General features: G+C 35.9%; 81 protein-coding genes (1 of these 81 only partly in view). 40 read left to right on the top strand and 41 right to left on the bottom strand.

Features of this window, described 5'->3' with window-relative positions; all coding sequences use genetic code 11:
- Window positions 1–480: 480 nt before the first annotated feature.
- Window positions 481–660 (bottom strand): hypothetical protein, encoded by a 180-nt coding sequence (locus tag LUA86_RS15070; protein WP_231464178.1) that lies wholly within the window; start codon window positions 658–660, stop codon window positions 481–483.
- Between the two features lie 106 nt (window positions 661–766).
- Between LUA86_RS15070 and LUA86_RS15065 the strand changes: the two genes are divergently transcribed.
- Window positions 767–2,527: a S8 family peptidase gene (locus LUA86_RS15065; RefSeq protein WP_231464176.1), complete on the top strand. Its 1,761-nt coding sequence runs from the start codon at window positions 767–769 to the stop codon at window positions 2,525–2,527.
- Between the two features lie 11 nt (window positions 2,528–2,538).
- Here the strand turns inward: LUA86_RS15065 and LUA86_RS15060 are convergent, their stop codons facing one another.
- From LUA86_RS15060 to LUA86_RS15050, 3 genes are read right to left on the bottom strand one after another with little or no spacing between them, the layout of a single operon-like run.
- A complete protein-coding gene (locus LUA86_RS15060; RefSeq protein ID WP_231464174.1) occupies window positions 2,539–3,315 on the bottom strand; it encodes a polysaccharide deacetylase family protein in 777 nt (258 codons plus the stop codon).
- Entirely contained in the window at window positions 3,315–4,247 is a 933-nt protein-coding gene (locus tag LUA86_RS15055; protein ID WP_231464172.1) for a glycosyltransferase family 2 protein, read from the bottom strand. Before LUA86_RS15055 ends, LUA86_RS15060 begins: the two co-directional genes overlap by 1 nt.
- Window positions 4,240–5,424, bottom strand: a complete 1,185-nt coding sequence (locus LUA86_RS15050) for a glycosyltransferase family 87 protein (RefSeq protein WP_231464170.1) — start codon at window positions 5,422–5,424, stop codon at window positions 4,240–4,242. Before LUA86_RS15050 ends, LUA86_RS15055 begins: the two co-directional genes overlap by 8 nt.
- Window positions 5,425–5,639: 215 nt before the next feature.
- Between LUA86_RS15050 and LUA86_RS15045 the strand changes: the two genes are divergently transcribed.
- Complete coding sequence (locus LUA86_RS15045) at window positions 5,640–6,842, top strand: glycosyltransferase family 87 protein (protein WP_231464168.1); 1,203 nt, start codon at window positions 5,640–5,642, stop codon at window positions 6,840–6,842.
- Window positions 6,843–6,906: 64 nt separating this feature from the next.
- Entirely contained in the window at window positions 6,907–7,263 is a 357-nt protein-coding gene (locus tag LUA86_RS15040) for a response regulator (protein WP_231464166.1), read from the top strand.
- Between the two features lie 53 nt (window positions 7,264–7,316).
- Here LUA86_RS15040 and LUA86_RS15035 read toward each other — a convergent pair whose 3' ends face one another.
- Entirely contained in the window at window positions 7,317–8,837 is a 1,521-nt protein-coding gene (locus LUA86_RS15035) for a DUF4394 domain-containing protein (protein ID WP_231464164.1), read from the bottom strand.
- 32 nt (window positions 8,838–8,869) lie between these two features.
- Window positions 8,870–9,190, bottom strand: coding sequence for a hypothetical protein (locus LUA86_RS15030; protein ID WP_231464163.1), 321 nt, complete (start codon window positions 9,188–9,190; stop codon window positions 8,870–8,872).
- A gap of 216 nt (window positions 9,191–9,406) precedes the next feature.
- On the opposite strand from LUA86_RS15030, the gene LUA86_RS19255 reads away from it, so the two are divergent.
- The 6 genes from LUA86_RS19255 (at window position 9,407) to LUA86_RS15005 (ending at window position 19,162) form a co-directional block, all read left to right on the top strand.
- The gene (locus LUA86_RS19255) at window positions 9,407–9,529 is read left to right on the top strand and encodes a hypothetical protein (protein WP_255713480.1); all 123 of its coding nucleotides are present in this window, start codon (window positions 9,407–9,409) and stop codon (window positions 9,527–9,529) included.
- 650 nt (window positions 9,530–10,179) lie between these two features.
- Window positions 10,180–11,496 carry a DUF5077 domain-containing protein gene (locus LUA86_RS15025; RefSeq protein WP_231464161.1) on the top strand — a complete coding sequence of 439 codons (1,317 nt, stop codon included), beginning with the start codon at window positions 10,180–10,182 and terminating at the stop codon, window positions 11,494–11,496.
- 126 nt (window positions 11,497–11,622) lie between these two features.
- Entirely contained in the window at window positions 11,623–12,972 is a 1,350-nt protein-coding gene (locus LUA86_RS15020; RefSeq protein ID WP_231464159.1) for a Gfo/Idh/MocA family protein, read from the top strand.
- 137 nt (window positions 12,973–13,109) lie between these two features.
- Complete coding sequence (locus LUA86_RS15015) at window positions 13,110–14,186, top strand: phosphotransferase enzyme family protein (RefSeq protein WP_231464157.1); 1,077 nt, start codon at window positions 13,110–13,112, stop codon at window positions 14,184–14,186.
- 175 nt (window positions 14,187–14,361) lie between these two features.
- Entirely contained in the window at window positions 14,362–17,388 is a 3,027-nt protein-coding gene (locus LUA86_RS15010) for a TonB-dependent receptor (RefSeq protein WP_231464155.1), read from the top strand.
- 16 nt (window positions 17,389–17,404) lie between these two features.
- The gene (locus LUA86_RS15005; protein WP_231464153.1) at window positions 17,405–19,162 is read left to right on the top strand and encodes a RagB/SusD family nutrient uptake outer membrane protein; all 1,758 of its coding nucleotides are present in this window, start codon (window positions 17,405–17,407) and stop codon (window positions 19,160–19,162) included.
- A 70-nt stretch (window positions 19,163–19,232) separates the two neighbouring features.
- Here the strand turns inward: LUA86_RS15005 and LUA86_RS15000 are convergent, their stop codons facing one another.
- Complete coding sequence (locus tag LUA86_RS15000; protein ID WP_231464151.1) at window positions 19,233–19,883, bottom strand: hypothetical protein; 651 nt, start codon at window positions 19,881–19,883, stop codon at window positions 19,233–19,235.
- A gap of 274 nt (window positions 19,884–20,157) precedes the next feature.
- On the opposite strand from LUA86_RS15000, the gene lpxK reads away from it, so the two are divergent.
- From lpxK to LUA86_RS14985, 3 genes are read left to right on the top strand one after another with little or no spacing between them, the layout of a single operon-like run.
- Window positions 20,158–21,219: a tetraacyldisaccharide 4'-kinase gene (lpxK, locus tag LUA86_RS14995; protein ID WP_231464149.1), complete on the top strand. Its 1,062-nt coding sequence runs from the start codon at window positions 20,158–20,160 to the stop codon at window positions 21,217–21,219.
- The gene (locus LUA86_RS14990; protein WP_231464147.1) at window positions 21,191–22,006 is read left to right on the top strand and encodes a purine-nucleoside phosphorylase; all 816 of its coding nucleotides are present in this window, start codon (window positions 21,191–21,193) and stop codon (window positions 22,004–22,006) included. Before lpxK ends, LUA86_RS14990 begins: the two co-directional genes overlap by 29 nt.
- Before the next feature lies 1 nt (window position 22,007).
- Complete coding sequence (locus tag LUA86_RS14985; protein ID WP_231464145.1) at window positions 22,008–24,053, top strand: putative porin; 2,046 nt, start codon at window positions 22,008–22,010, stop codon at window positions 24,051–24,053.
- Between the two features lie 54 nt (window positions 24,054–24,107).
- Here LUA86_RS14985 and LUA86_RS14980 read toward each other — a convergent pair whose 3' ends face one another.
- Both LUA86_RS14980 and LUA86_RS14975 read right to left on the bottom strand, forming a co-directional pair.
- A complete protein-coding gene (locus LUA86_RS14980) occupies window positions 24,108–24,815 on the bottom strand; it encodes a porin family protein (RefSeq protein WP_231464143.1) in 708 nt (235 codons plus the stop codon).
- A 271-nt stretch (window positions 24,816–25,086) separates the two neighbouring features.
- Window positions 25,087–26,268, bottom strand: coding sequence for an asparagine synthetase B (locus tag LUA86_RS14975; RefSeq protein ID WP_231464186.1), 1,182 nt, complete (start codon window positions 26,266–26,268; stop codon window positions 25,087–25,089).
- 406 nt (window positions 26,269–26,674) lie between these two features.
- Here LUA86_RS14975 and LUA86_RS14970 point away from each other — a divergent pair, with 406 nt between their 5' ends.
- From LUA86_RS14970 to LUA86_RS14960, 3 genes are all read left to right on the top strand, one after another.
- Window positions 26,675–27,646 (top strand): polyprenyl synthetase family protein, encoded by a 972-nt coding sequence (locus LUA86_RS14970; RefSeq protein WP_231464141.1) that lies wholly within the window; start codon window positions 26,675–26,677, stop codon window positions 27,644–27,646.
- Window positions 27,646–28,695 carry a TerC family protein gene (locus LUA86_RS14965; RefSeq protein WP_231464139.1) on the top strand — a complete coding sequence of 350 codons (1,050 nt, stop codon included), beginning with the start codon at window positions 27,646–27,648 and terminating at the stop codon, window positions 28,693–28,695. Before LUA86_RS14970 ends, LUA86_RS14965 begins: the two co-directional genes overlap by 1 nt.
- A 433-nt stretch (window positions 28,696–29,128) precedes the next feature.
- The gene (locus LUA86_RS14960) at window positions 29,129–30,577 is read left to right on the top strand and encodes a M20/M25/M40 family metallo-hydrolase (RefSeq protein ID WP_231464137.1); all 1,449 of its coding nucleotides are present in this window, start codon (window positions 29,129–29,131) and stop codon (window positions 30,575–30,577) included.
- 151 nt (window positions 30,578–30,728) lie between these two features.
- Here the strand turns inward: LUA86_RS14960 and LUA86_RS14955 are convergent, their stop codons facing one another.
- Window positions 30,729–31,157: a CBS domain-containing protein gene (locus LUA86_RS14955; protein WP_231464135.1), complete on the bottom strand. Its 429-nt coding sequence runs from the start codon at window positions 31,155–31,157 to the stop codon at window positions 30,729–30,731.
- A gap of 350 nt (window positions 31,158–31,507) precedes the next feature.
- On the opposite strand from LUA86_RS14955, the gene ahcY reads away from it, so the two are divergent.
- Together ahcY and LUA86_RS14945 are read left to right on the top strand one after the other, a co-directional pair.
- Window positions 31,508–32,824 (top strand): adenosylhomocysteinase, encoded by a 1,317-nt coding sequence (gene ahcY / locus LUA86_RS14950; protein WP_231464133.1) that lies wholly within the window; start codon window positions 31,508–31,510, stop codon window positions 32,822–32,824.
- Window positions 32,825–33,169: 345 nt separating this feature from the next.
- Entirely contained in the window at window positions 33,170–33,523 is a 354-nt protein-coding gene (locus LUA86_RS14945; protein WP_231464131.1) for a DUF6370 family protein, read from the top strand.
- 205 nt (window positions 33,524–33,728) lie between these two features.
- Here the strand turns inward: LUA86_RS14945 and LUA86_RS14940 are convergent, their stop codons facing one another.
- Complete coding sequence (locus tag LUA86_RS14940; RefSeq protein ID WP_231464129.1) at window positions 33,729–34,109, bottom strand: GtrA family protein; 381 nt, start codon at window positions 34,107–34,109, stop codon at window positions 33,729–33,731.
- A 1-nt stretch (window position 34,110) separates the two neighbouring features.
- Window positions 34,111–35,751: a glycosyltransferase family 39 protein gene (locus LUA86_RS14935; protein ID WP_231464127.1), complete on the bottom strand. Its 1,641-nt coding sequence runs from the start codon at window positions 35,749–35,751 to the stop codon at window positions 34,111–34,113.
- A gap of 84 nt (window positions 35,752–35,835) precedes the next feature.
- On the opposite strand from LUA86_RS14935, the gene LUA86_RS14930 reads away from it, so the two are divergent.
- From LUA86_RS14930 to LUA86_RS14920, 3 genes are all read left to right on the top strand, one after another.
- On the top strand, window positions 35,836–36,552 hold the full coding sequence (locus tag LUA86_RS14930; RefSeq protein WP_231464126.1) for a pyridoxine 5'-phosphate synthase: 717 nt from the start codon (window positions 35,836–35,838) through the stop codon (window positions 36,550–36,552).
- Window positions 36,553–36,648: 96 nt separating this feature from the next.
- A complete protein-coding gene (locus tag LUA86_RS14925; RefSeq protein ID WP_231464124.1) occupies window positions 36,649–37,542 on the top strand; it encodes a DMT family transporter in 894 nt (297 codons plus the stop codon).
- Between the two features lie 259 nt (window positions 37,543–37,801).
- The gene (locus LUA86_RS14920; RefSeq protein WP_231464122.1) at window positions 37,802–38,365 is read left to right on the top strand and encodes a hypothetical protein; all 564 of its coding nucleotides are present in this window, start codon (window positions 37,802–37,804) and stop codon (window positions 38,363–38,365) included.
- A gap of 4 nt (window positions 38,366–38,369) precedes the next feature.
- On the opposite strand, the gene LUA86_RS14915 is transcribed toward LUA86_RS14920, so the two are convergent.
- A complete protein-coding gene (locus tag LUA86_RS14915; RefSeq protein ID WP_231464120.1) occupies window positions 38,370–39,212 on the bottom strand; it encodes a hypothetical protein in 843 nt (280 codons plus the stop codon).
- 682 nt (window positions 39,213–39,894) lie between these two features.
- On the opposite strand from LUA86_RS14915, the gene gcvP reads away from it, so the two are divergent.
- Window positions 39,895–42,771, top strand: coding sequence for an aminomethyl-transferring glycine dehydrogenase (gene gcvP / locus LUA86_RS14910; RefSeq protein WP_231464119.1), 2,877 nt, complete (start codon window positions 39,895–39,897; stop codon window positions 42,769–42,771).
- 328 nt (window positions 42,772–43,099) lie between these two features.
- On the opposite strand, the gene LUA86_RS14905 is transcribed toward gcvP, so the two are convergent.
- On the bottom strand, window positions 43,100–43,459 hold the full coding sequence (locus LUA86_RS14905) for a VOC family protein (protein ID WP_231464116.1): 360 nt from the start codon (window positions 43,457–43,459) through the stop codon (window positions 43,100–43,102).
- A 338-nt stretch (window positions 43,460–43,797) separates the two neighbouring features.
- Here LUA86_RS14905 and LUA86_RS14900 point away from each other — a divergent pair, with 338 nt between their 5' ends.
- Window positions 43,798–44,370 (top strand): YceI family protein, encoded by a 573-nt coding sequence (locus tag LUA86_RS14900; RefSeq protein ID WP_231464114.1) that lies wholly within the window; start codon window positions 43,798–43,800, stop codon window positions 44,368–44,370.
- Between the two features lie 523 nt (window positions 44,371–44,893).
- Here the strand turns inward: LUA86_RS14900 and LUA86_RS14895 are convergent.
- Window positions 44,894–45,658 (bottom strand): MBL fold metallo-hydrolase, encoded by a 765-nt coding sequence (locus LUA86_RS14895; protein WP_231464112.1) that lies wholly within the window; start codon window positions 45,656–45,658, stop codon window positions 44,894–44,896.
- A gap of 112 nt (window positions 45,659–45,770) precedes the next feature.
- On the opposite strand from LUA86_RS14895, the gene recJ reads away from it, so the two are divergent.
- The 7 genes from recJ (at window position 45,771) to LUA86_RS14860 (ending at window position 51,633) form a co-directional block, all read left to right on the top strand.
- Complete coding sequence (recJ, locus tag LUA86_RS14890; RefSeq protein ID WP_231464110.1) at window positions 45,771–47,474, top strand: single-stranded-DNA-specific exonuclease RecJ; 1,704 nt, start codon at window positions 45,771–45,773, stop codon at window positions 47,472–47,474.
- A gap of 132 nt (window positions 47,475–47,606) precedes the next feature.
- Window positions 47,607–48,347, top strand: coding sequence for an LPS export ABC transporter ATP-binding protein (lptB, locus tag LUA86_RS14885; protein ID WP_231464108.1), 741 nt, complete (start codon window positions 47,607–47,609; stop codon window positions 48,345–48,347).
- A 9-nt stretch (window positions 48,348–48,356) separates the two neighbouring features.
- A complete protein-coding gene (locus tag LUA86_RS14880; RefSeq protein ID WP_231464107.1) occupies window positions 48,357–49,874 on the top strand; it encodes a GH3 auxin-responsive promoter family protein in 1,518 nt (505 codons plus the stop codon).
- A gap of 44 nt (window positions 49,875–49,918) precedes the next feature.
- Window positions 49,919–50,347 carry a YkvA family protein gene (locus tag LUA86_RS14875; RefSeq protein WP_231464105.1) on the top strand — a complete coding sequence of 143 codons (429 nt, stop codon included), beginning with the start codon at window positions 49,919–49,921 and terminating at the stop codon, window positions 50,345–50,347.
- Window positions 50,331–50,654 (top strand): DUF2752 domain-containing protein, encoded by a 324-nt coding sequence (locus tag LUA86_RS14870; RefSeq protein WP_231464103.1) that lies wholly within the window; start codon window positions 50,331–50,333, stop codon window positions 50,652–50,654. Before LUA86_RS14875 ends, LUA86_RS14870 begins: the two co-directional genes overlap by 17 nt.
- A gap of 7 nt (window positions 50,655–50,661) precedes the next feature.
- Window positions 50,662–51,120, top strand: a complete 459-nt coding sequence (locus LUA86_RS14865; protein WP_231464102.1) for a CCC motif membrane protein — start codon at window positions 50,662–50,664, stop codon at window positions 51,118–51,120.
- A 102-nt stretch (window positions 51,121–51,222) separates the two neighbouring features.
- Entirely contained in the window at window positions 51,223–51,633 is a 411-nt protein-coding gene (locus tag LUA86_RS14860) for a BrxA/BrxB family bacilliredoxin (RefSeq protein ID WP_231464100.1), read from the top strand.
- Between the two features lie 86 nt (window positions 51,634–51,719).
- On the opposite strand, the gene cdaA is transcribed toward LUA86_RS14860, so the two are convergent.
- Together cdaA and folP are read right to left on the bottom strand one after the other, a co-directional pair.
- Entirely contained in the window at window positions 51,720–52,511 is a 792-nt protein-coding gene (cdaA, locus tag LUA86_RS14855) for a diadenylate cyclase CdaA (RefSeq protein ID WP_231464098.1), read from the bottom strand.
- Window positions 52,512–52,727: 216 nt separating this feature from the next.
- The gene (folP, locus tag LUA86_RS14850) at window positions 52,728–53,579 is read right to left on the bottom strand and encodes a dihydropteroate synthase (RefSeq protein WP_231464096.1); all 852 of its coding nucleotides are present in this window, start codon (window positions 53,577–53,579) and stop codon (window positions 52,728–52,730) included.
- 98 nt (window positions 53,580–53,677) lie between these two features.
- Between folP and LUA86_RS14845 the strand changes: the two genes are divergently transcribed.
- From LUA86_RS14845 to LUA86_RS14825, 5 genes are read left to right on the top strand one after another with little or no spacing between them, the layout of a single operon-like run.
- A complete protein-coding gene (locus LUA86_RS14845) occupies window positions 53,678–54,223 on the top strand; it encodes a DUF1599 domain-containing protein (RefSeq protein WP_231464095.1) in 546 nt (181 codons plus the stop codon).
- Entirely contained in the window at window positions 54,223–55,374 is a 1,152-nt protein-coding gene (locus LUA86_RS14840; protein WP_231464093.1) for a BT_3928 family protein, read from the top strand. The genes LUA86_RS14845 and LUA86_RS14840 overlap by 1 nt, the downstream gene beginning before the upstream one ends.
- Complete coding sequence (locus LUA86_RS14835) at window positions 55,375–56,430, top strand: ABC transporter permease (protein WP_231464091.1); 1,056 nt, start codon at window positions 55,375–55,377, stop codon at window positions 56,428–56,430.
- 1 nt (window position 56,431) lies between these two features.
- Window positions 56,432–56,875, top strand: a complete 444-nt coding sequence (locus LUA86_RS14830; protein WP_231464089.1) for a DinB family protein — start codon at window positions 56,432–56,434, stop codon at window positions 56,873–56,875.
- Complete coding sequence (locus tag LUA86_RS14825) at window positions 56,872–57,375, top strand: shikimate kinase (protein ID WP_231464087.1); 504 nt, start codon at window positions 56,872–56,874, stop codon at window positions 57,373–57,375. The genes LUA86_RS14830 and LUA86_RS14825 overlap by 4 nt, the downstream gene beginning before the upstream one ends.
- Here the strand turns inward: LUA86_RS14825 and crtD are convergent.
- From crtD to LUA86_RS14810, 3 genes are all read right to left on the bottom strand, one after another.
- On the bottom strand, window positions 57,372–58,838 hold the full coding sequence (gene crtD, locus LUA86_RS14820; RefSeq protein ID WP_231464085.1) for a 1-hydroxycarotenoid 3,4-desaturase CrtD: 1,467 nt from the start codon (window positions 58,836–58,838) through the stop codon (window positions 57,372–57,374). The two genes, LUA86_RS14825 and crtD, sit on opposite strands and share 4 nt — an antisense overlap.
- A gap of 6 nt (window positions 58,839–58,844) precedes the next feature.
- Window positions 58,845–60,545, bottom strand: a complete 1,701-nt coding sequence (locus tag LUA86_RS14815) for a M28 family peptidase (protein ID WP_231464083.1) — start codon at window positions 60,543–60,545, stop codon at window positions 58,845–58,847.
- A 108-nt stretch (window positions 60,546–60,653) separates the two neighbouring features.
- The gene (locus LUA86_RS14810) at window positions 60,654–61,016 is read right to left on the bottom strand and encodes a DUF1304 domain-containing protein (protein WP_231464081.1); all 363 of its coding nucleotides are present in this window, start codon (window positions 61,014–61,016) and stop codon (window positions 60,654–60,656) included.
- 868 nt (window positions 61,017–61,884) lie between these two features.
- Between LUA86_RS14810 and dnaK the strand changes: the two genes are divergently transcribed.
- On the top strand, window positions 61,885–63,789 hold the full coding sequence (gene dnaK, locus LUA86_RS14805; protein WP_231464079.1) for a molecular chaperone DnaK: 1,905 nt from the start codon (window positions 61,885–61,887) through the stop codon (window positions 63,787–63,789).
- Between the two features lie 110 nt (window positions 63,790–63,899).
- Here dnaK and LUA86_RS14800 read toward each other — a convergent pair whose 3' ends face one another.
- The 11 genes from LUA86_RS14800 to LUA86_RS14750 form a co-directional block, all read right to left on the bottom strand.
- Window positions 63,900–64,082, bottom strand: coding sequence for a hypothetical protein (locus tag LUA86_RS14800; RefSeq protein WP_231464077.1), 183 nt, complete (start codon window positions 64,080–64,082; stop codon window positions 63,900–63,902).
- Window positions 64,083–64,248: 166 nt separating this feature from the next.
- Complete coding sequence (locus LUA86_RS14795; RefSeq protein ID WP_231464074.1) at window positions 64,249–65,148, bottom strand: sugar phosphate nucleotidyltransferase; 900 nt, start codon at window positions 65,146–65,148, stop codon at window positions 64,249–64,251.
- Window positions 65,149–65,192: 44 nt separating this feature from the next.
- Entirely contained in the window at window positions 65,193–65,849 is a 657-nt protein-coding gene (locus LUA86_RS14790) for a hypothetical protein (protein ID WP_231464072.1), read from the bottom strand.
- 11 nt (window positions 65,850–65,860) lie between these two features.
- Window positions 65,861–67,435: a helicase HerA-like domain-containing protein gene (locus tag LUA86_RS14785; protein WP_231464071.1), complete on the bottom strand. Its 1,575-nt coding sequence runs from the start codon at window positions 67,433–67,435 to the stop codon at window positions 65,861–65,863.
- Window positions 67,436–67,551: 116 nt separating this feature from the next.
- The gene (locus LUA86_RS14780; protein WP_231464069.1) at window positions 67,552–68,430 is read right to left on the bottom strand and encodes a DnaJ C-terminal domain-containing protein; all 879 of its coding nucleotides are present in this window, start codon (window positions 68,428–68,430) and stop codon (window positions 67,552–67,554) included.
- A 128-nt stretch (window positions 68,431–68,558) separates the two neighbouring features.
- Window positions 68,559–70,976, bottom strand: a complete 2,418-nt coding sequence (locus LUA86_RS14775; RefSeq protein WP_231464067.1) for a S9 family peptidase — start codon at window positions 70,974–70,976, stop codon at window positions 68,559–68,561.
- Between the two features lie 106 nt (window positions 70,977–71,082).
- Window positions 71,083–71,499 carry a DUF1801 domain-containing protein gene (locus LUA86_RS14770; protein ID WP_231464065.1) on the bottom strand — a complete coding sequence of 139 codons (417 nt, stop codon included), beginning with the start codon at window positions 71,497–71,499 and terminating at the stop codon, window positions 71,083–71,085.
- Between the two features lie 97 nt (window positions 71,500–71,596).
- The gene (locus LUA86_RS14765) at window positions 71,597–72,712 is read right to left on the bottom strand and encodes a M42 family metallopeptidase (RefSeq protein ID WP_231464064.1); all 1,116 of its coding nucleotides are present in this window, start codon (window positions 72,710–72,712) and stop codon (window positions 71,597–71,599) included.
- 110 nt (window positions 72,713–72,822) lie between these two features.
- The gene (locus LUA86_RS14760; RefSeq protein ID WP_231464062.1) at window positions 72,823–73,239 is read right to left on the bottom strand and encodes a GNAT family N-acetyltransferase; all 417 of its coding nucleotides are present in this window, start codon (window positions 73,237–73,239) and stop codon (window positions 72,823–72,825) included.
- Window position 73,240: 1 nt separating this feature from the next.
- Window positions 73,241–74,398 (bottom strand): MFS transporter, encoded by a 1,158-nt coding sequence (locus tag LUA86_RS14755; RefSeq protein WP_231464060.1) that lies wholly within the window; start codon window positions 74,396–74,398, stop codon window positions 73,241–73,243.
- A 229-nt stretch (window positions 74,399–74,627) separates the two neighbouring features.
- Entirely contained in the window at window positions 74,628–76,169 is a 1,542-nt protein-coding gene (locus LUA86_RS14750; RefSeq protein WP_231464058.1) for an acyl-CoA carboxylase subunit beta, read from the bottom strand.
- A 296-nt stretch (window positions 76,170–76,465) separates the two neighbouring features.
- Between LUA86_RS14750 and LUA86_RS14745 the strand changes: the two genes are divergently transcribed.
- Both LUA86_RS14745 and LUA86_RS14740 read left to right on the top strand, forming a co-directional pair.
- Entirely contained in the window at window positions 76,466–76,810 is a 345-nt protein-coding gene (locus tag LUA86_RS14745) for a hypothetical protein (RefSeq protein ID WP_231464056.1), read from the top strand.
- Between the two features lie 127 nt (window positions 76,811–76,937).
- Window positions 76,938–78,542, top strand: coding sequence for a SulP family inorganic anion transporter (locus LUA86_RS14740; protein WP_231464054.1), 1,605 nt, complete (start codon window positions 76,938–76,940; stop codon window positions 78,540–78,542).
- A gap of 24 nt (window positions 78,543–78,566) precedes the next feature.
- Here the strand turns inward: LUA86_RS14740 and LUA86_RS14735 are convergent, their stop codons facing one another.
- Window positions 78,567–78,806: a hypothetical protein gene (locus LUA86_RS14735; RefSeq protein ID WP_231464052.1), complete on the bottom strand. Its 240-nt coding sequence runs from the start codon at window positions 78,804–78,806 to the stop codon at window positions 78,567–78,569.
- Between the two features lie 36 nt (window positions 78,807–78,842).
- Here LUA86_RS14735 and LUA86_RS14730 point away from each other — a divergent pair, with 36 nt between their 5' ends.
- Window positions 78,843–79,064 carry a hypothetical protein gene (locus LUA86_RS14730; protein ID WP_231464051.1) on the top strand — a complete coding sequence of 74 codons (222 nt, stop codon included), beginning with the start codon at window positions 78,843–78,845 and terminating at the stop codon, window positions 79,062–79,064.
- A 545-nt stretch (window positions 79,065–79,609) separates the two neighbouring features.
- On the opposite strand, the gene pruA is transcribed toward LUA86_RS14730, so the two are convergent.
- From pruA to LUA86_RS14690, 8 genes are all read right to left on the bottom strand, one after another.
- Window positions 79,610–81,244, bottom strand: coding sequence for an L-glutamate gamma-semialdehyde dehydrogenase (gene pruA / locus LUA86_RS14725; protein WP_231464049.1), 1,635 nt, complete (start codon window positions 81,242–81,244; stop codon window positions 79,610–79,612).
- A gap of 121 nt (window positions 81,245–81,365) precedes the next feature.
- Entirely contained in the window at window positions 81,366–81,827 is a 462-nt protein-coding gene (locus LUA86_RS14720; protein WP_231464047.1) for a 4'-phosphopantetheinyl transferase superfamily protein, read from the bottom strand.
- The gene (locus LUA86_RS14715) at window positions 81,814–82,077 is read right to left on the bottom strand and encodes an acyl carrier protein (protein WP_231464045.1); all 264 of its coding nucleotides are present in this window, start codon (window positions 82,075–82,077) and stop codon (window positions 81,814–81,816) included. Before LUA86_RS14715 ends, LUA86_RS14720 begins: the two co-directional genes overlap by 14 nt.
- On the bottom strand, window positions 82,070–83,350 hold the full coding sequence (locus LUA86_RS14710; RefSeq protein WP_231464043.1) for a beta-ketoacyl synthase: 1,281 nt from the start codon (window positions 83,348–83,350) through the stop codon (window positions 82,070–82,072). The genes LUA86_RS14715 and LUA86_RS14710 overlap by 8 nt, the downstream gene beginning before the upstream one ends.
- A complete protein-coding gene (locus tag LUA86_RS14705; protein WP_231464042.1) occupies window positions 83,343–83,789 on the bottom strand; it encodes a 3-hydroxyacyl-ACP dehydratase FabZ family protein in 447 nt (148 codons plus the stop codon). Before LUA86_RS14705 ends, LUA86_RS14710 begins: the two co-directional genes overlap by 8 nt.
- Window position 83,790: 1 nt before the next feature.
- Window positions 83,791–84,843 carry a type III polyketide synthase gene (locus LUA86_RS14700; protein ID WP_231464040.1) on the bottom strand — a complete coding sequence of 351 codons (1,053 nt, stop codon included), beginning with the start codon at window positions 84,841–84,843 and terminating at the stop codon, window positions 83,791–83,793.
- On the bottom strand, window positions 84,840–85,553 hold the full coding sequence (locus LUA86_RS14695) for a methyltransferase domain-containing protein (protein WP_231464038.1): 714 nt from the start codon (window positions 85,551–85,553) through the stop codon (window positions 84,840–84,842). Before LUA86_RS14695 ends, LUA86_RS14700 begins: the two co-directional genes overlap by 4 nt.
- Entirely contained in the window at window positions 85,550–86,686 is a 1,137-nt protein-coding gene (locus LUA86_RS14690; RefSeq protein ID WP_231464036.1) for an NAD(P)/FAD-dependent oxidoreductase, read from the bottom strand. The genes LUA86_RS14695 and LUA86_RS14690 overlap by 4 nt, the downstream gene beginning before the upstream one ends.
- Before the next feature lie 448 nt (window positions 86,687–87,134).
- Between LUA86_RS14690 and LUA86_RS14685 the strand changes: the two genes are divergently transcribed.
- Both LUA86_RS14685 and LUA86_RS14680 read left to right on the top strand, forming a co-directional pair.
- Window positions 87,135–88,670, top strand: a complete 1,536-nt coding sequence (locus tag LUA86_RS14685) for a membrane dipeptidase (protein ID WP_231464034.1) — start codon at window positions 87,135–87,137, stop codon at window positions 88,668–88,670.
- A gap of 37 nt (window positions 88,671–88,707) precedes the next feature.
- A complete protein-coding gene (locus LUA86_RS14680; RefSeq protein ID WP_231464032.1) occupies window positions 88,708–89,835 on the top strand; it encodes a hypothetical protein in 1,128 nt (375 codons plus the stop codon).
- A gap of 31 nt (window positions 89,836–89,866) precedes the next feature.
- Here the strand turns inward: LUA86_RS14680 and LUA86_RS14675 are convergent, their stop codons facing one another.
- On the bottom strand, window positions 89,867–90,934 hold the 3' portion of the coding sequence (locus LUA86_RS14675; RefSeq protein ID WP_231464030.1) for an alkaline phosphatase family protein. The gene runs 282 nt beyond the window's last position; the window shows 1,068 of its 1,350 coding nt (coding positions 283–1,350); the start codon falls outside the window, past its right edge; it ends in the stop codon at window positions 89,867–89,869.

Genomic DNA, 90,934 nt, shown 5'->3' with positions numbered 1-90,934 from the left:
CAGAGAAGTTAAGCCCACCAGAGCCAATGGTACTGCGGTAACACGTGGGAGAGTAGGTCGGTGCCAAATCTTAAAAGAAGAGCCTTGTAACAATTGTTGCAAGGCTTTCTTTGTTTATAAGCTTTTTTGCACAACGATGGGACTTGTGAGTCTAAAGTTCAAAGTTCAAAGTTGAAAGTTGAAAGTTCAAAGTAGTAACCCTGTACTAAAAGAGCCGGAATAACGTCAGCAGATGGGCAGGAATTGTGTAGATAATTCCAAGGTCCTTACCATCTAAGGCATCTGAGGGCATCTTAGTTTGATAGTGAAGAGCACTGGTTGCCTATGGAAATGGGTGATGCTTTATATTCATTACTGCAATAGAGGATTAGCTGGAACTGCCTAGATAAAACAAAATGGTTTTACTATCTAAGGCATCTGAGAACAGCTAAGGTTTCAATGTCGAAGAATTTGTTAATCTGGTATTGGCGTTGAAACTGTTCATCGAAGCAGCAGACCAGGCCAGCTAAACCTGATGACGTGGAAATCCTTTTTGGTTGCGCAGGTTTTTCTAAAACCTCTGCTGCCAATCATCAAAAAGATTGGAACAACAGCAGGGCTGGATGGACCGATGAAAAACCAGCTTTCGTTTTCAAAACCAAATCTTTTTTGATATTTCATATCAAGGTTATAATTAAGCCTATCATGTTAAATTATGCTAAATTTTTTAAGCTCGAAATAATAAAACCTTATTATTGTATTTTTGCGTAAGTATGATTTTATGAGTATGAAATTGAAAAGGTTAGGAACATTATTAGTTTTATTTATTATCCATTTTGGACTATTTGCCCAGAGTAAAGATGTTCAGTTGCCCAAAAACTGGTTCAATTTAGATTTGATTGAAAGCGGTTATTTTGGTATCAGTACAGAGAAGGCTTACAGAGAAATTCTTAAAGACAAAAAACCTAAACAAAAAATTATTGTAGCAGTAATTGATGGTGGTATTGACATCGCCCACGAAGATTTAAAAGATGTATTGTGGACTAATCCTAAAGAGATTCCTGGTAATGGTATTGATGATGATGGCAATGGCTATATTGATGATGTACATGGCTGGAATTTCATTGGTTCGAAGAATGGAAATTTAGAATTCGATAATCTGGAATTGGTAAGGTTGTTGCGAATTTACACTCCAAAATATCAATCGACCACGAATTTGACACCTTTAGATAGTACTCAAAAAGAAGAGTATAGATTATATAAGAAAATGGTTGGCGATTTTGGTAAGAAATATGAAGATGCCAGCAAAACATTTGCTGTGTTAATTGCCATAAATAAAGTTCTGGATTCTGCTGCAACTATGAATAATAAAAAAATTCCAACATTGGAGGATGTAGAGAAGTATAAAGCTGATGATGAGGTAGAAGAGCAGGTTAAAACTATCATTAGAAAAGGCTCTAGGGAAGATGGCAGTTTTGAAAAATTTTATAAAAGTATTAAGGACGGATACAAGCAATACGATGCCATGTTGAAGTATAATCTTAATCCTAAGTACGATATGCGTGCTACGTTGGTTGGTGACGATTATTCGAATCCAAATCAAAGAGATTACGGAAACAAAGATGTTAAAGGACCCGATGCTCAGCATGGAAGCCACGTTGCAGGCATTATTTCAGGAAACCGAAACAATTCTGTGGGAATAATGGGCGTGGCAAATAATGTTAGTATCATGGCAATTAGAGTTGTTCCAACTGGCGATGAACGCGATAAAGATGTTGCTAATGGTATTCGTTACGCAGTGGATAATGGTGCTAAAGTCATTAATATGAGTTTCGGTAAAAGCTATAGCTGGGATAAAAAGATTGTAGATGAGGCCGTTAAATATGCAGAAACTAAAGGTGTTTTGTTGGTTCATGCGGCCGGGAATGATAATCAAAATAATGATGAAGAAGAAAATTTTCCCAATAAGTATTTTGAAAGCAAAGAAGCCACGGAATATAAGGAGTTGCACAAAAAGCCAACATTAGCGGATTTTACGCCTCCTAAACCCAATATGCAGAATAATAGTATGGGAATGAGACCACCGCTGAGTAATAACTCGTTAGCTAAGCCCGTTCCTGTAGATACTGCAAAATTTAAATTACCGCACGCCAGTAATTGGATTGAAGTTGGTGCAAGCTCATATAAAGATGACGACAACTTAAAGGCCGATTTTTCTAATTATGGTAAATATAATGTAGATGTATTTGCCCCTGGATTTTTAATTAATTCGACAGTGCCGGATAATAAGTATGAAGACCTGGATGGAACAAGTATGGCATCGCCGGTAGTTTCTGGCTTGTCAGCGTTAATTTTAAGTTATTATCCAGATTTAAAACCCTACCAGGTAAGAGAAATTATTATGAAATCTGTTACTAAAGTTATACGAAAAGTTAAATATAAAAACGCAAGAGGTGAAAATATGAGAGTGCCCTTTAGCGATATTTGTGTAAGTGGTGGAATTGTAAATGCTTACAATGCCTTAAAATTAGCTGAAACATACAAGTAAAAAAGTATTGGTTATGTTATCGTTTTGATAAACTGCTGGAATGTACCGAACGGATATTTTTTAACGTTCATCCAGCTGATTAAGTTTTCCATTCTTGTAACCATTTTATCACCGGTATTTTTCCTTATGTAACCTGGGAAGCCGAATCTTTCAAAATCATCTAAATCTGTAAATTCCCATGGATGGAAATAGATGTTGAGGTATTTGTCTTTTTTATAAGTCCAGCTTGATAGAGCCTTGTAAATTGCTAACGGAAGGTTATGAAAGGATAACCAGAATAAAGGAAACCTAATAACAGGACTTACCGAGGCTGGAATCTGAAGTACGTTTTCTTTGGTGAAAAAAGTGCGGGAAATATTAAAGTTATTATATCTTCCGGGTAAATATGTTGGATTTATAGATGTATTATAAATATAGCCTGCCTTTTCAATTTCTTTTTCATCAACAGGCATCATCCTGGCCATTCTATAACCGGTAATCTCTTTGCCAGAAAGTTCTTCGAGCTTAATTTTGGATTGTAATAGGTGTTCAGGCTTAAAATCAGAATGATAATAACCATGTGAAGCTAATTCGTGTCCGCTTTTTGTAATCCTGCTGATTACCTCGGGAATATTTTCTGCAAATGTTACCGTGCAAAAAAATGTTGCTTTCACTTCGTACTTATCTAAAATATCCAAAATCTTTAGCGTGCCTGCTTTTGAAATTGCAATCTGATCGGCAAATGAGATTTCCCGATTATACTCGAAAGGCATATCAAACTCTTCGATATCAAAACTTAAAAGCACCATTATTTTACAGGAATATTTGTTGAACGGACAATGTAATTTGGTCGGTTTTTGCTTTGCATAAACATTTTACCTACATAAATACCGATGATGCCCAAAATAATTAATTGTAAGCCTCCAAAAAATACAATAGTCATAATTACCGATGCCCAACCCGAAACTTCAACATTGTTAACGAAAGCATAAATTATATAGGGAATATATAATACTGAAGCAAATGATAAGGTGAAGCCTAAATAAACGGCAGTATATAATGGTTTAATGCTGAAAGAAGTTACGCCGTGTAACGCCAACCTCAGCATCTTTTTAAACGTGTATTTGCTTTGACCAGAAAAACGTGCTGCCGGATTGTATTTTATAGCAAATTGCTTAAAGCCTAACCATTTTACAAGGCCTCTTAAAAAAGGTTCGTTTTCATTAAAATTTCTGAAAACGTTTACTACTTTTTGATCGAGTAATCTAAAATCGGCTGCGCCGGGTTCCAGTTCGATATCTGAAAGCCAGTTTAAAGTTTTGTAAAAAAGACTGGATGAACTTCTTTTTCCTTTAGAAAGGTTTTTATCTTCCTGGCGGATGGTATAAACAACTTCGAAGCCTTCTTCCCACTTTTTTAGCATTTCAGGTATTAATTGTGGTGGATGCTGCATATCGCAATCCATAGAAATGACACAATCACCATAAGCATGATCCATACCCGCTTTTACAGCTAATTGATGACCAAAATTTCTAGAAAATTCAAGAAAAAAGATGTTGCTATGTTGCAATGCATAATCTTTTATTCTATCGATTGTATTATCAGCGCTGCCATCATCAACTAAAATAATTTCATAATCGTAATGGATAGGTTCAAAAACCTGCTTAATGCTTTCGGCAATTACGAAAATATTATCAGCTTCATTATATGCAGGAATGACTATTGAAACTAATTTATTCATTATCGGCAATAGAATATGAGGTGAAATCTTCTAACATCATTTGATAAATTATGGCTAACCAAATGAGAACGCAAGGTAAAGCTTTAAGCGAATATAGACGAATGAATTCTTTAACCTGTTGAGGAAAAATATCAGTTGGCGATAAGCTAGTTAATATAAAAGCAAAAACAAATAAAGCAATAGTCCAGAAGCTTAAGGGTTTTTTTTGAACAATAAACCAAACAGCAACGCCCGCAAAAGCAATTATATAGGTTGGTGATTCGGAGCCACTACTGAATATAACCGTAAAAATTAAAGTTGATGCAAGGAGTAAAAGCTGAAAAGCTAAGTGCTTATATTGTTTTATTCGGGTATATGGTAAAGCAAAAAGTATAATGCCAGCAAGCAAAAACGGCGTATTTTCTAAAGAAACATTTCCGGAAATTCTACGAGCCATACCCATTACCGATATATCCTGAAACGAAGTTAAAGAAGCGTTGATATCATTTTTATGGATTAATGAACTATACCAATCTGCATAAGTTTGCAAAATAAATTTAGGTGATGAAATAGCCATCGGTAATGCGAAAAGTACTATTAATGCAGCTAAACCAGCCAATATAAATTTAATTTTATGTTTGCTGAAAAAGAAAAAAGCCAAACCTACAATGCCATAAAGCTTTATCATTGTACCAAGCGCAATAAAAAATGCTGATTGTATTTCTTTTCTTTTAATGGTGTAAGAAAAGCTTAATAAGATGAAACCTGTTAACGCAATGTTAAATTGAAAGCTAAATAAAGCCGTTAATGTTTCATGTGCGCAAATCCACGCGATAATTTTTCTTTGGCTTAACGCTATGGGCAAACTGAAAATTCCCCATAACAAAATGCCCACACTTGCCATGTTCCATAAAACTGTTCCAATTGCATCAGGAAAGAGTGCAAAAGGTGCTACAAAAAGAGAAAAGACCGGACCATAATGGTTGCTATCTAAATATTCAGGATACTCGGCATACAGATTTTTGCTTTCAACTGTATGTAAGAAAACGTATTTGTAAATCTGGTAATTGTTAAATGTGTTGTGATTATACTGCTTAACAGCCGAGATTATAGCTAATAGCAAATAAACAATTATGATAAATTGCTTATTCATTAAAAGTTCTTTCAGTTTAGAAAAGACAGATTTATTTTGGTTCATTTTAAGATTGGAACCACAAATATAAGTATTTAAACATTTGTATAAATAGGATTGACCATCATTAAAAATTCAATGTAAAAGCTTAGGTTTTATTCAATATAAGAGTTAGAGTGTATGATTAATTATGCTTTTTGTTCTTTTTTGTTTAAATATTTGGAGTTAGTAAATCTTATATTTATTATTGTTTTGTAACATCCTTATTACGAGATTAACTAATGATTAACTTTCCTGAAATACTTAGAAAAGGAAAAACTTTTTCTACTTCTAAGCAAGTTATTATATTTATATTATGGCTTGCGATTGCTTTATTCTTTGCGATAAATTCTTTAATTACTCATCGATTTAATAATTATTTAATTTTTGAAAACGTATTTAGAAACCTTATAAATGGGCAATCATTTTATGGGCAATATCCTCAATTTCATGATGATGTAAATCATTACGGACCAATATTTTCTTTGTTTATTGCTCCATTTGCATTGTTGCCTAATTGGCTCGGTTTAATTTTTTGGAATGTATTTAATTGCATAATGCTATTTTATGCATTGCAAACATTACCACTCAAAACTGATAAAAGAGTTTTAATAGGTTATATCGCCATTCCATGTTTAATTGAGTCCATGTTAAATCAGCAGTTTAATGCAACAGCTGCCGCTTTTATAATATTAAGTTTTACAAAATTGAACAAGAATAGAGGCTTTTGGTCGTCTATGCTTATCATACTTGGTTCCTTTATTAAACTTTATGGAATTTTGGGCTTATCATTCTTCTTCTTCGTAAAAAATAAACCCAGATTTATTCTGTATTTAGCAATGTGGTCGATAGTGTTTTTTATATTGCCTATGTTCTTCTCTTCACCATTAACCATTTTCGAATCTTATCAGGAATGGTTTATTACTTTAGCAGAGAAAAATTTAACCAATACTACTCAAGGTTCTGTTCCTATATCTATAATCGGCTTCTTTAGATCTTTAATTTACGATTACGATATTCCGAATTTGGGATTTTTAATGCCAGGAGCATTTATTTTTCTTATTCCTTTTTTAAAATGGTCTTCATTTCAAGATAAAATCTTTCAGCTTTTAATATTAGCCTCGGCCTTGCTTTTCCCTGTTTTGTTTAGCACGAGTTCAGAAGATTGTACCTATATAATTTCAATTGTGGGTGTAGGTTTATGGTTTGTTTTTGAAAATGACAAGCAAATTAGAACGGTTTTATTGCCATCGCTACTGGTTTTGTGTTGTAATTTTCCGTTATTATTATTTCCGGTTTGGGCCCATAAACATCCTATTTCATTAGCCGTACTAAGCCTTCCATTCTTTATTGTTTGGTTAAGAATAATCTATATGGCTTGGGCATATCAGCCAGAAATACAAGAGGAACAATTATTAAAGGCTTCAAAACTTCATATTTCTTAAAAATCAATTATTTTCCTGAAACCATAACGGGTTCTTTTCGTTTAAGAGTAGACGAAATTTATCTATGAATAAGAAAATATTAATTGTTGATGATGACCAGGATTTACAAGACGTATTTCCACTTCTGTTTAAAGACAGAAATTTTGAACTTAAAAGTCTTTTAAACATCACAGACTTAGAAACGGTAGTTAAAGATTTTAAACCCGATTTGATTTTGCTGGATATTTGGATTGGTAATATTGATGGTAGAATTGTATGTAACTATTTAAAAAGCCATGAAGAAACAGCGCAAATTCCGATTGTTTTAATTTCTGGCGAAATTATAGATATTGATGATGCCAATAGCCGTCCGGATGCAATTGTTCAAAAACCTTTCGAGATTGATTATCTACTCGGAGTTATGGATGAACTGATGATGTAAAAAATAAAGCCCCAAAAAATTAATTTCGGGGCTTTGATATTTAGAGGGAAAAATTAAAATCCTAAACCAACGGTAAAGGCTCTTGAAGCTGTAGAAACTGTTCCAAGTGCAGTAGCCGCTCCGGTTGTTAGGTTAACTGTATAAACTCTCTGTGTTGTACCTACAGTAAAAAGACCATAAGCAATTCCCGAAGTTGAACCGATATCAAATCCGTTTGAAGCTTCCACATTAACTCCTAAAGCACCTACATCTACTAGAGTACCTGCATTTGGTGGGTCTTGTTTATATAATCTATCGCCAGTCGAATCAATATTGAATAAAACTGTTGAAGCTGCAGCAGCCACATTATTTGTATATGCTGAACCTGTTACAGCTGCAGTTGAAAGCGAAATATTTCCATCAACAATTACAGTTCCATCAGCTGGGTTAAAACGTAAATTTTGACCAGTGTTGCTAACAATTCTAATTCTGTCTACAGTAGGGTTAAAATCAAATCCAAACTGTGTACCAACTAAAAGTGTACTCAACGGACTTGCGGTAACTGCAGCAGCTACTCCAGATGAAGCATTTATTGTGTAAATTCTACTCGTGCTTCCCAATGCGTATATCTGTCCATTAACCGGGCGCATATCAATACCTAAAATTGTTTCGCCAGCCTGAATGCCAGTAATTGGCTTCGCGATGATTGTTGGCATTGTAGCTAAATGATTAAAAATTAATAAATCATTTGTTGCAGAAATTGCATAAGCAACAGCTTCAGTAGGGATAGCCAAGCCTGTTATTTGTTGCGTAAAGTTGCCAATTTTTGAGGCTTTACCTGTATTTGTGTCGATAATAAATAATGATGATGTACCACCAACCGACATTGCAGCTAATGCTGATGTTCCGTCAGGATTGATATCAAATCCGCTTGCGTCTTCCACATCATAACCTAAACTTCCAACTTCAACAAGTTTACCATCATTTGGTGGGTCTTGCTTGTGAAGTTTATCATTAGCAACATCAATATCGAAAAGAACTGTAGTAGTTGCGCCTGCTTTATTCTGTGTATAAGCGGCAGCAGTTACCTTTGCATTGGTTACTCCATTAATTGTTCCATCGGTAGCAGCAACTGTTCCGGTTTCCGGATTCAGGCGTAAATTTTGCCCTGTTGAAGTAACAAGTCTTATTCTATCTACCGTCGGGTTAAAATCAAACGCAACAGATGTTCCGCTTAATACAGGGCTGAAAGGTGCTGCTGAAATAGATCTTGCTACACCGGTTTTCTGGTCTATAACGTATAATCTGCTGCTGCTGCCAATGCCATATAATTGCCCGGTCGATGGTCTAAAATCAATGCCCAAAATAGTCTCTCCAGTTTGTAAACCAGTAATACTTACTTGAGATGTAACAGTTGAAGGCGTATTCGCATTAATTAGTAGTAATTTACTATCAGCAGTTAAGGCATAGAAATTTAAGTCGGGTCCGGGTGTTAACGGATCGTTAAAGTTTCTGTCTTTTTTGCAAGATGAGAACATTGCAGATAAGGATACTACGCATAGTATCGCAAAGATTGTGTTTTTAATTTTAAGCATTTTAATAAAGTCTATTTAAGGAATTCTGTTAATTATTCGAAAAATAAACTGCCTTTGGGAGGCTGCTTAGGCACTTTTGAATATATCGTGGGTAAATAAATGTTATATTTTGTGAAAGTGCTTTTAGTTATTTTTAAAAAAACAACGCAGCTAAACTGAGTCAAAATAAATTCTGTAGTTTTTAAATTTCCGCTTTCTTGATTCTCCTCGTCTGCTGATTCAATTTTTTCTTTGTCTATATTTTCTTTAATTTTTGATTGTTTAATTTTAAAAAATATAGGTGAAGCAGCTCTGGCACTTACACTAAGCGAAATTAGGAATGTGAAGAAAAGTAGGAAGTAAAATTTTTTCATCGTAAGTTGTGCCTTAACCCTTTCTAAAGCTTACATACGTACATATACAACTTACGGTTTTTGAACCCAAAAATTTTTAAGGTTTAGTTTTCCATCGTATGATTGTTACTTGCAAAATGAAATAATATTAAACATTTGGCGGTTATTTAAGTTAAACAGTTATAAAATTTATAGATTATGGCAACTTTAAATACTTCATATTCAGAAAATCATTCAATGATAAAAAGTCAAGCTTCTGATTCTGTGACCATTATAGACCATACTTTAGAAACTCAAAACAACCGTGAGCTATTCCTTCGTTTTTTATTAGAGAATCTGGAAAACGATTCTGAAGAATAGTAGAGTTTACTTTTTTGATTTATTCTGAATTTTCTTTGGTTTTCACGCAAATAATCCGTGTTAACTAAACAATTTATCCTTCAAAAAACTAAAATTTTCTTCTAGATATTTAGCAATAAGAATCTCATTCAATTGATATTTAAAGCACTGTGCTGTGTAATATTCATTTGTTTTCTATGAGTATATCTTTTTGCAAATCATTTTCTCAAACGTTTGCGCAGCATTAATTATATGGTCTTTTCCTCTCGATGTTAATTCCTGCTTTACAAAAATCATAATTCGTGAAATATTATTTAATAATGTTGGATTTTCGTAATCCCATGATTGGATAATCGGACCAGTCAAAAAATCGCTGTTATTTTCGCATTTTGTGCTAAAGTCTTATCAAACGTTTGCGTTTAGTTTTTACTTTAAACATTAGTTTCTTCCGCTTAACTTGGTCAAAACAGTTATTCTAACCACTCAACAAAAAATATTATGAATCAATTTTTTTAGGTTAAGGAATGAATTCAACATCGTTCCAAACAATTACTTATATATCACATCCCAGTTTATCCAAAAAATAACCTACAATAATCAAACCTGAGAAATGAATAGAAAGTACAGTATTCAGTATTAGATAGTTACGTTAAAGTGTTAAGAAAATCTCTATGAAGAAGTTAAAATTTAAAAGTTTGGTTAAGTTGTATGTGACCCTAATGGTACTTACTTGCGCAATAATAACAATAGCTTGTAAGAAGAAAGATGCAGCAGACCTATCTCCAATAAAAAATGTTGAGGAAACTATTGATGGTATTTTAGTGCCTTTTGGTGGTAATGCTTTTATTCAAACTAAAGGTAACGATGAAAAAATTGAAAAAACGGGCTTAGCAAATTGGACAAGCGATAAGGCAATTTGTGTTGTTTATGTAAGAGTGCAGCAGCCGGGAGAAATAAAATTAGGTTTGAAGCTTAAAGTTGCCGATGGTACTAGCCAAATTAGTATTAAGGCAAATGGTTCTGCCAATAAAATAACTGTTTCTAATAGAGACATTAAAAACGTTTATGTTGGCAAAATTAATGTTGTTGAAGCAGGATATGTAAAAGTAGAGATTCAAGGTTTATCCAAAACGGGTAGCACTTTTGCAGAAATATCTGATTTAATTATTGGCGGTACAACGGCTTCAAATCTAATTTTTGCAAATGACCCGGAAAACTATTACTGGTCTCGTAGAGGTCCTTCGGTGCATTTGGCTTATACCATACCAGCCTCCACAAATGTAGAATGGTTTTATAATGAACTTACCGTTCCGGTTGGCGAAGATACCCCGGGTTCGTATTTCATGGCAAACGGTTTTGGTCAGGGATATTTTGGTATTCAGAGCAAAGCTAATGATAGATGGATTTTATTCTCGGTGTGGGACCCATCAACCGGAGTAACTGAGGCAACTTCTAAAGGTGAAGGCGTTACCGTACAAAGGTTTGGTGGTGAAGGCACAGGTGGTCAAAGTTATATTGTTTATAATTGGAAGGCCGGACAAACCTATAAATTTTTAACACAGGCAAAGCCTGATGGTGCTGGCAATACACTTTATTCGGCGTGGTTTTTTGATCCTGAAACAAACAATTGGCGTTTTATGTGTACGTGGAAAAGACCATTAACAAATACTTACTTAACCGGGCTACATTCTTTTTTAGAAAATTTTTACGATACCAATGGTTACATGGGCAGAAAAATGTTAACTAATAACCAATGGATTTGCAGTAATGACGGCGTATGGACCGAACTAAAAGTTGCCAAATTAACCGGTGATGCTACCGTAAAAAATAAGCAGAGAATGGATTATGCAGGTGGAATAGATAATGGAAACTTTTACCTTAGAAATGGCGGTTTCTTTGACCAATACGTAGACGTTAACCAATTATTTACCAGAACCACAGCAGGTGTTAAACCTGAAATTAATTTAAATAATCTTCCCAAAAAATAGTTACAAGTTTTTCAATTTATTAAATTAACCAAATAGAAAATATTAAGAACCACCGAACACAATTTTTAGCTGAAATTGATTTGTTTGGAGTAAAATAATAATCACCTATAAATAAACTAAAGAATAATGGAACGTAGAGCGTTTATTAAAAACAGTGCAATAACTGCAGCAGGCATAACAATTTTACCTAGCGGAACTGTATTCGCAAAATCTGAGGGTGCAAAGGTAAGATTAGCATACATCGGCGTTGGCGCCAGAGGTATGAGTCATATTTCTGAAGGAACTTTAAGAGATGATGTAGATATTGTGGCCATTTGTGATACTCAGGAAAGCTCGCTTAAAATTTGCAGAGAGTTTATCGCTAAAAAGGGAAGGCCTGCAGCTAAAGAATATACTGGTAGTACCGATGCCTACAAAGAAATGATTGCCAGAAAGGATATTGATGCTGTTATCATATCAACACCATGGCAGTTTCACCATGCCCAGGCCATAGATTCTATGAATGCCGGAAAGTATGTTGGCTGTGAAGTTATTGCCGGTTTAACCGTAAAGGAGCATTGGGATATTGTAAACACGTCCGAAAAAACCGGTATGCCATACATGACTTTAGAAAACGTTTGCTATCGCAGAGATGTTATGGCTGCATTGAACATGGTTAGACAAGGTATTTTTGGAGAATTGATTCATTTAGAAGGCGGATATCAACACGATTTACGCGAAGTACTTTTTAACAATGGTAAACAGTATTATGGTGGCGGTGTAGAGTACGGCCCAAAAGCTTTGAGTGAAGCGCAATGGAGAACGCAATTTAATATAGATCAGGACGGAGACTTATATCCAACACATGGCGTTGGCCCGATTATGCAGTATACAGACATTAATCGCGGTAACCGTTTCACAAACCTGGTTTCATTTAGTTCAAAGGCCAAAGGCTTGGCAGATTATGTTGAAAGTAAAGCTCCAGGTCATCCAAACGCGAAAATTAATTATAAAAATGGTGATGTAACCACAACTTTAATTAACTGTGCTAATGGTGAAACCGTAATGTTATCTCACGATGTACATTTACCACGCCCATATTCTCTTGGTTTTAGGGTTCAAGGTACAAATGGATTATGGATGGATGTAAATAAATCAATCCATATAGAAGGTAAATCTAAACCACACGCATGGGAGCCAGTTAAAGAGTGGTTTGAAAAGTATGATCATCCACTTTGGAAAAAACACGAAGCTGAAGCTGTTGGTGCTGGTCATGGTGGTATGGATTGGTTTGTATTTAATGGTTTTATTCAGGCTGTAAAACAGAAAAAACAAACACCGATTGACGTTTACGATTCTGTTACCATGAGCGTTATAACGCCACTTTCTACAAAATCTCTAAAAGAAGGAAATATGCCGCAGAAATTTCCGGATTTTACGAAAGGTAAATGGAAAGACAGAAAAAACACATTTGCGTTAGATGATAGCGGTTTTTAGATAAAAAGCAAAATCATTTTTTATATTGTTTAGGTAATCGATTTTGAACTTGTAGAATTTTAAAATATTCTGCAAGTTCATATTGATAAATCTGAAAACACGAGCATCAAAATTAACAATAGCATTTACGAAATCTTATGATTGAAAAAGTATTAGAAGGGTTTGGAATAGATACGAGCAAAGCTGAGTATAAACCTTTTGGGAGTGGATTAATAAATCATACTTGGAAAATTTCATCTCCTGACGGAGAATTTATTCTTCAAAAAATAAATACACATGTTTTTTCATCACCTAAAGATATTTCGGATAATATGCTGATGATAAAACAATACCTGGATAGTGTAGCGCCAAAATACTTTTTCGTTGGGCCAATTATAGCCAAAAATGGCGATTCTATTTTAGAACTTGATGGCGAAACGTATAGACTTTTCCCTTACGTAGTAAATTCTTTAACCATTGATGAAGTTGAAAAGCCTGAACAAGCTTACCATGCAGCAAAGCAATTTGGAAAGTTTACGCGTATGCTCGAGGCTTTTAATCCCAATAAACTAAAAATCTCCATCCAAGATTTCCATAACTTACCTTTCAGGGTAAAGCAATACCGTAAAGCGCTTAATATTGCCAGCAAACAAAGGCTGGAGGAGGCCGAATGGGCAATTAAAGAAATAGAAAGGCACTTCAACATTGTAAACATTTTTAATGAAGCAGTAGAGAAAAAAGAATTAACCGTAAGAGTTATCCATCATGATACTAAAATTAATAACGTTTTACTGAACAAAAATACTGGTGGTGGTATCTGCGTTATCGATTTGGATACTGTGATGCCGGGCTATTTTATAAGTGATGTTGGCGATATGATGAGAACTTATCTTTCTTTATCAAATGAGGAAGAAACTAATTTCGAAAATATTAAAATCCGACCGGAAATGTTTGCCGCAATTTATAAAGGCTACATGGAAGAAATGGAAAAAACCTTAAATAAATCTGAAAAGGAATTATTTATTTATAGTGGCAAGTTTATGATATTTATGCAGGCTATTCGTTTTCTAACGGATTTCTTATCTGGCGATTTATACTACAAAATCTCTTATCCAAGCCATAATTTAACACGAGCCGAAAATCAAATCTTCCTCTTAAATAAGTACATAGACAGCGAATCTGTATTTAATGATATAATCGAAAGCAGAAGCAAAGTTTTGGAGTTAACTTCTTGATACTTAAGTATCAAAGTTTAAAGTCTGTTTACATATCTGTTGTCACATTTTAATTATACTTCAAAATAGCGGGTAATTGTTTGTGCACTAATGAATATTGTATTTATATTTGATAATCGTTAAATTAACGTTTATGCGTTAATTTTAATGATCAAACCTAAAACCAAATATAAATATGAGCAGACTTTATCTCGCATGCATGCTATTGCTGGTAGTTTTTACTGCGCAAGCGCAAACCCGAAAATTAAGCGGAACAGTTTACGAATCGGGTACTACAACTACCATTCCCGGCGCCAACATTTCAGTTTCTGGTACCAATGCCAAAGCAATTAGTGATGTTAATGGCAAGTTTACCATTGATGTTTCTTCTGATAAGCCTTACACCTTACTAATTAAATATGTAGGTTACGCAGATCAGTCAATCGTTATTCAACCAACCGACCAGAATATCAAAATTAATATGGCTTCGCAAGCCAATGATTTAGATGAGGTTGTTGTAGTTGGTTTCGGTACAATTAAAAGGCGGGATTTAACGGGTGCAGTAGCATCTGTAAAAGCGGCTGATATTGTTAAAGCACCTACTCATAATGCCATCGAGGCTATTCAGGGTAGAGCTGCCGGTGTAGATATTACCCGAAGCAGTGGTAGTGCAGGTGCAGGTGTAAATATACAAATCAGAGGTACACGTTCTATTTCCAATAATCCATCTCCTTTATATGTAATAGATGGGGTTCAAAATGGTGGAAGCATAAATAACATCAATCCTAATGATATTGAAACCATTGATGTATTGCAAGACGCATCTTCAACAGCTATTTATGGTTCTCAAGGTGCAAACGGTGTCGTTATTATCACAACCAAAAAAGGCACATCAGGCAAACCAAAAATTTCTTACAATGGTTACTATGGCATTAATGGCGAAACTGCTTTTCCAACACCTCGCCAAGGCGAAGATTATTTAACACTTAGGAGAGAATCTTTTAGAAACGATGCAGGTGTAATTACCCAAACTGATGCTCAAATTTTTAATGGAGCAGGCGAGCTGGCCGCTATTCAAGCGGGTGCACTAGTAAATTGGATGGATTTAGCTATACAAAATGGAAGGCAACAAAGTCATACGGTTTCTATACGTGGTGGCTCAGAAAGCACAAAAGCATTATTCTCTTTAGGTTATTTTAACGAAGAGGGTGCATTAAAAAACAACGATTATAACCGTTACAATTTCAGGTATAATATTGAACACAAAGTGAATAATTGGCTAAAAGCAGGCATAACTGGTCAGTTATCTTATAGTAAAACCAACGCCCGCCGAGATCCATTATCTGCAGCCTTAACCGCTCTACCCTTCGGTACACCGTACAATGCAGATGGAAGTATTAACATATTTCCATTAGCGGGTTTTGCAACAGGTAATACAGCGCTTAGTCCGCTTACCGATGAAAGACCAGGTGCGGCCATTGACGAAAATTTAGGAACAGAAGTAAATGCAACTGCTTTTACAGAAATTACACCAATAAAAGGGCTTACCTATCGGATGAATTTCGGTACTGTATTAAGTAATAGCAGAAGAGGCGTTTTTAACGACCAATTTTCGAATGCACAAAATACAGTAAGATATGCATCAGCCTCACTAACTAATAATAACGGAAGATATTACAACTGGGATAATGTTATCACGTATAATAAATCGATAGACAAACATAATTTCACCATTACCGCATTATCAAGTTACATTCATAGCGATGCTGATGTAAACTCTGCAACGGGAATCAGGCAAGTGCTGCCTTCGCAAGGTTTTAACAATCTTTTCGGTACCGAAGCTTCAAGTCGGGTTACAACATCTGGCTTTACTCGTTTTGATTTATTAGCATTTGCCGGACGATTGAATTACAGCTACAATGGTAAATATTTATTTCAAGCTACCCAGCGATGGGATGGTGCTTCAGTACTTGCACCAGGTAGGAAATGGGATGATTTCGCATCAGCTTCTGTTGGATGGGTAATTAGCAGCGAAGATTTTATGAAAAGCCTGAAGCAGATTAGTAACTTAAAACTCAGAGCAAGTTATGGTTCGGCCGGTAATTCTGGAAGTGTTTCGCCCTATGGCTCACAAAGTTTAATCAGCACTGTACCAATGGGCTTTGGCGAAGTGCCGGTTCCGGCATTCGGTTTCAGCGGCTCGGTCGCAAATCCTGATTTAGGCTGGGAACGTTCTACCACTTTAAATACAGGATTAGATATTGGCTTATTTAATAATCGTATTTCAGGTTCCTTAGAATTGTATCGTACTAAAACATCTGATATTATTTTAAGTAGAGGTTTACCTTTATCAAGCGGACAAAGTACAATTACACAAAATATTGGCGCAACCCTAAACAGCGGTATTAACGCAAGTTTAACCACTATTAACTTTCAAACCAAAGATTTTACATGGAGCACAACGGCAACGTTTTCTCGCAACAAAGAAAGAATTACAGCCTTAATTGATGGTAGAAATATTGTAGCTTCAAATAATCCTGAAGAGAATTCGCTTTTTATCGGCTCTCAGGTTAAAGTATTTTACACTTACAAAAAGCTGGGAATTTGGCAGTTAGATGAAAATCCAGGCGCATTAAGTTTAGCCGGTCAAGCTTTTAGGTTTGGTGATATTAAATTACAAGATGTTAATGGTGATGGCATTATAGATCCGGCAAACGATAGACAAATCCTTGGCGGAATACAGCCAAAATGGTACGGAGGATTGCAAAATAATTTTAGATATAAGAATCTTGATTTAAGCATTTTCCTTATCGCAAGGTATGGGCAAACCGTTAAAGCAGAATTTGTTGGAAGATACAATCCGGGTGGTGTAGCCAACGGACCAGATAATTTCGACTATTGGACAATCAACAATCCATCTAATGATTTTCCTCGTCCTCGCCAAGGTAATGGCTTATCAAGTATTTACCCAAATCAATACCAATCTTTATTATATATTGATGGTTCATTCTTCAAGATAAAAAATATACAATTAGGCTACACATTGCCTAAAAGCATTACTGATAAATTAAAAATCGGTTCTCTACGTGCTTATGCTACCGGCTCTAACATATTCACTTACTCGAAAAATAAATTATTGAGAGATTACGATCCAGAGCGTGGCGGTGCTGAATCATCACCATTAAGCCGCCAGTTTGTATTTGGTTTCAATTTAGATTTATAACATTTAAGAAATTATCATGAAAAGGAATATATTATTGTTCGCAACACTTTTATCAGCGTGTTTGGTTTCTTGCGAAAAACGTTTAGATGAAGTAAATCCAGGTGGCGCAACTGCTGATGCAACCTGGACAACACCACAAGGGTTTGTAACTGCAGTGAATGGTGCCTACCAGGAGCAACGTGCCTGGTACGGTAAGGAAGATGGTTTATTAGTTTCAGAAGGCGGAACCGATTTATGGTTCAATGCAAACAAGGCAAATTACGCAAATCAGCTTACACGCTATGAGGGTTTATCCGGTGCAACACCAAGCTCTTCGTTAGCATTGTTTAGGTTGTTTTATCGGGCAATTAATCTTTGTAACGCAGGAATCAATCGCATAGAAAGCGCAGGCTTTACAGACGCTGCAGAAAAAAACCGTCGTTTGGGCGAATTAAGATTTCTTCGTGGATTTTATTATTGGCACCTAGTAGAGCAATGGGGTGGAATAAATCTACGTACTCAGGAAACAACAACAGTAGAATTAACTGCCACTCGTAGCTCGGTAAGTGCTTTTTACGATTTAATCATTGGCGATTTAAAATTCGCAGCAGAGAACTTACCTGTTTCTTCTTTCTGGGGTGCAGAATATAGTCGTGCATCTAAAAAAGCCGCACTTGGTTTTTTAGCAAGAGCATATTTATCCAGAGCATACTACGCAACCGGTATAGAGCGTACAGAATATTTTACGCTTGCCCGAAACACTGCAAACGAAGTTATCGCCCGTAAGGCTGAAATTGGTACTGATTTATGGGCAAGTCCGGCCGAACTCTGGAACCCCGCAAATAATAAAAACAATAAAGAAGCGCTTTACATCATCAGCAATTCTACAAATACGGCCATTGATTATGACGGTAATGCAAACAGATTACATGCATGGTATTTAACGCAGTACAGCAATAAACCGGGTTTGGTTCAAAGTATTCCGTACGGGTTTGATGGTCAACGCCGTTTGCAACCTACACGTTTTCTTTTAGATTTGTTTAATGATCAGATAGATGCTCGTTATGCGGCAAGTTTCCAGGAAAACTGGTTGGCAAACTCTACAACAAATGGCTCAACAGCATTTACCTGGACGGCTGCACAAGCTGCTACTTATGGTAAAGCTGCAAGTGTTGTTGGTGCAACTGTAGTAAGTGGAACCGGCCTTTCTTTACAAATTACTAAAAATGTAGTGGCTGATAAAACCACCAAACCTTATGTGGTTGTAGATAGAGATGATTTATTCAATGCCAACGGTACAATAAAATCGTTAACAGATTTTGTAGCGTTAAAGAAGTTTTTAGATAATAACCGTACCGTTCCAAATTCTCAACCAGGTTTTAATGATGTTATTGTGATGCGTTTAGCAGAAATGTATTTAATATCCGCTGAAGCGGAATTTCAGATTGGAAATTATGGTGCGGCGGCAACACAATTAAATGTATTACGCACTCGTGCTGCTGTTAAAACACCTATAAACCAAACTGCAGCTATGCAAACAACGGCTGCTGCAGTTCAAAGTGGTGGTATAGATTTTATTTTAGATGAACGTGCAAGAGAACTCTGCGGAGAACAAATCAGATGGTTCGATTTAAAAAGAACACTAACCGGCGATCAGTTTGTAGCTCGTATTAAGGCTGCCAACCCAGATATTACTGCAGTGCAGGCATTTCACAGATTAAGACCAATACCCTTAACTGAACTGAACGCCTTGCTAAATGCAGCGGAGTTTGGTCAAAATCCAGGATATCAATAAATAACCTCTCAACAACAAAAAAGCAGGCAATTTGCCTGCTTTTTTATTAAATGAATTTTAGTTCTATTTGTTATTTGGCAACTTGATCATCATTGTATTTTTTGAAAATCATTGCTAAATCATCAAATCCTAAATATTTTGATTGAAATTGTTTTGTAAGTGCTGTGTTGTCTGCAAAGGCTTTTGATAAAATATCAATATAATTCTTCTTGGTAAGTTCGTAAGTTGTATTACCATCTTCATAAAAAAAAGTTTCATCAATACCTGTTGTTGAAGCACCACTAGAAAAAGAAGTTGTACTCGCAAAATTTGCTCTGCCGTTAGATGTTTGCATACTTGGCGCTGAACCCATGCTTCTACTCGCCGAACCTACCATAGTGTATATATTAAATTTTCTAAAAAACTTTGTAGTTGGGGTAATAGCAGCAACTGATGCTAAATACAACTTATTTGGCTTGTTATTCTCAGATTTTACCACTAAGCTATCTTTACCACCAGATAATACAACGGATTGTATTTTATCTAGACTTAGCGTTTTCTGTTCTGTTTCGTTATCGCTTTTGTAAACAATAGAATTTAAAGACGGAGGGCAATAAATAAAGCCATCAATTTTTTGTCCATTGGTATCATAATAGTGTCCAAATTTATAATCTTTGGCACTTTGGGCAGAGGCTGATAAGGAGAGTATAATCAGCCCTGCAAATAAATTTAATTTTAGCATAATGTAGATAATTTGTATTCTTAAAATTAATGAAAGTTATGCAGATTATTTTGATAAATCATTGTAATAAATCCGTTTAACTTGGATAGTTTAATAATTTTTATTTCTTTTTGATTTATTTAGATTTTAAAAATTTAGCTGCTAATCAAAAATTTATATATCTCCACCATAAAATTTTGACAAACATTAATGCTCTGATGAGGTTGTTTCAATAGGCATTGGCAACATGTGCTTTAAAATTTTAAATTATCCGTATTTTTGAAAACACGACAGTATGCTACTTAACTATCTACGCCTTTTACTTCTGCCATTTTCACTTATTTACGGTATAGCTATAACATTACGCAAAAAGCTATATGACTGGGGCATCCTATCATCTGTAAAATTCGATTTGCCGGTAATATGCATAGGTAATCTGGCTGTGGGCGGTTCTGGCAAAACGCCTACAACAGAGTATCTGGTAAGGTTACTTGCTGATTATAAAATTGCAATTCTAAGTCGCGGATATGGCAGAACAACAAAAGGCTTTATACTTGCTGATGAAAGTGCAACTGCCGAAACAATAGGAGATGAGCCATTACAATACTTTCAAAAGTTTAATAATGTAACAGTTGCCGTTTGTGAAAACAGAGTTAAAGGCATCGAAAAATTAAAAGACAAGCATGATTTAATCATTTTGGATGATGCATTTCAACATCGTAGCGTGAGGGCAGGCTTAAATATTTTACTTTTTGAATTTAGAAAATTAGGTACTTTGCAGTTCTTGCTTCCGGCAGGAAATTTAAGAGATGTTTTTGCATCAAGAAAGCGGGCAGATGTTTTGTTAGTAACAAAGGCTCCAGTGCCGCTTCTGCATGTTGCGCAACAAGCCTCAATTAATGAGTTACAACCTGATGAAACTCAAAAAGTATTGCACTCTTATTTAAAGTATAGCGATTTAAAGCATTTATACAGTGCCGAAATCCGGTCTTTGGAGTCAATAAAAGAGCACGAGATATTTTTACTTACCGGAATCGCAAACCCAGCGCCACTTATTGAAGAGCTCGAAAAGTATTCTAAAACCATTAAGCACGAAGAATTTCCAGATCATTATGCTTTTAAGCAAGCTGATATTGGCAAATTTAAATCAGCTTTTGAAGCCGGAGTAAAAAAAGAAAAAATCATTATCACAACAGAAAAGGATAGCAAGCGTTTAAAATCTGCGGAGTTTAAAGATTTACTGGTAAATTTACCGGTATATTTTTTACCCATCGAGGTTGAATTATTTGAAGAAGATAAGATTACCTTTGATGAACTTATTTTAAACTATGTTAAGAGCAATAGAAGAAACAGTTGAATATATAAAACGTAAAACCCAGGATTTTAAACCAGAGATAGGCATTATTTTAGGCACTGGCTTGGGTGGTTTAGTTAAAGATATCGAAGTTGAGCATCAATTGATGTATTCAAACATCCCTAACTTTCCAATTTCTACACTGGAATTTCATAGCGGCAAACTAATATTTGGAACCTTAAATGGGAAGAAGATTGTAGCCATGCAAGGTCGTTTGCATTATTATGAGGGCTATAGTATGCAGCAAATTACCTTTCCGGTAAGAGTAATGAAAGGTTTAGGTATCGAAAATCTAATTGTTTCCAATGCTGCGGGTTCTTTAAATCCAGAATTTAAAAAGGGCGATTTAATGATTATTGAAGATCACATCAATCTTCAGCCTGATAATCCATTACGTGGTCTAATTGAAAGTTCGCTTGGTCCGCGTTTTCCGGATATGAGTGAGCCTTACAAGCGTACTATAATTGCAAAAGCTTTAGAAATTGCTAAAAACGTAGATGTTAAGTGCCATAAAGGTGTTTATGTTGCGGTTTCTGGTCCGAATCTGGAAACCAAAGCGGAGTACAAATATTTGCGTTTAATAGGCGCTGATGCAGTTGGTATGAGCACCGTTCCGGAAGTTATCGTTGCCAACCATGCCGGTTTGCCGGTTTTTGCCATTTCTGTATTAACAGATGAGGGTTTTCCTGAAGAATTAAAGCCATTTAATTTAGATGAAATTTTAGAAGCAGCTGCTAAAGCAGAACCAAAAATGACAGAAATCTTAACCAAACTAATTGCTGAATTGTAACATGCGCAAGGCTATTCTCCTATGTTTGGCAATTTTGTTTTTCATCGTTAAAAACGATGCAAAAGCGCAAGATTTAAAAACTAATGTTGGTAATAATAAGGAACTTGATTCGCTACGTAAAAAAGAAGAGGGTGAAAAAGATTCTGTCATTTTTACGGCAAAGTTTATAAAATATACTAAAATGGCTATGAGCAGAGACAGTATTGTTTTATTGCCATTAGATACTTCTACATATAATATTCAAAATTATAGTCCACTTTTACAGCCAAGGCATCCGGCTATTACAACGGGTAGCGTTGGGCAGGTAGCCCGACCTTTACTTTATGAGCCATCTAAAAGAATTGGTTTTGATGTGGGTTTCCATTCTTTAGATTATTATGCTTTAAATCCTGAAGATATAATTTATTATCAGGCAAGAGCACCATTTACAAGCTTGTACTTGGTTAGTGCAGGTCAAAAAGAGCAATATTTTAAAGCCATTCACAGTCAGAATATTAAAAAAAACTGGAATATGGGCGTCAATTTTAACCGAATGGATTCCCGTGGTTTTTACAGTAGACAAAGAGGAGATAATTTAAATATTGCCATTTTCAGTTGGTATCAATCGCCAAATAAAAGATACAACATGTGGGCTTCTGCAATTTTTAATACTTTAAGAGCTTATGAAAATGGTTCAATAGCAGAGCAAACGATTTTTAATGATGATTATGTAAAAATTGATAGAAAGGCCGAAGCAACCAATTTAACATCTGCCCGAAATCTGTACCGAAAAAATACAATCTTTTTAAGGCAAACTTATTATGTTGGTCGTATAGATAGCGCTACAGCAACCAATACATCGGTTTTACCAACCAATAAGGTTACTTACACTTTGGAGTACAATAATGATAGCTATGGTTTTTTTAAAGATGAACTGGATAATAATTTGGTTATACCAAAGGCTTTGGACAAAAGCAGTAAATTGGGTATTAACAGCGTAAACGCTTTAGATGCAATTTACACTAGTGATTCTACTCATTTGCAACATGTTAAAAACGAATTTATATACAGTTTCTTTTTAAGGGCAAAAAATTCGACTGTAATAAAAAATGAATTAAAACTTGATGCCGGCATAAAGCATGATTATTACAACTATACATCACTTGGCGCAAGAAGAGATGGTGTAACTTACGAAAACAGAACTTTTAGTTTTCAAAATTTGAGTGTTATTGGTGCGCTAAGCTATCGCTTTACCAGCAATATAGATTTAAACTTAGATGTGAACCAGATTTTTCAGGGCAGAAATGCAGGTGACTTTTTGTATGAAGCGAAAAGTAGAATTGGTTTAGGTAAGGCAATAGGAAGAATCGAACTTGGTGCTTATCTTCAAAATCAGTCTCCATCACAGCTTTTTACCAGTTATAATGGTAATCACTTTGAGTGGATAAATTCAGATTTAAAAAATACAAAAGTTGCCAACCTATCTTTTGGTTACATAAATGATAAACTAGGTTTAGAAGCGGGTGCAAAATATTTTCTAACCAGCAACTATTTATATTTTGGAACCACGATATTGGGATTAAATGATATTAATGTAAAGCCACTTCAAGAAAGTGCCGATATTAGTTTAATTAGATTAGATGTTGCCAAAAGATGGCGTTTTGGAAAGTTCTTAATTGAAAACTATTTAGCTTATCAAAAAACTGATAATAATGATGTGTTAAGAACACCAGAATTTTACACCTGCAATAGTTTCTCTTTCGATTTGAATCTTTTTAAAGTGCTTAAAACAAATATTGGTTTCGATGTTAGATATAATACCAGCTATGCAAATTATTTATATTCGCCTGCTATTAGTCAATTTTACATAGACCGCGAAGCTACAGTTTTGAAATCCGTACCTGTTGTTGATGTGTATTTAAAAGCGAATTTGAAGAGAGCAAATATTTTTGTTAAGTACGATTATGCTAATCAAGGTTTTTTATCCAAAGGATATTATACAGTTAATCGATACCCAATGCCAGATGCTTTGCTAAAATTCGGCTTAACCTGGAATTTTTACGATTAAACAAAAAAAGCTCCCGAAATTTTTCGGGAGCTTTTTTTGTACTTAGATATTTTCTTAGAAAGAATAACCTACTGAAAAACCTAAAACACGGTTTGTTAATTTACCGTCGCCAGATCTTGAATCTTTAGGTATTAAGTTTGATAAACCTAAACCATAGTTAGCGCCTACTAAAAATCCAGAGTTAGTGCGGTAAGCTAAACCAAGGTTTGCTCCAAATTCTGTTGAGCTGTAGTTTTTATCAGTTGTTGAACCAAATTTTAAATCATTTTCATTTGAAATTGTTCCTGCAGCATTACCACCAGTTGTAACAGTTTCAAATTTATTTTTACCTGAAATGTTAAATCCAACATACGGACCAGCTGAAATTTGTACTGCACCTGCATCACCTGTCGGGATTCTGAAAACTGCGTTTATTGGAACTTCGATTGCCATTAAACTTGTTTTGTTTGTTGTTGTGTTGGTAACACCAGCTGCTGTTCTTGTTTCCTGAAATTTAGCACCTTTATTTTGCAATGATACACCTGGTTGGATGAAAAAATTGTTTCCAACACCAAAATCTGCAAATGCCGTAACATTGAAACCAACGTTATCTTTCATTGTATTGTTGTAATCTTCACTACCGGTAAAGTCACTAGCGTGAAATCTAGCCAAGTTAACACCCGCTTTAATACCAAATCTAGCATCAGAACCGCTCATTGTTGTTTGTGCGAATGCACCTGTTGCTAATAAAACCACTGAAGCACTTAATAATAACTTTTTCATAATATTTTCTTTAGGTAAAGAATCTTGTTTAAATTTTTCTCCGAATTAATTTTCGGTTGTTAATTATCGCCATCATTCCAAAAGCTATGCCAAAGTATTATTTATGTTACCGCTTTGTTAATTAAAATATTGGTTTACAGTAGGTTTTTCTTACAATAAATCATTTAAGGGTAGGGCTGAAGTAATTTACAGAGTAATATTAAGAGTGTATAGTTAAGTGGATTTTTAGTCTTTTATAGAATAATTTACCGTTGCTAATACAAATTTAACTCTATGTTTTTTGAGGTTTTTTCTTTGCTGCAGGAAAAAGTACATTATTTAGGATTAATCTGTAACCCGCAGAATTTGGGTGGAGATTTAAATCGGTAGGTGGGTCGCCAACAGCGTGCTGGTAATCTTCCGGATCGTGCCCGCCATAAAAAGTAAACTGACCTTTGCCAACTTCTCCGTGCAGGTAACGTACTTCTGCAGCGCCCTTATTTTCGCCCAAAACGGTAACACTGGTTTTTATTAATCGTTTTTTAAATGCAGTTGTTTGTCCCATAAAGCCTTTAATAACTTTATCATGGTTTTGCGTGAGCATAGTTGGTACTAAATCCCACTTTGCCGAAAAATCAAAAAGTGTGAAATAATCATTACTTTCATTTAAACCTCTGCCATTGGTTGCATCTATATCCGAGAATTCATAATTCATTGGGTTATTATCGAGCTTGAAGTTTTGAAATGCAAGTGTTTTAGAAAAATCTAATTTAGATTGAGCGTTTGGATCGGCCCCATCTCCATCAAACATCGCTGCGCAAATATCTACACCTTCTGCAGCTAAGGCAATATCGAAACTATCAGTACCAGAGCACATGGCAAACATAAAACCTCCGCCAATGCAATATTCTTTAATCTGTTTGGCAACAGCGAGTTTCATTTGCGAAACTTTTTTAAAACCCAATCGCTTTGCTAAAGCTTCCTGGTTTTTAACATCTTCCTGATACCAATTGGCAAAGCGAAAAGATGACCAAAACCGGCCATACTGGCCCGTAAAATCTTCATGGTGCAAATGCAGCCAATCGTATTTGCTAAGTTTATCCTGTAAAATATCATCGTCGTAAATTACATCATAAGGAATTTCGGCATAGGTTAAAACTAGCGTTACGGCATCATCCCAGGGTAATTTGCTTTTTGGCGAATACACGGCTATTTTCGGAGTTTTTTCTAGTTTAACCATTTCCATATTTACAGATGGGTCGCTGATTTCATTAAGCAGATTTACAACTTTTCCATCGGCAACTACTTCGTAAGAAACGCCCCTGATTTTACATTCATCTTCTACTGTTTTATTGTATTTTATTAGAAAACTGCCGCCTCTATAATTTAAAAGCCAATCTACCTCAACCTGTTTGCTAATGGTCCAATAGGCAATTCCGTAAGCTTTTAAGTGGTTTTTCTGGTCTTCATCCATATAAATTAATATTGATGATGCTTTGGCGCCAAAGCTTAAAAGCAGAAAAAGTAATAAAAAGTAATGCTTCTTTTTAATGGTCATAATTACATAAAACACTAAAATACTTTATTTAGTCTGTTTCCTAAAAATAAAACTGCGCTATAGTATATTAATTGCATTCGTTAAACTTGCATAATTCTAACCAGGCTGTTTAGCCTTACTGCCAGGCTTTTTGTGTATTTACTTTGTGCCTAAACCTGATAGCAGCGGCAGCCCCGAGTTTTTTACGAGGGCTAAAGCGAAGAGCAGGACTAAAGATTGTAATTTGTAGTTCCTTTGTTTTCCAAATCCTTATTATTAGCAATATACATTATCTTTTTATTGGAAATAAGCTTAAGTTTGCAATCAAAATTTTTTCGACTTAATGCCGGGAATCGAACAGATAAAAACACCAATAGCAGCCGATATTAAAGCGTTTGAAAAAACCTTTAAGGAATCTATGCATAGCGATGCACCGTTGCTGGACAGGATTACACATTACATTGTTAAGCAAAAAGGGAAGCAAATGCGCCCGATGTTTGTTTTTTTTGCTGCAAAACTTTGTGGTGGAATTACCGAATCTACGCATCGTGGGGCGGCTTTAGTAGAGCTTTTACATACGGCAACTTTGGTGCATGATGATGTTGTGGATAATGCGTATGAGCGCCGTGGCTTTTTCTCTATAAACGCTTTATGGAAAAATAAAATTGCGGTTTTGGTGGGTGATTATTTACTTGCAAAAGGCTTATTGCTTTCGGTAAACAATAATGAACATCGATTGTTACAAATTGTATCAGAAGCGGTTAAGCAAATGAGTGAGGGTGAGCTGTTGCAGGTTGAAAAGGTACGCAGAATGGATATTTCTGAAGATTTATATTTTGATGTTATCAGGCAAAAAACGGCTTCGTTAATTGCATCTTGTTGTGCTGCGGGAGCGGCTTCATCGGGGGCAGATGATGCTACCATTGAAAGAATGCGTTTGTTTGGCGAAAAAGTTGGAATTGCCTTTCAAATTAAAGATGATACATTTGATTTTGGTACCGATGATGTTGGAAAACCATTAGGTATTGATATTAAGGAGAAAAAAGTAACGCTACCTTTAATTTATGCATTAAACAAAGCCGAAAAATCTGAACGGAAACGTATTATTAATCTGGTAAAAAACCACCAGGATGATACGGTTAAAATTCAGGAAATTATAGATTTTGTAAATGCAAAGGATGGTGTTTATTATGCCAACCAAAAAATGCTCGAATACCAGCAAGAAGCTTTTGATATATTACACCAATTTGAAGCCGGGGAAGCGAGAACAGGACTCGAACAACTCGTTTTATATACCACAGAACGTAAAAAATAATGAGTAACGAATTACTTTTCAGTTTAGGTTTCCTTCTGTTTATTGTGCTTATTCTGGCACTTGATTTAGGTCTTTTTAGTAAGAAAGAACATGTTATAAGCTTAAAACAAGCCGGTATAATGAGTTTGATAATGGTTGGGCTTGCGCTTGGCTTTTATTTTTTGTTGCTAACCGAAGGTCATCAGTTGCACGGTATTGAAGATTTTAATCGATTGCAATACATCATTACCAAGCACCAGCATCACATAAAAATTATCCCTGATGATTTGCCACAAAGTTTGGCTGTTTATCGGCAAAACCTTGGATTAGAATTTTTAACAGGATACGTTATAGAATATGCTTTATCTGTTGATAATATTTTTGTAATTGTCCTTATTTTCTCTGCCTTTGCTGTTGAAGAAAAATACTATCACCGCGTATTGTTTTGGGGGATTTTAGGCGCAATTATCATGCGTTTCATCTTCATATTTGTAGGTGCGGCCTTAATTGCAAAGTTCGCATGGATTTTATATATTTTCGGTGCATTCTTAGTTTTTACTGGAATAAAAATGTTTTTCAGTAAGGATGAGGATGACAAAATAGACCCGGAAAACCATCCCGTAGTAAAATGGGCCTCGAAGATTTTTGCAATTCACCCTAAATATGAAGGAAAGAATTTCTTCGTTAGAATTGACCATAAGCGTATGGTTACGCCATTGTTTTTGGTTTTGCTAATTGTAGAATTTACAGATTTGCTATTCGCGGTCGATTCAATTCCGGCAATTTTTGCAGTAACAAAAGACCCCTACATTGTATTCTTTTCGAATATTTTTGCCATAATGGGCTTGCGTTCTATGTTTTTCCTTTTGGTAAATATTATCCATAAATTCCATTATTTAAAAACTGGTTTAGCATTCCTTTTAGCCTTTATCGGTGTGAAAATGTTAGGTCATGTTTATTTAGAAAAATGGGGTTTTACTACAGAACATTCATTAATCGTTATTCTGAGTATTCTGGTGATTAGTGTGGTTGCCTCATTGGTTTTCCCGAAGAAGGCAAAACATAAATAATGGTTTTTTGACCACCTTATACATGTAAGTCCATCTAAGTTGAAATAATTAGATTTTTGCCTATACTATCAAAGACTTATAATATTCGTGTAGGGCAAATAGCCTTAAATGTTCTCAGATTTCTTAGATGGGAAAATTTTTGGAAAGCAAAAACAACATTTCACTTATCGTTCGTCTTGCTTTCCGTTTAAATCTTTTTTAAACTTCTGTCATGCAGAGGCACGAAGCATCTGTTTCATCGTTTGCAGATGCTTCGTGCCTCAGCATGACAGCATATTCAATGTCGCTGAAAACAAAAAGTATTTCCACTTCAATCAGGTTTACAAAACAAATTTTGTGCTTATGGCTTTGGTTGTAGAGCGCAAAATAAACGTTACAGCCAAAGTTTTGCACTTAAAATTTGTACTTTAACACCATCAAAAACTAAACTTTTATGAAATACCTTTTTTCTGCTGCGCTGATTTGTGCTGCATCGTTTGCTAATGCACAAGATAAATTTGGAGAAGTGTTTACTAAAATAAATACCGAAGTACAGCAAAACTCAAAAGCATATCAAACCTTAAGATATGAAACCGAAACCATCGGTCATCGCTTAACGGGTTCTGAAAACGGTGCCAAGGCAGAGCAATATGCTTACAATTTACTAAAATCGTATGGCTGCGAAGTTAAGTTTCAACCATTTGAAGTTGAAAGCTGGAGCCGGAAAACAATTAAAGTAGAAATTGGTGCCGATAAAAATTCGCTATCACAAGTTAAAGCTGTTACACTGGCACATTCGCCGGTTTCTGCAAATATTACTGGTGATATCGTTGATGCAGGAAATGGTTTGGAAGTAGATTACCAGGCCAATACAGCCAAATTTAAAGGTAAAATTGCTTTGATTTATTTGGGCGTTTTACCAGGTTCTCCGGCAGGAACAAAGTCTTTGCACCGCTCGGAAAAAACCGCAATTGCAACAAAATACGGTGCAAGCGGAGTTATCATTATCAATACTGTTAAAAATGGCGTTTTGTTAACTGGTACAGCATCGGTTACTGGCAAATTAATTACTATACCTGCAGTTTGTATCGGTTTAGAAGATGGTTTGGCATTGAAAGAGAAACTAAAAACCCAGGCACAAGTTGCGCATATTGAAATGACAAATTTCTCTGGCTTAATTAAAGCAAGAAATGTAATTGCAACATTTAAAGGAACCGAAATGTCAAAGGATAAGATTGTTGTTGGCGGGCATTTAGATAGTTGGGATTTAGCAACTGGCGCAATTGATAACGGCATTGGTTCTTTTGCAATTATGGATATGGCAAGAACTTTCAAAAAACTGAATCTTAAAACAAAGCGTACTGTAGAATTTGTTTTATTTATGGGTGAGGAGCAAGGCTTGTTAGGTTCTAAAGCTTATGTAGAGCAAGCTAAGAAAGATAAAAACTTAAACCAGGTTAAGTTTATGCTTAACTACGATATGACAAACGACCCGAAAGGCTTTTCAACTTCTCGTGCAGAAATGAAAGAATTATTTACTGCCTGGGGAGCAGATATTGTAAAAATTGATTCAGGCTTTAAAAATCTTTTCAATGCAGGTGCCGGTTTACATAGCGATCATCAGCCTTTTATGTTAGAGGGTATTCCAACTGGTGGCGGTGCAGGTGGTAAATTGCCGAATAACTCGGGTCCGTTTTACCACTCTGATGGCGATAGCTTTAAATTAGTAGATGAACAAGGGTTAAAAAATACGGTTCGCTACAGCACAATGTTAACCTACGCTTTAGCAAATACGCCAAAAATTCCGGTAGGTGTGCAAGGCGAAGAAGAATTAAGAGCGTTTTTAGAAGCACAAAATTTAAAAGAGCCTTTGACCATTGCCGGCGAATGGCGTTGGAAATAGTTTTTTACAGCGTTATCACTTTTTTTCTTAGGGGGTTGATGTGATAGGTTTAGGGATTACAATGGTTTTTATGTGCAGTATTTCGAAACATAATTACCACGAACCAGTTTCCCTAAACCTAAACCTAAACCTAAACCTAAACCTAAATCCTCTACCCACTAATATAACTTTCCAGCTGAGATATGGTTTGGCGTTGGTCGGCGATAATAAATTTCACCAAATCACCTATAGAAATCATTCCTTTAACCTCATTATTCATCACTATTGGTAAATGACGAATGTGTTTTTCTGTCATAATTTCCATGCATTTATCAATCGTATCGTTTAAAGAAATGGTAATTGGGCTGGCAGTCATGGCTTCATCTATACCTGTATCTTTCGATGCTTTGCCTTGCAGCACGATTTTCCGGGCATAATCTCGTTCTGTAAAAATTCCAACTAATGTTTCATTTTCCATAACAAGTACAGCGCTGATGTTCTTATCAGTCATTACTTTTAATGCATCCAAAACAGAGCTATTCGGACTTACAGAAATAATTCTAACTTGCTTGGTATCAAGTAAATGTTTTACAGTTTTCATAATGGTTAATTTGGTTACATCAATTTAAGAAATAATAAACTGTAAATCAATATTTTAATTAGAATATACAGGCCTTTGCTTTAAAAGGATTATCTAACCAATGCAATTGCACCTAACGATACAAATAAACCAGATAACAGTATTATTTTAATCAGCCTTTTGGCAAAGCTAATTGGCGAAAATAACGCCCAGAATATTTAATGCTTTGTAGAAATTATTCATAGAGAACGAAATGTTACTCTAATAATAGGCATTAGATTTTACATTTTATAAACCTGCTAGTTCTTTCAATTATTTGGCTTTCACAAAGCTATGCCGTAACTTTGTATTACATTTAAAAACAATAAATTATGTCATCAGTAGAGACAACATACCTTCCTTACAAAGTTAAGGACATTTCACTGGCAGAATGGGGTCGTAAAGAAATCGAATTAGCCGAAGCAGAAATGCCAGGTTTAATGAGTTTACGTAAAGAATTCGGTCCAACGCAACCATTAAAGGGTGCTCGTATTGCAGGCTGTCTGCACATGACTATCCAAACGGCTGTATTAATTGAAACTTTAGTGGCTTTAGGCGCAGAAGTTACCTGGTCATCATGTAACATTTTCTCAACACAAGATCACGCTGCTGCTGCAATTGCTGCTGCAGGAATTCAGGTTTACGCTTGGAAAGGCTTAAACGAAGAAGAATTTGACTGGTGTATTGAGCAAACTTTACACTTTGGTCCTGATCAGCAACCATTAAACATGATTTTAGATGATGGTGGCGATTTAACCAATATGGTTTTTGATAAATACCCTGAGCTAATTGCTGCAATCAAAGGTTTATCAGAAGAAACTACAACCGGTGTACACCGTTTATACGAAAGAATGAAAAACGGAACATTGCACTTACCTGCAATTAACGTTAACGATTCTGTAACTAAATCTAAATTCGATAATAAATACGGTTGTCGCGAATCATTAGTTGATGCGATTCGTCGTGCAACTGACGTAATGATGGCTGGTAAAGTTGCTGTTGTTTGTGGTTATGGCGATGTGGGTAAAGGTTCAGCAGAATCTTTAAGCTCGCAAGGCGTGCGTGTTATTGTTACTGAAATCGACCCAATTTGTGCTTTACAAGCTGCAATGGAAGGTTACGAAGTTAAAAAATTCGCTACTGCCGTTAAAGAAGCAGACATTATTGTAACCACAACTGGTAACCGTGATATCGTTCGTGGCGAGCATTTCTTAACCATGAAAGATAAAGCTATCGTTTGTAACATCGGTCACTTCGATAACGAAATCGATGTTGCCTGGTTAAACGAAAAATACGGTTCAACCAAAGTAGAAATCAAACCTCAGGTAGATAAATATACTATCGAAGGTAAAGATATCATCTTGTTGGCCGAAGGTCGTTTAGTAAACTTAGGTTGTGCAACCGGCCACCCAAGTTTTGTAATGAGTGCTTCATTTACTAACCAAACTTTAGCGCAATTAGAACTTTGGACTAACCCAGGTAAATACGAAAATAAAGTTTACGTTTTACCAAAGTATTTAGACGAGAAAGTTGCTCGTTTACATTTAGAAAAAATAGGCGTAGAATTAGACGTTTTAGATCAACACCAGGCTGATTATATCGGCGTTCCGGTAGAAGGTCCGTTTAAATCAGACGAATATCGTTATTAATCGCTTCCTCGTCATTGCGAGGAACGGCTTGCCCCGACTGTTCGGGGAAGCAATCTCATTTATGAGTTGTCAAAAGGGATGTGCAAATTGCATATCCCTTTTTTATCTTCCTGTCATCCTGAGCTTGTCGAAGGACAATAACTTCCGTGTTTTCTGTGTTTCCGTGGCAAAAAAAAGAATATTTTGAAAAGGTACGTTCAGTAATACTTCGGCAATTTCAGCCCTGCTGTACACTTTACTTCTCCCGATGAAATATCGGGATCCGTGTTTGTTTCCATCAGGTTTATTTTACAAAATACAGTAATTCTTTTGCCGGCTAAAACCTACATTTGAAAAAAAATCAACATGAAAAGCTTGCCCCTCGCCTTATTTATTAGCGCAATTAGTTTAAACGCAAATACTCAAACATCTCCTAAAAAAGTAATCACAAAACAAGTTGTAGATATCGCCTGCGGCGAATGTCAATTCAAAATGCTTGCCAGCCCACAAGGCGGGAAAGGTAAAAGCTGCGATTTAGCAATCCGGATTGATGGTAAACCTTACTTTGTTGATGGTAAAAACATTGATGATTTCGGCGATGCACACGGTGAACATGGCTTTTGTAATGCTGTTAGCAAAGCAGAAGTGAGCGGAGAGATTGTAAAAAACCGTTTTAAAGCAGAAGAAATTACAATACTGCCAATTAAAAAATCATTATAAATTTTATTTAGCATTACACTAAACGCCCATTAATCCTTATTTAAAATATTTCTAATCTACTCTAAATCATTTATCTTTACAATCATCACCATGAATAAAGAGAAATTGAAGTTATGGTTTAAAAGGGTTGGCCTAATAGGCTTTCTATTTTTCCTGATTAAAGGCTTGATTTGGCTTGTGGTGTTCTATTATGTTGGGAAAAATGTTACTTAAAAGTGAACAGCATGTTTGCTAAAAAATTCCATATAAATACCAGAACTATTGCAAAAAACTTAGCTAAGTAAAAGTTAATGCCGTTTTTACGCTGGTGAAAAAAGTAAATAATAACGGTATTTAAGACTAATCCAAATAAGCTTACGGCAAGGAATTTAAAAAATTCTGTTCCCCAATGTGTGTTTGTGCTTTGGAAAGTCCAAATTCTATTAATTAAATAATTATTTGTTACGGCCAAACTAAAACCAACTGCATTGGCAATATATTTATTGATTTTTAGTTTCTCCTTACACAACCATGTTGCGCCAAAATCTATAGCCATGCCTAAAAGACCTGTTAAACCGAACTTTAAGATGCGAAAGATTAAATCCATTCTAATTTACTTTAACCAAATAAAAGTGCTCCAGCACCCGGTTTCTTGAGTTTTTGTTTAGGAATTTTGGCGTTAATTTAGAAATATGAAAGTATTCAAAAGAATTTAAAACTTGAACATTATAGGATGCTTTTAATTTAGGAAGCTCAACTTCTGAAACGTATAAAACTAAATCTTTCGTGTTCTTATATTGATTTAAATCTTCATAATTCCGCAAATATTTTACTTCGCCTGGGGCATAAAAATCAAATGAAAAAGCATCTATATAATTTAAAACTGCAGGTTTAGCGGTTGGGTAATTTTTCTTTAACCATGTTCCGGCCTCACTGCCAGATTGGTATTTTAAAAGGGCAGGATAGAAGAAAACAAATAAATATGCCATCAAACCGATAAAAAGGAATACACTTCTGCCAATGATGGTTTCTACTTTAAATCCTTTAAAAATGATAAAAGCCACAATAAAAATAATGGCTATCATGATTATTGCTATTACATAATTATTAAAGCCGAAATAATATGCTAGCGCAGAAAGTAATATGATAACCAATGCATAAATAACATTCTGTACAATCAGAAATCCCTTTAAACCTTTTATTTCAAGCTTCTGCAAATACAAAGCCGTTATAATGGCAAACTGAGGAAAAACAATTAAAATATAGTGTGGTAATTGGAACTTCGACAATGAAAAAATTAAAAAAGTTACTGCCGCACTTGCCCAAATAATAATACTTTCTGGTGCCAGATTATCCCGGTTTTTCTTTTTAAATAAATTTACAACTGCTGCATAAAGCAATACCGACCAAGGTAAAAATGCCCAAAGAGTTGTGTGTAAAAAGAAAGAAATATCTCCTTTACCTTTAATTGGTCCGTTGTTAAAAAATCTCCCGAATTGGCTATCCCAAAAGAAAAATTTTAAACCTGATACGCCGGTTCTGTTAAAAACAACTTTCTCAGGATGTAAATCGAACTGTGTATAAAGGGAGTATAATTCTGGCGTAATGAATACAAAGATTAAAACAATTGCTATCCACCATTTTGGTTGCCACAGTTGTTTATACTGTTTTGTAAATAACCAATAAATGATGAAGCCGGCAAAAACGGGAATCAATACAAAAATTCCTTTTATTAGTATTGCGCAAGCTGCAAAAAACGAACCTGCTACGACATGCCAGAAAGAATAATGTTGCGCTTTATAATAATGATAAATGGATGCCAGTGTAAACGTGGTGATGTAAATCTCTGCCCTTACATCAAAAGTTGATGTGCCAATATGCAGGGCGCTCAGAAAAATTAAAGCGCTAATTAGTCCCGTTTTCTCATCATAAATATCTTTTGCCAGCTTATATAAATACCAAACGCCAAGCAACCCGAATAAAAAGTTAGGTAATTTATAAGCGAATGCAGAGATGCCAAAAAGTTTAAATGAAGCAGCTGCTATCCAAAAAGTTAAATGTGGCTTATCTAACCAATCTGCTCCTCGGCCGTATAGGTTAAGCCAGTCTTTATAAATAATTATGTTTTTTGCCATCGAAGCATAAAGTGCTCCATCTGGCTCCATAACCCCACTAAAAAGAGCAAAACTGCTAACAATTACGAGTGCTGCAATTAAAATTTTATATAATGTTGTATCCTTTAAATTCATGACGATTTGAACAAATATGAGCAAAAAAAAGTCAAATTTATTTAAGCTTTGAGATAAACAAAGGCAAAGCCTTATCTTTACGGCATGACAAAGTTATCGGTTAATATCAACAAAATTGCTACTTTACGCAACAGTCGTGGCGGCAACAATCCTGATTTAGTTAAAGTTGCATTAGATTGTGAGCGTTTTGGTGCGCAAGGTATTACTGTACACCCGCGTCCAGATGAACGCCATATTCGTTATCAGGATGTTTATGATTTGAAAGCCGTTATTTCAACAGAATTTAATATCGAGGGTAACTGCCGTGAAGATAAATTTGTCGATTTGGTTTTAGCCAATAAACCTGTTCAGGTTACTTTGGTGCCAGATGCCGAAGGTCAGATAACTTCAAACCATGGTTGGGACACCCTAAAACATAAAGATTATCTTAAAGAAATGGTTGCTGTTTTTCAGAAAGAAGGCATTCGCGTTTCAATATTTGTCGACCCCGTTGTAGAAATGATTGAAGGTGCTGCTGAAACCGGAACAGACAGAATTGAATTATACACCGAGGCTTATGCTCAAAATTATTTCGCAGATAGAGAAAAAGCTGTGGTAAATTACATCGCAGCGGCAAAATATGCCAACCATTTGGGTTTAGGTATCAATGCAGGGCATGATTTGGATTTGCATAACCTACATTACTTTGCCCAAAGTATTCCTGGTTTGTTAGAGGTTTCTATTGGCCATGCGCTGATTAGCGATGCGCTATATTTGGGTTTGGAAACAACAATTCAAAAATATTTACAACAGTTAGCGTAATAAGCTGCAAATAATAAAGTCGTCATTGCGAGGCACGAAGCAACCTTTTAAGATAAGATTGCTTCGTGCCTCGCAATGACGTAATTAAAAAATATCATGTTAAAAGGAATTATCCTTGTCTTTTTTGGTGCCTGTAGTTTTGGCATCCTGTCAACTTTTGTAAAACTTGCTTACCATGAAGGCTACACATTAGGCGATGTAACCGGCGCCCAGGCTTTTTTTGGTGCCGTTATTTTATGGACACTCTTTTTCTTTCAAACCAAAACCCGGAAATATAAAGCAAAAGCAATTGAGACTAAAACGCCTTGGTGGCAAATGGTTTTGGCTGGAACTTGTACCGGTCTTGTTAGTGTTTTCTACTACCAATGCGTTAAGCTTGTTCCAAACTCTGTGGCCATTATTTTATTAATGCAGTTTATTTGGATGAGTATTTTACTCGAATTCTTAATCTTTAAAAAGAAACCTTCAGGATTACAGTTTATAGCAATTCTACTGGTTTTAGGCGGAACAGTATTAGCAAGCGGTATGGTAGAAACGAGTATTAAAAGTTTAAGCTTAACCGGAATTGGCTTTGGGTTGTTAGCGGCGGTTTGCTATGCTGGTTTCTTAATGCTGAGTGGAAAAATTGGAAATGAATATCCTCCACTAAAGAAAAGTGCTTTAATGATTACGGGCGCCTGCATTTTAATTTTTATCATTTTTCCGCCCACATTTTTATTCAATGGCGCTTTAAGCGGTAGTTTATTGAAATGGGGTTTGATTATAGCTGTTTTCGGAACCGTTATCCCTCCATTATTTTATGCAGAAGGTGTTCCAAGAATTGGTACGGCTTTAAGCTCAATTTTAAGTGCCGCAGAATTGCCCGTAGCAGTAATGATGGCTGGCTTTGTGTTACAAGAGCAGGTTTCTTTTTTGCGGTGGGTTGGCGTTTTCGTAATATTATCGGCAATGGTAATTCCAAATTTGAAGTATTTGAGACGGCCTGCTTAGTTTAATAATTAACCGCAAAGTTCGCATAGATAAGTGCGCAAAGAACACAAAGCTGGGTGTTGAATTTTTAACCACAAAGCACACTAAGAAAAACACAGAGAACACTGAGTTAAGTATTCAAGATTTGTGAATTCGGTAAAGCCTCTGTTCACTCTGCGATAAAATATGTAGCCTAAACTCTTCTTTTTCTTTGCGAAAAACTTAGCGTTCTTTGCGGTTAACCTAAAAATAAATACCTTTAAAAAGCAAATTCAAAAACATGAAAAAACATATCCTTTATATATTATCTTTTCTTATTATCGGCTTCGCCGGATGTAAAACCAAAACCACCATTAATCAGGAAGAAGCGGGTAGTGTAATTACAGACTACTTGACTGCTAACCCGGAATACAAAACAACACGGTTTAATTTTGGAGAAATTAAATTTAGCAGCAAAAGTGATAAACAAGATTTAGCTAAATACAAAACTTTAGAAGGTACCGGAATGGTAACATTAAACTTAAAAGAAGCGAACAAAAAATTTTTATCGAAAGATAGCAGTTTCCTTTATCGAGTGACGTTAACCGAAAAAGCAAGTCCATTGGTTTTAAAGCAAGATGATGATAAGGCTACGGTTAAAGTTGTGGAATACGTTCTTTCAGATGAAAAACCAGTTGATTTCTCTCAGGTAAATTCAAGTACAGCCAAAGTTACTGTTTCATTAAAAAAGGTAAATACAGTTTTTGCTCCTTTTGATAAAAACGCAAATGAAAACAGCGACTTCATAACCAAAACTTATAGATTGAAGTTAAGTAAGGATGAAGGTTGGAAAGTGCAGAAGTAAACTTTTACTTATTCAAAAACCAGGTTTTAAATCTTTTAAATAAATCTACTTTTTTTGCTTTTGGTTTTCCGTCATGGGTTAAATCATTATCGTAATGATTTTGCAGTTCTGCCGCATAATCTTGTTCTGATTTGTTGCCAGATTTTAGCTCTTCGATAAAACGAACTGCATTGAAATTCAAGGTGCTGTTGAAAGAAACTGCGTAATATTCACTTCGCTTTATCGGTTTTTTATTTATGTTAATTTCATCAGCTCCGTTTTCTGCAAAATAATCTATATGCTGGATTAATGGGTTAAGCTTTTTTAAACGTTTTGTTCCTTTTCTTTCGTTTCGCCAGGGATGTTCTCTTTTGTGAAGTTGAGCCAATAGAAAATCTTTTTTCCAAAGGGTAATTTGGTGAGACATTAAAAAATTTGACGCCTTATTATCTACCTCTGCAATATTAAATCCTTCAATAAAATTATCAGTTTCTTTTGTTACATAAACATCAGAACTATGAAGTTTTACTTGTTTCCAGTTATTTATAGTAGCTAACTTGAATAATTCAGTAAAGAATTTAGGATTTACCGGTTTACTTAACCACATGTCTTCCTGAAAATAGAGCACATAATCCTCATCAATATTTTTGAGTAAATTAGCAAGTCTATCTGCCCATTCGCCTTTGCCAGATTTGATATTGGTAAAGCCATTAACTTCTGCATCTTTTATTTCCGTAGCAAAATAATAGTTGCAAGGAATTTTAAAATCCCAGTTCTTAGAAAATGAATAGTCGAAACCTTTGTATAAAAATTCATAACGATCGCAGGCGTGAACTAAAAGAGCAACATTATTTTTTGAGTTTGGCATGTAATCTTAAATGATTAACGTGAGTTATGGGTGTAAAAAATCGTTTGTAGTATTAAAACTGTATTCTAATATCAATTAAGCATGTTGTTTTGTCCTGACCGGACGGGCTTTTTTCTTTTTGACGTCAAAAAGAAACAAAAAACGCCAGCTGAAAATTTTTGTTTTAAAGTCAGTGAGTTGGCTTTGACTGTGCTTCCCCAATCCCGTACGTACGGGATGTTAGGCCGGTAATAAGTAGAACGAAGATTTTATGCTTTGGCTTAGTCAAACGTTCATGTTTATTAATAAAATTAAGACCCATAATTCATGTAGGTTTAATATTTCAAAGATATAAAACTTTGAATGGGTTTAAACTGACTTTTTTAGCGCGGGTTTATTTTACCAAACCCGACAGCCGCGGAAATACTTTTGATTAAACCCATAAGGTTTTAAAAACCTTATGGGTTTGAAAAAGATTGTAGCAAATGGCGGGAACAAACTTAAATTTTTACACAAGCAGCGCTTTCCAAATAATTTAAATTTTTAGCAATAAAGCACACAAACGTTTGAGTGTGTCACTAAGTTTATAATCTACAATTTTTGTAGCTTTTAATCGTAAATAAGACACCTTTTTTACACTTATATATAGCAAAATACAACGCCCTTTTCGTTACCTTTGCACGCAAATTATTATTCATAACGCATGAGCTTAAATATCCATTACAAGGAAGATTTTCAAAACCGTCATATTGCGCCGAATGAGGCAGATACAGCAGAAATGCTGCAAGCTGTTGGGGTAAATTCTATTGATGAGCTGATTGAACAAACAGTGCCAGGTGCAATTAGGTTAAAACAACCTTTAAATTTGCCTGCTGCAAAATCAGAAACTGAATATCTTGGTGCTTTAAAACAAACTTCGTTGTTAAATAAGGTTTTCAAAAGCTTTATTGGTCAAGGTTATTATGATACGATTACGCCAGGCGTAATTTTGCGTAACGTTTTTGAAAATCCGGGATGGTACACGCAATACACACCTTACCAGGCTGAAATTGCTCAAGGTCGTTTACAGGCTTTGTTAAATTTCCAAACGATGGTTATCGATTTAACTGGAATGGAAATTGCCAATGCATCTCTTTTAGATGAAGGTACAGCTGCGGCAGAAGCAATGTTTATGCAATATAGTACGCGTAAAAACCAGGCTGCAAAGAAATATTTTGTATCTGAATTGGTTTTTCCGCAAACGATAGATATTTTAAAAACCCGTGCAAATCCATACGGAATTGAACTGGTTATTGGAAGCCATTTGGATTTCGTTGCTACAGAAGATTTTTTCGGTGCAATTGTTCAATATCCTGCTGGTAATGGTGAGGTTTTCGATTACAAGAACTTTGCTTCAGAACTGCACAACCAAAACATTAAATTAACAGTTGCTGCAGATATTTTAAGCTTAACCTTATTATCGCCTCCAGGCGAATGGGGTGCAGATATTGTGGTTGGTACAACACAACGCTTCGGTATTCCGATGGGATTCGGTGGTCCTCACGCAGCATTTTTTGCAACTAAAGATGAATATAAGCGTTCAATCCCTGGTCGTATTATTGGTGTAACCATCGATAGCCACGGTGATTACGCTTTACGTATGGCTTTGCAAACCCGCGAGCAACACATTCGTAGAGATAAAGCAACTTCAAACATTTGTACGGCACAAGCTTTATTGGCTATTATGGCTGGTTTTTATGCAGCTTATCACGGTCCGAAAGGTTTAAAAGCCATTGCAGAACGTACACATGGTTTGGCAATAAGCTTAGCCTCAACATTAAAAAGCTTAGGTTACGAGCAATTAAACGCTGCTTATTTTGATACGATTCGTTTCGATTTAGGCGATTTAAAAGGCGGTATTCACTCCGGATGTTTAGACAACGAAATCAACTTAAATTATGTTGGGAATGTTGTAACCATTTCAATTGATGAAACCACAACCTTTGAAGATGTAGCTTTAATCGCTAAAATCTTTGCTAAAGTAAAAGCGGTAGCGGCAGACCAGGTTGAAGTTGTAGAAAATGTTGAAACGGTAATTCCATCAGCTTTACAACGTACTTCTGAATATTTAACACACCCAATTTTTAACTCGCACCATTCAGAACATGAAATGTTGCGTTACATCAAATCACTAGAGGCTAAAGATTTATCGCTTTGCCATTCTATGATTGCATTGGGAAGCTGTACAATGAAATTAAACGCTACGGCAGAAATGATTCCGGTTACCTGGTCTCACTTCGGTCGCGTACACCCGTTTGCACCTGCCGACCAGGTTTTAGGTTATTATTCTGTTTTTAATGAATTGGATAAATGGTTAAGTGAAATTACAGGCTTTGCAGCAATGAGTTTACAGCCAAATGCTGGTGCTCAGGGCGAGTATGCTGGTTTAATGGTTATTCGTGCTTACCATCAGGATAGGGGCGATTTCCATCGTAACGTAGCTTTAATTCCTGCATCTGCTCATGGTACAAACCCTGCTTCTGCGGCAATGGCCGATATGAAAATTGTTGTTGTTAAATCTTTAGAAAATGGTAACATCGATGTTGAAGATTTAAAAGCGAAAGCAGAATTACATAAAGACAATTTATCATGTTTGATGGTTACTTATCCATCAACGCATGGTGTATTTGAAGAAAGCATTATCGAAATTTGTGAAACTATACATGCTAACGGCGGACAAGTTTACATGGATGGTGCAAATATGAATGCTCAGGTTGGTTTAACAAGTCCGGCTAATATCGGTGCTGATGTTTGCCACTTAAACTTGCACAAAACTTTCTGTATTCCTCACGGTGGTGGTGGTCCTGGTATGGGTCCGATTGGTGTTGCAAAGCACTTGGTTCCATATCTTCCTGGCCACGCTGTGGTAGATATCGACAAAGGAAAATCAATTTCTGCGGTTTCTTCTGCACCTTGGGGTTCGGCTTCAATCCTGATTATTTCTCATGCATACATCGCTATGATGGGCGCTGAAGGATTAACCAATGCTACAAAATATGCTATTTTGAATGCAAATTATATGAAAGCTCGTTTAGAACAACATTATCCGGTACTTTATTCAGGTGCTCAAGGTCGTTGTGCACACGAGATGATTTTAGATTGTCGTTCTTTCAAAGCATTTGGAATTGAAGTTACCGATATTGCAAAGCGTTTAATGGATTATGGTTTCCATGCGCCAACGGTTTCATTCCCGGTTGCAGGTACTTTAATGGTTGAGCCTACAGAATCTGAGCCTAAACATGAGTTAGACCGTTTCTGTGATGCTTTAATTGCCATTAAAAAAGAAATTGAACAGGTTGAAAACCTAACTTTCGATAAAATAGATAATCCTTTAAAAAATGCACCGCATACTGTTTCTGTAATTACCGCTAATGAATGGGAACATGCTTATAGCCGTCAAACTGCTGCATTCCCGCTACCTTATGTGTTAGAGCGTAAGTTCTGGCCATCAGTTGGACGTGTAAATGATAGCCATGGCGATAGGTCTTTAATTTGTGCTTGTCCGCCGGTTGAGAGTTATTTGGAGGAAATAGTGCCTTAGGGTTTAGGGTAGAAGGTATAGGGTTTAAGGTAAAAGATTTAAGGTTTCCCTTTCCATCGCTGGACCCAATATCAATCCGTCATTGCCAGAAGGCTTTTTCAGCCGACGAAGCAATCTCATTTTAGATAATTAAGCCTTGGTTCGTGTCTCCAAGAAACAAATAAATCATCTGCAAGTTTTAGAATTTATTTTTTTTAAAGCTTGCAGATTTTTTTCCCCTCATTTCAGGCGCAACCGAGAAATCTTTGTACTGATAACCTATGTTCAAAGATTTCTCTATTTCATAGCAAAATAGTCCGAAAGGATAATTGTATAAAACAGAAACTATTTAAATAAACACTCCAAAATGCCATAAGTTTCCGGCTGGGTCTAGCAAGAAACATTCGCTGCCCCAATCTTCATGTTTGATGGGTGAAGGTTTAACATTATATTTTTTATCTAAATCTAAAGCAGACAAATCATCGTGAAAGCGGTTAATGTCGTCAACTTCCATAAATACCATGGTATTTTCAATCCAATCTTTAACGTAGGCATTTTGTAAATAAAAAGCCATATTGCCACTCTTAAAAACCGACATTTGGTTGTCTAAAGTCACTTCTTCAAAACCTAAATCGCGGTAGAAGTTCCTCGATATCTGGAAATCTTTAGCGCCAATAAACGGGCGGATTGATTTTGCATTGTGATTCATTATTTCTTTTATTTATTTGCTTACTAATATAATGAAATATTGGTTGGACATTTTGAAATCCTAAATAGAAGCACCGCATTGCCCGCCTAAACGGGATTGAAATGATATCTCCCGATTTTTCATCGGGAATTTAATGGAAAGCCCGACTAACATTAAACAACGCTGCTGCATTTGCTTTTCCTAATCATTTTTAAGCCGTCAAATTAAACCTCCACAATATTTTTCAGTCAATAGAATGATTTTAAATAAATCATATAATTTTAAAAAACTTAACATACATCAATAGCAACCAAGCAATGTTAAGTATATCTTTGTATCAAATTTTAAAAAACCAGAAAATGAAATTAAAAATCTCTTCAATCTTTTTATTAGTTGCAGTTGTGTCATTATCAGCTTTTACAACTATTAAACCAGTAACTTACACTGTAGATGCAGCAAAATCAACCATTACCTGGGTTGGGAAAAAAGTTACAGGTTCTCACAACGGAACTATCGCTTTACAATCAGGAACGTTAAACGTTGATGGTAAAAAAGTAACTGGTGGAACTTTCACTATCGATATGAACTCTATAAAAGATGCTGATGGTAGCGCTAAATTAGAAGGCCACTTAAAAGCTGATGATTTTTTCGGAGTAGCTAAATTCCCAACTTCAACATTCGTAATTACTAAAGTTGCTGGTACAAATGTAACAGGTAACTTAACAATCAAAGGCATCACTAAACCGGTAACTTTCCCTGCAACTATCTCTGTTAATGCTGATGGTACAGTATCTGCTTTAGCTGGTAAAATCGTTGTTGATAGAACTAAATATGACATCCGTTACGGTTCAAAATCTTTCTTCGATAGCATTGGCGACAAAGCAATCGATGATAATTTCGAGTTAGCTGTTAAATTAGTAGCTAAAAAATAGTTCTCCAGGTCTCGGAAAAATATAAAGCGCTCAATTTATTGGGCGCTTTTTTTGTGTCGTTATTGCGAGGTACAAAGCAATCTTAATGCGCCAAAAAAATATCGATATGCTTTTTAAAATATTTTGAAAGCAGTTTTGAAGTTAATTTTAATGTTTGTTCCCGCTATTCGCTACAATCTTTTTCAAACCTATAAGGTTTTAAAAACCTTATAGGTTTAACAAAAGTATTTTCGCTGCTATCGGGTTTAATCACTTACAGAACTGCAAGAAACAAAGGTTGTAAATTGCAGAATGTGCTGAAGCCTTGGTTGCTTATCATTCTTCCGTCAGTTGAAACTGACGGCAATGAAATCACGAAACTATCTGGTTAGCCTTAGGCTTTCAAATTATTTAGCACTTGCATTTACCTAGCCGTTGGCCTTAGCCAACGGATATTGGCAAATAATTCATGAATATTTAAATTTCAATAGTCAACTACGAACTTTAAACTTTAAACTTTTCACTTTTCACTTTGAACTTTTCACTACCTTATCTTAAATCCACCCTCAACTTCATCTACAAAACCGGTAGCTTGGTCTTTGCTATGGTAAAATAAACACTCCCAGTTTTCTGCTGCTGCTCTTTTGCCAAATTCTTTGCGCAATTCCATCGCCCTGCGGCCATCGAAATCATATTTGGCAATAAAATTTTTAATTAATTCGCCCGGCTCTGGCAAAACATCACCGCCAAAAAATACTTTCTGGTTACCTTCAGTTAATAAAAAAACCTGATGATTCGGACAATGCGCACCCGTAAATTCAAAAGCAATTGTTTCATCTAAGCTGCCATCACCCTCAATAAATTTTAATTGCGCATTTCTTTGAACAACCTCAAAAATGTCGGTATGATAAGAGGATGATGTGCTGCTAAAAGCAGTTTCCCATTCGCCACGATTAATCACGTATTCTGCATCCGGAAAGCTAAGTTGTGCTTTATCACCAATTTTATGAATCATACCACCAGAATGATCATAATGTAAGTGCGACATTAAAACCTTAGTTACATCTGTTGGGTCGAAACCTGCATTGCGAATATTTTTATGCAAAATTAATTCACCATGGTCATCACTAAAACCCAATCCGGTATCAAATAAAATCAAGTCGTTTTTTAGCTCAACCAAAAATGGCTGTACATTAATAAATAAAGATGCTGGTCTATCTCTAAAATTATGAATAGCAGAATCAAAAGGAATAAATTTTTTCGTAGCATCTACAGAGTAGGTGCCTTCAAATAAAGTATGAACTTGCAAAATATATTAGTTTTAATGTGCTGTAAAGTTAACAATCTATTTCTTCATTCGTTTTGGCATTGTGTTTAAGTATTCAATTAAAATGTATATTTACTGTTCGGAGAAAGAATAAATGGAAAAAAGATGGGTAAAAGCATCAGATTGTAATGATGATACTGTTAATAAAATAGCTGAAGAATTAAATATAGACCGTTCACTTGCGCAAATATTAGTGCAAAGGAATATTTGCAGTTTTGATGAAGCAAAAGATTTTTTCAGGCCAAATTTAGATCACCTTCATAATCCTTTTTTAATGAAGGATATGGATGTTGCTGTGGCCAGAATTGAAGTCGCCATTGATAATCAGGAGAAGATTTTAATTTATGGCGATTATGATGTTGATGGTACCACTTCTGTAGCGCTCGCTTATAGCTTTTTCTCTCAATTAACCTCCAACATAGAATATTACATACCAGATAGATACCTCGAAGGTTATGGTATTTCTACAGCAGGAATTGATTACGCTAAAGAAAAGGGTTTTACTCTAATTATTGCTTTAGATTGCGGTATAAAATCAATTGATAAGATTGATTATGCAAATGACTTAGGTATTGATTTCATCATTTGCGACCACCATTTACCAGGCGATGAATTACCAAAAGCTTTGGCGGTTTTAGACCCGAAAAGAAGTGATTGCGAATATCCATTTAAAGAACTTGCTGGCTGTGGAATCGGCTTTAAACTCGCTCAGGCTTATGCTCAGCAGTATGAACTGCCACAGGAAACCTATTTGCAATACCTGGATTTGGTTATGGTAAGCATTGCCGCCGATATTGTTCCTGTGGTTGGTGAAAACAGAATTTTAGCTTATTATGGTTTACAGAAACTAAACTCAAACCCTTGCGAAGGTTTGAGGGCTTTGATGGAGGTTTCTGGCAAAACCGAAAATTATACCATAACTGATGTGGTTTTTACATTAGGTCCGCGGATAAATGCTGCGGGCAGAATAGACCATGCAAAACATGCCGTAGCGATGTTGCTGTGCCAGGCTGATGGCAATTCTTTAGAGCAGAGCGAATCAATTAATTTAAAAAATACCGAACGTAAAACTTACGACCAGGATATTACCCGCGAAGCTTTAGCTTTGATTGGCGATAGTGAAATCTTAATTAATCGCAAAACTACTGTTGTTTTTAACGAAAATTGGCACAAAGGCGTTATTGGTATCGTAGCATCCCGGTTAACCGAAAAATATTACCGACCAACAATTGTACTTACAAAATCAAACGGTCATGTTGCAGGTTCTTGCCGTTCGGTGGTTGGTTTTGATTTGTACGAAGCTTTGAGTGGTTGTTCAGATTTATTAGATCAATATGGCGGCCATAAGTTTGCCGCAGGCTTAACTATGCAAGAAAGCAATGTTGCAGCATTGGCTGATAAATTTGAAGAAATTGTATCTGCATCCATAACCGATGAGCTTTTAACGCCCATGATAAAAATTGATGCAGAAATTGAGCTTGCTCAAATTGATGGGAAATTCTATCGCGTTTTAGCACAAATGGGTCCGTTCGGACCAGAAAATATGGCGCCAATTTTTGTAACACATAATGTTTACCTTGCTCAGTATCCAACTGTTGTTGGGGCAAATCATTTAAAAATTAATATAAAACAACAAAATTCGAGTATTTTTGAAGGCATTGCTTTTGGTTTAGCAGAATTTGAGAAACTTTTACAACCAAATGTTCCGTTCTCGGTTTGCTATACTTTGGAAGAAAATGTGTGGCGTGATAAAAAGCGTTTGCAGTTGAATATTAAAGGCATTAAGACAATAGAATAAGAAGCAAGGATAAAAGAACAAATTCTTTTTTCCTGTATTGCTGAATAAATTCTGAAATAAATTCAGAATGGCATAATTTGAAAATGTTGATTTGGATTTATGATAATCGTAAATCAAAAATTTAAATAAAGAATGATATTAAGAGCTGAGCATCTTGTTAAAAAATATAAACAGCGAACTGTTGTTAATGATGTTTCATTTAACGTTAGTCAGGGTGAAATTGTTGGTTTGCTTGGGCCAAACGGGGCAGGGAAAACAACATCATTCTACATGATTGTTGGTTTAATAAAGCCCAATGAAGGTAGGATTTTTCTTGAAGATGAGGATATTACAGAAGATGCAATGTATCGCCGGGCACAAAAAGGTATTGGTTATTTAGCCCAGGAAGCATCAGTTTTTAGAAAGCTAACTGTTGAAGATAATATCCTTTCTATACTTGAAATGACTAAACTTAGTAAGGAAGAGCAGAAAGATAAACTGGAAGAATTAATTAATGAATTCAGTTTGCATAAAGTACGCAAAAACAGAGGCGATTTATTATCTGGTGGCGAGCGTAGAAGGACCGAAATTGCGAGAGCTTTGGCTGCAAACCCAAGTTTTATTTTACTTGATGAACCATTTGCGGGCGTAGATCCGATTGCGGTTGAAGAAATTCAATCGATAGTTGCAAAACTAAAACATAAAAATATTGGTATTCTAATTACCGACCACAATGTTCAGGAAACGCTTTCGATTACCGATAGGGCTTATTTGCTTTTTGAAGGTAAGATTTTAGAGCAGGGTGTACCTGAGGTTTTGGCCGAAAATGAAATGGTTAGAAAGGTTTATTTAGGTTCTAACTTTGTTTTAAAACGTAAGAATTTTGATGTTTAAGAAAAGCTCATGGCAATAGTAAATTCTATTTTTACTTGGTTAATGAAAAAGCGAATCCACCAGATTGAGCTTTTTATGAAATATCCGCATGATGTGCAACAAGAATGGTTTCATACCTTAATTGATAGCGCTGAAAATACAGAATGGGGCAAGCTTTATGATTACAAATCAATTTTAACACCTCAACAATTTCAAGAGCGGGTTCCTGTTCAAAATTATGATACTTTAAAGCCTTACATCGAGCGGATGCTTAATGGTGAGCAAAATATTTTATGGCCATCTGATATTAAATGGTTTGCAAAATCATCTGGTACAACGAGTGATAGAAGTAAATTCATTCCAGTATCTGAAGAAAGTTTGGAAGAATGCCATTTTAAAGGCGGTAAAGACATGCTGTCTATTTACTGCAATAATCGCCCCGATAACCAAATGTTTACTGGTAAAGGTTTGGTTTTGGGTGGAAGTCATCAGGTTAACCAATTAAACGAAGACTGCTTTTATGGTGATTTATCAGCTGTGCTGATTAAGAATTTACCTATTTGGGCTGAATTTTATCGTACGCCGGATATGTCTATCGCCTTGATGGATAATTACGAAGTGAAGATGGATAGAATGGCAGAAGCCACCATCCACGAGAACGTAACCAGCATTTCTGGTGTGCCAACCTGGACAATCGTGTTAGCTAAAAAGGTGTTGGAACTTACGGGTAAAAAACACTTGCTTGAGGTTTGGCCAAATTTAGAACTATACGTTCACGGAGCGGTAAATTTTGGTCCGTACCGCGAGCAATTTAAGCAGCTTATTCCATCTCCGGATATGTATTATCTGGAAACCTACAATGCTTCTGAAGGTTTTTTCGGAATTCAGGATCAGGATAATTCGGAAGAAATGCTTTTGATGTTGGATTATGGTATTTTCTATGAATTTATCCCGATGGAAAATATTGGAGAAGAAAATCCGACAGCACTTTTGTTGGGCGATGTTGAGTTACATAAAAATTATGCTATTGTAATTTCTACAAACGGCGGTTTGTGGCGTTATATGATTGGAGATACGGTTCAGTTTACATCACTGGAACCTTATCGTATTAAAATAACAGGGCGAACAAAACATTTTATAAACGCTTTTGGTGAGGAGGTGATTATTGATAATGCAGAACAGGCCTTAACTAAAGCTTGTGCTGTAACAGGCGCTGAAATTAAAGATTACACCGCCGGGCCAATTTATTTTGAAGGCGAAAAGGCTGGTGGACATGAGTGGATTATAGAATTTGATAAGCAACCAGATGATTTAGAAAAGTTTATAGATGTAATGGATAATACCTTACGTGAAATAAACTCTGATTATGATGCAAAGCGATTTAAGGATTTGGCGCTCTGCCGTCCGAAAGTGCATAATGCAGCGTCGAATACTTTTTATAATTGGTTAAAAGCGAAGAATAAACTGGGCGGTCAGCATAAGGTTCCTCGTCTTGCAAATGAAAGAAAGTATGTGGATGATATTCTGGAAATGATGAAATCTCAATAAAATTATACTTTTTTCGTTTTACATTTTACATTGAAATAACCTCCATGAAATTAGACAGAAAAAAGATATTAGATTTTTTTAAAAAATCGGAAAATAAGGCAAGTGTTTTATTAAACAATAAAAGCAAGGCTAAACAAACCATAAACGATGCATTAGGAAAAGCAGTTACCAATAAAGGTGATTTGGAAGGCGTGTGGAGCAAATTGCTCTTACTTTTCGCGATTGCTAAAGATTATGTTAATGGCCATTATACTGAAATTCCAAAAAGGTCAATCATTTCAATATTGGGCGGTATTCTTTATTTTTTATCTCCTATTGATATTGTACCCGATTTTATACCGGTTTTAGGTTTCATAGATGATGTATTTATTTTGAACCTGGTTTATAAGCAAGTTTTAAAGGATTTAGAAAAATATAAGGCCTGGAAAGATAAACAGTTAGACCTAAATGAACTCAATGGCTCAGCAACATAATGGTTTTTTCAACTGGTTAAATCATCATTTATTCACATGCCCTTTTAAAGCTCAGTTTGGTTTCGATTGTCCGGGTTGTGGCTTGCAACGTTCGGGAATGGCGCTATTACAGGGTGATTTTATCGAATCTTTCAAGTTATATCCTCCAACCATCTTAATGGTTTTTTTGGGTTTTTACACCATATTCCATCTAAAATTCGATTTTAAATTCGGTGCTTTAATCATCAAAAGTACATTTATTGCTATTGCAGTAATTGTTGTAATCAATTACATTTACAAAATATACAACCATCAACTCATAAGTTAACTCTATTATGTCTGAAGAACAAAATCAACCGGAAAACCAACCAGAGAATCAATCTTTTCAACCTATTAATACACCACCAGTAACGCCTCCACCGTTTCAACAGCAGCCACCATTTGGTCAGTTTGGCGGAGGAATGGGTTTTCAAAATTTACCAAATGCAACCATAGTTCTGGTTTTAGGTATATTATCAATTGCCTTCTGTTGCTGCTACGGTATCCTGGGTTTAATTCCTGCGATAATTGCATTAGTGCTAAGCAAAAAAGATAAAGCATTATATGAATTAAACCCATCAATGTATACAGAAAGCTCTTTCAAAAACTTAAAAGCCGGTAGAATTTGTGCCATTGTAGGCTTAGTGCTAAATATCATTTCATTGCTTTACTACATCGCAATCATTGTTATTTTTGGTTTTGGAATGATGAACGACCCACAGAAAATGCAGGAAATCTTAAAAGGCTTACAATAATTTCAGCTTTTTAATTTTACCTTAAAAATATAAATCGAATGGTGCATGCCATTCGATTTTGTTATTTTTGTACATTATATTGTAAATCAAAACATAAGATAAATGTATCCAGAATATTTAGTTGAGCCAATGCGTAAGGAATTAACCAACGTTGGTTTTGAAGAATTAAAAAATGCACAAGAAGTTGATGCAGCTATTAAAGGTGAAGGGACTGTTTTAGTTGTTGTAAATTCTGTTTGTGGTTGTGCAGCAGCAAATGCTCGCCCGGCAGCGAAAGCAGCAGCAGCGCATGAAAAACATCCTGATAAATTGGTTACTGTTTTTGCAGGAATGGAAAGAGAAGCAGTAGATCAGGCTAGAAATTATATGATGCCTTATCCGCCATCTTCACCAGCAATGGCATTATTTAAAGATGGTAAGTTAGTACACATGATTGAGCGCCATCAAATTGAAGGCAGACCAGCACAAATGATTGCTGATAACCTTATTGGTGCTTTTGAGCAATACTGTTAATACAGATAAAATTATTCAAGAGATTGCACAGGTTTTGGTAACTATATCTGTGTAATCCTTTTTTTATTTTCTAAAATCTGTGATTCCTAAAAATCCTTATTTAGTAATTTTTCTAGTTCGCCGAATGAAACATTCATCCTAACTCTACCTTGTTTAGCGTATGAAATTTCCCCCGTTTCTTCTGATATAATCACAGCAACTGCATCAGTTGTTTCAGAAACACCAATTCCGGCTCTATGCCTCAAACCAAATTGAGATGGAAGCTGATCGTTATCAGTTAAAGGCAAAATGCAACTTGCACTTTTTATCTTATTCTCAGAAATAACCACAGCACCATCATGTAAAGGACTGTTTTTCTGGAAAATACTTTCTAATAATCGCTTAGATATTTTGGCATCAACAACTTCACAACTATTTGCAAAAAACTGTTCATCATAAAACTTAACAAATACAATTAAAGCACCCGTTCGTGTTTTTTTCATGGTTTTGCAGGCATCGATGATGGGTTTTATACGGGTTAGATTGTTGCGTTCAATTTCTTTTCTACCAAATAAATAGCCCCACCAAGCCTTATTTTTTTGAAGGAAGGCATTCTTACCAATAAGTAACAAAAATCTTCTTATTTCGGGATGAAAAATTACGATTAGCGCAATAATACCCACGCTCATAAATTTTTCAATTATGGCGGTAAGCAACTCCATGTGTAAACCCTTTACTATCCAGTAGAAAACGGTTATTACAAACATTCCAACCAGTAAATTAACAGCAAGGGTATTACGAATAAGCGTGTATACATAATAGATTAACAGTGCAACAAGCACAACGTCTACTACATCGGTGGGTGATATTTTAAGGAAATCGAAATCAAAACTTTTCATCTACGGCAAGATAGTAAATGTTGGACGTTTCTTTTTGTTAAATGATTAAATTGTATGGTTTAGGTTAACTGTTTTAATTGTCGTATTATTAAGTTCTTGATTGAACCCTAGATTTTATCATCAGTAATATTTGACACGTAACGTCATTGCGAGGCACGAAGCAATCTAAATTGAAAGATTGCTTCGTGCCTCGCAATGAGGAGGAGATTCAGATAACTACTCCAAACAATTAACCAATTTAATGCACTCTACGGCTTCCTTAACATCATGAACTCTTAAAATTTTTGCCCCTTTTTGTAAAGCTATTGTGTTTAAAACAGTTGTTCCATTTAAGGCTTCGCTGGCAGAAGTGCCTAATACTTTGTAAATCATTCCCTTTCTGGAGAAACCAACTAAAACCGGGAGATTAAAAATTTTGAAGTTTTCTAACCGACTTAAAAGTTGATAATTATGTTCTATCGTTTTGCCAAATCCAAAGCCAGGGTCGAGGATGATATCATTTACATGCAATGCTGTTAATTGCGCTACTTTTTTGGCAAAATAATCGATTATATCTAAGGTAACATTTTCATATTGAGGATTGTGTTGCATATTTTGAGGCGTTCCTTGCATGTGCATAAATACGTATGGAACCTGCAGGCGGGCAATTGTGCTAAACATTTCTTCATCCATATCTCCGGCAGAAATATCATTAATTAAATGCGCACCTGCTAAAATGGTTTCGTTAGCAACCTTGGCTCTAAAAGTATCAATAGAAATTGTGGCTTCGGGCAAATGTTTATTTAAAGCTTCCACAATCGGTATTAACCTAAAAAGCTCTTCATCAGTAGAAATATCTATTGCACCAGGTCTGGAAGAATAACCACCAATATCAATAAAACTTGCACCTTCATTTAAAAACTGTTCAGCTTTTCTGATTGCATCATCAACGGTGTTTGTTCTGCTTTTGGTGTAAAATGAATCTGGTGTTATATTCAAAATTCCCATCACCTTTGGTGTACTCAAATCGAATATCTTACCTTTAATATTAAGACTTTGCCTAGGTTTAAAAAAGTTTTTTTCTGCCATATTAAACCCTTTCGGGATTTGGGTTTCGCTTTAAAAATGTATCTTTAGCTTTCGTTTTTTCGATACAAAAATACATTAAAACTAAATAAATACAGGCTTTGGCACAAACAAATACCGCTTCTGAATTTGATGACGTAATTGCAGTTTGCAGATCTTTATTCTTAAAAAAAACAACCGATTACGGTACGGCCTGGCGAATCTTGAGGTTAAGCTCAATTACCGATCAGATTTTTATTAAAGCGCAACGCATCAGAACTTTAGAAGAAAAAAAAGTTAGTAAAGTTGGCGAGGGCATAACGCCAGAATACATCGGGATTATAAATTATTGCGTTATCGCTATGATGCAATTAAACTTTAACGAAAATGACCCTTTGGAAATTCCCGTTGAAGAAATACAGGTGCTTTTTGATGAAAAAGTTAATGAAACTAAGGAACTTATGTTTGCTAAAAACCACGATTATGGTGAAGCCTGGAGAGATATGCGCATTAGTTCTTTAACTGATTTGATTTTACAAAAAATATTTAGAGTTAAACAGATTGAAGATAACGAAGGGCAAACACAAGTGTCTGAAGGGGTAAATGCAAACTATCAGGATATGCTAAATTACTCAGTTTTTGCTTTAATAAAATTAGGTGTAAAATAATGAAGAACACGTTTTTAACCATTTCCAGAATTTTCGTTGGTGTATTATTTATCTTTTCAGGATTGATAAAGGCAAACGATCCGCTTGGTTTTGGTTATAAACTGCAGGAATACTTTGACGTTTTCCACATCAGTTTTTTAAGTCCGATAGCAACAGGTATAGCCATTTTAATTTGCACCTTAGAAATTGTTCTTGGCGTATTGCTTTTATTAGGTTTTTGGGGCAAAAATGTATCCTGGGGATTGTTATTACTCATCGCATTTTTTACGCTGCTTACCTTTGTTTCTGCTGCATTTAAAGTGGTTACAAGTTGCGGTTGCTTTGGCGATGCTATTCCGCTAACACCATGGCAATCTTTTGGTAAAGATATTATCCTGTTGATATTTATACTTTACATCTTTATTAAAAAGGACGATATCAAGCCAATCTTTAGCAAAGAGAAAACGCAGCGTAACATCACAATGGCTGTTGTTTTGGCGTCTTTCTTATTTGGTTTATTTACCTATAATTTTCTACCAATTATCGATTTTCTGCCTTACAAAGTTGGCGCCCATATTCCATCTTTAATGGTTATTCCCGAAGGAGAACAGCCCGATGAGTTTCAAATCATGTATCACCTTAAAAATAAAAAAACTAAGGCTGAAAAGGATATGAGCGATAAGGAATATTTGAAAACCGAAATTTGGAAGGATAATAACTGGGAAATTGTTGGCGAACCTACTAAAGAGCTTATCAAAAAAGGTTTCGAGCCCAAAATAAAGGATTTAATTATAACCGATGCATCGGGAACGGACTATACTAAAGAGTTAATTGAAAATCCTTACTACAGCCTGGTTTTTGTGGCTTACAATTTAAACGATGCAAATATTAAAGCAATTGGAAGTTTAAATGCATTGGCTTTAAATGCTACGCAACAGTACAATATTCGCAGTGTTCTGTTAACTTCAAATGCTGCTCGAGATGCTGAGGTATTTATCAAAAAAAACAATCTTTTTTCAGAAGTTTTTTACGCTGACGCTGTTCCACTAAAAAGTATGGTGAGGGCAAATCCTGGAATTATTTTACTTAAAAATGGTGTGATTGTAAATAAATGGCATTTTCACAATATGCCCAGCTTCGATGATTTGAGTAATAAATATTTCAGCAAATAAATGTTCGCATACGCCCTAAAAAAACTACTTTATGGCTTGCTGGTTATGGCGGGTGTTGTATTGGTAGTTTTTGTGTTGTTTAATATTTTACCAGGCGACCCGGCCCGTATGACGATGGGTCAAAGGGCTGATGTTCAATCACTAGAAGCGGTTAGAAAAGAATTTGGTTTAGACCGTTCAAAACCGGTTCAATTTCTTCTGTATGTAAATGATTTATCGCCAATAAGCTTTTTAGATAATGATACCATTACTCAAAACAAGTATCATTATAAAAAGCTTATAAATTTTAATAAAAAGGCATTAGTTGTAAAATGGCCTTACCTGAGAAGTTCGTATCAAACTAAACGAGATGTAACCGATATACTTTCGGAAACTGTTCCGAACACATTTATTTTGGCGCTAACGGCAATGATTTTTGCTACTTTAATCGGTGTTTTTTTAGGGGTTTTATCAGCAGTGTATAAAGATTCGTGGATAGATAAATCGGCAAATGCATTCGCAATTTTAGGTATTTCTGCACCTTCATTTTTTGCGGGAATTATAATTGCCTGGCTTTTTGGTTTTGTGCTAAGCAACTACACCGGACTAAAAATGAGTGGCAGTTTATATAGTTACGATCCTTTTAATGGTGAAATTTTAACGCTAAGAAACCTATGGTTACCCATGGTTACTTTAGGATTAAGGCCCTTGGCAATTATTGTTCAGCTTACCAGAAGTGCAATGCTTGATGTTTTGGCTCAGGATTACATTCGCACAGCCAGAGCGAAAGGGCTTGGCAGAAATGCCATAATTTATAAGCATGCGCTTAAAAATGCCATGAACCCTGTAATAACGGCAATTTCAGGTTGGTTTGCATCTTTACTTGCCGGCTCTTTCTTTGTAGAATATATTTTTGGATACAACGGTTTAGGCAGAACAACGGTAAGCGCATTGGAAATGTCTGATTTTCCGGTTGTTATGGGTTCAATATTATTTATTGCTTTTGTTTTTGTAGTGATTAATATTTTGGTAGATATTTTATACGCCTATGTTGATCCACGAGTTAAATTGGTTTAAGATGATTGAAGAATTTATTCGTTATACGGAACTTGCAGATAGGGAAATTTTGACTGTATTTAGCGCAACAAATAAAGATATGCCTGAGGCGGAACGCCTGTTCAGTCACGTTTTGAATGCACAACACATTTGGGTTAGTCGCATAGAAGCTTCGCCATTGCAGTATGAGATTTGGCAAGTACATCCTAAAGAAACTTTTGCTAGCATTTCAACTGAAAACTTTCGGTTAATAAAAGAAAGTTTAGCTAAGCAGGATTTAGATACTGCGATTACCTATCACGATTCTCGGGGTAATGAATACAAAAACAAAGTTGCAGAAATGTTTATGCAAATGTTAAATCACTCCACTTACCATCGTGGGCAGATTGTTTCGATGTTAAAAAAGGAGGGGATTACACCTCCGGTAACAGATTATATTTATTTTAAACGCAAAAACCTTTTATGATAATTTTTTTAGTGGGCTATATGGGTTGCGGCAAAAGTACCAAAGCAAAGCAACTTGCGCATCGTTTAAATTGCCCGGTAATAGATTTGGATGCAGAAATTGTGAGCCAAAGCGGCAAAACCATTGCCGAATATTTTGAAGCTTTTGGAGAAAGCGGATTTAGAACTTATGAAAGTGAGATGCTAAAATCTTATCCATATCCAGAAACTTGTGTAGTTGCTACTGGTGGCGGTTTGCCTTGCTTTTTTGATAATATGGATTGGATGAATAATCGCGGTTTAACCATTTATCTGCAAATGACACCGGCGGCTTTGGTTTCAAGATTACATAACCGCCAGAAAAGGCCATTGATAAAAGATTTAAACGACGAGGAACTTTTCGTTTTTATTGGGGAGAAGTTACAGGAACGCGATCCATTTTACACTAAAGCCAAGCTTATAGTTGATGCTTTTGATTTAGATGGAGAGAAACTGGAAGAAACAATTTCAGATAAAATTTAAGCTTTCTTTATATTATCATCAATTATTTTTGCCGAAAGTAAGGCCAGCGGAATCCCACCGCCTGGATGTACGCTACCCCCGCAGAAATAAAGATTTTTCAGCTTATTACTAAAATTTGAGTGACGCAGAAAAGCAGCGAACTGATTATTTGAGCTGTTGCCATAAAGCGAACCCTGGTAAGAACCTGTTTTAAACTCAATGCTTCGCGGGTCAAGAATGGTTTCACTAATAATATCTTTCGAAACATCTTTCTTTAATATTCTGTTGAGTTTCTGTAAGATATTTTGTTTTGCCGCCTCAATTAAATTATCCCAGTCCTGACCATCATTCGCTGGTACGTTTATCATTACAAACCAGTTTTCACAACCTTTTGGCGCATCAGTTTCTAAATGTTTTGATGTAATGTTGATGTAGATTGTTGGGTCTGAATAAATTGTCTTATCCTTCCAGATAGCATCAAATTCTGCTTTGTAGTTTTCTGAAAATAAGATATTGTGTAAGCCCAATTCGGGGTAAATATTTTTTATTCCCCAGTAAAAAATCAACGCCGAACTGCTTCTTTGTTGAGTTAGTAATTTTTTAGGTTGAGGAATGTTTTTTAGTAGATTTTTATAGGTAAACCAGATATCTAAATTTGATACTACAATTTCAGCATTAAAAAACTTATTGGCGGATGTTATGCCACTAACTTTACCACTGACATAATTTATTTCATTAACCTTTTGGTTGTACAGAAATTCAACACCTAAATCTTTAGCCAAATTTACAAGTGATAGGATAATGCTATGCATACCCTGTTTTGGGAAATAAGCCCCAAAATGATATTCGAAATGCGGAATAATATTTAAAGTTGCAGGCGCCTGATAAGGGTTTGAGCCATTATATGTAGCATACCTATTAAATAACTGGGTAATTCGCTCATCACTAAAAGCATGTAGGTTTGCTTTATGCTGAGTTCTGAAAGCATCAATTTTTCCAAACGAAAAAATGCTTTTAACTGTATCCCAGTGCAGATAACTTTTCAGTTTATGTAAACTTCTTTCCAAGAAAACCTTGTGTGTAACATGGTAAATCGTGTCACTTTTTTTAAGAAAAAATTTTATTTCTGATGCCTTTGCATTGGTTTTTTGCTCAACCTCTTTCGCAAATTTGTTGAAGTCTGCAGAAGCGTTTAATTGTAAGCCATCTTCGTAAAAATATCTGCAAATTTCATCAAGCTTTTCATATTCAAAATAGTTTTTTGGGTTTTTGCCAGCCAACGTAAAAAGTTCATCAACATATTGTGGCATGGTAAACAAACTTGGGCCAGCATCAAACCTGAAACCATCGGTAATAACTTCAGTTAGCTTTCCTCCGGGATATGAATTTGCTTCAAAAACCTGTACGCTGTAACCTTTTGCAGCCAATCGAATTGCACTTGCTATTCCGGCTACGCCGGCACCAATAATAATTGCTTTGGGCATTCTTTACTATTTCAGTTCGTTTAAATAGATACTGGTTTGCTTTTCAATTTCTAAAGTAGCTACTTTAATTGCCGAGCCAACTCTTGTAGTTTCAGGTTTTACAGGCATTCTGCTTACCGTAGCCAGTGCATCTACATACCATTTGCTCCAGGTTTCGATGATGTGTTTTTCATGCACTGCAGATTTTCCTTCAGTAATTGCTTTTTTGCTGAGATCAAATTCCGTTTTTAAACGAATTAACCCATCATTTTTAATTTGGTTTACGGTTTCTGATGCGGTACTTTCATCAGCAGAAATTAGTGTTAATGCCGCAGTTAAAGCGCTTACACCAACATTTTTCATCTCTGTGGATGAAACTTTATCAATCCTGTCATTATCAGTATGGTAAAAAACATCAGTAAAGTGCCACATCAATAAACCCGGAATTTTATTTTGCAGAAATGGAGTATGGTCACTTCCGCCTTCAAAAGGGTTGTAATTAACCGTCCAGTTCGCAAAATTGCCTTGTTCTTTACAAATGTTGAAAATGAAATCGTTAAAATAATGAGGAAATAGGTCTTTCTCCTTAACATCTCCGGCACCCCATTCGGTGTGTTTGTCGGTTCCACGTGTCCATATTGCTGATGGGTCAGGCATTTTTTCGATTAAGAAGGAGCCTCCGGTTTTTTTGGTGTCTTCGCCAACCATATCCAAACTCATGCCCCAAAGTATGCCTTTGGCACGGGTTGTATCTTCAACAACATATCTTCTGGTTGATGTAATTTCATCGCCCCATAAAAATGTTAAGGTACGTTTTGGCGTTATTTTTTTTGCTTTATAAAGTTCGGCAGTTAAACGAGCCATTTCAGCTAATGTACCCACGCCACTTGCATTGTCATTAGCGCCAGGTTCTTGAACGTGGGCACTAAAAACAAAACGTTCATATGGTATTTCACTTCCTTTAAGGTTTGCAATTATTGTTAATTCTTCTGACTGATAAATTTTGGTTTCGATATTTACTTTAAGCTTAGTTAAGCCTTTTAAACAACTGGCTTTTAATTTTTCTTTTGCCTTGTAAGATAAAAGTAATGTCCACACTTCGCTATTTGCCTTCATGCTTCCAAACTGGATAGACGTTTGATGAGTTTCAGGTTTTGTGTAAGCAGGCATAGCATATCCTAAAACACCAACTGCCCCGGCTTTAGCTGCAATTGCTAATAATCTTGATGGATGGCTTTCTGAAAAAACTATCTTACCCTTTAAATCTAATTTTTCTATTTCTGATGGTTTAGTATCGCTTATGTAAACAACATCGGCGGTTACACCTTCCATTGGTGTTGAGATACAGTTTATGGGAATCATATTCCGGTTTGTATGGAATGTAATTAAAGGTTCAGTTTCTCCAATGATATTAATATTGGCATCTACAGGTTCCCAGGTTTTATTCTTCATTGCCCTTTTTTCAATACGATAGCTTAGAGGCGCTTCCATTTCACTCTGTTTTTGCTCTACATAACCCGCTTTTTTCAAAATATCTTCTACGTATTTTATGCTTGCGTTAAAACCTGTATTCCCCGGAACTCTAAAATATTTTTCTATAAATGATGTGGTTTCAAAGGCGTTTTTCTCATTAAAACCTTTACGGGTAAGGTTAAAGTTTGTTGATGTATTTTGAGCAAAGCTGCTAAAACCAATTAATGTTAGGGCAATAAAGATTTTCGTTTTCATGCAAAGGAATAAAAGCGAAAGATAGCAGATTTTTAAGTCAATGCGTTGCCATTCAACTTCATTTTTTTTGAATTGATATAATGGTTTAATAAAAATGTAGCGGTGTAATTATTTCAGGTGCAATAGTATTAATGCAATTAATGCCGGTACAGTTTGTATAAAAAGAATTTTCTTACTTGCGGTTGCAGCGCCGTAAATGCCGGCGATGATTATGCAGGTTAAAAAGAAAATTGCTATGTAGAATTTCCAATGATGATCCTCAATTAATAACGACCAGATTAAGCCTGCGGCTAAGAAGCCATTATATAAGCCTTGGTTTGCTGCAAGTGTTTTGGTTGGTGCAAATAATTCTTTTGGTATGGTTTTGAAAACTTTAGGTGCTTTGGTTGTCCATGCGAACATTTCGAGCCATAAAATGTAGATGTGAATTGCGGCTACTAAGCCGACTATTATCTGTGCTACTATTTGCATTTTGTTTGGTTTTGAGATTGAAGATACAATTAATTTAAATTATTTATTGCTACTGGTTTAAATGGTTTGTTTTATTTTAGCCAGACTACTTGTCCCGATTATCATCGGGAGGCTTTTACTTTTTTCTTGATAAAAATTAACAAAAAATCAAGGCTCGCGAAGCTTTGTTGTAAATCCTCAATAAATCGTTAAGCGTAATCCTAATACGTGTTAGAGTTTTTACAGTTTGAAAGTTTGTACAACACTCGTAGGCTTTCTTATGTCAGTGGTTATATCAAAGGAACTTCAATAAAGATTTATTGGCCTTTACTATTTCGCCTTGATGAAGATATTTATTTTTTCTTACAAAAAATATAGTTTCTTGATATTGAATAGATAAATTTGATTAAAGTAATAGGTTTAGCTTTGAAAACTACGAACTGCTCTTTTCAATCACATCTTGCGACTACAAATTCCTAATAATTTTTTTTGAGATTGCTTCGTGCCTCGCAATGACGGCAACTGAGAAGCCAAAAGCTACAAACTTAGTTTATAAACCCGATGGCAGCGAACACGGAGTGTAACGAAGTAAAGCGGACAGCGGGACTGCTGTTCCCGAAGAGCATCTAACTTTCATTTTCAAAATCCCCACCTAACCCTGGCAGAAAGGGAGGGCTTGCAGTTTGGCTGGGCTTATGCTGCCTTTCTCTGGGGGGAAGGTGGTCAATAGTCGGATAAGGTTCTTTCTGTCATGCTGTCAGTACCAAATAAGAATAATTTTTACATTTTATCAGTCTTTTAGCTGTATTCTCTGCCAAATGCCGATTGGCACAACCATTGTTTATAAGCTGTAGAATTATTATTAAAAAAAGAGAAAATACAAAATACAATGGGAAAAATTATTGGAATAGACTTAGGAACAACAAACTCTTGTGTTTCGGTAATGGAGGGCAATGAGCCTGTAGTTATTGCGAACAGTGAGGGTAAACGTACTACACCGTCTATTGTTGCTTTTGCAGAAAACGGTGAACGTAAGGTTGGCGAGCCGGCTAAACGTCAGGCTATAACTAACCCAACAAAAACGATTTATTCGGTTAAACGCTTTATGGGTAACAGCTACGACGAAAGTGCAAAAGAAGCTGGACGTGTACCTTATAAAGTAATTAAAGGCGATAACAACACGCCACGTGTTGAAATCGACGATAGAAAATATACTCCACAAGAAATTTCTGCAATGATTTTGCAGAAAATGAAAAAAACTGCAGAAGATTTCTTAGGACAAGAAGTAACTGAAGCGGTTATTACAGTACCAGCTTATTTTAACGATGCACAACGTCAGGCTACTAAGGAAGCTGGTGAAATTGCAGGTTTATCTGTAAAACGTATCATTAACGAGCCAACTGCGGCTGCTTTAGCTTATGGTTTAGATAAAGCACACAAAGACATGAAAATTGTTGTGTTTGACTGCGGTGGTGGTACACATGACGTTTCTGTTTTAGAATTAGGTGATGGCGTTTTCGAAGTAAAATCTACTGATGGTGATACACACTTAGGTGGTGATGATTTTGACCATGTAATTATCGATTGGTTAACAGATGAGTTTAAAAGCGAAAACAGCATGGATCTTTCTAAAGACCCAATGGCTTTACAACGTTTAAAAGAAGCTGCAGAGAAAGCTAAAATCGAGTTATCGAGCACAACTTCTACTGAAATTAACTTACCATACATTACTGCTGATGCTAGCGGCCCTAAACACTTGGTGCGTACTTTAAGTCGTGCTAAATTTGAGCAATTGGCTGATAGCTTAATCAAACGTACTATCGACCCATGTAAATCTGCATTAAAAAATGCTGGTTTAAGTACAAGCGATATCGACGAAATTATTTTAGTAGGTGGTTCAACTCGTATTCCTGCAATTCAGGATGCTGTTAAAGCTTTCTTCGGTAAAGAGCCAAGTAAAGGTGTAAACCCTGATGAGGTTGTTGCAATTGGTGCAGCTATTCAAGGTGGTGTTTTAACTGGTGATGTAAAAGATGTATTGTTATTAGACGTTACGCCTTTATCATTAGGTATCGAAACTATGGGTGGTGTAATGACTAAATTAATCGAGTCTAACACAACTATCCCTACTAAAAAATCTGAAACCTTCTCAACTGCAGCTGATAATCAGCCATCTGTAGAGATTCATATTTTACAAGGTGAGCGCCCAATGGCTAATCAAAACCGTACAATTGGTCGTTTCATTTTAGATGGTATTCCACCAGCACCACGTGGTGTGCCTCAGGTAGAAGTTTCTTTTGATATTGATGCGAACGGTATTTTACACGTAAGTGCAAAAGATAAAGCTACTGGCAAAGAGCAAAAAATCCGTATCGAAGCTTCATCGGGTTTAACTGACGAAGAAATTCAGAAAATGAAGCAAGAAGCTGAAGCTAACGCAGAAGCTGATGCAAAAGCAAAAGAAGAAATTGAGAAAATCAATGGTGCTGATGCTTTAATCTTCTCAACTGAGAAACAATTAAAAGAGTTTGGTGAAAAATTATCTGCTGATAAAAAAGCACCAATCGAAGCTGGTTTAGAGAAATTAAAAGCAGCTCACGCTTCACGTAACTTTGCAGATATCGATGCAGCTCAGGCTGAATTGCAAAATGCATGGAATGCAGCTTCAGAAGAAATGTACAAAGATGGCGGTCAGCCTCAAGGTGCTGAGCAACCACAAGCTGATGGTCAGCCTCAAGGTGGCGGTGATAACGTTACTGATGTTGATTTTGAAGAAGTAAAAGAAGAGAAATAGTTTTTAGTTGTAGGTTGGAAAACCGAAGATTTGAAACAAGGAAAAGCGTTTCTGATTAAGTTCAGAAACGCTTTTTTTATAGGTTCGTCATTGCGAGGCACGAAGCAATCTCATAGCTCAAAGTTTAGCATAATCACATAAAATTTGCTTTGTGCCTCGTAATCACGACTTCCATTTAACTGAAAATGAAAGCTTCGGTACTTTTCGGTAACAGCAGCCCCGCCATTCGCTGCAATCTTTTGCAAGCCTATAAGGTTTAATTCGAGTAGTTTATTGTACTCTAATTGCCTCATTGAGGGCTTCGCCGTTTAAAACCTTATAGGTTTATACCAAAAGGATTTCCGCTGCTGTCAGGTTTATGATTAGCAAACTGTGGCTTTTGGGGAACTTACAATGCAAAAAAAAGGGTTCAGTTATTTTTAACTGAACCCTTTTTATAATTTAAACAATCGATTTATCTTAATTCCAAAGTTTTTCTGGATATGTACCATTCTTAACTAATTGGTCAATGCTATCCTGAACGTAAGGTTTATCCTCTTTATAAGTTACGCCAAACCATTTGTTTGATGTTGGAACAACTTTAAATGTTGCTTCACCTGTTTTAACTAAGTTCTCGCCAATTAAAGGGATAAAGAATTCAGCCTTTGGCTTATCTTTATTTGCCGTTGCAAATTCTACAAATAATTTCTCGGTAATTTTGAATACCGCAGGTGTAAAGCCCCAGAAATTCATCGAAACAGGGGTATCGAAAGCTAATGGAAATTCTTCACCATCTTCTTCATAATAGATTTTTCCATCTTTTGGATATACTTTAGTACGTTCGATAATTTCTTCTAAATTACCAGAACCATCAACTTTACAAACACCGCGAGATACTGCACCAAATTCTGAAAGTGTTTTACCAACTTCGTAACCAATAATTGAGAAATTGCTGTCAGATGCTTCGTCAGTTAAGAAATCAACCATCTTTTTAAATGCATCAAAACCGTAGTAATCATCAGCATTAATAACACAAAAAGGCTCTTTAACTACTTTTCTGGCAGATAAAATTGCGTGAGCAGTTCCCCAAGGCTTTTCTCTGTAAATTTCTTCTTCAATACCAAATTGTTTTAAATCGAAATTTTGAAAAACGTAATCTCTTTCAATTTTTCCATTTAGTTTTGGTTCAAAAATCGATTTAAAGTTCTCTACAAATTCTTCTTTAATGATGAATACAACTTTGCCAAATCCGGCTTTAATTGCATCATAAATTGAATAATCGATGATGGTTTCTCCATTTGGGCCAAAGCCATCTATTTGCTTCATGCTTCCGTAGCGACTGGCCATCCCGGCAGCTAATATTAATAGGGTAGGTTTCATATTTTAACTAATTGTGCTAATTATATTTCGATTAGCTAGGCGTTTTATTTATTTAAGTATGTAAAAATTTTATCTAAGTCTGCATCATTTTTAAAATCAACCTTCTGATTTTTTAAGTATTCATCAAATTGATTTTCTTTATCATCAAATAAAGCTAAAATTGATTTCTTATTGGGTACAATTTTACTAAAAATTCCATTTTTAAGTGAATAATAGCTTGAAGTTGTATGAAATGCTTTAATAACCACCGCAGAGCCGTATTGTTTGGATTCTGTTATCGATTTATTAATTCTTTTATAAAGCCCAGCTTTGTTATCATTAATAATCTGAAAATAAGAAGTATTTGAAAGTGCATCAATAGCAGGCAAACCATTTTTATATTTTAAATAGTTTCCGCTCTTTGAATCCATAAGTTCAAATTTTGCAACAGGCTCTGCGAAGTACATCATCTTTCCGGCATCAACAAAGATTAGCTTATCATCCATTAAGTTGTATTTTAATGAATCATACTGATAATGCTTACCATTAATTAAGGTAACCTTACCTTTCGACCATTTATCAATCAAATAGGGCGTGCCCTCAACATCTGTATATTTCTTTTCTTTTATCGGTGTTCTGATAACATCACCAAAAGGAAGGATTTCGTATTGAGCCATTGCTCCGCTTGAAAGAAAAATAAATAGAAAAAGTAAGTTTTTCATTAAATTAAATTTTAAAATCCAAACAAACCACCCCCACTTCTGGTACGCGTTTTCTTACCTGTAAGCATTCCGAACAAGCCGCGAACAATTTCTTTACCTATTTGGCGTGTAATTGTAGCGCCCATAACTTTTTCGATGATGCTTTTTTCACCTGGTTTGGATTTGCTTTCAATCTCTTCCTGTTTCTTTTCTTCTGCCTCTTGTTTAATTTGTTCATCGGCAGCTATTTGCTCATTAATTCTTTTGGTTAAAATATCGTAAGCACTTTCCGGATCAATAGCATCTTTATACTTGCCGTACATTTGGCTTGCATTTATCAATTTATCGTAATCTGCAGAAGTTAATGGCCCCATAACCGCTCTTGGCGGAGTAAGCATTGTAGCCGAAACTTCAGTAGGAATACCTTTTTCGTTCAATACCGTTACTAAAGCTTGACCAGTACCCAAAGAAGTAAGCACTTTATCTATTTGATAAAAATCAGATTTTGGATAGGTATTAACCGTTTTTTTCAATGCGTCAACATCGTTTGGTGTAAAAGCTCTTAAAGCATGTTGTACACGATTACCCAATTGGCCCAAAACACTTTCCGGAATGTCAGTAGGTGCCTGCGTACAGAAAAATACGCCTACACCTTTTGAGCGTATTAAGCGAATAATAGTTTCAATTTGCTCTAAAAACGTTTTCGACGAATTATTGAAAAGTAAATGTGCTTCATCGAAAAAGAATACCAGTTTCGGTTTATCTAAATCGCCAACTTCTGGCAAAGTATTAAATAATTCTGCCAATAAACTCAACAGAAAGGTAGAATATAGAACTGGTTGATTTTGAACATCGGCAATGTTTAAAAGACTTATCACACCCTTACCGTCTACACGTTCAAATAAATCATCTGCATCAAATGATTTTTCGCCAAACATGCCCGCCAAACCTTGCTGCTCGATAGCCACAATTTTCCTTAAAATTGTACCCGATGTTGCTGTTGAAATGCTACCGTAGCTTTCTTTTATTTCTTTTGCTCCCGGACCATCAGATAAGTAGGAAAGTAATTTTTTTAAATCATTTAAGTCGATAACAGGCATTTTATTATCGTCGGCATATTTAAAAATTACAGCCATTACACCACTTTGGGTGTCGTTTAAATCTAATACTTTTGATAATAGAGTAGGGCCAAATTCTAAGACTGTAGCACGCATTTGCGCACCGAGTTTTCCTGAAAGTGAGTAAACTTCTATTGGAAAACCTGTAGGTGAAAATGGTTTATTTAATTGTTTTGCCCTTTCTTCAATTTTAGGATTTACACTTCCGGCTTGATTTAAGCCAGATAAATCGCCTTTAACATCAAGCATAAAAACCGGAACACCGGCATCAGAAAGCTGTTCTGCAAGTAATTGTAAGGTTCTGGTTTTACCTGTTCCGGTTGCGCCGGCAATTAAGCCGTGTCTATTCATCATTTTTAATGATAAATTAACTTCTGCTTCGCCGTAAACTTGTCCGTCTAACATTCCTGCTCCAAGGTAAATATAAGAGCCTTGCGGAGCGTAAGATGCTTTTATTTTTTCAATAAATTTTGATGAAGAATCACTCATTATAATAAATTTCTAAAGCACCAATTTAGTAAACTAATATTAAAATAATGTTTTTTTATTTGCAGTAAATCTTAAGCCGTCTAAAACGATAATTAATGATTAATTTTAGAAATATCTTATTGAATTTTTGCTAATTTTTCAAACAATTCTCTTTGCTCAGCATTTAAATTTTTTGGGATTTTTATCTGCCATTTAATATATAAATCGCCAAATTGATTATCCTTTTTATAAATTGGGAAGCCTTTGCCTTTTAGGCGCAAATTTGTATCTGGCTGTGTACCTGCCGGGATGTTAAGTTTTACCTTACCACTCAAAGTTTCAACAATTTTTTCGCCACCTAGTATTGCAGTGTATAAATCTATCTGCTCGTCAACATAGATATCATTTCCTTTACGTTTAAATTTAGGGTGCTCGGTGATATTAAAAGATATGATTAAATCTCCCGCCGGACCATGATTTGGTCCGGGTGCACCATAACCAGGCAATTTTATCTTTTGCCCATTTTCTACACCTGCCGGGATGGTAATACGAACCTGTTTGCCATTTATCGTTAAAGTTTGCTTGTGCGTGGTGTAAGCATCAATCAAATTTATATTTAAATCTGAAGTATAATCTTGCCCTTTAAATGGAGAACGTGAGCTACTTCTCGAGCCACCGCCGCCAAACATCGAAGAAAAGAAATCTGAAAAATCTTCGCCACCAAAGCCAGAAAAACCGCCTCTGCCACGACCTTGTGATTGTCGTTGTTGCTGCCCTCCAAAAGCATCGGCTTGTTGCCAATTCTGACCATACTGATCATACTTTTTCCTTTTATCCGGGTCGCTTAAAACTTCGTTTGCTTCGTTAATTTGCTGAAACTTCTTCTTTGCTTCTTCATTATCGCCATTAACATCAGGATGATATTTCCTGGCTAACTTACGGTAAGCTTTTTTTATTTCGTCTGCACTGGCATTTTTTTGAATCTCAAGAACTTTATAGTAATCTATGTAAGCCATAATAATGGGAAGCGATATTTTGTGTGTAAATAGGAATGTAAAAATAGTTAATCCCGGTAAGTATAGCTAACACCTTAAAAAATAAATGCCCCGATTTTTTCGGGGCATTTACAAAACATAATTTATTTTTATTTTTTGTTTTTCACATATTTTTCAAGCCATTGGTCTTGCTCCCAAAGTACGTGAAGAATATTTTCTTTACCACGATATCCGTGAGCTTCGAAAGGCATAAATACAAATCTTACTGTTCCGCCTAAACCTTTAATCGCTGCAAATAAACGCTCACTATTGATTGGATAAGTTCCGGTGTTATCATCCGAATCGCCATGAATTAATAATAGTGGAGTTTTAATTTTATCTGCATAGCTAAACGGACTCATTTCGTAATACATTTGAGGTGCTTGCCAATAAGTTCTGTCCTCATTTTGGAAACCAAACGGTGTTAAAGTACGGTTGTAAGCGCCACTTCTTGCAATTCCTGCAGCAAATAAATTGGTGTGTGCTAATAAATTGGCAGTCATAAATGCACCGTAGCTATGTCCACCAACAGCCATACGTTTTCTATCACCAACGCCTAAATCAGATAATTTATTAATTGCAGCTTCAGCATTTAAACTTAATTGGTCAACAAAAGTATCGTTAGGTTTTTTGCCATCTTTAGCAACAATCGGCATTTCTGCATTATCTAAAACGGCATAGCCACGGGTTACCCAATAAATTGGCGAACCCCAAGAAATTGTTGTGAACCTATCTTTAGAACCGCGAATTTGCGCTGCATCAGTTGCAGAATTAAACTCACGTGGGTAAGCCCAAATTACGGCTGGGAGTGGTCCGTCTTTTTCTTTGTTATAACCTTTTGGCAAATATAAATCACCAGTTAAATCAACTCCATCTGCACGTTTGTAAGATATTTTTTCTTTCGAAATTCCATCTAAAGAAGGATAAGGATTTCCGAACGCTGTAACCGGTCTATCCGCTATGCGTAATACTAAATTTTTAATGTAATAATTTGGTACTAATTTCTGACTTTCCTTACGGGTTAATAAAATAAGTTTATCCGCATCAATAACATCACTTACAAATTCATAAGTTCCTTCTGCACTTCGCCAGATAATTTCATTCTTTTTTGTAGCTAAATCAAACTTCGCCAGGAAAGGTAAATCTCCTTTTTCTGATGAGCCGACAACATTATTCATTAATAATTTGGTGCCATTATCTACCAAATGAATTACCGAACGGCCGTATTTGTTTTTAGTCGTAACAGGAGTACCGGGATTGCCATAAGCATCGGTTTGATTACGAGTATAAAGCTCTTCAATTTTTCCTGTTGATGGATTGTAAATGCTTACTTTATTGGTTTGCTTACTACGTAAACCTTCCATAACTAAAGCTAGATTTGCATTACCCCATTGTACACCACGATAACGAGTTTCAGTTTTAAAAAGCTCTTTTTCTGTTCCGGTAAATGGCGCACTTAAAGCATAAACAGCATCGTGAAAAGGAACATTTTTCTTAATTAATCCGCTATCTAATGGTTTTGCCCAGATAATGGTTGCAGGCTCATCATCTCTCCAGCTAAAACCGCGAGGTACATTTTGCGTATTATCGTAACCTGAGGGCGTACCTTCTGCAGATGGAAGTTCTGCTAAAACTTTAATTGCTTTTCCGTTTAAATCGGTAATCGTCATGGTTGATGGAAAACCTCCCGCAGTAACCAAATAAGAAAATGGTTTACGAATGGTTTCTACCAACATATAAGTTTTATCCGGAGATAAACTTACCGAACCATAAATTGCAGGTTTACCAATCGGCGTTTCAACTCCGCCAGTATTTTTTACCAATTGCGAAGTGCCATAAAATCCGAAAAGTTGCTCATCATACGGAGATTTAATTAAATCCTGATAAGTTGGGCTTGGTGCTGCTTTACCTAAATTTTGCTGAACGGTTGGTCCTTTTGGCATTAAAGGTTTTACTGGTGCAGCACTTGCAGGTTTGGTAACGGCTCTGTAAACAATGGTATTATCGTTTAACCAGGTTAAGCCACTGCCCAAAACAGTATTTAAGAATGCTTTATTAGTTTTTGTCGCTTTTTTTGTAGCTAAATCAATAATGTATAAATCAACGCCTTTTTGAGTAGTGTTGGTAAAAGCAATTTTGTTTTGAGCCGGGTTCCAGCTGATGTTACCGGCATATAATGGTGTTGGTAAACCAGTAATCGGGAAGGTTTTATCCGTTTTTATATTTTTAACAGAGAAGTTGTTAATATAATTCTGGCGACTAGGAGCGTAATTGTTAGGGTTTAAACGCATACCAGCAATGCGATATTCTGGCATTGCCAATTCTTCTACCGAAGGATAAGAATTTCTTTCGCTAAACAAAATCCATTCTGCTTTATCATCAATACTTACACCAGGTGTTGGCTTTGCAAGTAATAAATCGGCGATTTCTTTAGGCGGTGTTTGGTAGCTCACTGCATCCTGCGCAGCAGTATTTAGAGAAACACAGGCGCCTGCTATTAAAAAATAGAGGTGTATTTTTTTTATCATAATTAGGGTTAGTTAGTTTTCCGATTGAAAACCAAATATGCAAATTAAAAAAATAAGCTATTGATGCGTAACCGCTAATTTACAAGTGTTAAATAGTTATATTGCTTTAGCAGCGTCTATCTCCATCCTCTATTAGTGAATTTGAAATCATCTTTTTTAAAATGTCTATATTAACATCGCTCAGTTTTTTAACGTAAATGCAAGCTTTGCCGGTTTTGTGTTTACCAAATTGAGATAATAATTCTTCACGGGCTGGAAATTCTGATGAAAGGTATAGCGCAAATGCATCTTTTCTTGGTGAGAAAGCTACAATAGGCGCATCGCCTTCTCTGCCACTTTCATATTTATAATGATAATTACCAAAGCCAATTATTGCGGTGCCCCACATTTTTGCTTTAAAGGATGATAATTCTTCAAATATTTTTACCAATTCGAAAGCATCATTGCGTTTATTTTCATCTTCAACTTTGTTAAGAAACGCTGTTACACTATCATCGTTTTCTGTTGTTTTATTTTGAGCCATAATCTTTTAAAAATTTATTTGTTTGGTAAAACAAGTTATAAAAAAAGGCTTGAAGAATTAACTTCAAGCCCTTATAAAAATAGAATATGGGAAAAATCTATTTAAATTCCCTAAAATCCTGACCGTCTTTAATGTTTAATAAGCTTTCGTAAATTAAACTGATAACGTTATCAACATCTTCTTTGTGAACCATTTCTACAGTAGTGTGCATGTAACGTAAAGGCAAAGAAATTAAAGCCGAAGGAACACCGCCATTTGAATATGCAAAAGCATCGGTATCGGTTCCTGTTGAGCGTGATGAAGCCTGGCGTTGAAACGGAATTTCGTTTTTCTCTGCAGTTTTAATTAGCAACTTATTTAAGTTGGTTTGAACGGCTGGTGCATAAGAAACTACCGGACCTTTACCAGATGATAAATCGCCTTGCGTATTTTTGTTAATCATTGGTGTGGTTGTATCATGTGTAACATCAGTTACAATAGCAACATTTGGTTTAATGCGTTGGGCAATCATTTCGGCACCGCGTAAACCAATTTCTTCTTGTACAGAATTTACTATATACAAACCGAACGGAAGTTTTTTCTTGTTTTCTTTTAACAACCTTGCAACTTCGGCAATCATAAAACCACCAACACGGTTATCTAAAGCCCGACCAACATAATAACGGTCGTTTAAAATCATAAACTCATCTTCATAAGTAATTACGCAACCCACATGGATGCCTAATTTCTCTACTTCTTCTTTAGAGGTACAACCACAATCCAGGAAAATGTTTTTAAGCTCTGGAGCTTGTTCTTTTTCGCCATGGCGAGTATGAATTGCAGGCCAGCCAAAAACTGCTTTTACCAATCCTTTTTCTGTGTGGATGTTTACGCGTTTTGAAGGTGCAATCTGATGGTCTGAACCACCGTTGCGAATTACATAAATTAAACCATCGTTGGTAATATAATTTACATACCATGAAATTTCATCTGCATGCGCTTCAATAACAACTTTATAATTTGCCTTCGGATTAATAACACCAACTGCAGTTCCGTAATTATCGATGAAATGCTCATCTATATATGGTTTTAAGTAATCTAACCATAATTTTTGTCCCTCCCACTCGTAACCAGTAGGTGCAGGGTTATTAATATACGCTTCTAAAAACTGAAGTGATTTTTTGGTCACTACAGTTACGTGCTTTTTTTTGTCGTCTTCTTTTTTCTTAGCCATATTTATTTATGATTTTAGATTTACGATTTTAGGTTAGCATGCACCAAACTAATTCCTAAGCCTAATTTTTATTTATTTTAATCTAATTTTTAAAATAGTAAATCTACTATCTAAAAATTCATTTCCATGATAACGTAATCATTTCCATTTTTAGAAAATCGATTATTGGTTTCAAGGAATCCAAATTTAGAATAAAATTCGGTAGCGTTTACACGAGCATTACACCAAAGCTTCGAAGCATTTTGAATTTTACAAAAATCTATCAAATAGTTTAATAAAATTGTGCCGTATCCACGTTTTTGTGCATCAGGAAGTATGGCGAGCTTGCGAAATTGGTAAACATCACTTTCATTAAATAGAGAAACTACACCAGTTAGCTTATGTTCTGCGTATAATCCAAAATGCAAACCATCGAAATCGTCTTTCAGTTTTACTAAATCAAATGGAGCATCCGGATACATGCTTTCATGTCTTATCCGCCAGGTTAATGAAGGGAAGATTTGTTCTACCTGAATTAGTGTTTCCAATTTAATATTTCTTTTTACCGTAGTATTTATAAATTAAAATATTTAGTAAAATGATTGCAGCCATACCATAGCAAAATAAATTCCATCCACCTTTATCCCATAGGTACAAGCCTAAAGCTGAACCACAACTTGCACCAATAAAACTCACCGACATAAAAATCGTATTCAGCCTGTTTCTGGCTTCGGGAATTAACGTGTAAATTCTGGTTTGGTTGGTTACATGTATAGCCTGCTGACCAATATCTATTAAAACAATGCCAATCACGAATAAATATAAATGACTCTTGGTGAAGTAAAATAATGCAATGCTCACAATTTGCAAAATGAAACCAATCATTAAGTTTTTTCGTGGATTACTTCCATCGCTTAATTTGCCAACCAAAGGAGCCGCCAAGGCACCTGCCGCACCCGCAATACCGAATAAACCGATTTGCAAAGTCTGAAAATTAAAAGGTGGGTTAGCAAGAAATAAGACCATAGTGGTCCAAAATGCGCTTATTATGGCAAAAGCCAGAAAATTTATAATTGATGTTTCTCGAAGAACCGGCTGATGTTTGATATAGCTAAACATAGAGCCCATTAACTCTTTGTAATTTCCTTTAAATGATGGAATGCTTTTTGGAAATCGTTTTGCCATTAGTAAGATGAGCAATGCACAAATTGCTGCGGCAATGTAATACATGGCTCTCCAGCCAAGCCAAAAACCAATGCTTCCGCTAACCGCTCTTGATGCAAGAATACCAACAAGCAAGCCGCTCATTATAGCTCCAATATTTGCACCTCTGTTTTCATCTGTGCTTAAATTTGCAGCGAGCGGTAAAATCAATTGCGGTACAATAGAACAAGCCCCAATAAAAACACTGGCTACCTCGAGCAAGAAAAAACTTTTAGCTAAGGCAGCCGATAAAAGGGCTACAATTGCCATTCCGGTGATAACTAGAATCTGCTTTTTACGCTCAAACATATCGCCCAAGGGCACCAAAAGAAATAAGCCCAAAGCATAGCCGATTTGTGTTAAATAGGTAATTCTTCCGGCATAACTTTCTGTTAAATTAAAATCTTTTGCAATTAAAATAACTAATGGTTGGCAATAATAAATGTTTGCAACGATTAAGCCGGTGCAAAAGGCCATCAGAAGAATATCTATACGTTTTAACATGTGTTTTTATGTAGGATGTAAAATGAGATTTGGAAAATATAGCGTGTGGGATGGACGATGTATTATGTGAAATGGAAGATGTAAAATGTGAAATGGAAAATGTAGCGTGTGGGATGTACGATGTAAAATGAGAAATGGAAAACGTGAGTAACCACAACTTCATCACCCATCTTCCCTCATCCATTCTACATCTTCCATTCCCCATCTTCCATCTTTACATTTTCCATCCTTACAAAGGTATATTTCCGTGTTTTTTTCTAGGATTATTTACTACTTTATTTTCCAGCATTTTAAAAGCTTTTATCAACTTGATACGGGTTTGAGAAGGTTCAATAACCTCATCAATAAACCCTCTTTCGGCTGCTCTGTAAGGATTAGCAAAAATATCTGAGTACAATTTTTCCTTCTCCAGCCACTTTTCTTCTGGATTTTCTGCTGAAGATATTTCCTTTTTAAATATAATTTCTGCTGCACCTTTAGCACCCATAACCGCGATTTCGGCACTTGGCCAGGCATAATTCATGTCGGCACCAATATGTTTGCTATTCATTACATCATAAGCGCCGCCATAGGCTTTTCTGGTGATAACCGTAATGCGTGGAACAGTAGCTTCGCTAAAAGCATACAATAATTTTGCACCATTGGTGATGATTCCGTTCCACTCTTGATCTGTACCTGGAAGAAAACCCGGAACATCTTCAAAAACTAACAGTGGAATATTAAAGCAATCGCAAAAGCGAACAAAACGAGCCGCTTTGGTTGATGAATTACTATCTAAAACACCAGCTAAATAAGCTGGCTGATTTGCCACAATACCAATACTTCTTCCTGCCAAACGGGCAAAGCCAACCACAATATTTTCGGCAAAATCTTTATGAACTTCTAAAAAAGTGTCTGCATCTGCAACAGAAGAAATAATTTCTCTAATATCATAAGGTTGAGTAGCATTTTGAGGCATAAATGTATTTAATGCTGGTCTGCTTTCGTCTTCTGATTCGTAAGGCAAATTCTCTGGAATTTCCTCGCAATTTTGAGGCATGAACGACAGCAATTTCTTTACGTGATTTATGGCCTCGATTTCATTTGCGCAAGCAAAATGCGTAACGCCAGAATTCGTGGCATGTGTATTTGCACCACCTAATTCTTCTGAAGTAACTACTTCATGTGTTACGGTTTTAACTACATTTGGCCCGGTTACAAACATGTAAGAAGTTTGCTCTACCATTAAAATAAAATCGGTAATCGCAGGCGAATAAACAGCGCCACCAGCGCAAGGGCCCATAATTGCAGATAATTGCGGAATTACCCCAGAAGCCTGAACGTTTTTGTAGAAAATATCGGCATAACCACCTAAAGAAACTACCCCTTCCTGAATACGTGCACCACCACTATCATTTAGACCAATTAATGGCGCACCATTTTTCATGGCCATATCCATTAATTTGCAAATTTTTTCGGCATGTGTTTCTGATAGTGAGCCACCAAAAACTGTAAAATCCTGAGAAAAAACATAAGTTAAACGGCCGTTAATTGTTCCGTAACCTGTTATAACGCCATCGCCAAGGTATTTCTCTCTCTCCATACCAAAATCCGTGCTTCGGTGGGTTACCATCATCCCGATTTCTTCAAAACTACCTTCATCCATTAAAAAATGAATACGCTCTCGGGCAGTTAACTTACCTTTTTTATGTTGCGCATCAATTCTCTCTTGTCCGCCGCCAAGGTTGGCTTTGTTTATCTTTTCCTGAAGTAAAGCAATTTTCTTATCCATATTCGGTTCAATAGATTTTAAAATTAAAAATTACTATCGGGAAAACAAGTTTCGGCGGCTGGTTAATTAGCCAATCAATGCAATTTGATTTGCATATTAAATTGAAATTAAAAACAATGCTATATTTTTCTTCCATTATTTGTATATTTAATTAAATGGTAATTAATTGATTGTATGCTTGTTGACCTTATTTTTGGTCTGCAAAGCATTTTTTTTACACCTCTGTGTAGTGAAAAGTCATTTATCCGATTACTTTTGCAAGCAACGAGATTAAAATAAGATTAGAAAATAATCGAATGTTTTTAAGGAAGTATAAATATATTATTGTCGCAACTTTTATGCTCATCTTCATAGCGAAGATGGGGATTTCTGGTGCGCCGGTATTTTATACGTGTATCGATCGTGAAATTATGAAAGCCGTAATCATGCAGATAGAGTTAGAGCATGCCGGCGGGAAAGATACCTCTAAAGAAACCGCAAAATTTACCGACTTTAAACTGGTTGAGCTAAATCACCCAATCTTATCTTACGAATTCTCTTCGAGTCATTTCTTTTTAAAAAGCAGTTTTATAGAGCATTATAAACGTTATGTAGAACCCTTTCATCCAACGGTACCAACGCCTCCTCCCAATTTTATCTAATATATTTTTAGGGTAATTTATTTGAACCATTGCTTTGGCAACGCATTAGAAGCTATATTTTGTAGTGATGTGTTTGAATTACCCACCACGATTTAATCGTTAAAATTTATTAGATAATTATATTGTTATGCAAAAGTTTAACCCGGCCTTTTCAGGTACGGACATCAGGAAATATTTTCTTGCAAAGAATTTAAAAAAAGACCTTCCATCAAGTATAGTAGTTTTTTTGGTGGCTTTGCCGCTGTGTTTAGGTATTGCACTTGCCTCTGGTGCGCCATTATTTGCCGGCCTAATTACCGGTATAATTGGCGGCATTGTAGTTGCATCCTGTAGCGGTTCGCAGCTTAGCGTAAGCGGACCAGCAGCTGGTTTAACCGTTATTGTTTTAGGCGCCATAACATCATTAGGCGCTTACCCAACTTTTTTGTTAGCTGTTGTGCTTGCAGGCGTTTTCCAACTTATATTGGGCATAATTAAGGCTGGCACTATTGGTAATTATTTCCCTTCAAGTGTAATAGAAGGTATGCTAGCGGCTATTGGTTTAATTTTAATTCTTAAACAATTACCTCACGCTTTAGGTGTAGATACAGATTTTAGCGGAGATGAAGGCTTTTTTCAGCAAGATCATGAGAACACCTTCTCGGCCATAACAGCTGCGCTAGGGCATTTTAGTCTGGCTGCTGTGGTAATAAGTGGTTTATCAATCGCCATTTTAATAGTCTGGCCAAAATTCAAGCAGCTGGCAATTGTTCCGGCACCATTAATTGTGGTAATTATTGGCATTGTAGGGACAATAATTTTTGCAAACACAAACACGCCATTAAGGGCCGATCAAATGGTTAAAATTCCAACTTTTAGTGGTTTTGATGAGTTTCTTGGTCTTTTTACTATGCCTGATTTTTCTCAATTGGCAAACAAAAATGTATATATTGTTGCTGCAACCATTGCAGTTGTTGCCAGCTTAGAAACCCTTTTAAGTATAGAGGCAGTAGATAAAATTGACCCGATTAAGCGGGTAACTCCAACAAACAGAGAATTAATTGCTCAAGGTATTGGTAATATTACAAGCGGTATGGTAGGTGGTTTACCAATGACATCCGTTATTGTAAGAAGCTCGGCAAATGTTAATGCCGGCGGCAGAACAAAAATGTCGGCCATATTTCATGGTGGCTGGTTATTGCTATCCTTGCTGTTTATTCCGCAGGTTATAAATATGATCCCTTTATCTTGCCTGGCGGCAATATTATTGGTTACGGGCTATAAATTAACCAGGATTAGTTTGTTTAAACACATGTACCACAAAGGTTGGGACCAATTTATTCCATTTGTAGTAACTGTTTTAGCAGTATTATTTACCGATTTATTAAAAGGTGTTGCCATTGGTATGTTGGTATCTATATTTTATTTGTTACGTACAAATATGCGTAATCCCTTTTTCTACAGAATTACGAAAGAGGGCGATAAGAAGAATATCAGAATAAAACTTGCAGAAGAAGTTTCATTTTTAAATAAAGCAGCCATACAGGTAGTTTTAAACAATATCCCGAAAGAAACGAATGTAATTATTGATGGTACAAATGCCCGCTACATAGATCCCGATGTATTGGAAACCATTTTTAACTATAAGCATAATGCTTATACAAAAGGCATAATTGTTACGCTTGAAAACGTTCAGAAACATTATACCGTTCCCAAATTATCTAACAATATTATCGATGATATAAATAAGTAATTTAGTAAAGAAAAAGTCCCGGTATTATTCGGGACTTTTTTCATTTACGGTATTGGGCATATTTCCAGCTTCACCTTTATTGCCTTTTTCTTCATCTTGCCTTGCTTCTTCCGAACCGAAATCGCCTTTACCAAAATCCTTTGCCAAATTTCCAGCCTCAGATTTAACCTTGTTTTTGTCGCTATCTGCGTTGCTATGATGTTTTGGGACTAAGTTATCAGGCAAATTTGATTTTTCAGCATTATTTTCTTTGTGACTTTCCATAACTTTTAATTTCTATTAAAACGTTAGGATGAAGCAATGGTTTTAAATATCAATAAGGTTTTTGGAAATGAATGCGCAGTAATTCTTGGCTTCATCAGTCCCATTATCCGCTTTATCCCGATGAAGGGTCGGGATGCCCGCTACTACCGCCTGCCTGCTGCTGGCAGGGGTTTAGGAACTATGGGCTGTAGCTTTTGGGAGGAAATGATTGGAGCAAAACCACCCCAATCCCTGCTTGAAAATAAGGAAGGGAGTTAGAAGTGCTAAATCGGTTATCATTGCGTGGCAGGAAGCAATCTCTATTCGGATTTTTTTTAAAATGAGATTGCTTCAATCGATGAAAAATCGATTTCGCAATGACGGAATTCTCCAAACCAAAATAGTAGCAAAAGATTTGGTTAGGTTTGCATCATGTAACCCTCATTTGGAGGGGGCAAGGGGGAGGATTTAGTTTAGCTTATTAAAAGAATTTAGCACTCTGCAACCTCAAATAGCAGCAAAAGCTTTTGTATATAAACGGGATTGTAGCGGCATCCTTTTTGGCTGCTACAGGCTAAACTTACGAAGTCTAGCACATAATCCAAATTATTAAACTTTGTGAGTTTGCTTAAAAGAACCCAAAAAGATATAGCGTAAAGCCCGGGCAACATTAATCTTTTTTGCTGCAATTGCTTTCCAAAACCTTTTGAAAAAGAAAACCCCTTGATAAATCAAGAGGTTTCTATTATGTTAATGCTTCGAAAAGCTCAGCATGACAACCATAAATTTACAATCCTAGGTCTGCGTTTGCACAAACCAGAATATTAATCTTCTGCCAAAAACGGATAACGGTAATCGGTTGGCGATTCGAAAACTTCTTTAATGGTGCGTGGAGAAACCCAACGCAATAAATTAATCATCGAACCTGCTTTATCATTAGTACCAGAACCTCTGGCGCCGCCAAATGGTTGTTGGCCAACAACAGCACCGGTACATTTATCGTTGATGTAAAAGTTTCCGGCCGAGTTGCGTAATGCATGGCTTGTTTTATCAATCGCGTAACGATCTTGCGCAATTAACGCACCCGTTAAGGCGTAAGGAGATGTTGTGTCAATTACTTCCAAAATAGAATCGAAATCTGCATCAGCATAGATGTAAACTGTTAAAACCGGACCAAATAACTCTTCGCACATGGTTGTGTATTTTGGGTCTTTAACCACCAAAACGGTTGGCTCCACAAAATAACCTTTGCTCTTATCATAGTTACCGCCCGCAATAATTTCTACATCTTTATCTTTTTTAGCCTGGTCTATGTATTTCGCTAATTTATCGAAAGAACGTTCATCGATAACAGCATTTATGAAGTTGGTAAAATCTTCTGTTCCGCCCATTTTAAATGTTGCTAAATCGCGTAACATTTGTTTTTTAATTTCAGGCCAAAGGCTTTCTGCGATGTAAACACGACTAGCAGCAGAGCATTTCTGACCTTGATACTCGAAAGCACCACGAACAATTGCTGTATTGGCAATATCAACCTGTGCAGAAGGATGAACCAGGATAAAATCTTTACCGCCGGTTTCGCCCACTATACGCGGGTATGATTTGTATTTATGAATGTTTGTACCAATAGTTTTCCAGATTTCCTGAAACACTTTTGTAGAACCGGTAAAGTGGATACCTGCAAAATCAGGGTGGTTGAAAATCACTTCTCCGGTTTCTGGTCCATCAGCGTAAACTAAATTGATAACGCCATCCGGTAAACCCGCTTCGCGGAAAATTTCCATTAAAAGGTTTGCGGCATAAACCTGCGTATCTGCTGCCTTCCAAACCACAACATTACCCATCATTGCTGCCGATGCAGGTAAATTTGCTGCGATAGCTGTAAAGTTAAATGGTGTTAAAGCAAATACAAAACCTTCTAGCGGGCGTTGCTCTACTCTGTTCCAGTTTCCACGAGGAGAAACAGGAGGTTGTTGCTTGTAAATATCGCTCATGTAACTTACGTTAAAACGTAAGAAATCTATCAGTTCGCAAGCTGCATCAATTTCTGCCTGGTATGCATTTTTGCTTTGCCCTAACATGGTTGCTGCATTTAATTTATAACGATATTTGCCCGCAATTAAATCAGCTGCCTTTAAAAATATAGCTGCTCTGTGCTCCCAAGATAGGTTTTCCCAATCTGCTTTTGCCGCTAATGCAGCATCAATTGCCTGGGCAACATGGGTTTTATCGCCAATACTATATTGTGCTAAAATATGTTGATGATCGTGTGGTGGAACAACCTTACCTTTTTTAGTGGTATGTACTTGCTTACCACCAATGTACATCGGGATATCTTGTTGATGAGACCTCGCTTCAGCAAGTGCTTCTTTTAAAAGAACACGTTCTTTACTGCCTGGGCCATAATTTAATATAGGTTCGTTTACCGGAGTAGGTACGTTAAAAAATCCTTTAAGCATATTTTATTTTTTATGATTTGTCCAAAGATAAGGCTTTTTAAAGAAGGCTATTCTATTATTCTGTAAAGAAAATAGGAGTGGGCACCAGATGCAATATGACCTAATATTTTAGGCTAATTTTTTAATATACAAGCGCCAAATAACGCCCGTGATGACTTACGCAAGCCGCGCTGGTATTTTTATAATCAGCTAATAAATTTGGGGCTTTATAAATAGCTGTTTTAACATTAACGCAGTGGTTTTTTAAGCAACTAGCAACGGTATGAACATAATCATCATTAATATCACTTTCAGTGTAGTAGGTTTCTGCGTCAATGCAAACTGCTCCTTTTTTTAAATCTTCCTGCCGGATACTACACTCTAAACTTGTTGGCGCAAAGTTCCGTACACCTGTAATGCGGTTATGAATTTTGTAAGCGGCTTCTTTCATACTCCACAGCAGCCAAACCAACCGATCAGGATTTTCAGAAGAACGTATGTAAAATTGTTCTTGTTTAGTGAAAATTTTATTTAAAAAGCCACTTCTTTGCCAATTGCTTTGGGTTTTGGCAAGCTTTAAATCTACAATATCATTTCCCAGCATTGCTATTCATTTTCTCCTCAATAATAGCAATTGTTGCCTCTACAGTCAGCATTTTTGCCATTGATTCGTTGTCTATTTCAATACTAAATTTTTCTTCCACATCAAGTACCACATCAACCAAATTGGCAGAATTTATTTTTAAATCTTTGATAAAATCTGTGCTTTCATTTATGCTTTCTAGTGCAGCAACATCTTCCGTGTAGGGCTTTACAATAAGCTTTATTGCCTCAATAATTTCGTTTCTATTCATGGTTGTATTTTTTAAAAATAACACAAACGTTAACATCTCCAAAGCCAAAACTAGCTTTCGCAATAATGTTAACCGGTTTATTTATCAACTTTGTTGGAATGCGATCTTCAGCAATAGTAGCTGTTATTGCTGGATTTAAATCTTCGCAATTAATATTCGGGAATATAAAACCTTGCGCTAATTCGAGTATTGAGGCAACACTTTCAATACTTCCAGCTGCGCTGATGCAATGACCAATCATCCCTTTTAAAGAATTTATGTATGGAAAATCATCGGCGGTTGCACCTAAAGCTGCTTTCCAGTTTTCAATTTCTAGCGCATCTTTGGCGGTTGCGGTTAAGTGTCCATTAATTAAATCAATATCCTGCGGTTTGATGTTAGCATTTTTGATGGCGTTTATAATGCACCTTTGTACCGCCTGTGGATTTGGTGCGGTCATGGTGCCTAAACCTCTTTGGCCGCCAGAATTTAAGTCTCCACCTAAAACCTCGGCATAAATTTTAGCCTTTCTGGCTAAGGCAGATTCGAGCGTTTCTAAAACCATCGCACCTGCGCCACTACCCGGAACAAAACCACTCGCAGTTAAACTCATTGGTCGGCTTCCTTTTTTGGGCTCATGGTTATGTTTGTAAGTGCACACTTTCATTGCGTCAAAACCACCCCAAATATATGGTCCACTATCGCTGGTGCTTCCGGCCAACATTCTTTTGGCTTTGCCTGCTTTTATCCTTTCGTAAGCAAGTAAAATACTTTCAGCACCGGTTGCACAGGCAGATGAATTGGTACTGACTTGATTGCCTAAACCGAGTTTTCCGCTAATAAAAGCGCTCACACCGCTTGCCATCGTTTGTATTACTACAGAACTTCCAAGCTTGCGTATTTCCAAATCATCAATTTTATTTATGGCCCATCTAAATTTATCAATCCCTGAAGTGCCTGTACCGAAAATAGTTCCGCTATCCCAATCGGGTTCATCAGATTCGTTAATGGTTAAACCAGCATCTTTCCAGGCATCTAAACCGGCCACAACGCCATAAACAATTCCTGTGCTATTTAAATTTCTAAGCTCAAGAGGAGAAAAATATTCTGCAATTCGTTCATCGCTTAAAAACGGTTTGCCAGCTATCTGGCAAGAAAAACCTAAAGCTTCTAAATCGCTTTGAAAAGTTATGCCCGAGATTCCATTTTTAATTGCATGCGTAAAAGCAGGTAGGGTTGTGCCGTTTGGTGCACAAACTCCCAAACCAGTAATTACTACGCGAATATTATCCATTATGTTTAGAAATTAGCATGCCAGATATTGTTCCTTTACAAACCAAATCTCCATTAGCATTTTCCATTTTTACTTTACAGCTTAGCTTGTTAAATCTAAAGTATATCTTTTCACTGCTTACCCAAACCTGTTCTCCGGGGTACACAGGTTTTAAAAAATCTATAACATTTGATGTCATAACAAAACCCATATCGTTTTTAGTTAAAGCATCTTTCAAAAGAAAAATCCCTAAACAAACCAGTCCAATTTGCGCCATGGTTTCAGTTAAAATTACCGCTGGTGTAACAGGATTATATTTAAAATGGCTTTCAAAAAATGTTAAATCTTTACCAAATGTAAATGTTCCTTTGGCGCCATTTTGGTCTACTTGTAGCAGTTCATCAACAAATAAAAATGATTTCCCGTAAGGTAGTTTTTCTATAATTTGGCTGTTTGTCATGCTACCATTCCAATAATATTCTTTGTGCTGAAAATCCTGGTCCGAAGCTTAACATTAAACCTTTTTCTCCCTTTAGAGGTTTTTTATCCATATAGCTTTCCAAAACGTAAAGTACGGTGGCGCTACTCATATTTCCATACTGTCTGAGTATTTCTTTAGTTTCGTTTATGTTTTTGCCCAGTTTGCCAAATAATTCTTCTACAACCTGTATTATCTTTTTTCCTCCTGGATGAAATATCAGATGTCTAATATCAGCTATTGCTAAATTATTTTTTGCTAAAAAAGGATGTATAATTTGAGGAAAATGTGCTTCGATGGTATTTGGAACTTCAACATCTAAAACCATCTGCAAACCGGTATTTGTTAACTTAAAACCCATCATATCTTCAGCATCGTAAAAGTGATACATTTCTTCTGCTAACATTTCCGGACCATCATCTTCATCGTTTGAACTTAGTAAAACACAGGCTGCTCCATCGCCAAAAATTGCAGCACTTACAATGTTTGCCATCGAAAAATCGTTGAGCTGAAAAGTTGCAGTTGGAGATTCGACTGCAATAACAGCTGCTCTTTTACCCGGATTTGCCTTCAAAAAATTTTTGGCATAAATCATTCCCGAAACTCCCGCGGCACAACCCATTTCTGTAACCGGCAGACGGACAATATCATTACGGAGTTTAAGTTTATTGATTAGATAGGCATCCAAAGATGGAATCATTATCCCGGTACAGCTTACCGTAATAATGTAATCCAAATCTTCGGGTTTCCAATTCGCTTTTGCTAAAGCGGTTTCTAAACATTGCGCACCTAATTTAATGCCTTCACGTATGTAAATGTCGTTGCGCTTTTCAAAACTCAGGTCGCTAAAAACCTCCTCGGGCGACATGAACGAGTAACGTTTATCTACTGCGGCGCCTTCAAAAATCTTTTTTACTTTTCTAATAAATCTTTCATCCTGGTCTTTAAGCCAAACATCCAGAAAGGGAATAATATCTTCAGTTGCCCTCCAAAATTGGGGTAATGCCTTACCAACGGCTTTTACAATTACACTCATGCTGTTTTAATTATCCATTGGTATCTAAAAGCCCATTTCCATTTAATCGAGCTGGTTTTTATATTTAATTTTTTCGCATACTGGATGAAATCTTCTCTTTTAAAGCCACGCAAAATTGAAATTAATCCATCGGTTTTCGACATGTGATTTAGGCGGAACACAAAACAAAGCACTTTAAAAAGTTGATAAGCTATTGCACTGCGTTCCAAATCGTTTATTACAATGCCAATGCTTGCAGTTTGCTTAAAATAGTTTAAAAGCTTTATTATTTCATCGTTTTTAAAATGATGAAGCGTTAAAGTGCAGAGGTAAATATCGCAAGCTTGCATTTTTACTGAATCATCAAAAATATCTAAACATTGATAACTAATATTTGCATAATCCTTTGATAAATTTCTGGCGTGTTCAATCGTAAATTGATTAGCATCAATGCCTACTAATTCAAAATTTAAATTGTTTTTTTTAGCATAATTTGATAATGTTCTAAGCATATCTCCATTGCCGCAACCTATATCAGTAATACGAATTATTTTATTGGTTGGATTATTTTCAAGCAATTTTTTAACCCCATCAACAGTAACCTTGTTGCCACCCAAAAGCTGATTGATACTTGCAATTTTATCTAATGCATCTTGTAAAATTTCCCCTTCCATTTCAAAATCGTCCATCATCTCGGGGGCTTCGCTACGAAACCTGGTATCTACTATCATATTTCTGATGCAATTATCGGTTTGCCATGTGTGTATTTTATGGTTTTATTTAACATCGCCGGGAAAAGATTTACAGTTTTCATGGCTATGTTTTCCATCATATTATTTTTTAGAACTGAGGCTAAAATTTTTCCAAATTTTAATCTTTGTGCAAATAGAGCCTTCCATTGTTGCGTATATTCCTTTTCGAGTGCTTGCCTATCAGGAATGATTCCATTATGATATTTATATAATAGCTCCGCAACAATTTTAGCGCTGTGAATGGCCATAGCCATACCATTTCCACAAAGTGGATGAATTAATCCGGCAGTATCGCCAATCATTAAAATGTGGTTAAGTACCGGCTCTTTTTTTTCAAAAGAAATCTGACTGATGGTTAAAGGTGCTTCAAAAATCATCTCTGCTTCACTAAAAATACGCTCCAGATTTTTATTTTGATACAACACATTTTTTTGAAAGGTATCAATATTTTTATGTTTTTTGAAGCTTTCATAATCTGCTAAATAGCAAATGTTTAAAATATCATTTTCTACTTTTGAAACGCCACAATAGCCACCTTTAAAATTGTTTAAGCTTACAATATTGTTTGCGAAATTTGATTTGTAATGTGCCTTTACTGCAAGGTACGGAGATTTTTTTCCAATAAATTTACGATCGAGTTTAGAATCTAATAGTGCCCTTTTACCATAAGCGCCAATTACATGTTGTGCCTTATAAACTGAACCATCAACAGTATCTACAACAAATTGATTATTAGTATAGGCTACATTTTGCACATTTCCATGAAAAATATTTATTCCCCGGGTTGTAGCAACCTGATAGAGGTAATTATCAATTGCATATCTGCTTAAGCCAATGCCTCCAAGTGGTAAATTAGTTTTAATGCTGTTGCCATCAACAGATGTAAATTGTAGTTGGTTGATTTGATTTGGCTTCAGAACTGATAAATCTAAGCCAAGCCAATTGTAATACGGTAGAATTTCGTTCGAAATATATTCTCCGCAAACTTTATGATGAGGATAGTTTTGCTTCTCGATAAGTGTAACCTCTAAGCCTAATTTTTTAAGATGCAAAGCCGCCGTTAAACCAGCTAAACCACCACCAATAATCAAGATTTCTGTTTCAATAGGCATTCATCAAGATAACACTTTAAACTCACCTTTGTTTAAAGCGTTACCTTATTAATGGATAAATTTTTAGAAAGGCAAAAATTGCCCTTTAGAATATTGTTAGTCCCGTTTTTCATGTATGCCTGCGGTAGGCAGGTGTTCCTTATATTGCAGATGCTTTATGCCTCAAGAATTAAACAAAGAGACGGCCCTTTTTTTATTCATAATTCTCCATAAAATACTTAATGTTAGGTATTTATAATTGCTATTCTTTTCTTATATTGCATTACCAAACAAATTCTTAACGCTTTTTTATACCCAAATATTCCGCTCCATAACCTTATTTCTAGTTTGGCCGATAGGTGCTATTGGAATTTTTAACTCCGATGGCTGTGCAGACGAGTAATCACTAAATTAATCTTCCATATCTATGCCTTATTTTGACTTTCACATTCATCCGACTTTAAAGTCGATGTTCACTACCGGCGCTGCTAAAACAAGCCCCTGGCAAAATATTGATACTAAAAAAATCAATTGGTTTATTCGCATGTGTAGCGATTTTAGCAGAATTTTGGGTTCCCAATCTAACCTTCAACAACTGCTTGATTCGAGATGTAACCTAGTTTGCATTGCTTTATTTGTGCCCGAGCGTGGCTTTATCGACAATAAGCTGCTTAAGAAACAAGCTGAAAAATCGCCATTGCGAGAATATCTTAATCCTTTAAGACTTGACGACATGATTTCGGGCAGATTAAAGCCATTTCCAGATTTAGTAGAGGAAGATTTAAAGCTTATATTAAGTCCGAAGGTAACAGATGATGGCAAAACTGTGGTGGCTTTATCTTATGAGGTAATTTATGATGAAGAAGATAAAGAGCGGATTTATGCAGTTTTTACCATTGAAGGATGCCATACGCTATCTTCAACACTCGACCCAAAGAAGATTAATAGGGTTGAAGTTTTAACAAATCTGGAAAGTTTACGAAAATCTTATCCCATTTTATCTATCAATATAACCCATCTCGAGCAATATCCCTTCTGCAACCATGCTTATGGGATACTTTTTGTAGAGTCGCTAAGTTTTATCCCCAGGGAGAAAGAAATATCTGCAGATGGCATAGAAATTATACGATTTTGCTATGAACGTAATATTTTGGTTGACCTTAAACACATGAGCCTGGGCGCCAGAACCAAATTTATTTATGATATACGTGAAAGAGCAGATTTTGCACCAATTAAGCAGCCTTTGGTTTGTACCCATGCAGGATTTACCGGGCTTTCTGTAGGTGAAATACCAAATTATATGCAAATCGATTCGCCATCGGTAAAAGGGTATTCTAAAATTACCTGGGGAAAACCTACTAAATATCAAACTTACGAATCGGTAGCCTTTAACCCGAGTAGCATTAACCTTTATGACGAGGAAATTATCGCGATTTTGGAATCTGACGGCATGATAGGACTTTCTCTGGATAAAAGAATTTTGGGTTATGGAGAAGGCAGCATCAAAGCCGAAGAACAGCAGGATTTACTTACGGAATCGGAATATATATCTAATAAAGAATTAGAATATTTCATTACTGGAGATGCCGTAGGCGAACATTTAACACCATTTTGTTGTATAACACATGAAGTGGTAAACCGTGCTGTACAATCTTTAGCCGATGTTCCATTTTACCACCTTCATCACTTTATGGCACATGTTTTACACCTGATGAAAATTTCAGCTGAATATGGATTTCCGGTAAAAAATGCGCTTCAAAAGGTTTGTATCGGTTCGGATTTTGATGGCTTAATTAATCCTTTAACTTTTTGCGATTCGGTGCTCGAACTCCCGCAATTTGAAAAAGATTTTATAAAATATTTTCCCCGCTTTTTGGAGCAAAATAATTTAAGCAATCTAATGCCATCAGGTATTAGCATACAGCAACTCGCTCGCCAGTTATTCTTTAGCAATGGTCGAGATTTCGTTTTAAAACGATTACCGTTGATTCTGCCAACAACATAACAACCCCCTCAAAATTTTTATCTATAAATGCATGCTCATGAAAAAGGTATCTTTAGAAACAGTAATGCTATTATCCATAGCTTTCTTGTGTTCGCAAAATTCATTCGCTCAAATTCCACAGCAGAAACCGCAAATTACTACGTCTTCAGATAGCAGCTCGGTAGAAGATGACATCCGCAGGGCTGAAATAAGTAGTATTCCGTATAATAATCTGCAACAGATATTTGGGTATCACGACCCGATATTATATCTTTCTCCAGCACCGGTGTTTAACAGTTTATCTACCCGCAAAATTGCTTTACAAGATGGTGAAGGCATGAATGGATATTGGCTGGAGGGTAACATTTCTCACAGAGTAACCATGTATCGTGGTAAATATTACAGTCGCCCGTTTTGGTCTCGTGCCAGAATTACCTTTGATGCCGCTTTTATGCTTCGCATGACGAAAGATAGCTCTAGTCCCTTATTGCCAACGAGTAATGATGTGGGTTTAGGATTAGATTATTTGTTAAGCGATGTAAACAAAATAGAATCGCCAAAGGCCACAACCGTTTACTTAAAGGCGCAAATACATCATTATTCAAACGGGCAGGCATTACCTTTTTTTAAATCAACAGCTCCAAATCGCAATAACTATAAAAATGGAGATTTTAGTACCAACTACATCAGGCTGATGGTTTATGGCATGAAGCAGACTAGTGATAATCATATTTATTCGGCTGGGCTTGGCTTGCAACGTGAAGTTGACCTCGGCGGACCATTAACTTTGAGCGATGAACTTGCATCTGCTTATGGCTTAAATAGGGTTTTGCTTAACCTTCAGTGGACAAGAAGATCGAGATTTGTTTTAACACAACTATCAGATACAGATAAAAAGAAATTCTCTAAAAACCCTACAGGAAAAACCGTGAGAAATGCAAGAACCCAATGGATATGGCGAAGTGAACTCGCATACATTATTGATAACGATTTATCTCTTTATCCACTATCTAGTAAATACAGGTTAGGTGTACACAACTACTTAACCTGGATGCCCTGGGTAACCAGTGATTTTGGTTTTGTGTTTCACAATTATTTTGGCAGGGATTACCTGAACATTCGTTATGATGACCCAATTCAAACTTATCAATTAGGTTTTGTTATGAATTTTAATAAAATGCGTTGAGCGAATAATTACATTAAAAGGCAAAATATTGTTATTTATTTAAAGTTTTCCAGATAAGTTCATAGATATCTGTAGGTTGTAAAGTTTCGCTAATTTTCGTGCCGGTAATTACCACCGGTTTAAAATCTGCAGAAACACCTATACGTCCGTGCGAGCCTTTTACCAAAGTTGCATCTAGCGGAATAACATCCATAACATACCTAAATCCTGCTTTTTTCCGCAGGAGTTTATAACCTGCTCTAAGTTTTGACGACATAAACATTTCAACCGGATCGTAACCTGGTTTTTTATGAATGTCTACGCATCTGGCGTAATCTGGCGCTTTTTGGTCATCAAGCCAAAAATAGTAGCTAAACCAACTGCCGGCTTTTGCAGTAACTACAAAATCTCCTGAGCGCTCATGGTTAATTTTATATTCAGCCTGCTGTGTTTTATCGAGTACCAAATCGACACCCGGAACGTTATTCAGCAAGGTTCTTACTTTTTCTGAAATGCTTTTATCCGTTAGGTAAATGTGTGCAATCTGATGATCTGCCACTGCAAAAGCTTTAGAAGCGCCCGCATCTAAAAGTTCAAGACCTCTTTCCTCACGGATTTGAATCAAACCTTCCTTGCGTAACATTCTGTTTAAATGGATTGGATTATTAACACCTTCAATACCATATTCAGAAAGTATGATTACTTCAGCTTCGCGGCTTTCATAAAATTTAACCAGTTCCTCCGCTAAAGCATCAATTTCATTTAATTCTTTACTTATCTTGGTTAAGTCTGGTCCGAATTTTTGTAAGCAATAATCTAAGTGTGGCAAATAAATTAAACTTAGCGTTGGGTTATGCAGGCGTTCGGTTTCCATCGAAGCATCAGCTATCCAACGGCTTGATTTTATATTTGCGCCTGGCCCCCAGAATTGAAATAAAGGGAATTGACCTAGTTTTTCTTGCAAATGGTCGCGTAGTGCTGCCGGTTGCGAATAGCAGTCTGGTAATTTTCGTCCATCAGCCAGGTAATTTGGCCTTGGTGTTACCGAAAAATCGGCAGTAGAATACATATTATACCACCAAAACATATTTGCACAGGTAAATTTTGGATCTGCTTTTTT

Source organism: Pedobacter sp. Leaf132 (assembly GCF_920984695.1).
In the GTDB taxonomy this organism is placed as follows: Bacteria; Bacteroidota; Bacteroidia; order Sphingobacteriales; family Sphingobacteriaceae; genus Pedobacter.
This window is presented reverse-complemented; position numbering and strand designations above follow the sequence as displayed.

Bases quoted from the DNA above. Each gene is read 5' to 3' on its own strand.
- LUA86_RS15070 (WP_231464178.1), bottom strand. From the start codon at position 660: ATGAAATATCAAAAAAGATTTGGTTTTGAAAACGAAAGCTGGTTTTTC.
- LUA86_RS15065 (WP_231464176.1), top strand. From the start codon at position 767: ATGAAATTGAAAAGGTTAGGAACATTATTAGTTTTATTTATTATCCAT.
- LUA86_RS15060 (WP_231464174.1), bottom strand. From the start codon at position 3,315: ATGGTGCTTTTAAGTTTTGATATCGAAGAGTTTGATATGCCTTTCGAG.
- LUA86_RS15055 (WP_231464172.1), bottom strand. From the start codon at position 4,247: ATGAATAAATTAGTTTCAATAGTCATTCCTGCATATAATGAAGCTGAT.
- LUA86_RS15050 (WP_231464170.1), bottom strand. From the start codon at position 5,424: ATGAACCAAAATAAATCTGTCTTTTCTAAACTGAAAGAACTTTTAATG.
- LUA86_RS15045 (WP_231464168.1), top strand. From the start codon at position 5,640: ATGATTAACTTTCCTGAAATACTTAGAAAAGGAAAAACTTTTTCTACT.
- LUA86_RS15040 (WP_231464166.1), top strand. From the start codon at position 6,907: ATGAATAAGAAAATATTAATTGTTGATGATGACCAGGATTTACAAGAC.
- LUA86_RS15035 (WP_231464164.1), bottom strand. From the start codon at position 8,837: ATGCTTAAAATTAAAAACACAATCTTTGCGATACTATGCGTAGTATCC.
- LUA86_RS15030 (WP_231464163.1), bottom strand. From the start codon at position 9,190: ATGAAAAAATTTTACTTCCTACTTTTCTTCACATTCCTAATTTCGCTT.
- LUA86_RS19255 (WP_255713480.1), top strand. From the start codon at position 9,407: ATGATAAAAAGTCAAGCTTCTGATTCTGTGACCATTATAGACCATACT.
- LUA86_RS15025 (WP_231464161.1), top strand. From the start codon at position 10,180: ATGAAGAAGTTAAAATTTAAAAGTTTGGTTAAGTTGTATGTGACCCTA.
- LUA86_RS15020 (WP_231464159.1), top strand. From the start codon at position 11,623: ATGGAACGTAGAGCGTTTATTAAAAACAGTGCAATAACTGCAGCAGGC.
- LUA86_RS15015 (WP_231464157.1), top strand. From the start codon at position 13,110: ATGATTGAAAAAGTATTAGAAGGGTTTGGAATAGATACGAGCAAAGCT.
- LUA86_RS15010 (WP_231464155.1), top strand. From the start codon at position 14,362: ATGAGCAGACTTTATCTCGCATGCATGCTATTGCTGGTAGTTTTTACT.
- LUA86_RS15005 (WP_231464153.1), top strand. From the start codon at position 17,405: ATGAAAAGGAATATATTATTGTTCGCAACACTTTTATCAGCGTGTTTG.
- LUA86_RS15000 (WP_231464151.1), bottom strand. From the start codon at position 19,883: ATGCTAAAATTAAATTTATTTGCAGGGCTGATTATACTCTCCTTATCA.
- lpxK (WP_231464149.1), top strand. From the start codon at position 20,158: ATGCTACTTAACTATCTACGCCTTTTACTTCTGCCATTTTCACTTATT.
- LUA86_RS14990 (WP_231464147.1), top strand. From the start codon at position 21,191: ATGTTAAGAGCAATAGAAGAAACAGTTGAATATATAAAACGTAAAACC.
- LUA86_RS14985 (WP_231464145.1), top strand. From the start codon at position 22,008: ATGCGCAAGGCTATTCTCCTATGTTTGGCAATTTTGTTTTTCATCGTT.
- LUA86_RS14980 (WP_231464143.1), bottom strand. From the start codon at position 24,815: ATGAAAAAGTTATTATTAAGTGCTTCAGTGGTTTTATTAGCAACAGGT.
- LUA86_RS14975 (WP_231464186.1), bottom strand. From the start codon at position 26,268: ATGGATGAAGACCAGAAAAACCACTTAAAAGCTTACGGAATTGCCTAT.
- LUA86_RS14970 (WP_231464141.1), top strand. From the start codon at position 26,675: ATGCCGGGAATCGAACAGATAAAAACACCAATAGCAGCCGATATTAAA.
- LUA86_RS14965 (WP_231464139.1), top strand. From the start codon at position 27,646: ATGAGTAACGAATTACTTTTCAGTTTAGGTTTCCTTCTGTTTATTGTG.
- LUA86_RS14960 (WP_231464137.1), top strand. From the start codon at position 29,129: ATGAAATACCTTTTTTCTGCTGCGCTGATTTGTGCTGCATCGTTTGCT.
- LUA86_RS14955 (WP_231464135.1), bottom strand. From the start codon at position 31,157: ATGAAAACTGTAAAACATTTACTTGATACCAAGCAAGTTAGAATTATT.
- ahcY (WP_231464133.1), top strand. From the start codon at position 31,508: ATGTCATCAGTAGAGACAACATACCTTCCTTACAAAGTTAAGGACATT.
- LUA86_RS14945 (WP_231464131.1), top strand. From the start codon at position 33,170: ATGAAAAGCTTGCCCCTCGCCTTATTTATTAGCGCAATTAGTTTAAAC.
- LUA86_RS14940 (WP_231464129.1), bottom strand. From the start codon at position 34,109: ATGGATTTAATCTTTCGCATCTTAAAGTTCGGTTTAACAGGTCTTTTA.
- LUA86_RS14935 (WP_231464127.1), bottom strand. From the start codon at position 35,751: ATGAATTTAAAGGATACAACATTATATAAAATTTTAATTGCAGCACTC.
- LUA86_RS14930 (WP_231464126.1), top strand. From the start codon at position 35,836: ATGACAAAGTTATCGGTTAATATCAACAAAATTGCTACTTTACGCAAC.
- LUA86_RS14925 (WP_231464124.1), top strand. From the start codon at position 36,649: ATGTTAAAAGGAATTATCCTTGTCTTTTTTGGTGCCTGTAGTTTTGGC.
- LUA86_RS14920 (WP_231464122.1), top strand. From the start codon at position 37,802: ATGAAAAAACATATCCTTTATATATTATCTTTTCTTATTATCGGCTTC.
- LUA86_RS14915 (WP_231464120.1), bottom strand. From the start codon at position 39,212: ATGCCAAACTCAAAAAATAATGTTGCTCTTTTAGTTCACGCCTGCGAT.
- gcvP (WP_231464119.1), top strand. From the start codon at position 39,895: ATGAGCTTAAATATCCATTACAAGGAAGATTTTCAAAACCGTCATATT.
- LUA86_RS14905 (WP_231464116.1), bottom strand. From the start codon at position 43,459: ATGAATCACAATGCAAAATCAATCCGCCCGTTTATTGGCGCTAAAGAT.
- LUA86_RS14900 (WP_231464114.1), top strand. From the start codon at position 43,798: ATGAAATTAAAAATCTCTTCAATCTTTTTATTAGTTGCAGTTGTGTCA.
- recJ (WP_231464110.1), top strand. From the start codon at position 45,771: ATGGAAAAAAGATGGGTAAAAGCATCAGATTGTAATGATGATACTGTT.
- lptB (WP_231464108.1), top strand. From the start codon at position 47,607: ATGATATTAAGAGCTGAGCATCTTGTTAAAAAATATAAACAGCGAACT.
- LUA86_RS14880 (WP_231464107.1), top strand. From the start codon at position 48,357: ATGGCAATAGTAAATTCTATTTTTACTTGGTTAATGAAAAAGCGAATC.
- LUA86_RS14875 (WP_231464105.1), top strand. From the start codon at position 49,919: ATGAAATTAGACAGAAAAAAGATATTAGATTTTTTTAAAAAATCGGAA.
- LUA86_RS14870 (WP_231464103.1), top strand. From the start codon at position 50,331: ATGGCTCAGCAACATAATGGTTTTTTCAACTGGTTAAATCATCATTTA.
- LUA86_RS14865 (WP_231464102.1), top strand. From the start codon at position 50,662: ATGTCTGAAGAACAAAATCAACCGGAAAACCAACCAGAGAATCAATCT.
- LUA86_RS14860 (WP_231464100.1), top strand. From the start codon at position 51,223: ATGTATCCAGAATATTTAGTTGAGCCAATGCGTAAGGAATTAACCAAC.
- cdaA (WP_231464098.1), bottom strand. From the start codon at position 52,511: ATGAAAAGTTTTGATTTCGATTTCCTTAAAATATCACCCACCGATGTA.
- folP (WP_231464096.1), bottom strand. From the start codon at position 53,579: ATGGCAGAAAAAAACTTTTTTAAACCTAGGCAAAGTCTTAATATTAAA.
- LUA86_RS14840 (WP_231464093.1), top strand. From the start codon at position 54,223: ATGAAGAACACGTTTTTAACCATTTCCAGAATTTTCGTTGGTGTATTA.
- LUA86_RS14835 (WP_231464091.1), top strand. From the start codon at position 55,375: ATGTTCGCATACGCCCTAAAAAAACTACTTTATGGCTTGCTGGTTATG.
- LUA86_RS14830 (WP_231464089.1), top strand. From the start codon at position 56,432: ATGATTGAAGAATTTATTCGTTATACGGAACTTGCAGATAGGGAAATT.
- LUA86_RS14825 (WP_231464087.1), top strand. From the start codon at position 56,872: ATGATAATTTTTTTAGTGGGCTATATGGGTTGCGGCAAAAGTACCAAA.
- crtD (WP_231464085.1), bottom strand. From the start codon at position 58,838: ATGCCCAAAGCAATTATTATTGGTGCCGGCGTAGCCGGAATAGCAAGT.
- LUA86_RS14815 (WP_231464083.1), bottom strand. From the start codon at position 60,545: ATGAAAACGAAAATCTTTATTGCCCTAACATTAATTGGTTTTAGCAGC.
- LUA86_RS14810 (WP_231464081.1), bottom strand. From the start codon at position 61,016: ATGCAAATAGTAGCACAGATAATAGTCGGCTTAGTAGCCGCAATTCAC.
- dnaK (WP_231464079.1), top strand. From the start codon at position 61,885: ATGGGAAAAATTATTGGAATAGACTTAGGAACAACAAACTCTTGTGTT.
- LUA86_RS14800 (WP_231464077.1), bottom strand. From the start codon at position 64,082: ATGAGGCAATTAGAGTACAATAAACTACTCGAATTAAACCTTATAGGC.
- LUA86_RS14795 (WP_231464074.1), bottom strand. From the start codon at position 65,148: ATGAAACCTACCCTATTAATATTAGCTGCCGGGATGGCCAGTCGCTAC.
- LUA86_RS14790 (WP_231464072.1), bottom strand. From the start codon at position 65,849: ATGAAAAACTTACTTTTTCTATTTATTTTTCTTTCAAGCGGAGCAATG.
- LUA86_RS14785 (WP_231464071.1), bottom strand. From the start codon at position 67,435: ATGAGTGATTCTTCATCAAAATTTATTGAAAAAATAAAAGCATCTTAC.
- LUA86_RS14780 (WP_231464069.1), bottom strand. From the start codon at position 68,430: ATGGCTTACATAGATTACTATAAAGTTCTTGAGATTCAAAAAAATGCC.
- LUA86_RS14775 (WP_231464067.1), bottom strand. From the start codon at position 70,976: ATGATAAAAAAAATACACCTCTATTTTTTAATAGCAGGCGCCTGTGTT.
- LUA86_RS14770 (WP_231464065.1), bottom strand. From the start codon at position 71,499: ATGGCTCAAAATAAAACAACAGAAAACGATGATAGTGTAACAGCGTTT.
- LUA86_RS14765 (WP_231464064.1), bottom strand. From the start codon at position 72,712: ATGGCTAAGAAAAAAGAAGACGACAAAAAAAAGCACGTAACTGTAGTG.
- LUA86_RS14755 (WP_231464060.1), bottom strand. From the start codon at position 74,398: ATGTTAAAACGTATAGATATTCTTCTGATGGCCTTTTGCACCGGCTTA.
- LUA86_RS14750 (WP_231464058.1), bottom strand. From the start codon at position 76,169: ATGGATAAGAAAATTGCTTTACTTCAGGAAAAGATAAACAAAGCCAAC.
- LUA86_RS14745 (WP_231464056.1), top strand. From the start codon at position 76,466: ATGTTTTTAAGGAAGTATAAATATATTATTGTCGCAACTTTTATGCTC.
- LUA86_RS14740 (WP_231464054.1), top strand. From the start codon at position 76,938: ATGCAAAAGTTTAACCCGGCCTTTTCAGGTACGGACATCAGGAAATAT.
- LUA86_RS14735 (WP_231464052.1), bottom strand. From the start codon at position 78,806: ATGGAAAGTCACAAAGAAAATAATGCTGAAAAATCAAATTTGCCTGAT.
- LUA86_RS14730 (WP_231464051.1), top strand. From the start codon at position 78,843: ATGGTTTTAAATATCAATAAGGTTTTTGGAAATGAATGCGCAGTAATT.
- pruA (WP_231464049.1), bottom strand. From the start codon at position 81,244: ATGCTTAAAGGATTTTTTAACGTACCTACTCCGGTAAACGAACCTATA.
- LUA86_RS14720 (WP_231464047.1), bottom strand. From the start codon at position 81,827: ATGCTGGGAAATGATATTGTAGATTTAAAGCTTGCCAAAACCCAAAGC.
- LUA86_RS14715 (WP_231464045.1), bottom strand. From the start codon at position 82,077: ATGAATAGAAACGAAATTATTGAGGCAATAAAGCTTATTGTAAAGCCC.
- LUA86_RS14710 (WP_231464043.1), bottom strand. From the start codon at position 83,350: ATGGATAATATTCGCGTAGTAATTACTGGTTTGGGAGTTTGTGCACCA.
- LUA86_RS14705 (WP_231464042.1), bottom strand. From the start codon at position 83,789: ATGACAAACAGCCAAATTATAGAAAAACTACCTTACGGGAAATCATTT.
- LUA86_RS14700 (WP_231464040.1), bottom strand. From the start codon at position 84,843: ATGAGTGTAATTGTAAAAGCCGTTGGTAAGGCATTACCCCAATTTTGG.
- LUA86_RS14695 (WP_231464038.1), bottom strand. From the start codon at position 85,553: ATGATAGTAGATACCAGGTTTCGTAGCGAAGCCCCCGAGATGATGGAC.
- LUA86_RS14690 (WP_231464036.1), bottom strand. From the start codon at position 86,686: ATGCCTATTGAAACAGAAATCTTGATTATTGGTGGTGGTTTAGCTGGT.
- LUA86_RS14685 (WP_231464034.1), top strand. From the start codon at position 87,135: ATGTTCACTACCGGCGCTGCTAAAACAAGCCCCTGGCAAAATATTGAT.
- LUA86_RS14680 (WP_231464032.1), top strand. From the start codon at position 88,708: ATGAAAAAGGTATCTTTAGAAACAGTAATGCTATTATCCATAGCTTTC.